This is a genomic window from Nonomuraea sp. NPDC005730, assembly GCF_040630865.1.
Classification (GTDB): domain Bacteria; phylum Actinomycetota; class Actinomycetes; order Streptosporangiales; family Streptosporangiaceae; genus Nonomuraea.
On sequence record NZ_JBEXYK010000033.1, the window covers coordinates 1 to 104,253 of the forward strand.

97 protein-coding genes, 1 tRNA gene and 1 pseudogene are annotated in these 104,253 nt (G+C 71.6%); 47 read left to right on the forward strand and 52 right to left on the reverse strand.

Annotated elements, in window-relative coordinates; all coding sequences use genetic code 11:
* Window positions 1-135: 135 nt before the first annotated feature.
* Window positions 136-2,697 carry a glycosyl hydrolase family 18 protein gene (locus ABZ444_RS30375; RefSeq protein WP_358004055.1) on the reverse strand — a complete coding sequence of 854 codons (2,562 nt, stop codon included), beginning with the start codon at window positions 2,695-2,697 and terminating at the stop codon, window positions 136-138.
* Between the two features lie 99 nt (window positions 2,698-2,796).
* On the opposite strand from ABZ444_RS30375, the gene ABZ444_RS30380 reads away from it, so the two are divergent.
* A complete protein-coding gene (locus ABZ444_RS30380) occupies window positions 2,797-4,200 on the forward strand; it encodes an MFS transporter (RefSeq protein WP_358004058.1) in 1,404 nt (467 codons plus the stop codon).
* On the opposite strand, the gene ABZ444_RS30385 is transcribed toward ABZ444_RS30380, so the two are convergent.
* From ABZ444_RS30385 to ABZ444_RS30395, 3 genes are read right to left on the reverse strand one after another with little or no spacing between them, the layout of a single operon-like run.
* Window positions 4,148-4,597: a pyridoxamine 5'-phosphate oxidase family protein gene (locus tag ABZ444_RS30385; protein WP_358004061.1), complete on the reverse strand. Its 450-nt coding sequence runs from the start codon at window positions 4,595-4,597 to the stop codon at window positions 4,148-4,150. The genes ABZ444_RS30380 and ABZ444_RS30385 overlap by 53 nt on opposite strands.
* 53 nt (window positions 4,598-4,650) lie before the next feature.
* On the reverse strand, window positions 4,651-5,049 hold the full coding sequence (locus tag ABZ444_RS30390) for an ester cyclase (protein WP_358004064.1): 399 nt from the start codon (window positions 5,047-5,049) through the stop codon (window positions 4,651-4,653).
* Window positions 5,050-5,078: 29 nt separating this feature from the next.
* Entirely contained in the window at window positions 5,079-5,534 is a 456-nt protein-coding gene (locus ABZ444_RS30395; protein WP_358004067.1) for a hypothetical protein, read from the reverse strand.
* A 117-nt stretch (window positions 5,535-5,651) separates the two neighbouring features.
* On the opposite strand from ABZ444_RS30395, the gene ABZ444_RS30400 reads away from it, so the two are divergent.
* A complete protein-coding gene (locus tag ABZ444_RS30400) occupies window positions 5,652-6,857 on the forward strand; it encodes an amidohydrolase (protein WP_358004071.1) in 1,206 nt (401 codons plus the stop codon).
* Window positions 6,858-6,932: 75 nt separating this feature from the next.
* The gene (locus ABZ444_RS30405; protein WP_358004074.1) at window positions 6,933-8,018 is read left to right on the forward strand and encodes a PrsW family intramembrane metalloprotease; all 1,086 of its coding nucleotides are present in this window, start codon (window positions 6,933-6,935) and stop codon (window positions 8,016-8,018) included.
* Between the two features lie 12 nt (window positions 8,019-8,030).
* Here the strand turns inward: ABZ444_RS30405 and ABZ444_RS30410 are convergent, their stop codons facing one another.
* Complete coding sequence (locus tag ABZ444_RS30410; RefSeq protein WP_358004077.1) at window positions 8,031-9,374, reverse strand: MFS transporter; 1,344 nt, start codon at window positions 9,372-9,374, stop codon at window positions 8,031-8,033.
* A gap of 46 nt (window positions 9,375-9,420) precedes the next feature.
* Here ABZ444_RS30410 and ABZ444_RS30415 point away from each other — a divergent pair, with 46 nt between their 5' ends.
* Both ABZ444_RS30415 and ABZ444_RS30420 read left to right on the forward strand, forming a co-directional pair.
* Window positions 9,421-9,939, forward strand: a complete 519-nt coding sequence (locus ABZ444_RS30415) for a helix-turn-helix domain-containing protein (RefSeq protein WP_358004080.1) — start codon at window positions 9,421-9,423, stop codon at window positions 9,937-9,939.
* A 34-nt stretch (window positions 9,940-9,973) separates the two neighbouring features.
* Complete coding sequence (locus ABZ444_RS30420; RefSeq protein WP_358004082.1) at window positions 9,974-10,594, forward strand: pyridoxamine 5'-phosphate oxidase family protein; 621 nt, start codon at window positions 9,974-9,976, stop codon at window positions 10,592-10,594.
* 65 nt (window positions 10,595-10,659) lie between these two features.
* Here the strand turns inward: ABZ444_RS30420 and ABZ444_RS30425 are convergent, their stop codons facing one another.
* From ABZ444_RS30425 to ABZ444_RS30435, 3 genes are all read right to left on the reverse strand, one after another.
* Window positions 10,660-10,833, reverse strand: coding sequence for a hypothetical protein (locus ABZ444_RS30425; RefSeq protein WP_357965718.1), 174 nt, complete (start codon window positions 10,831-10,833; stop codon window positions 10,660-10,662).
* Window positions 10,834-11,179: 346 nt separating this feature from the next.
* On the reverse strand, window positions 11,180-11,626 hold the full coding sequence (locus ABZ444_RS30430) for a carboxymuconolactone decarboxylase family protein (RefSeq protein WP_358004085.1): 447 nt from the start codon (window positions 11,624-11,626) through the stop codon (window positions 11,180-11,182).
* Between the two features lie 91 nt (window positions 11,627-11,717).
* On the reverse strand, window positions 11,718-12,176 hold the full coding sequence (locus ABZ444_RS30435; protein ID WP_358004088.1) for a hypothetical protein: 459 nt from the start codon (window positions 12,174-12,176) through the stop codon (window positions 11,718-11,720).
* Between the two features lie 79 nt (window positions 12,177-12,255).
* Here ABZ444_RS30435 and ABZ444_RS30440 point away from each other — a divergent pair, with 79 nt between their 5' ends.
* The 4 genes from ABZ444_RS30440 (at window position 12,256) to ABZ444_RS30455 (ending at window position 16,621) form a co-directional block, all read left to right on the forward strand.
* Complete coding sequence (locus tag ABZ444_RS30440; protein ID WP_358004091.1) at window positions 12,256-13,362, forward strand: MFS transporter; 1,107 nt, start codon at window positions 12,256-12,258, stop codon at window positions 13,360-13,362.
* Window positions 13,363-13,441: 79 nt separating this feature from the next.
* Window positions 13,442-13,693: a hypothetical protein gene (locus ABZ444_RS30445; protein WP_358004094.1), complete on the forward strand. Its 252-nt coding sequence runs from the start codon at window positions 13,442-13,444 to the stop codon at window positions 13,691-13,693.
* Window positions 13,694-14,692: 999 nt separating this feature from the next.
* Window positions 14,693-15,844 (forward strand): hypothetical protein, encoded by a 1,152-nt coding sequence (locus ABZ444_RS30450; RefSeq protein WP_358004097.1) that lies wholly within the window; start codon window positions 14,693-14,695, stop codon window positions 15,842-15,844.
* Between the two features lie 186 nt (window positions 15,845-16,030).
* Window positions 16,031-16,621, forward strand: a complete 591-nt coding sequence (locus ABZ444_RS30455) for a DUF6461 domain-containing protein (RefSeq protein WP_358004100.1) — start codon at window positions 16,031-16,033, stop codon at window positions 16,619-16,621.
* 507 nt (window positions 16,622-17,128) lie between these two features.
* Here the strand turns inward: ABZ444_RS30455 and ABZ444_RS30460 are convergent.
* Window positions 17,129-18,232, reverse strand: coding sequence for a winged helix DNA-binding domain-containing protein (locus ABZ444_RS30460; protein ID WP_358004103.1), 1,104 nt, complete (start codon window positions 18,230-18,232; stop codon window positions 17,129-17,131).
* 71 nt (window positions 18,233-18,303) lie between these two features.
* Between ABZ444_RS30460 and ABZ444_RS30465 the strand changes: the two genes are divergently transcribed.
* Window positions 18,304-18,936, forward strand: a complete 633-nt coding sequence (locus tag ABZ444_RS30465; protein WP_358004106.1) for a LysE family translocator — start codon at window positions 18,304-18,306, stop codon at window positions 18,934-18,936.
* Window positions 18,937-18,943: 7 nt separating this feature from the next.
* On the opposite strand, the gene ABZ444_RS30470 is transcribed toward ABZ444_RS30465, so the two are convergent.
* From ABZ444_RS30470 to ABZ444_RS30500, 7 genes are all read right to left on the reverse strand, one after another.
* The gene (locus ABZ444_RS30470) at window positions 18,944-20,638 is read right to left on the reverse strand and encodes an ABC transporter family substrate-binding protein (protein ID WP_358004109.1); all 1,695 of its coding nucleotides are present in this window, start codon (window positions 20,636-20,638) and stop codon (window positions 18,944-18,946) included.
* Window positions 20,639-20,657: 19 nt separating this feature from the next.
* Complete coding sequence (locus ABZ444_RS30475; protein ID WP_358004112.1) at window positions 20,658-22,688, reverse strand: ABC transporter ATP-binding protein; 2,031 nt, start codon at window positions 22,686-22,688, stop codon at window positions 20,658-20,660.
* Window positions 22,685-23,584 (reverse strand): ABC transporter permease, encoded by a 900-nt coding sequence (locus ABZ444_RS30480; protein WP_358004115.1) that lies wholly within the window; start codon window positions 23,582-23,584, stop codon window positions 22,685-22,687. Before ABZ444_RS30480 ends, ABZ444_RS30475 begins: the two co-directional genes overlap by 4 nt.
* Window positions 23,584-24,567, reverse strand: a complete 984-nt coding sequence (locus tag ABZ444_RS30485) for an ABC transporter permease (RefSeq protein ID WP_358004118.1) — start codon at window positions 24,565-24,567, stop codon at window positions 23,584-23,586. Before ABZ444_RS30485 ends, ABZ444_RS30480 begins: the two co-directional genes overlap by 1 nt.
* An 83-nt stretch (window positions 24,568-24,650) precedes the next feature.
* Window positions 24,651-26,999: an AAA family ATPase gene (locus ABZ444_RS30490; RefSeq protein ID WP_358004121.1), complete on the reverse strand. Its 2,349-nt coding sequence runs from the start codon at window positions 26,997-26,999 to the stop codon at window positions 24,651-24,653.
* Window positions 27,000-27,063: 64 nt separating this feature from the next.
* On the reverse strand, window positions 27,064-27,960 hold the full coding sequence (locus ABZ444_RS30495) for a haloalkane dehalogenase (protein ID WP_358004124.1): 897 nt from the start codon (window positions 27,958-27,960) through the stop codon (window positions 27,064-27,066).
* Between the two features lie 15 nt (window positions 27,961-27,975).
* Window positions 27,976-29,706 carry a hypothetical protein gene (locus ABZ444_RS30500; protein ID WP_358004127.1) on the reverse strand — a complete coding sequence of 577 codons (1,731 nt, stop codon included), beginning with the start codon at window positions 29,704-29,706 and terminating at the stop codon, window positions 27,976-27,978.
* A gap of 254 nt (window positions 29,707-29,960) precedes the next feature.
* Between ABZ444_RS30500 and ABZ444_RS30505 the strand changes: the two genes are divergently transcribed.
* Window positions 29,961-31,490, forward strand: coding sequence for an MFS transporter (locus tag ABZ444_RS30505; protein WP_358004130.1), 1,530 nt, complete (start codon window positions 29,961-29,963; stop codon window positions 31,488-31,490).
* A 35-nt stretch (window positions 31,491-31,525) separates the two neighbouring features.
* On the forward strand, window positions 31,526-32,233 hold the full coding sequence (locus ABZ444_RS30510) for a DoxX family protein (protein ID WP_358004133.1): 708 nt from the start codon (window positions 31,526-31,528) through the stop codon (window positions 32,231-32,233).
* Here the strand turns inward: ABZ444_RS30510 and ABZ444_RS30515 are convergent.
* Together ABZ444_RS30515 and sthA are read right to left on the reverse strand one after the other, a co-directional pair.
* Window positions 32,219-33,157, reverse strand: coding sequence for a DMT family transporter (locus ABZ444_RS30515; protein ID WP_358004136.1), 939 nt, complete (start codon window positions 33,155-33,157; stop codon window positions 32,219-32,221). The two genes, ABZ444_RS30510 and ABZ444_RS30515, sit on opposite strands and share 15 nt — an antisense overlap.
* A 38-nt stretch (window positions 33,158-33,195) precedes the next feature.
* Window positions 33,196-34,599, reverse strand: a complete 1,404-nt coding sequence (gene sthA / locus ABZ444_RS30520; RefSeq protein ID WP_358004139.1) for a Si-specific NAD(P)(+) transhydrogenase — start codon at window positions 34,597-34,599, stop codon at window positions 33,196-33,198.
* 59 nt (window positions 34,600-34,658) lie between these two features.
* Here sthA and ABZ444_RS30525 point away from each other — a divergent pair, with 59 nt between their 5' ends.
* Window positions 34,659-35,474, forward strand: a complete 816-nt coding sequence (locus tag ABZ444_RS30525) for a PhzF family phenazine biosynthesis protein (RefSeq protein WP_358004142.1) — start codon at window positions 34,659-34,661, stop codon at window positions 35,472-35,474.
* Here ABZ444_RS30525 and ABZ444_RS30530 read toward each other — a convergent pair.
* From ABZ444_RS30530 to ABZ444_RS30555, 6 genes are all read right to left on the reverse strand, one after another.
* Entirely contained in the window at window positions 35,452-36,285 is an 834-nt protein-coding gene (locus ABZ444_RS30530) for a biotin-dependent carboxyltransferase family protein (RefSeq protein WP_358004145.1), read from the reverse strand. The genes ABZ444_RS30525 and ABZ444_RS30530 overlap by 23 nt on opposite strands.
* A complete protein-coding gene (locus ABZ444_RS30535) occupies window positions 36,282-36,899 on the reverse strand; it encodes an allophanate hydrolase subunit 1 (protein ID WP_358004148.1) in 618 nt (205 codons plus the stop codon). Before ABZ444_RS30535 ends, ABZ444_RS30530 begins: the two co-directional genes overlap by 4 nt.
* Window positions 36,896-37,651 (reverse strand): 5-oxoprolinase subunit PxpA, encoded by a 756-nt coding sequence (locus ABZ444_RS30540; RefSeq protein WP_358004151.1) that lies wholly within the window; start codon window positions 37,649-37,651, stop codon window positions 36,896-36,898. Before ABZ444_RS30540 ends, ABZ444_RS30535 begins: the two co-directional genes overlap by 4 nt.
* 20 nt (window positions 37,652-37,671) lie before the next feature.
* The gene (locus ABZ444_RS30545) at window positions 37,672-38,442 is read right to left on the reverse strand and encodes a thioesterase family protein (protein ID WP_358004154.1); all 771 of its coding nucleotides are present in this window, start codon (window positions 38,440-38,442) and stop codon (window positions 37,672-37,674) included.
* 10 nt (window positions 38,443-38,452) lie between these two features.
* Window positions 38,453-39,943: a hypothetical protein gene (locus ABZ444_RS30550; RefSeq protein ID WP_358004296.1), complete on the reverse strand. Its 1,491-nt coding sequence runs from the start codon at window positions 39,941-39,943 to the stop codon at window positions 38,453-38,455.
* Window positions 39,944-40,084: 141 nt separating this feature from the next.
* Window positions 40,085-40,309, reverse strand: a complete 225-nt coding sequence (locus ABZ444_RS30555) for a hypothetical protein (protein WP_352357735.1) — start codon at window positions 40,307-40,309, stop codon at window positions 40,085-40,087.
* A 141-nt stretch (window positions 40,310-40,450) separates the two neighbouring features.
* Here ABZ444_RS30555 and ABZ444_RS30560 point away from each other — a divergent pair, with 141 nt between their 5' ends.
* From ABZ444_RS30560 to ABZ444_RS30570, 3 genes are all read left to right on the forward strand, one after another.
* On the forward strand, window positions 40,451-41,020 hold the full coding sequence (locus tag ABZ444_RS30560) for an HhH-GPD-type base excision DNA repair protein (RefSeq protein ID WP_358004157.1): 570 nt from the start codon (window positions 40,451-40,453) through the stop codon (window positions 41,018-41,020).
* A gap of 206 nt (window positions 41,021-41,226) precedes the next feature.
* Complete coding sequence (locus ABZ444_RS30565; RefSeq protein ID WP_358004159.1) at window positions 41,227-43,317, forward strand: SpoIIE family protein phosphatase; 2,091 nt, start codon at window positions 41,227-41,229, stop codon at window positions 43,315-43,317.
* Between the two features lie 242 nt (window positions 43,318-43,559).
* Entirely contained in the window at window positions 43,560-45,224 is a 1,665-nt protein-coding gene (locus tag ABZ444_RS30570; RefSeq protein WP_358004162.1) for an RNA polymerase sigma factor, read from the forward strand.
* Between the two features lie 66 nt (window positions 45,225-45,290).
* Here ABZ444_RS30570 and ABZ444_RS30575 read toward each other — a convergent pair whose 3' ends face one another.
* Entirely contained in the window at window positions 45,291-46,037 is a 747-nt protein-coding gene (locus ABZ444_RS30575) for a peroxide stress protein YaaA (RefSeq protein ID WP_358004165.1), read from the reverse strand.
* Window positions 46,038-46,097: 60 nt separating this feature from the next.
* On the opposite strand from ABZ444_RS30575, the gene ABZ444_RS30580 reads away from it, so the two are divergent.
* Window positions 46,098-46,799 carry a GNAT family N-acetyltransferase gene (locus tag ABZ444_RS30580; protein WP_358004168.1) on the forward strand — a complete coding sequence of 234 codons (702 nt, stop codon included), beginning with the start codon at window positions 46,098-46,100 and terminating at the stop codon, window positions 46,797-46,799.
* A 361-nt stretch (window positions 46,800-47,160) separates the two neighbouring features.
* Here ABZ444_RS30580 and ABZ444_RS30585 read toward each other — a convergent pair whose 3' ends face one another.
* The gene (locus ABZ444_RS30585; protein WP_125639804.1) at window positions 47,161-47,391 is read right to left on the reverse strand and encodes a hypothetical protein; all 231 of its coding nucleotides are present in this window, start codon (window positions 47,389-47,391) and stop codon (window positions 47,161-47,163) included.
* A 247-nt stretch (window positions 47,392-47,638) separates the two neighbouring features.
* Here ABZ444_RS30585 and ABZ444_RS30590 point away from each other — a divergent pair, with 247 nt between their 5' ends.
* Entirely contained in the window at window positions 47,639-49,705 is a 2,067-nt protein-coding gene (locus ABZ444_RS30590) for a DNA topoisomerase IV subunit B (RefSeq protein ID WP_358004171.1), read from the forward strand.
* 243 nt (window positions 49,706-49,948) lie between these two features.
* On the opposite strand, the gene ABZ444_RS30595 is transcribed toward ABZ444_RS30590, so the two are convergent.
* Window positions 49,949-50,473 (reverse strand): ATP-binding protein, encoded by a 525-nt coding sequence (locus tag ABZ444_RS30595; RefSeq protein ID WP_358004175.1) that lies wholly within the window; start codon window positions 50,471-50,473, stop codon window positions 49,949-49,951.
* Window positions 50,474-50,538: 65 nt separating this feature from the next.
* Window positions 50,539-50,782: pseudogene (locus ABZ444_RS30600) on the reverse strand (hypothetical protein); the annotation flags it as partial.
* A gap of 1,238 nt (window positions 50,783-52,020) precedes the next feature.
* On the opposite strand from ABZ444_RS30600, the gene ABZ444_RS30605 reads away from it, so the two are divergent.
* Entirely contained in the window at window positions 52,021-53,376 is a 1,356-nt protein-coding gene (locus tag ABZ444_RS30605; protein WP_358004178.1) for a cytochrome ubiquinol oxidase subunit I, read from the forward strand.
* Between the two features lie 2 nt (window positions 53,377-53,378).
* Complete coding sequence (locus ABZ444_RS30610; RefSeq protein WP_358004181.1) at window positions 53,379-54,395, forward strand: cytochrome d ubiquinol oxidase subunit II; 1,017 nt, start codon at window positions 53,379-53,381, stop codon at window positions 54,393-54,395.
* On the opposite strand, the gene ABZ444_RS30615 is transcribed toward ABZ444_RS30610, so the two are convergent.
* Window positions 54,376-54,870 carry a carbonic anhydrase gene (locus ABZ444_RS30615; RefSeq protein ID WP_358004184.1) on the reverse strand — a complete coding sequence of 165 codons (495 nt, stop codon included), beginning with the start codon at window positions 54,868-54,870 and terminating at the stop codon, window positions 54,376-54,378. The two genes, ABZ444_RS30610 and ABZ444_RS30615, sit on opposite strands and share 20 nt — an antisense overlap.
* A 139-nt stretch (window positions 54,871-55,009) precedes the next feature.
* On the opposite strand from ABZ444_RS30615, the gene ABZ444_RS30620 reads away from it, so the two are divergent.
* Window positions 55,010-55,330 (forward strand): hypothetical protein, encoded by a 321-nt coding sequence (locus ABZ444_RS30620; protein ID WP_357965643.1) that lies wholly within the window; start codon window positions 55,010-55,012, stop codon window positions 55,328-55,330.
* A gap of 6 nt (window positions 55,331-55,336) precedes the next feature.
* On the opposite strand, the gene ABZ444_RS30625 is transcribed toward ABZ444_RS30620, so the two are convergent.
* Window positions 55,337-55,903: a thioredoxin family protein gene (locus ABZ444_RS30625; protein ID WP_358004186.1), complete on the reverse strand. Its 567-nt coding sequence runs from the start codon at window positions 55,901-55,903 to the stop codon at window positions 55,337-55,339.
* A 51-nt stretch (window positions 55,904-55,954) separates the two neighbouring features.
* On the opposite strand from ABZ444_RS30625, the gene ABZ444_RS30630 reads away from it, so the two are divergent.
* Window positions 55,955-56,329: a VOC family protein gene (locus tag ABZ444_RS30630; protein ID WP_358004189.1), complete on the forward strand. Its 375-nt coding sequence runs from the start codon at window positions 55,955-55,957 to the stop codon at window positions 56,327-56,329.
* A gap of 89 nt (window positions 56,330-56,418) precedes the next feature.
* Here the strand turns inward: ABZ444_RS30630 and ABZ444_RS30635 are convergent, their stop codons facing one another.
* The gene (locus tag ABZ444_RS30635) at window positions 56,419-58,920 is read right to left on the reverse strand and encodes a DNA topoisomerase IV subunit A (RefSeq protein ID WP_358004192.1); all 2,502 of its coding nucleotides are present in this window, start codon (window positions 58,918-58,920) and stop codon (window positions 56,419-56,421) included.
* A 123-nt stretch (window positions 58,921-59,043) separates the two neighbouring features.
* On the opposite strand from ABZ444_RS30635, the gene ABZ444_RS30640 reads away from it, so the two are divergent.
* The gene (locus tag ABZ444_RS30640) at window positions 59,044-59,880 is read left to right on the forward strand and encodes a TauD/TfdA family dioxygenase (RefSeq protein WP_358004195.1); all 837 of its coding nucleotides are present in this window, start codon (window positions 59,044-59,046) and stop codon (window positions 59,878-59,880) included.
* Here the strand turns inward: ABZ444_RS30640 and ABZ444_RS30645 are convergent.
* Complete coding sequence (locus ABZ444_RS30645; RefSeq protein ID WP_358004199.1) at window positions 59,870-60,697, reverse strand: hypothetical protein; 828 nt, start codon at window positions 60,695-60,697, stop codon at window positions 59,870-59,872. The two genes, ABZ444_RS30640 and ABZ444_RS30645, sit on opposite strands and share 11 nt — an antisense overlap.
* A gap of 155 nt (window positions 60,698-60,852) precedes the next feature.
* On the opposite strand from ABZ444_RS30645, the gene ABZ444_RS30650 reads away from it, so the two are divergent.
* On the forward strand, window positions 60,853-62,940 hold the full coding sequence (locus ABZ444_RS30650; protein WP_358004202.1) for a RecQ family ATP-dependent DNA helicase: 2,088 nt from the start codon (window positions 60,853-60,855) through the stop codon (window positions 62,938-62,940).
* Between the two features lie 51 nt (window positions 62,941-62,991).
* On the opposite strand, the gene ABZ444_RS30655 is transcribed toward ABZ444_RS30650, so the two are convergent.
* Window positions 62,992-63,885, reverse strand: coding sequence for a sugar kinase (locus ABZ444_RS30655; RefSeq protein WP_357965626.1), 894 nt, complete (start codon window positions 63,883-63,885; stop codon window positions 62,992-62,994).
* 167 nt (window positions 63,886-64,052) lie between these two features.
* Here ABZ444_RS30655 and ABZ444_RS30660 point away from each other — a divergent pair, with 167 nt between their 5' ends.
* The 4 genes from ABZ444_RS30660 (at window position 64,053) to ABZ444_RS30675 (ending at window position 69,423) form a co-directional block, all read left to right on the forward strand.
* Window positions 64,053-66,722: a GNAT family N-acetyltransferase gene (locus tag ABZ444_RS30660; RefSeq protein WP_358004204.1), complete on the forward strand. Its 2,670-nt coding sequence runs from the start codon at window positions 64,053-64,055 to the stop codon at window positions 66,720-66,722.
* Between the two features lie 96 nt (window positions 66,723-66,818).
* Window positions 66,819-67,409 carry a DUF5998 family protein gene (locus ABZ444_RS30665; RefSeq protein ID WP_352323634.1) on the forward strand — a complete coding sequence of 197 codons (591 nt, stop codon included), beginning with the start codon at window positions 66,819-66,821 and terminating at the stop codon, window positions 67,407-67,409.
* 92 nt (window positions 67,410-67,501) lie between these two features.
* On the forward strand, window positions 67,502-68,614 hold the full coding sequence (locus ABZ444_RS30670) for a nucleotide pyrophosphatase/phosphodiesterase family protein (RefSeq protein ID WP_358004207.1): 1,113 nt from the start codon (window positions 67,502-67,504) through the stop codon (window positions 68,612-68,614).
* Window positions 68,611-69,423 carry a sulfurtransferase gene (locus ABZ444_RS30675; RefSeq protein ID WP_358004210.1) on the forward strand — a complete coding sequence of 271 codons (813 nt, stop codon included), beginning with the start codon at window positions 68,611-68,613 and terminating at the stop codon, window positions 69,421-69,423. Before ABZ444_RS30670 ends, ABZ444_RS30675 begins: the two co-directional genes overlap by 4 nt.
* A 13-nt stretch (window positions 69,424-69,436) precedes the next feature.
* Here the strand turns inward: ABZ444_RS30675 and ABZ444_RS30680 are convergent, their stop codons facing one another.
* The 4 genes from ABZ444_RS30680 to ABZ444_RS30695 all read right to left on the reverse strand — a co-directional run bounded on the left by ABZ444_RS30680 (window position 69,437) and on the right by ABZ444_RS30695 (window position 74,160).
* A complete protein-coding gene (locus ABZ444_RS30680) occupies window positions 69,437-71,989 on the reverse strand; it encodes a CHAT domain-containing tetratricopeptide repeat protein (RefSeq protein ID WP_358004213.1) in 2,553 nt (850 codons plus the stop codon).
* A 66-nt stretch (window positions 71,990-72,055) separates the two neighbouring features.
* Window positions 72,056-72,517 (reverse strand): hypothetical protein, encoded by a 462-nt coding sequence (locus tag ABZ444_RS30685; RefSeq protein WP_358004215.1) that lies wholly within the window; start codon window positions 72,515-72,517, stop codon window positions 72,056-72,058.
* Window positions 72,514-73,074, reverse strand: a complete 561-nt coding sequence (locus ABZ444_RS30690) for a sigma-70 family RNA polymerase sigma factor (protein ID WP_358004218.1) — start codon at window positions 73,072-73,074, stop codon at window positions 72,514-72,516. Before ABZ444_RS30690 ends, ABZ444_RS30685 begins: the two co-directional genes overlap by 4 nt.
* Before the next feature lie 72 nt (window positions 73,075-73,146).
* On the reverse strand, window positions 73,147-74,160 hold the full coding sequence (locus tag ABZ444_RS30695; protein WP_358004221.1) for a S8/S53 family peptidase: 1,014 nt from the start codon (window positions 74,158-74,160) through the stop codon (window positions 73,147-73,149).
* 176 nt (window positions 74,161-74,336) lie between these two features.
* Between ABZ444_RS30695 and ABZ444_RS30700 the strand changes: the two genes are divergently transcribed.
* On the forward strand, window positions 74,337-74,831 hold the full coding sequence (locus tag ABZ444_RS30700) for a DUF3145 domain-containing protein (protein ID WP_358004224.1): 495 nt from the start codon (window positions 74,337-74,339) through the stop codon (window positions 74,829-74,831).
* Between the two features lie 136 nt (window positions 74,832-74,967).
* Here ABZ444_RS30700 and ABZ444_RS30705 read toward each other — a convergent pair whose 3' ends face one another.
* From ABZ444_RS30705 to ABZ444_RS30745, 9 genes are all read right to left on the reverse strand, one after another.
* Window positions 74,968-76,392 (reverse strand): carboxyl transferase domain-containing protein, encoded by a 1,425-nt coding sequence (locus ABZ444_RS30705; protein ID WP_358004227.1) that lies wholly within the window; start codon window positions 76,390-76,392, stop codon window positions 74,968-74,970.
* On the reverse strand, window positions 76,392-77,624 hold the full coding sequence (gene fabF / locus ABZ444_RS30710) for a beta-ketoacyl-ACP synthase II (RefSeq protein WP_358004230.1): 1,233 nt from the start codon (window positions 77,622-77,624) through the stop codon (window positions 76,392-76,394). Before fabF ends, ABZ444_RS30705 begins: the two co-directional genes overlap by 1 nt.
* Before the next feature lie 36 nt (window positions 77,625-77,660).
* The gene (locus ABZ444_RS30715; protein ID WP_125639869.1) at window positions 77,661-77,900 is read right to left on the reverse strand and encodes an acyl carrier protein; all 240 of its coding nucleotides are present in this window, start codon (window positions 77,898-77,900) and stop codon (window positions 77,661-77,663) included.
* Window positions 77,901-77,981: 81 nt separating this feature from the next.
* On the reverse strand, window positions 77,982-78,938 hold the full coding sequence (locus ABZ444_RS30720; RefSeq protein ID WP_358004233.1) for a beta-ketoacyl-ACP synthase III: 957 nt from the start codon (window positions 78,936-78,938) through the stop codon (window positions 77,982-77,984).
* Window positions 78,935-79,831 (reverse strand): ACP S-malonyltransferase, encoded by an 897-nt coding sequence (locus ABZ444_RS30725; RefSeq protein ID WP_358004236.1) that lies wholly within the window; start codon window positions 79,829-79,831, stop codon window positions 78,935-78,937. Before ABZ444_RS30725 ends, ABZ444_RS30720 begins: the two co-directional genes overlap by 4 nt.
* A gap of 103 nt (window positions 79,832-79,934) precedes the next feature.
* Window positions 79,935-81,059, reverse strand: a complete 1,125-nt coding sequence (locus tag ABZ444_RS30730) for a helix-turn-helix domain-containing protein (protein WP_358004299.1) — start codon at window positions 81,057-81,059, stop codon at window positions 79,935-79,937.
* A gap of 95 nt (window positions 81,060-81,154) precedes the next feature.
* Window positions 81,155-81,586 (reverse strand): DUF350 domain-containing protein, encoded by a 432-nt coding sequence (locus ABZ444_RS30735; RefSeq protein ID WP_357965596.1) that lies wholly within the window; start codon window positions 81,584-81,586, stop codon window positions 81,155-81,157.
* 24 nt (window positions 81,587-81,610) lie between these two features.
* Window positions 81,611-82,756 (reverse strand): glutathionylspermidine synthase family protein, encoded by a 1,146-nt coding sequence (locus tag ABZ444_RS30740; RefSeq protein ID WP_358004239.1) that lies wholly within the window; start codon window positions 82,754-82,756, stop codon window positions 81,611-81,613.
* Window position 82,757: 1 nt separating this feature from the next.
* The gene (locus ABZ444_RS30745; RefSeq protein ID WP_357965590.1) at window positions 82,758-83,159 is read right to left on the reverse strand and encodes a hypothetical protein; all 402 of its coding nucleotides are present in this window, start codon (window positions 83,157-83,159) and stop codon (window positions 82,758-82,760) included.
* Between the two features lie 90 nt (window positions 83,160-83,249).
* On the opposite strand from ABZ444_RS30745, the gene ABZ444_RS30750 reads away from it, so the two are divergent.
* The 3 genes from ABZ444_RS30750 (at window position 83,250) to ABZ444_RS30760 (ending at window position 85,523) form a co-directional block, all read left to right on the forward strand.
* Window positions 83,250-84,272 (forward strand): PHP domain-containing protein, encoded by a 1,023-nt coding sequence (locus ABZ444_RS30750; RefSeq protein WP_358004242.1) that lies wholly within the window; start codon window positions 83,250-83,252, stop codon window positions 84,270-84,272.
* Window positions 84,273-84,358: 86 nt separating this feature from the next.
* Entirely contained in the window at window positions 84,359-85,087 is a 729-nt protein-coding gene (locus ABZ444_RS30755; protein ID WP_352357678.1) for a YafY family protein, read from the forward strand.
* 73 nt (window positions 85,088-85,160) lie between these two features.
* Window positions 85,161-85,523: a VOC family protein gene (locus ABZ444_RS30760; protein ID WP_358004245.1), complete on the forward strand. Its 363-nt coding sequence runs from the start codon at window positions 85,161-85,163 to the stop codon at window positions 85,521-85,523.
* Window positions 85,524-85,720: 197 nt separating this feature from the next.
* On the opposite strand, the gene ABZ444_RS30765 is transcribed toward ABZ444_RS30760, so the two are convergent.
* The 3 genes from ABZ444_RS30765 to aceE all read right to left on the reverse strand — a co-directional run bounded on the left by ABZ444_RS30765 (window position 85,721) and on the right by aceE (window position 90,961).
* Complete coding sequence (locus ABZ444_RS30765; protein WP_358004248.1) at window positions 85,721-86,467, reverse strand: maleylpyruvate isomerase family mycothiol-dependent enzyme; 747 nt, start codon at window positions 86,465-86,467, stop codon at window positions 85,721-85,723.
* A gap of 10 nt (window positions 86,468-86,477) precedes the next feature.
* Entirely contained in the window at window positions 86,478-87,977 is a 1,500-nt protein-coding gene (locus ABZ444_RS30770) for an alpha/beta hydrolase (RefSeq protein WP_358004251.1), read from the reverse strand.
* A 185-nt stretch (window positions 87,978-88,162) separates the two neighbouring features.
* Window positions 88,163-90,961 carry a pyruvate dehydrogenase (acetyl-transferring), homodimeric type gene (gene aceE / locus ABZ444_RS30775; RefSeq protein WP_358004254.1) on the reverse strand — a complete coding sequence of 933 codons (2,799 nt, stop codon included), beginning with the start codon at window positions 90,959-90,961 and terminating at the stop codon, window positions 88,163-88,165.
* Between the two features lie 984 nt (window positions 90,962-91,945).
* On the opposite strand from aceE, the gene ABZ444_RS30780 reads away from it, so the two are divergent.
* The 7 genes from ABZ444_RS30780 (at window position 91,946) to ABZ444_RS30810 (ending at window position 95,269) form a co-directional block, all read left to right on the forward strand.
* Window positions 91,946-92,266: a DUF1918 domain-containing protein gene (locus ABZ444_RS30780; protein WP_358004256.1), complete on the forward strand. Its 321-nt coding sequence runs from the start codon at window positions 91,946-91,948 to the stop codon at window positions 92,264-92,266.
* Window positions 92,267-92,275: 9 nt separating this feature from the next.
* Entirely contained in the window at window positions 92,276-92,683 is a 408-nt protein-coding gene (locus ABZ444_RS30785; protein ID WP_357965569.1) for a secondary thiamine-phosphate synthase enzyme YjbQ, read from the forward strand.
* Window positions 92,684-92,800: 117 nt separating this feature from the next.
* Window positions 92,801-93,229 carry a DUF3052 domain-containing protein gene (locus ABZ444_RS30790; RefSeq protein ID WP_352321051.1) on the forward strand — a complete coding sequence of 143 codons (429 nt, stop codon included), beginning with the start codon at window positions 92,801-92,803 and terminating at the stop codon, window positions 93,227-93,229.
* 29 nt (window positions 93,230-93,258) lie between these two features.
* Complete coding sequence (locus ABZ444_RS30795; protein WP_357965566.1) at window positions 93,259-93,720, forward strand: peroxiredoxin; 462 nt, start codon at window positions 93,259-93,261, stop codon at window positions 93,718-93,720.
* Window positions 93,721-93,734: 14 nt separating this feature from the next.
* Window positions 93,735-94,064, forward strand: a complete 330-nt coding sequence (locus tag ABZ444_RS30800) for a hypothetical protein (RefSeq protein ID WP_358004259.1) — start codon at window positions 93,735-93,737, stop codon at window positions 94,062-94,064.
* 174 nt (window positions 94,065-94,238) lie between these two features.
* Window positions 94,239-95,180 carry an ROK family protein gene (locus tag ABZ444_RS30805; protein WP_358004262.1) on the forward strand — a complete coding sequence of 314 codons (942 nt, stop codon included), beginning with the start codon at window positions 94,239-94,241 and terminating at the stop codon, window positions 95,178-95,180.
* A 17-nt stretch (window positions 95,181-95,197) separates the two neighbouring features.
* A tRNA-Val gene (locus tag ABZ444_RS30810) sits at window positions 95,198-95,269 on the forward strand.
* A gap of 116 nt (window positions 95,270-95,385) precedes the next feature.
* Here the strand turns inward: ABZ444_RS30810 and ABZ444_RS30815 are convergent.
* Together ABZ444_RS30815 and ABZ444_RS30820 are read right to left on the reverse strand one after the other, a co-directional pair.
* Complete coding sequence (locus ABZ444_RS30815) at window positions 95,386-95,769, reverse strand: hypothetical protein (RefSeq protein WP_358004264.1); 384 nt, start codon at window positions 95,767-95,769, stop codon at window positions 95,386-95,388.
* Window positions 95,770-96,045: 276 nt separating this feature from the next.
* The gene (locus ABZ444_RS30820) at window positions 96,046-96,546 is read right to left on the reverse strand and encodes a hypothetical protein (RefSeq protein WP_358004266.1); all 501 of its coding nucleotides are present in this window, start codon (window positions 96,544-96,546) and stop codon (window positions 96,046-96,048) included.
* Between the two features lie 181 nt (window positions 96,547-96,727).
* Here ABZ444_RS30820 and ABZ444_RS30825 point away from each other — a divergent pair, with 181 nt between their 5' ends.
* Together ABZ444_RS30825 and ABZ444_RS30830 are read left to right on the forward strand one after the other, a co-directional pair.
* Entirely contained in the window at window positions 96,728-97,021 is a 294-nt protein-coding gene (locus ABZ444_RS30825; protein WP_358004269.1) for a hypothetical protein, read from the forward strand.
* A 151-nt stretch (window positions 97,022-97,172) separates the two neighbouring features.
* Window positions 97,173-97,631, forward strand: coding sequence for a GNAT family N-acetyltransferase (locus ABZ444_RS30830; protein WP_358004272.1), 459 nt, complete (start codon window positions 97,173-97,175; stop codon window positions 97,629-97,631).
* Window positions 97,632-98,238: 607 nt separating this feature from the next.
* On the opposite strand, the gene ABZ444_RS30835 is transcribed toward ABZ444_RS30830, so the two are convergent.
* A complete protein-coding gene (locus tag ABZ444_RS30835) occupies window positions 98,239-98,457 on the reverse strand; it encodes a hypothetical protein (protein ID WP_358004275.1) in 219 nt (72 codons plus the stop codon).
* A gap of 124 nt (window positions 98,458-98,581) precedes the next feature.
* On the opposite strand from ABZ444_RS30835, the gene ABZ444_RS30840 reads away from it, so the two are divergent.
* From ABZ444_RS30840 to ABZ444_RS30865, 6 genes are all read left to right on the forward strand, one after another.
* A complete protein-coding gene (locus ABZ444_RS30840) occupies window positions 98,582-100,357 on the forward strand; it encodes a hypothetical protein (RefSeq protein WP_358004278.1) in 1,776 nt (591 codons plus the stop codon).
* Window positions 100,358-100,536: 179 nt separating this feature from the next.
* A complete protein-coding gene (locus ABZ444_RS30845) occupies window positions 100,537-101,484 on the forward strand; it encodes an NADP-dependent oxidoreductase (protein WP_358004281.1) in 948 nt (315 codons plus the stop codon).
* A 9-nt stretch (window positions 101,485-101,493) separates the two neighbouring features.
* Entirely contained in the window at window positions 101,494-101,970 is a 477-nt protein-coding gene (locus ABZ444_RS30850; protein WP_358004284.1) for an ester cyclase, read from the forward strand.
* The gene (locus tag ABZ444_RS30855) at window positions 101,967-102,653 is read left to right on the forward strand and encodes an alpha/beta fold hydrolase (protein WP_358004287.1); all 687 of its coding nucleotides are present in this window, start codon (window positions 101,967-101,969) and stop codon (window positions 102,651-102,653) included. The genes ABZ444_RS30850 and ABZ444_RS30855 overlap by 4 nt, the downstream gene beginning before the upstream one ends.
* Window positions 102,654-102,734: 81 nt before the next feature.
* Complete coding sequence (locus tag ABZ444_RS30860; RefSeq protein ID WP_358004290.1) at window positions 102,735-103,613, forward strand: LLM class flavin-dependent oxidoreductase; 879 nt, start codon at window positions 102,735-102,737, stop codon at window positions 103,611-103,613.
* The gene (locus ABZ444_RS30865) at window positions 103,531-104,163 is read left to right on the forward strand and encodes a helix-turn-helix domain-containing protein (protein ID WP_358004293.1); all 633 of its coding nucleotides are present in this window, start codon (window positions 103,531-103,533) and stop codon (window positions 104,161-104,163) included. Before ABZ444_RS30860 ends, ABZ444_RS30865 begins: the two co-directional genes overlap by 83 nt.
* Window positions 104,164-104,253: the final 90 nt, after the last annotated feature.

The window sequence follows — 104,253 nt, forward strand, 5'->3', positions numbered from 1 at the left end:
AACACAACGCCTGAATGACCGTTTGTGGGGGCATATAAACCGCGCGGGCCCCCACGGTTTGGGCCCCCCCCCCGCGCACCGGGCGGCGGGCGGCCCCCCCGCGGCGGCCCGCCCTCAGGTCTTACCAGGCCGGGGTTACTTCAGCCCGGCGTCCAGCGCGGTGGTGAGGACGCCCGGGTCGCCGGACATCTCCCAGATCATCGCGCCCAGCAGGCCCTTGCTCTTCAGCCAGGCCGTCTTCTTGCCGATCGACCAGGCGTCGTCGAACGTCCACCACTGCCCGTTGTTGCCGGTGTAGCAGTAGGTGGCGACGGCGACCTCGTCGTGGCGGACCGTGCAGCCGGGCACCATGGCGAGCAGGTTGCTGTAGCCGCGCGTGCCCGCCTCCTCCTGGAACTGGCCGGGAGCCGCGCCGTGCGCGTCCTGCCACTCGCCGGCCTTGCCGCCGTCGGTCACCTGCTGCCAGCCGCGGCCGTAGTAGGCCAGGCCGATGGTCAGCTTGCGCGGGTTGACGCCGGCCTGGAGGTAGACGTCCACGGCCTTCTCGACGCTGAAGTCCGGGTTGTACGGGCTGTCCGCGTCGAGGTACAGGTTGCCCTGGTGGCCGGTGCGGTTCGGCTCCCAGGAGTTGTCGCTGCCCGCGCCGTGGAAGTCGTAGCCCTGGACGTTGAAGATGTCCAGCGACTTGGCGACCTCGGGCAGGTCCCAGCCGGCGGCGATCTTGGCCGGGTCGGCCGGGGTGAACGCCGTGAGCTGGTACCGCTTGCCGGTCGTCGTCGTCAGCGCGTCGAGCTGGCGGCGGAACTCGGCGATCAGCAGCGTGTTGTTGGCCTTGTCGTTCTGGCCGATGTGGTTGCCCGCGTGCCCCTCGGCGCCCGGCCACTCCCAGTCGAGGTCGATGCCGTCGAAGATGCCCGCGGCCGTGCCCGGACCGCCCTTGCCGTTGTAGTCGGGCAGGTTGCCCTTGATGTAGGTGTCGATGCAGGAGGCCGCGAACTTCTTGCGGGAGGCGTCGGTCGCCGCCACGTCGGAGAAGTACTTGGAGTACGTCCAGCCGCCGAGCGAGATCAGCACCTTGAGGTTCGGGTACTTCGCCTTGAGCTTCTTGAGCTGGTTGAAGTTGCCCTGCAGCTTCTCCCAGCCGGTGTCGGCGACCCCGTCGACCGACTGGGCGGAGCTGAACGGCCTGCCGTAGTCGGCCTCGGCGTCACCGGCGCCGTCGCCCTGGTTCGGGTCCTGCGGGTCGGACGTGGTGCCCTTGGTGACGCCCTGCAGGCAGGTCAGGTTCTTGGGGTCGATGTTGGCGAAGGCGTAGTTGATGTGGGTCAGCTTCGCCGCGGCCCCGGTGGTGTCGAGGTTGCGGACGAAGTACTGGCGGCCGTAGATGCCCCACTGGACGAAGTAGCCGACGCGGGCGTACCCGGTCTCGACGATGTCCGACGTCGTCACCTTCACCGGGGTGGAGGCGGCCGAGAGGTTGTCGTACAGGTCGCGGGCCTTGACCGTGAAGGAGTACTCGGTGGAGGGGGACAGGCCGGAGACGACCGCCGTCGTGCCGGTGACGGTCGTGGCCAGGGCCGAGCCGACGAAGACGTCGTAGTTGGCCACGCCGGTGTTGTCGGTGGAGGCCGTCCAGGCCAGCGAGACGCTGCTGGCCGACTTGGCCGTGCTGCGCAGGCCCGACGGCACCGACGGCGCCTGCGAGTCGTCGGCCGGGTTGCGGGTGGTCACCTTCAGCGGCGCCGAGGCGGCCGACAGGGTGCCCTTGCGGTCCTTGGCCTTGACGGTGAACGTGTACTCGGTGTTCGGCGTCAGGCCGGAGACCGTGCCGGAGGTCTCGGTGACCGAGGCGGCCAGGGCGGAGCCGTTGTAGATCTCGTACCCGACGATGGGCAGGCTGCCCTGGGTGGCGGCGTCCCAGGCGAGGGAGACGGTCTTGGTGGTCTTGACCGGCGAGCGCAGGTTCCCGGGGGCGCCGGGCGGCGCGTCGGGGGTGCCGTCGCAGTTGACGTCGTTGATCCGGCAGCTCGTCGGCTCGGCGTTGGCCGTGCTCACGGTGAAGCTCGGGCTGTAGGGCTCGGTGGTCGCGCCCGCGTTCACGGTGGTGTTGTAGTGGACGGGGGTCAGCGTGACCGTCCGTCCGCTCTGGGTGAGCGAGCCGTTCGAGGCGTTGCTCGCCGTGACGCCCGCGGGCAGCTCGAAGACGATCGACCAGCCGTTCAGCGCGGTGGTGCCGTTGTTGGCGACGATGAACTTGGCCGAGGTGCCGCTGACGTCGTACGTGGCGCTGACCGGCGGCTTGGCCGGCGGGTCACCGCCGGTGCCGTCGCAGTTGGCGCCGTTGATCAGGCAGCTCGTCGGCTGGACGGCCGAGCTCAGCGTGACCTTGGGGCTGTAGGGTTCGGTGTTCTTCCCCGCCTGCACATTGTTGATGTAGAAAGCGGGGGTGAGCGTCACCTTGGTGCCGTTCTGGCGGATGGTGGCGTTCTGGGGGTTGCTCGCGGTGACCCCGGAAGGCAGCTCGAAGACGATCGACCAGCCGCTGACGGCGGTCGTGCCCGGGTTGCTCACCAGGAAGGTGCCTGTGTTCCCGGAGAGGGAGAACGTGGCGATGAGCCGGCTCGCGGCCTGTGCGGGAAGGGTGCACATGCCGATGATCACGAGGACGGCGATCAGGGGGGTGACTAATCGGCGCACGTCAAGGACCTTTCTTTAAAGAAAGTTTCCTAACAATTACGCGGATCGTAAGCCCCTCCCACTCAACTTGCAAGAGCCTGTCTGATCTAGCCTGACAAGATGCGAGGGGTGCTGCCGGTCCTGCTGTCGGCGTGGTTCATGGCCCAGTTCGACTTCTTCGTGGTCAACGTGGCCGCGCCGGCCATCGAGCACGACCTGAGCGCCGGTCCGGCGGCCCTGGAGCTGATCGTGGCCGGGTACGCCTTCACGTACGCGGCCGGCATGATCACCGGTGGCCGGCTCGGCGACCGCTACGGCTACCGGCGGCTGTTCGTCCTCGGTGTGGCCGGGTTCACGGTCGCCTCGGTGTTGTGCGGCCTCGCGCCCGGCGCCGCCTGGCTGGTCGCCGCCCGCCTGCTCCAGGGCCTGGCCGGCGCCGTCATGGTGCCCCAGGTGCTGGCCATGATCTCGGCCGTCTACCCGCCGGAGCGCCGCGGCCGCGCCCTCGGCTGGTACGGCGCCGCCGGCGGCCTCGGCTCCATCGCCGGCCAGGTGCTCGGCGGCCTGCTGCTCACCGCCGACGTGTTCGGGCTCGGCTGGCGGGTGATCTTCCTGATCAACCTGCCGGTCGGTCTGGTCGTCGTGCCGCTGGCCCGGTGGCTGCTGCCCGAGGCCGATCCGCACAAGCCCGTCGCGTTCGACCTGCCGGGCGCGGTGGGGCTGGCCGCCGGGCTGGCGCTGCTGCTGGTGCCGCTCGGCCTCGGCAACAGCCTGGGCTGGCCCGCCTGGACGTGGGCCGCCATGGCGGCGAGCGCGCCGGTGTTCGCGCTGACCTGGTGGTGGCAGCGGGCGCTGGCCGCCAGGGGCGGGCAGCCGGTGCTCGACCTCGGCCTGCTCAAGGTCCACTCCTACCTGGCGGGCGTCGGGGCGATCGTCGCGTTCATGGCGTACTTCGCCTCGTTCATGTTCACGCTGACGCTGCTGTTGCAGAGCGGGTTCGGGCTCACCGCGTTCCAGGCGGGCCTGGCGTTCGCGCCGATGGGCGTGTTGTTCACCGTGACCTCGCTGCTGGGCACCCGCCTGGTCGGCCGGTACGGGCTGGTCGTCGTCATGATCGGCGGCCTGGTCACCGCCTTGGGGCTGGCGCTGCTGGTGGCCGGGGCCGGGCGCGGGCTGCCGTACGTCATGGTCGCGCTCATGCTCGTGGGCTCGGGCAACGGCCTGGTCCTGCCGCGGCTCATCGGCGCGGCGCTGGTGGAGGTCGCGCCGCACCAGGCCGGCATCGGCTCGGGCGTGCTCAGCACGGCGCAGCAGTTCGCCGGCGCGGGCGGCGTCGCGGTGATCGGGGCGGTCTACTTCGCGGTCGCCGAGGGTGGCCACCACGCGCGGGCCATGCGCTGGTCGGCCGCCATCGACCTGGCGCTGATCCTGCTGGTGGTCGCGATGGTGGCCTACAACTGGCGGCGCGCGGTCAGGAAGGCGTCGGCAGCAGGGCCCCGTAGAGCCGTCTCGCCCGAATCCTGACCACCAGCCGGCGGTCGGCGACCATGCGGTGCAGGAACGCCAGTTCGCCCGCGGCGTCACCGAAGGACGGCTGCATGGCCAGCAGCTCCAGGCCCACCTCGTCACCCGGCCGGTCGCTCACGGGGGACAGCTCGGCCTCGCCCTCGGCGACGGCGTAGCAGCCGAAGTCGTCGCTGGCGACGTAGAGCGCGCAGCGGGGGTCCTTGTGCAGGCGGCGCACCGTGAGCCGGTCGGCGACCGTCGAGATCCGCACCACCCGCCGCGGCGCGTCCCAGGTGTAGACCACCGTGGACAACTGCGGACGGTCGCCGCCGTTGGTCGCGAGCGCGCCGAAGCGCTGGCCGGCGAGCAGCGCCGAAAGGTCCTCCTCGGGCAGCTCCAGCGGCTGTGCGCCCATTGCCCCCATTGCCTCCTGTGACATCCTTCGACCCCCGTCGTGATGCGAAGATGTCAGCCTATCCCGAGTTGTCGGGAGAACGACTGGACGTCGGAGATCACCCAGTATTCGGAGAATCGTCCGTCCGTGGCACGCAGGAGGTCGTGCCCGGAGAAGGAGACACGGGTGCCCGGCGGGGCGCTCGCGCCGGGGAGGCCGCCCCGGTAGGCGCCGGTGAACGTCCACCGGGCGGCGATCAGGTCGCCGTCGACGGCCGGGCCCACGTCGAGCGTGACCCGGACGTCGTCGAACGGCTCGTGGCCCTGGCGGATCGCCTCGATCAGCCCGTCGGGGCCGTGCACGTCCGTGCCGGGCCAGTGGCCGACGAACCCGGGGGTCACCAGGTCGTGCGCGAGGGAGAGGTCGCCGTTCCACAGTTCGAGCAGCCAGCGCTCGTACAGTTCGGTCAGCATGGCGTCATCCCTACCCACGCGAGCCGCGATCAGGTGCAGTTGCCCCAGGCTTGCCGGCCGCCACCGGCGACCGCCGGGTCGTGGCCGTTGGGCTTGATCGAGCCCCAGAACTTCACGCAGGCGTTGGCGGCGTAGTACTTGACCGGGCCGGCGTAGTAGGCGAACTTGCCGCTGTCGATGCGCTCGACCACCTTCTTGCCCTTGGGTTGGACGGTCAGCATGGCGCTCATCGGGGTCTTCGTGCCGACGAAGCTGGACTTGACCGTCACCACGCAGTTCTCGCCGCTGCTGCGGCTGTAGAGCAGGTAGACCGTGCCGTATCGGCGGCCGCTGGAGGTCTTGACGGGCTGCGTGCCGCCCTTCACGATCCAGAAGCCGGAGCCGCAGATGCTCTCCGGGCTACGCGCGGCGGTCGCACCGGCCGGGGTCGCCATGACGCCGCTGAGGCCGATCGCTGCCGTCAGAAGGATTGCCTTTGCGGGCATGCGCACCAGTACGTCCCTTTCAATTGGCCTTGACCGAAGATCTCGACAAGCATGCCCGAAAATTGGTTATCGGTCCAGGCTTTACGGGCGAAAGCGTGGCAACGGTAGGTTTCCGCCATGACTCTCGCCATCATCAACGGATATGTCATGCCGGTTGACGGAGACCCCATCGAGGGCGGCACCGTCCTGGTCGGCGACGGGAAGATCGTCGCCGTGGGCCGGGACGTGGCCATCCCCGACTCCGCCACCGTCGTCGACGCGGGTGGCGGCTGGGTGCTGCCCGGTTTCGTCGAGGCGCACGGCCACCTCGGCGTGTACGAGGAGGCCGAGGGCTGGGCGGGCAACGACACCAACGAGATGACCGACCCCAACGGCGCCCGGCTGCGCGCCCTCGACGCCATCAACCCGGCCGACCAGGGCTTCGCCGACGCGCTGTCCGGCGGCGTCACCACGGCCGTGATCAAGCCGGGCTCCGGCAACCCGATCGGCGGCCAGACGGTCGCGATCAAGTGCTGGGGCAGGTCCGTCGACGAGATGCTGGTCAGAGAGCCGGTGAGCGTGAAGAGCGCGCTGGGGGAGAACCCCAAGCGCGTCTACGGCGACCAGAAGAAGCTGCCCTCCACCCGGCAGGGTGTGGCCGCGGTGATCCGGGACGCACTCATGAAGGCGCAGGACTACAAGGCGAAGAAGGCCGCGGCCGAGCGCGAGGACAAGCCGTTCGACCGCGACGGCACGCTGGAGATCCTGGTCCGGGTGCTCGACGGCGAGCTGCCGTGGTGCCAGCACACGCACCGCGCCGACGACATCGCCACCGCGCTGCGCCTGGCCGACGAGTTCGGCTACCGGTTGATCGTCAACCACGGCACCGAGGGCCATCTGCTGGCCGACACGCTGGCCGAGCGGAACGTGCCGGTCATCATCGGCCCGCTGTTCACCAGCCGGTCGAAGGTCGAGCTGCGGCAGCGCGCCCTGCGCAACCCGGGCATCCTCGCGCGGGCCGGGGTCGAGCTGGCGATCACCACCGACCATCCGGTGGTGCCCATCCACTTCCTCGTCCACCAGGCCACCCTCGCCGTCAAGGAAGGGCTCGACCGGGACACCGCGCTGCGCTCGATCACCGTCAACCCGGCCCGCATCATGGGCCTCGACGACCGGGTGGGCTCGCTGCGGCCCGGCCTCGACGGCGACGTGGTGATCTGGTCGGGCGATCCGCTCGACGTGATGAGCCGGGCGCTGAGGGTGTTCATCGCCGGACGTGAGGTGTACTCCTACGTGGACGGGGAATCCGTCGTGGCCGATCCCTATTACCGCGAGTCACGGTGATGTAGGCGTCTGTCAAGTGTGCGACGGCCGGGAACGCTCATAGTAGGTGCACTGAGTCGGAGAAAGGCGCCCCCCATGACAGCTCCGCAGCCCGCCAAGAGACCCAGCAAGGCGCTCCTGATCGGACTGGTGGTCTCAGGCGTCCTCGCGCTGATCGTCCTCGGTCTCATGCTGCACAAGGGCGGGCCGGTCGGGTTCGGGCTGTCGGCGGTGCTCGGGCTCGCGCCGCTGCCGGTGCTGCTGGCCGCCGTGCTCTCGCTCGACCGGCTGGAGCCGGAGCCGAAGCTGCACCTCGCCTTCGCCTTCGCGTGGGGCGCCGGCCTGGCGATCGTGCTCGGCGTCGGGCTGACGCTGGCCGGACAGGCGCTGTTCCTGCGGGCCGGGTACGGCGCCCAGCTCGTCAACGACGTCGGCACCGTGTTCCTGGCCCCGGTGATCGAGGAGGCGCTGAAGGGGTCGGCGCTGCTGCTGCTGCTGCGCAGGAAGCAGGAGATCGACGGCCTGACCGACGGCATCGTCTACGCCTCCATGGCGGGGCTCGGCTTCGCCGCCGTGGAGAACATCGGCTACTACCTGATCGCGTTCGGCCAGGACGGCACCGGCGCCGCGGTCCGGCTGTTCGTGCTCAGAGGGCTGATCGACCCGCTCGGCCACCCCATCTACACCTCGATGATCGGGCTCGGCGTCGCCTACGCGCTCACCCGCCGCACGCCCGCCAGGTTCGCCGCGATCCCGCTCGGCTACCTGGGCGCGGTCGTCCTGCACGGGCTCTGGAACGGCGCCGCCTCCACCCAGTCGCTGGCCTGGCTGGGCACGGCGTACCTGGTGATCATGGTGGCGCTGGTCCTGCTCGTCGTGGTCACCGTCGTCGAACGCCGCCAGCTCGTCTCGAAGATGGGCGTCTACCTGCCCGGCTACGGCCAGACCGGCCTGGTCACGGCGGACGACGTGAAGATGCTCAGCACGCTCAAGGCCCGCAAGGCGGCCCGCAGGTGGGCCAGGGGCGCCGGGCTCGGCCGCGCGATGAGCGACTACCAGCAGGCGGCGACCGAGCTGACCGTGCTGCACCTGCGGGCCGAACGGCAGGGCATGGACCCGGCCAGGTTCGCCATGGAACGCGACGCCCTGCTCACCTCGATGGCCCACGCCCGGCGCTGGTAGCCGGGGCCGGCTTCACGGGCGGGTGAGCACGGCGGCCAGGGCCGTCACCGCCGCCAGCACGATGCAGGCCGCCACAGCGACCGTGGCCCCCCGGTCCACGCCGAACGCGCCGACGACCGCGGCCACGCCGGCCGCGCCCAGGGAGGAGCCGACGTACCGGGCGGTGTTGTTGGCGCCCGACCCCATGCTGACCCGGTGGGCCGGCACGCTCTCGATGGCCAGGTGGGTGATCGAGGAGTTGATCAGCCCGGACCCGGCGCCGCTCACCACCAGCCCGGCCATGACCAGCGGCAGGACCAGCGAGCCGCCCACGCCCAGCAGGCCGGCGAACCCGAGCGCGGTCAGGCCGAGGCCGAGGGCCAGCCGGGCGGCGGTGCGCAGGCGTACCAGCCGGGACATCAGCGACACCGCGAACGACGTGCCCGACCAGAGGCAGAACAGCAGGCCGGTCTGCAGCGGCGTCAGCGCGTGCGCGGTCTGGAGCACGGTCGGCAGGTAGCTGAGCAGACCCACCACCGCCGCCCCGACGACCAGCGCGCCGCCGGTGGCGACCAGGAACACCGGCCGTCCGAACAGCTCCAGGTCGAGCAGCGGCTCCGGGCGCCGGCGCTCCACCGACACGAACGCCGCCACCAGCACCGCCGCCAGCGCGAACGCCCCGATCACCACCGGACGCCCCCACCCGGCACGCCCTTCGGTGACCCCCGCGACCAGCGCCCCCACGCCCAGGCTGAGCAGCACCACGCCGGGCACGTCGAACCGGCGCGGCGCGGGGGAGCGCGACTCGGCCAGCAGCCGCGCCGAGGCCACCGCCAGGGCGAGCGCGGCGGCCGACAACACCCAGTAGACCGTCCGCCAGCTCACCGCCGTGGCCAGCGCGCCGGAGGCAAGGGGGCCGAGCGCGGTGCCCAGCCCGATCATGGCGCCGTACAGCCCGGTGGCCCGCACCCGGTCGGCACCCGAGGGGAAGGCGTGGCCGACGATGCCCAGGCTGGCGGCCAGCATCGCCGCGCTCGCCCCGCCCTGCGCCAGCCTGGCCAGCACGAACACCGGCACCGACGTGCTCAGCGCGGCCGCCACCCCGGCGGCGGCCAGCACGGCCGACCCCCACACCAGCACCCGCCTGCGCCCGTGGTCGTCGGCCAGCCCGCCGGAGACCAGCAGCAGCGCCGACAGCCCGAGCGAGATGCCGCCCAGCATCCACACCGGCCCCGTCGGCCCGGCGCCCAGGGACGCGGCCGTCTGCGGCAACGTCACCATCGGCACCGTGTAGTTGGTCAGCACCAGCAGGGGCGCCGAGGACGCCACGGCGAGCGTGCCCGGCCGAACCCGGGTCAGTTCGGTCATTGAACTCATGCGGCGCAACCTATCACGGTTCGGTGAATGAACTAACATGGGATCCATGGCGCTCGGCAAGAACTACGAAGGCCAGGACTGCTCGCTGGCCAGGGCCCTGGAAGTGATCGGCGAACGGTGGACGCTCCTGGTCGTCCGCGACGCCATGTACGGCGTACGCCGCTACGGCGACTTCCTCGCCCATCTCGACATCCCGAGGGCGGTCCTGTCCCAGCGGCTGGGGGCGCTGGTCGAGGCCGGTGTGCTGGCCAGGAGCCGCTACCAGGACAATCCGCCCCGCGACGAGTACGTCCTGACGGCCACGGGCCGCGAGTTGTGGGTCCCCATGCTGGCCCTGTCCCAGTGGGGCGAGCGCAATCTCGGCGGAACCGGCCCACGCCGTCTGTTCCACCACACCGCCTGCGGCACCCGGCTCGACCCCGTGTCCCGGTGCCCGTCGTGCGGCACGGCCGTCCGGCTGGAGGAGATCGAGGTGCGCCCCGGCCCCGGCCTGGCGGACAACCGGGATGATCCGGTCAGCGTGCTGCTGCGGGCACCCCACAGGATGCTTGCTCCGATCACCTGACAAAATCGGGCGGTAACCCCCGAAAGGAGATCAGATGAGCTGGGCGGAGATCGGGTCCGAGGAGGAGTTGCGGGAACTGCTGGGCGAGGTGATGCCGAGGGCCGTGACCAAGGAGCGGGTCCGGCTGCACCCGCGTGACCGCGACTGGCTGGCGGCCTCCCCGCTCTGCCTGATCGCCACGTCCGACGCCGAGGGCAACTGCGACGTCTCGCCCAAGGGCGACCCGGCCGGGTTCGTCCACGTCATCGACGACACCACGATCGCCATTCCCGACCGTCCGGGCAACCGCCGGGCCGACGGGTTCCATAACGTGCTGAAGAACCCGCACGTCGGCCTGATCTTCCTGATCCCGGGCCGCAACGAGACCCTGCGCGTGAACGGCCGCGCCCGGCTCGTGCGCGAGGCGCCGTTCTTCGACGAGATGATCGTCAAGGGTCACCGGCCGCGGCTGGCCCTGGTGGTGGAGATCGAGCAGATCTTCTTCCACTGCGCCAAGGCGTTCATGCGCTCGCAGGTCTGGGCGCCCGACTCCTGGAACCCCTCCGTCCTGCCCTCGCACGCCAGACTGATCAAGGAGCTGCAGGTGGTCGAGGAGACGCTGGAGCAACTGGAGACGTACTACGGCGAGTCCTACGCCAAGAGGCTCTACGGCTGAAACCGGACGGCCGGCGGGGGGAGCCGGTCACGTCGGGCCTCGGCGGTGCGGTGAATGCGTGCGGGTCAGGCGGCTGGTGTCGGTCCGCCGGGGAAGCGGATCACGTTCCGGCCGCTGTAGGCCCGCAGGTCGACCACCTTGGGGTCGGTGGCCTCGGTCCTTCTGTGGCGGACCGCCGCCCGGATGTCGCGGATCTTGTGCCTGGCGATGTGCGGCGGCACCACCGCAAGCCTCTTCATGTGAGCCCCCCGTGATGTTTCTGTTACCTCTGTTATCTACCGATACAGCCGTAAGTTCGCTGTAAAGGGTAGCTAATAGGGCAACTTTCGCCCCGACGGGGTGCGCAGATCCGGTTCGGCCGACGGATGCGGACGCCTGCTGACCGTCGATCTCGGGACTCTGACACGTTTCACGGTCTTCCCCCTTCCGGGCCGCCGCCGGCTGACGGCGGCTCGGCGGGTGCTGCCACCCGCCTTGCGCGCCAACCTAACCGGGGCCCCCGAGGCCGCTCAACGCATTTCTACGGCTTCGCGCCGGTGCGGCCCACGCCTGCGGCCGGCGGCGGCGCTCAAGGCCGGCGCTCCGTCACGTCCCCGGAACCAGGCGAGCGGTCACGCCGACCCGGTTCCAGGCGTTGATCATCGCGATGGAGACGACGAGGGCGGCGAGCTGCTTGTCGTCATAGTGCTCGGCCGCCTGCTGCCACACCTCGTCCGGCACGGCCTCGCCGCGGTCGGCCAGGCGGGTCGCCTCCTCGGTCAGCGCCAGCGCCGCCCGCTCGGCCGGGGTGAAGACCGTGGCCTCCCGCCAGGCGGCGACCGACCACAGCCGCTCGTCGCTCTCCCCGGCCTTCTTCATGTCCCCGCTGTGCATGTGCACGCAGTAGCCGCAGCCGTTGATCTGGCTGGCCCGCAGCTTGACCAGCTCGATCGTGGCCGCGGGCAGATCACTGCCGTGCATGTACGCCTCCACAGCCAGGAACCCCCGGTACGCCTCCGGGGCGAGCTTGGCGATGTCGATGCGCTGGGTCATGGTGATCCTCCCTGTGTCCTCGCTTCCATGACACAGGACGAGGCGGCCCGGCGCGATGTGACAGCTCCGGGCGGGGAGGACGCGATTCGTCTCAGCCCCGGCAGTTGCCCCACGAGCCGCGGCCGCCCCACGCCTCGACACGGTTGTCCGGGGTGCGCGTCCAGCCCGCGTACTTCACGCACTTCCAGCTACCGTCGATGTGGCCGGTCTCGGCGTAGAAGCGGTAACGCTGCACGTCCTCGCTCCGGCCGCCGCCGCGGACCTCGATGGAGGCGCCGGTGACCGTACGGGTGCCGCGGAAGGCGGTCTTGATGGCCGCCACGCAGTTCTTCCCGGCACGCTTGTCGTACATGAGGTAGACGTGCCCGAGCACCTTCCCGTCGCGCGTCTTCATCGCGCGGTGGCCGTCCTGCACCCGGTGGTAGCCCGCGCCGCAGACGCGCTCGGGCGTCTCGGGGGCGGCGGCCGCGGAGGCGGCGTAGGCGGAGGAGGGGGTGGCGGCGATACCGGCGGCGACCAGTCCGGCCGCGATGACCGTTCGCGTCAGCACGATATTCCCTTCGGCGGGGGATATTAAGGACGTCGTCGATCTTTACCGAGACTTGACCGCAATTCAAGGGGGTTGGTGAATGCCGCTCATCGCGGTGTCCGCCGTCTGGGCGGTGTTCTGGGGGTCCTGGGCGGCTCTGCTGCCGGCCGTGAAGCAGGAGCTCGGCGTCTCGGCGGCGCAGCTCGGCGCGGCGCTGGGCGCGGTGCCCGTCGGGGCCCTGCCCGCGATGGCGCTGACCGGCCGGCTGGCCCGCGGGCGCGAGCGCCATGCCCTCATGGCGGCGACCGTCCTGTTCGGGCTGACCGTGGCGGGCCTGGCCGCGGTCACCGCGTACTGGCCGCTCGTGGCCGGGCTGCTGCTGCTCGGCGCGGCCAGCGGGGCGCTCGACGTGGCGCTCAACCTGACCACGGGACGCGTCGAGCGCGAGCGCGGCCGGCGGCTCTTCCAGGCGGTGCACGCGGCCTTCCCGCTCGCCGTCATCGTGGCCGCCCCGCTCACCGGCCTGGCCCGGTCCCTCGGCACGGACGTGCGGACCGTGCTGCTGGTGATCGCGGTGCTGGTGGCGGCGACGTCCCTGTCGCTGCCCGCCCTGCCCGTGGGCCGCGGCCGGGCCGCCCCCTCCGGCGACCACCACGCGGGGCGCCGGCTGTGGGGCGTCGCGCTGCTGCTCGGGACGCTGGCCGGATGCGTGCTGGTGATCGAGAACGCGGTCGAGCAGTGGTCGGTGCTGCTGCTGGAGGCGCACCGGGGCGCCACGCCCCTCACGGCGAGCCTGGCCCCCTCGGTCTACATGGCCGCGCTCACGGCCGGCCGGCTCGCCGCGCAGACCCTGCCTCCGGTGCCCCTGCGCGCGCTGTACCTGGTCGCCGGGGTGGGCGGCGCGGCCGGGATCGGCCTGGCCGGGCTCGGTGACGGCGTGCCGCTGTCGATGGCCGGCTTCGCCCTGACCGGGCTGGCGCTCGGGCCGCTGGTGCCCGCGCTGCTCAGTCGCTCGGCCGCCGACGACCCGACCGGGACGCTGGTGTGGGGCGTCTCCATGGTCTCCTACGCCGGGTTCGTCGTCAGCCCGCTGCTGGTCGCGGGGTTGACCGGACCGTTCGGGCTGCCCGTCGCGCTCGCCGCGCTCGGCCTCCTGGGGCTGCCGTTGCTCGTACGGTTCGTCATCATCGAGGGAGACTCGGCCTGAATATGGTGTTTCGTTGGGGAAAGCGCACCATGGTTCCGGGTATTGCCCCAGGTGATTCGGACGTGAAGAGGGGATCACCATGGCCGTCTGCGACAACTGCGGCAACGACTACGACATGGCCTTCGAGGTGCACGCGCAGGGAGCCGTGCACACCTTCGACTGCTTCCAGTGCGCGATCGAGGCCATGGCGCCGATCTGCGAGCACTGCGGCACCAAGGTCATCGGGCACGGCGTCCAGTCGGGCGAGCACTGGTACTGCTGCGCCCACTGCGCCCGCGAGGAGGGCAACAAGGGCATCGTGGACCGCGTGATGGCCGGCACGTCCGCCTGACGACCTGGAACTGCACGGCGGCCGTACAGTCGCCGGCGTCGGCGCCCGCATCGCCCGGCGGATCCTGGCGTTGACCGCCGCCATCTCGCACAACCGCGACACCGGCCAGCCCGTCACCCGGTCGGAGCCGGCCCTTTGCGGGTGTCGTCGACGGACTCCCCAGGCCCGGCCGATCGGTGCGCAGGTCCGGGTCGTGTTCGCCGATGGCCATCAGCATCTGCCGTTCGTCGGTGGAGCGGGTGTGGAAGCGGCCGTAGCCGGTGCCGGCCGGGTCCGAGCGCAGGGCGGTGGGGCGTGCCGGGCAGGCGCCGCCGCATCGTTCCCCCGGCGGCCCTGATCACCGAAGAAAATGATCGACATGCCCGACGAGGCAGTACAACGCGTTTTCAGATGGTGGACTCCTTCGACCCCGACGCTTTCGCGGAGTTATCGGCGGGGGACGCCAGAATGGTCTTCGGAAGCTCACGGTCGGGCGCGAAGCCATCGCCGGCGCCGACGCCATCGCGAAGTCTGAGGTGACGACCTGGCAGGCCCGTGACGACGGCCCCATCTCTGACCACCGCATTCTCATCGACCTCGCACCCGTCCACGCCGCCGGCTCAGATCAGGGCCCGCCGGCCTCCCGGCAGGCGACATCCTGCGGCACCGTCGGCCGGCACGTACCCCCGTGACCACATGCAGGTGCCAGACAACCATCAGGCAAGTTACGTACGTCGTCATTTTTGGCGGCCATCACCGGCCTATCCATCACCGCCTCTTTGATGACGGCGTATCCGGCGGCCGCGCAGCCGCCCCACAACTCCACCACCACCCGGCGGACGCCCCCTCTCCCGTCGTCACCGCTTGGACGACCACGAAGCAGTCCGGCACCCGGGTTGAAGTGACCAGCCTCCTCACCACTGAGTGCCGCCCGGGACTCGATAGAGCGCTGAACAACGAGGAGGTGGTCGCCTGCGCGACGGCATCGAGACCCCGGCCGTCGCGAAGACGGTCGCCGCGGTGCCGCCGGCGACCGTGGCCGCGCTGCCGAAATCGGCCGCCGTGGGTCCGCCCGCGGCCACGCGGGCGGAGGCCAAGGCCGCCGCGCAGGCAGGAGGACCGTTCTACGACCTGTGCTGGCAGAACGAGACCGAGGCGCGTAAGCCTGCCGAGCCGATCTACTCGACGATCTGGTCGTCCGGCGGCTACCACATCAACCGGACCACGTGGTGTGGCATCCAGCATGTCGGCTCGGCCGGCTTCGAGCTGCGGCCCGGCCCAGCCGTGCGGGCCGAGGGCATGGATGCCGACGCGACGCTCATCGGATATTCGTGGAACACCAAGCCGACCGACACACTGCCGACCAGGATCCGCAACTACGAGTTCGACATCACGATGAAGAACTTCGTCTTCGTCGAGCGAGGGAACACCGCCTACCGGCGGTGGGCGGACATCGAGATCGGTATGAAGAGCGCCGGCGACAACGGATCCAAGTGCAAACTCATCACTCAGAACTCCGTCAAGGCGTCGTGGCAGGAATGGTCGTCAGGAAAGATGGCCAGCTTCCTGTTCGCGTCCTACGAGGAGGACGGCTCGGGCAACGACAAGATCGCCTGGTGTCAGCCCCGCTTCTGGGCGAAGATCACCCGGCGGGACACCCCGCTCGTCAAGTTCACGCTCAACTCGGACGCCCATCCGCAGCTTCGCTGCGACTCCGCCACCTATCTGCTGAAGACCCTGGGCAGCGGGTGCGTGTTCGACCAAGCCGTGCTCACCTACGTCACCCATGAGACTCTGCCCGGCGATCCGACGAAGTCGTCCAACAAACCTGATATCAAGGACGAGGTCATGACGGCCTACCGCAATGTCCCGTCGCATATCTGGACGGCGCTGCACCGGCCTCAGCTGACCCAACCCACCACGGCCAACAAGAGTGTCCCCGGATACTGGGGTAACGGGCTCGTCCGCTCCGTCAACGAGAATCGGCAAGCCCGCCACCACGGGCAACCCACCCGTTCCGGTGCCCGCGAAGGATCGCCGGGTCTACGAGTGCGACGAATTCCCCTTCGAGTCCACGATCCAGGGCGCCTGGACCTCGGCCGAGGGACAGAACCAACCAGGAAGGCGCGCATTCTCGATCCGCCCCGTCTATTGGCGGAACAACGGCAATGACGGGCTCCAGCTCCGGACGTTCTACGAGCTGAACCGAGTCCTCGGGGTGGACGGGGACACCAGGAAGACCGAATACGACTCGTTCCGGGTGGACCCGAAGGTGCCTCAGGCGCCTCCCATCCAATAACTGCTCAGTCGCCGGGCGCCCGCGATTCCGGGCGCTCGGCGCGTCACACGGGAGAGATAATGACGGCGGAACTCATCGCTCTTTACACCGAGATCGCCGAGACCACCCTGCCCGACGATGTCTGCTGGATCGTGGTCCAGCCCCTGACCGGCACGCTGACCGTGGAGGACGCCGCGACCCGGCTCGGCGGCCGCCCCGGGGACCTGCGCCGGATGCGAACGCTGGACGCGGCCGAGCAGGCCCTGTACGGCGACACGGCCCTGTCGCTCGACCAGGTGGCGAACTGCGTCGCGATCCTCCAGATCGGAGGCTACGTCGGCCTGCTGCCGGAGCTGATGGAGCCGCTCAGCGCCGGAGCCCGGGTCTGGGTGGTCAACTGGGACGTCAACGCCGACTTCACGATGCTGTTGTGGGCCGACGGCGAGGTCATCGGAGGCTGGAGCCCCTACGAGCCGCGCGAGGGCTGGGCCACCGGGCTGGGACCGATGGCTCCCTACGCCGACCTGTTCCTCGCTTACGACCTCGACGATGACGATCAACATGCCCGCTATCACCACGCTGTCTGCCTCGCCGTCATCGAGTCGGAGAGCGGAGTGCGGCTGGATCGGGATTGGATACACCAGGAGCACTTCACCCTGCTCGGCCTGTAGACGATGAACAGCGCCCGGGACCGCCACCCAGGACCGTAGGACCAGAGGCCCAGCGGCGTCCGTCGAGGGCCGTCAAGCCGGCCGGCGCCCGATCGGCCAGACAGCGGGCCACCGACACGCCGAGCGCGCCGGGGTTCGTCCGGGCCGGGCTGGTCGTGCGGTGTCACGACGGCGGTACCGGGCGCCGCCGCCCTGATCGCTGGACGGCTCGGCGGTCACCAACGGAAAAGGGGGCCGCCCTGAAGAGTGACACCCTCGGCGACCAGCGTCGGGCGCCGGGCGTCTTCGGCGGTGGGTCGCCGATCGGCGTCCGGCCTGCGGAGTCCGTCAACGACACCCTCAAGGCCGGCTCGAACTGCACGGCGGCCGTACGGCCGCCGGCGTCGGCGCCCGCATCGCCCGGCGGATCCTGGCGTTGACCGCCGCCATCTGGCACAACCGCGACACCGGCCCGTCACCCAGTCGCTGATCGCCTACAACCGCTGACCCGACTCAGGACCTCCTAGTTCAGGCCGCCTGGAGCCCCAGCAGCGATCGCATGCGGCTCAGGGCGCGGTCGAGCGCGTCCTCGGGCAGCGGGGCGGCCAGGTCGAGGGCGATGGCGCCGTCTTTGGCCTCCCAGACGCCGGCGACCCGCCCCTCGTGCACCACCACGGGCGAGATCCACCCCGCCTGGCGGCTGACCTTGGGCTTGAGCGGCGGCGGGACGAGTGGGGCGAGGGTACGGGGCGCCCCCAGGACGAACTGGTCGAACCCCGGCAGCAGGTGGACCTCCCGCGAGGGCCGGGTGGCGGCCAGCTCGTCGGCGTGCTCGGCCAGCGCGTAGAGGACCGTGCCGTCGTCGGCCCTGACCTCCGCCAGCTCCGGGGCCAGCCCCTTGACCCACCCCCTGAGCACCGCCTTCCTGGCCACCCCGCCGAACAGCCAGGTGTCGAACATCTCCGGCGTGGCCGGGCCGTGGGCGCCCAGGAACGCCCGCAGCACCCGCACGCCCGCCTCCTCCTGGTCGGGCAGCGTCCCCGGCCAGCCCGGGACCCACGACCGCGGCGCGGTGAAGGTCACCTTGCCCTCGCGGGGCGGCCCGTAGCACAGCTCGCCCAGGCGGCTCAGCGGCTTGAGCAGCGCCCCCCAGCCGGACGTCAGCGCCGCACGGAGATGGGCGTCGCCGGTCAGCGCCACGATCGCGTCGACCAGCTCCTCGCGGGTCAGCGGCGATCCCTTCAGTGCCTCGGGGACGGCCTCGATGACGGCCTCGATCTCCGCGGCGGTCACGCCGTGGCCGCGCTGCCAGGAACCCTTCTCCCAGAAGCGCAGCGTGCTCAGCGCCGCGCACAGGCCGGCCAGCTCGTCGGCGGGCACCAGGTGGAGGGTGCCGCGCATGAGCCAGGTCTTGACCAGGGAGCGGTCGCTCCACAGGGCCCGATCGATCTCACCGGGGTCGGGCCGGGCGCTCCTGACCGCCACCGCGAGCTGGGCCGAGGAGGCGAGCTGCGCCTGCACCCCGCACAGCCGCCGGGCCACCGACACCGCGTCCGGCCCGTCGGCCGCCGCCACGAACTGCCTGCGCAGCCGCCAGGCGAGGATCTGCGGCCAGGTGAGCTCCATTGTCATGCGTCACTTCTACCGCCTACCACCGACAATCCGCACATTGGGCGAAAAAAGGGGATATGAGAAGATCAAGCATGCCTCTGGACGGTCACCTTCTCGCGCTGTTCGCCGTCACCACCATCGTGGCGATGATCACGCCCGGCCCTGACATGCTGTTCGTCCTGGGCTGCGGGATGCGGGGCGGCCCCCGGGCCGGGCTGCTGGCCACGGCCGGGGTGGCGACCAGCGAGGCGATCCACGTCGCCGTGGCCGCCGCGGGGCTGGCCGCGCTCTTCGCGGCCGTGCCGGTCGCCTTCACCGTCGTACGGATCGCCGGCGCCGCGTACCTGATCTACCTGGGCGTGCGGATGCTGCGGGACCGAAGGGGCGGCGTGAGCGACATGCCCGAGCCGGGCACCGGGATGTCCGGCCGCCGGGCCTACCTGAGCGGCCTGCTGACGAACCTGCTCAACCCCAAGATGGTCACCTTCACCGTCGCCTTCCTCCCGCAGTTCGTCGATCCGGGGCTGGGGCGGATGTGGCTGCAGTTCGCCGTGCTCGGCGCCGTCCTGATCGCCTTCGAGTTCGTCGTGGACGGCGCGGTGGGCGTGCTGGCCGGGCGCATCGGCGGATGGCTGCGCCGCAGCGCCGTCGCCCGCCGCCGGGTGAACACGGCGACGGGCGGCATCTTCGTCGGGCTCGGCGTGAAGCTGGCCGTGGAGCGTTGAGCGCCGGTCAGCCGGTGAAGCCGATGTCCTCGTAGCGCAGGTCGTAGAAGCCGCGCGCGCCGACGTTGGCCAGGGTCTGCTTGGCCGCCACGTTCTGCGGACGCTGGTAGAGCGGCAGGACGTTGACCAGCTTCCAGATCAGCCCGTCGGCCTCGTTCGTCTGAGTGCGGGCCCCGGCCGGGTCGAGGTTCTGGGCCGCCTTGTCCATGGCCTGGTCGATCTCCGGCGAGCCGGTACGGCCGAAGTTGGCGTTCCAGGTCTTGCCGTTCGCCGAGTTCGCGTAGATCCCGTAGCTGCTCGAGATCGGGTATGGCGTCCCGATGTAGGCGAATGGCGTGATGTCGAAGTTGCCGGGGATGACGTACTTGGTGAAGAAGTCGTCGCTCGGCACCGCCTTGATGGTGAGCTTCACCCCGATCTGGGCCAGCATGTTCTGGGCCAGCTCACCCTCCGACTTGCTGAGCTGCACCCCCGACGGCACCACGAACCGCAGGTCGAGCGGCTGCCCGTTCTTCTGCCTGACGGTCCCGTTCAGCTTCCAGCCGGCCGCGTCGAGCAGTTGCTTGGCGCGTTCGGGGTTGTAGACGCCGAGATTTCCGGCGTTGTCCAGGTATCCCTCCTGGGTGTTCATGAAGAAGTGGTTGTTCAGCAGCGCGATCGGCCAGTCGAGCCCCTGCAGGTCGGACTGCGCGATGGCCTGCCGGTTGATGCCGAGCTGGATGGCCTGGCGCACGTTCACGTCTTTGAGCGGCTCGCTCGACCCGTTGAAGGTGAAGTGCCGGAAATCCGGCCCGGCGGCCTGGCGTACCTGGGCGCCCTGCGTGGCCCTGGCCCGCGCGTAGTCGGGCGCGGACGGCCCGACGTCGATGAGGTCGAGCTCCCCGTTGCTGAACGCGCCGATCAGCGAGTCCTGCTCCGAGGCCCGGTAGATGATCTGGTCGAGCTTGGCCCGGTTGCCCCACCAGGCGTCGTCCCGGACGATCGTGATGGTCTTGGCCGTCTGGTCGAAGCCCTTGAACTTGAACGGCCCGGCGGTCACCGGGATCTTGTTCAGCCACGAGGTGTTGAAGGCCTGCGGGGTCCGGTTCGTGGCGGCCGGCAGCAGCGGCCCGAACAGCGACTGCCAGTCGCCGAACGGCTTGGTGAAGGTGACCTTCACCTCGTGCTCGTCCTTGCCCCGCTCGACCTTCTCGATGTCCTGGTAGCCGGTGGCCGAGACGATGTGGAACTCGGGGTTGCGCCCGTTGAGCGCCTGCCACTGGGCCTGATAGTCGGCCCAGGTGATCGGCTGCCCGTCCGACCACTTGGCCTTGGGGTTGAGCGTGTAGGTGACGACCTGCTTCGGGCTCTGGTCGGTGACCTTGGCGTCGAGCACGTAGTCGGTGTCGACGGTGATCTCCGCCTTCTCGTCGGAGACGAACGGCGAGGGCAGCAACGCGTTGCTGATCACGGCCGCCATCGCCAGGTTGCCGTCGACGTGGTTCCTGTTCCACTGGGTGGGGAACTCGTTGATGCCCCAGCGCAGCGTGCCGCCGTCCTTGACCTTGTCGCGCGGCTGCGGGTTGATGTCGAAGGCCTTGATGGTCTTGTGCGCGCCTTCCGTGCCGCTCGCCGAGCCGCCCCCCGAGCCGCCGCCGCCACAGCTCACCAGCGACAGCGAGCCGGTCACGGCGACGGCCACGACAAGACGTGAAGCTTTCATCGAGCGCATTCCTCCTGATCTAGACGACGTCGAGCCTCTCGGCGTAATGGCAGGCCGCGCCCTGGTCGTCGGCCACCGGCAGCACCTCGGGCTCGACGCCCACGCAGAGCGCGCGCTCGTCGTCGGTGAGCACCGAGCGGAACTTGGGGCAGCGGGTACGGAAGCGGCAGCCGGTCGGAGGGTGGGCCGGGCTGGGCAGGTCGCCTTCGAGCAGGATGCGCTCGCGTACGCGCTCGCGCGCCGGGTCGGGCAGCGGGATCGCCGACAGCAGGGCCTGCGTGTACGGATGCGCCGGAGCCCCGTAGACCGCGTCGACCTGCCCGATCTCGGCGATCCTGCCCAGGTACATGACCGCCACCCGGTCGGCGATGTACCGCACCACCGCCAGGTCGTGCGCGACGAACAGGTACGACAGCCCGAGCCTGGACCGCAGCGAGCCGAGCAGGTTGATGATCCCCGCCTGGATCGACACGTCGAGCGCGGAGACCGGCTCGTCCAGCACCAGCAGCCTGGGCTCCAGCGCCAGCGCCCTGGCGATGCCGATGCGCTGCCGCTGGCCGCCGGAGAAGTCCTGGGGGTAGCGGGCGGCGTGCGCCGGGTCGAGGCCCACCAGGGCGAGCAGCTCGCCCACCCGCCGGCCCGGCCGGCGCTCCCCGTGAGTGCGCAGCGGCTCGGCCAGGATGTCGTAGACCGTCATGCGCGGGTCGAGCGAGGCCATCGGGTCCTGGAAGACGACCTGCATGTCCCGCCGGATCGCGGTGCGCCCGGCGCCGTCCAGCCGGGCGGTGTCGCGGCCGAGCACGACCACGCGCCCCTCCTGCGGCGGGACGAGCTCCAGGATCTGGGTGAGCGTGGTGGTCTTGCCGCTGCCCGACTCGCCGACCAGGCCCAGCGTCTCGCCCCGGCGGATGTCGAAGCTGACGCCGGCCACCGCGTGCACCGTGCCGACCCTGCGCTTGAACAGCGCCCCCTTGAGCAGCGGGTAGTCCTTGACCAGGCCGTCGACCTCCAGCACCGGCTGCTCGGCGCGGACCGCGGGGGCGACGGGCTCACCGGCCGCGTGGCGGCCGGGGCCCTGGGGGCGGACGACCTCCCAGCGGATGCACGCCGCCCGGTGGCCCGTCGCCACATCGAACAGCGGCGGCTCGGCCGCGTCGCACTCGTGGATCTTCAGCGGGCAGCGCGGCGCGAACGGGCAGCCCGGCGGCAGCGCCGCGGGGGAGGGCGGGTTCCCGGCGATCGGCAGCAGCGGCTGCCGGCCGCCGCGGTCGACCCGCGGGATCGAGGCCAGCAACCCGGCCGTGTACGGCATGCGCATCCGGTAGTAGATGTCGTCGACGTCGCCGATCTCGACCGGGCGCCCGGCGTACATGACCAGGACCCGGTCGGCGAAGCCGGCCACCACGCCGAGGTCGTGCGTGATCATGATGATCGCCGCGCCGGTCTCCCGCTGGGCCTTCTTCAGCACCTCCAGCACCTGCGCCTGGATGGTCACGTCGAGCGCGGTGGTGGGCTCGTCGCAGATGATCACGTCGGGGTCGTTGGCGATGGCCATCGCGATCATCACGCGCTGCCGCATGCCGCCGGAGAACTCGTGCGGGAAGGCGAGCGCGCGCTCGCTCGGCGACGGGATGCCGACCAGCTCCAGCAGCTCGACGGCCTTGACCGCGGCGTTCTCCTTGGTCACCCGCTGGTGGATGCGGACGGCCTCGGCGATCTGGTCGCCCACCCGGTAGACGGGCGTGAGCGCCGACAACGGGTCCTGGAACACCATCGACACGGTCTTGCCGCGGAAGCGGGTCAGCTCCCGCTCGGAGGCGCCGATCAGCTCCTTGCCGTGCAGGCGCACCGACCCGGTGACCCGGGCGCTCGGCGGCAGCAGGCCCATGACCGCGGCCGAGGTGACCGACTTGCCCGACCCGGACTCGCCCACGATGCCCAGCACCTCACCCGGGCTCACCGAGTAGCTGACCCCGCGCACCGCGCGCACGTCGCCGAAGGACACGTGGAGGTCGCTGACCTCCAGGACGGGGTTCGCCGCCGGCCTCATCGCCGCGCCGCCGGGTCGAAGGCGTCGCGCAGCGCGTCGCCGATGAGGTTGACCGCCAGCACGGTGACCACCAGCAGCCCGGCCACGAACCAGAACGTCCACGGCGCGTAGACCGCCGTGCGCGAGCCGTCGGCGATCAGCGTGCCGAAGGACACGTCGGGCGGCTGGATGCCGAACCCGAAGTACGACAGCGAGGTCTCGGTCAGGATGGCCGCGCTGACGTTGAGCGTGGCGTCGACGATGAGCAGCGAGGACAGGTTGGGGATCACGTGCCGGAAGATGATCCGCACCGGCGGCACCCCCATGAAGCGGGCGGCCTGGATGTACTCGCGCTCCTTCAGCGAGATCGTCATCCCCCGGACGATCTTCGAGGTCACCATCCACAGGAACAGCGCCAGCATGACCACGAACAGCACCCACTGCCCGGCCCCGAACAACGGCGACATGATCGCCAGGATGAGGAACGCGGGCAGCACGAGCAGCAGGTCGGTCACCCAGCTCAGCGCCCGGTCGGTCCAGCCCAGGAAGTAGCCGGAGAAGGCGCCCACCACCGCCGCGACCGCCGTGGACACCAGCGCCGCCAGCAGGCCCACGATCAGCGACTTCTGCATGCCGCGCAGGGTCACCGCGTAGACGTCGGCGCCGGTCTGGAGCGTTCCGAACCAGTGCCGCGGCGAGGGCGGCTGCAGGAACGCCGTGAAGTCCTTGTCGGTGTAGGACCACGGGCTGAACAGCGGCCCCACGAACGCCAGCAGGAACATCAGTGCCAGCACCGCGAACCCGACCAGCCCCTGCGCAGAGTGGAAGAAGCGCCCGGCCACCACCCGCAGCCGCGACGGCGCCCGGCCCAGGTCACCGGTCAGCTCCTCCGCCAGCTCCTCGTCGGAGAGCGTCATCACGCCCGCACCCTGGGGTCGAGCGCGGCGTGCAGCAGGTCGGAGGCGAGCGCGGCGCACAACACGGCCACGGCGGCGAGGAAGGAGATCGCCGCCACGGTGTTGACGTCGTTGGTGAAGATCGAGTTGATCAGCTGCTCGCCCAGCCCGTGCCAGCCGAAGATCTTCTCGGTGAAGGTGGCCCCGGTCAGCAGGGTGCCGAACGTGAAGGCGAAGTAGGTGGCCACCGGGATCAGCGCGGTGCGCAGCGCGTGGCGGGTCAGCGCCCGGCCCCTGCTCAGCCCCTTGGCCCTGGCCGTACGGACGAAGTCGGCGCCGAGCACGTCGAGCATCATGTTGCGCTGGTAGCGGCTGAAGACCGCGACCAGGCCGACGGACAGCGAGATCGTCGGCAGGATCAGGTGTTGCAGCCGGTCGAGCACGTAACCCCAGAACCCGGTCTCCAGGCCGGCGCTGTACTCGCCGCTGACCAGCAGCACCTGGCGGCCGAAGAGGTTGTCGTTGGCCCAGGCGGCGGCCAGGATCAGCATGTTGGCCAGCACCACGACCGGCACCGCGAGCACGACGAACGACAGGCCCGTCGAGAGCCGGTCGAACCAGCCGTACTGCCGCACCGCCGCGTACGCGCCCACCAGCACCCCCAGCAGGCTCCCGAACAGCAGACCCAGGATGACCAGCCGGAACGTGACCCCCATCCGCCGCCTGAGGTCGTCGTTGACCGGCGAGCCGGTGACCGTCCTGCCGAAGTCGCCGTGCAGCACGCCCGCGGCCCAGGTGGCGTAGCGCTGCAGCAGCGGGGTCTTGTCGTTGAGGTTGAGCGCGGTGAGCTGGGCGTCGACGACGGCGGGCGGCGGTTTCGGGGTGCGGTCGGCGTAGTTGGAACGCGGGTCGAGCGCCCCGGCGGCCAGCAGGTACGCCAGGCTCGCGGCCACGCCGACCAGCACCACGTAGTTGAGCAGCCTGCGGGCCAGGAACCCCGCCATCGTCCCCCTCCCGGATGCGCACGATAGGTAGTCATACTGCTACAGCCAGCAGCATCGTGGCGCGGGGAAATGCCAAAGAGGGGTTAACGTCCGGAAAGTTCGTCCACGGCGGTGCGCACGTCGTCGCTGGTGATCGTCGTGAGGTCGGCGGCGCTGGCCGACCCGCCGCCCGACGCGTGGGCGGCCAGGCGCACGTCGCGGCGCATCGCGGCCCGTTCGAACAACGAGCGGGCGAAGCGGCCGTTGCCCAGGCCGTCGATCAGCCGTTCCTCGCACACCCAGGCGAACACCTCGTCGAGGTCGCGCAGGGCCTGCTCGTCGAAGCTGTCGCCGGCCTTGCCGGCCAGCAGCACCGCGATCTGCGACAGCTCGCGCGGCGAGTAGCTGGGGAAGGCCACGCGCTGGTTGAACCGGCTGGCCAGGCCGGGGTTGGTGGCCAGGAAGGAGTCCATCTCGCGCGGGTAGCCGGCCAGCACGATGACCAGCCGGTCGCGGTCGTCCTCGGCCCGTTTGAGCAGGGTCTGGACGGCCTCGGAGCCGAAGGCGTCGCCGCCCGCGTAGCCGGGGTTGACCAGGCTGTAGGCCTCGTCGATGAACAGCACGCCGCCGAGCGCCCGGTCGACCAGCTCGTTGGTCTTGATCGCGGTCGCGCCGAGGTGCTGGCCGACCAGGTCGGCCCGGTGGGCCTCGACGACGTCGGGCCTGGCCAGCAGGCCGAGCGCGGCGAAGACGCGGCCGAGCACCCGCGCGACGGTGGTCTTGCCGGTGCCGGGCGGCCCGGCGAAGACGAAGTGGCGCATCTGCGGCGGCGTGGGCAGCCCGCGCTCCTGCCGCATGCGGGCCACCTGGAGCTGGGCGGCGATGGCGTGCACCTGCCGCTTGACCGGCTCCAGACCGGCCATCGTGTCGAGGTCGGCCAGCGCCTCCTCCAGCGTGGGCGTGGCCACGTAGCCGCGGAAGCGGGCGGTCAGCTCCTCGAACGCCTTGGTCACGTCGGGCGTGGTGGTGGTCACCAGGTCGTGGGTGGTCGGGGTGCCGCCGGCGCCCACCACGCGCACGTCTCTGGCCTGCGCGGCGGCCTCGACCAGGCTGCGCACGAACCGGGCGTTGCCCAGCTCGTCGACCAGGCCGCGCCGCTGGACGTCCTCGTAGAGGCCGAGCAGGGCGCGCCCGGCGTCGGGGGCCATCGTGTCGCCCCGGCGCCGCTGGAGCACCTCGGTGATCTCGGCCAGCTCGGGGGCGGAGTAGCTGGGGAAGCGCACCCGGGTGGCGAACCTGCTGGCCAGGCCCGGATTGCTGGACAGGAACGAGGCCATCTCCTGCTCGTAGCCGGCCAGGATGATGATCAGGCGCTCGCGGTCGTCCTCGGCCCGCTTGAGCAGGGTCTGGACGGCCTCGGCGCCGAACCTGTCGGGCTGGCCGTCGGAGGAGTTGACCAGGCCGTAGGCCTCGTCGACGAACAGCACGCCGCCGAGCGCCCGGTCGACCAGCTCGTTGGTCTTGATCGCGGTCGCGCCCAGGAACTCGCCCACCAGGTCGGCCCGCTGCGCCTCGACCACGTAGGGGGTCTCCAGCAGGCCGAACGCGTAGAAGATCTTGGCCAGTGCGCGGGCCACGCTGGTCTTGCCGGTGCCCGGCGGGCCGACGAAGACGAAGTGCCTGGTCGGGCGTTCGGCGGTGTAGCCGGCCTCGGCCCGCAGCCGGGTGGCCTCGATGGAGGCGGCGATCGAGCGGACCTGCTCCTTGACCGGCGCCAGCCCGATCATGCCCTCCAGCTCGGCCAGCGCCTCCTCGACGGAGATCTGCGGCGGCGCGCCCGCCTTGTCGGCCTGCGGCTCGGGCCGGCCCTCGCGGGCGCGCACGCGCACCTGCTGCTCCTCGGCCGACAGCTCGGCCTTGGCCCGGCGCGCCTGGAGGAACCGGTGGACCAGCACGACGACGGCCGCCAGGCAGGCGCCCCAGAGCGCGACGGCGGCCGACACGAAGGAGAGCCCGAAGGCCAGCACCCCGGCCGGCACGAGCGCGGCCAGCGTGGTGACCCACGGCGTGACCCAGCGGACGAGGTGGGCGGCGGCGGCCACGGGCAGGGCGAGCCCGACCATCGCGTGCAGCGCCATGGAGCCGGGGGGGAAGCGCCAGGAGAACAGCGGCAGCGCCAGCACGACCCAGCCGGCCACGACCAGCGCGGTCGCGGCGGCGCGCGGGAAGCGCATGGTCAGCGCCACGAAGGCGAGGGCCAGCAGGACGAGGGGGAACGTCTTCAGCAGATCCCAGCCGAGCGCCGCGCCCACGCCCATGACGACGATGAGCAGCACGGCGTAGAGCACCCGGCGCACGGCGGGGGGAATCTGGAAATAACGCAGTCTCACCTGCTCGAACAGATCCCGCGCCGCGGCCCGCCCCGCGGCCTGGGCCCTGTCGGACTCACGCATCACGCCTCCCCGGTCCGCCCCCGGTTATACCGCACCCGACCGACGATTGGGCGGGCCTGACACGCTAGGTGGAGGTCACGAAAAGGGCGATCCGACGTCCGAGTTCGGTGCCGGCGTCCTCCTGGAGGAAGTGGCCGGCGCCGGCGATCACGGGATGGGACAGCCCGGCCGTGCCCGCGACGGCCTTGAGCATGATGGGCGCCATGCCGCCGGTGATGGGGTCGCCGTCGGAGAAGGCCACCAGGAACGGGCGGTCCAGCGTGGTGAGGATCTGCCAGGCAGCGCGGTTGGCGGGCGCGGCGGGGTCGTCGGGCGTGGTCGGCACGAGCCCGGGCAGGGCACGCGGGCCCGCTTTGTACGACTCGTCCGGGAACGGCGCGTCGTAGGCCGCCCGCACCTCGTCGCTGAGGCGCGTCCGGCAGCCCGCCTGGACCAGCCGGGCGATGTCCAGCGTGGGGGCGCTCGCGACGGTGTCCCTGAAGCGGTGCCAGACGTCGGGCATGGGAATGTCACCCGAGGGCAACCCCGTGTTGGCGGCCACGATCCTGGCCACGCGCTCAGGGTGCTCGGCGGCGATCCGCAGCCCGATCAGGCCGCCCCAGTCCTGGCCGACGACGGTGACGCGGTCCAGGGCCAGCACGTCGAACAGCAGCGCGCGGGTCCACTCGACGTGCCTGGCGTAGGTGTGCTCGGCGGGGTCCACGGGTTTGTCCGAGCGGCCGAAGCCGATCAGGTCGGGGGCGATCGCGCGCAGCCCGGCCGCGGCCAGCTCGCGCATGACGTGGCGGTAGAGGAAGGACCAGCTCGGCTCGCCGTGCAGCAGGACGACCGGCTCGCCGTCCGCGGGGCCGGCCTCGACGTAGGCCATGCGCGGGCCGTCCGGCAGGTCGGCGTGGCGGGGCTCGTAGGGGAAGTCGGGCAGGCTCGCGAAACGCTCTTCGGGGGTGCGCAGGGTCCGCATAGAACAAAACTCTATTCACCGTCGCTGGTGCCTGCCGGGGAACTCGCCGACGAGCACCTGCTTGGGGGTGACGCGCAGGACGTCCGGGCCGGCCAGGGCGATGCCGCGTACCTCCACCCAGAACCGCCGCTGCAACGGGTCGGCCGCGAACACCGCGACGCGCGGGTCGGCCGCCACGCCCTCCCACGCCTCGGGCCCGGCGATCAGCCGCAGCTCGCCGGAGGAGGTGACGGACCCGGCCGCGCCCACGACCCGGGGGCCCGCGGGGTCGCCGTAGGACAGGACGAGGCTCCTGGCGTAGGAGAACGCCTGGCGCGCCTCCGGGGTCAGGGCCACCGAGGGCGCGCCGCCCATGGGCAGGTCGCACATGACGAGCGAGGCCCGCCAGGGCCCCGGCGCGCCGCGCCACCACGCGCGCAGGGCGTGCGCCGCGAACACCGTCATCGCCGCGCCGAGCGCGCCCAGCCCCGCCCGCCATCCCCACGCCGACCCCAGCGCGCCGCCGACGGCGCAGCCGAGGGCGGCGAGCGCCACGAGACCTCCCGCGGCGAGCAGCCACCCGTCGCCCCCGCGGCGGGCCCGCAGCCAGGCCCGCAGCATCGGTAACGGCACCGCCACCGCCGCCACCGCGGCCCGCGGCTCGACCGCCAGCGCCCCGCCGACCAGCGGCACCAGCACCGACCAGGTCCTGATGAGGACGATCCACAACGTCACGCCGGCGTTCCTGGCCGCCGTGCGCTCGTCCGTGGCGCGGGCCAGCTCGGCCAGCGCGGGCATCGGCCGCCCACGCCACGCCTCCGCCAGCACCCGGACGACGGCCAGCGCCGGCCACATCAGCACCACGATCCCGGCCAGCCCCGCCCACACCGGATCCCGCCAGGACGGCGCCGCCGGCACCGCGCCCAGCAGCAGCCACCCCGCGAACGCCGGCACCGACAACCCGGCCGACACCACGGCCGCGCCCAGCCAGGGATCGCGCCCGGCCATGGCCGGCACGTACGCCCAGACCCCCACCCGCCGCGCCTGCCGGACCGTCAGCGGCACCAGCGCGGCCAGCGCGGCGAACCCGCACCACCGGGCCCACACCGCCGAGTCGAGGGCCGGCGCGGCCGCCGTGACGGCGATCGTGGCCAGGGCGAGCAGCATCCGGGCCTGGCGCGCCCACACCTCCAGCGCCCGCCTGGCGCGTCCCGTCTGGCGTGGGTCGACCGGCCAGGCGGGGTCGTGGTGCGGGCGCGGACGGTCCCAGCGCAGCAGGCACAGGGCCAGGTTCACGCGGGCCTGCGGATGGGCGGGGGCCGTGGCGAGCGCGGCGCGGTAGGCCCGTCCCGCCTCCGGATGGTCGCCGCGCAGCAGCGCCAGGTCGCCGAGCAGGACGTCGGGGTCGGCCTCCTCGGGGGCGAACCGCGCGGCCAGCACGGCGTCGGCGACCGCAGCGGACCAGCGGCCGGGGATCCGGCGGGAGATCGCGGCCAGGCGCAGGCGGGCGGACCAGGAGCCGGGCGCGAGGTCCACGGCGCGTTCGGCCGGGGGGAGGGCGTCGGCGTCGCGGCCCTGGCGTTCGTGGGCCAGGCTGATGAGGCGGCAGGCCCATTCGTCGCCGGGGTCGAGGTCGGCCGCCCGGCGCGCGGCCTCCAGCGCCGATTCGGGACGGCCCGCGTTCAGCCTGGTGAGGGCCTCGGTGCACCACTCGCGTGAGGACTTATCGGAAATATCGTCTTTCCCGGCACTTCCGTCGTTCCCCACGGCTCCCATGATCGGGTGACGAATGGAGGTTGGGTAGATCCGGACATATGGCTGTATCTCACTAGAGAGGTGGGGGGCGTCGCGGATCGGCCCATACCGCTATGCCGAGCGCCTGGCATGGCCTAAGCTGCCACGCAAGCCGGAGTGGGGAGCCACGGCAGGAGAGGGCGCGAGACCGCCCCCGTGAGTTCCCCCGCTTTCGACCGTTCTGCACGTGCAGGCCCTGGTGACCGGATCGGCCTGCAAGGAGGCCCATGACCGTCACCCAGGCCGCACCCCTCGTACGGCGTGCCGATCGCCCGCGACGGGACAACCGCTGGGCCGTCCTCGTGCTGCTCTGCCTGAGCCTGCTGCTGATCACGGTCGACGCCACCGTCCTGCACATCGCGGTGCCCGCGCTCACGGCCGCGCTCGAACCGTCCTCCGTCGAGCTGCTGTGGATCATCGACAGCTACTCGCTCGTCGTCGCGCCGCTGCTCATCGTGTTCGGCACGCTCGGCGACCGCTACGGCCGCAAGCGGCTGGTGCTGGGCGGCTTCGTGCTGTTCGGCGTGGCCTCGGCGGGAGCGGCGTTCGCGCCCACGCCGCTGACCCTGATCCTGGCCAGGGCGCTGCTCGGCGTCGGCGGCGCCATGATCATGCCGGCCACGCTCTCGCTGATCCGCCAGGTGTTCACCGACCGCCGCGAGCGGGCCGTCGCGCTCGGCGTCTGGAGCGCGGTGGCCGCGGCCGGGGCGGCGGTGGGCCCGCTGATCGGCGGCGTACTGGTGGGCGTCTGGTGGGGCGCGGTCTTCCTGATCAACGTGCCGATCCTGCTGGTGCTGCTGCCCCTGGCCGTCCGGCTGCTGCCGGAGTCGCCGCTGCGCAGGGAACGCCCTTGGGACTCGACGAGCGCCGTGTTGTCGGTGCTCGGCCTGCTCGCCCTGGCCTTCGGGCTGAAGGAGGCCGGGGCGGGGAGCCTGCTTCCGTTCTGGGCCTCGGTGCTGGTCTTCCTCGGCGGCGCGGGCCTGCTGGTCGCGTTCGTCCGCCGCCAGTCCCGTCTGCCGGCGCCGCTGCTGGAGCTGGCCCTGTTCCGGCGGCGCGAGTTCACCACCGGCGTGGCCGGCGTGCTGCTGGGCGTGTTCGCGCTGGTCGGGCTCCAGCTCATGCTGGCCCAGTACCTGCAGCTCGTGCTGGGGGACAGCCCGGTGCGCGCGGCGGTCAGGATGTTGCCGCTTGTGCTGTCGGCCGTCACCGGCGGCCTCGCGGCGGCCCACATCCTGCCCAGGATCGGCATGCGCGCCACGATGAGCGGCGGGCTCGGGCTCGTCGCGCTGGCCCTGACGCCCACGCTGGGCTGGGGCGTCGAGGGCCATCCCGTGATGCTGGCGGTCTGCTTCGTGGGCATCGGGTTCGGCGTGCAGGTGGCGCTGCTGGCCGCCTCCGACACGATCATGTCCTCGGTCCCCGAGTCCCGGGCCGGCGGGGCCGCGGCCATCGAGGAGACCGCGTACGAGCTGGGCGCGGGCCTCGGCGTCGCGGTGCTCGGCACGATCACCACGCTCGCCTACGCGCCCGCCCTGCCCGCCGTGCCCGGCGTGTCCGTGGGCCGCATGGACCAGGCCAGGCAGTCGCTGGCCGGGGCCGCCCACGTCGCCCGCGAGATCGGCGGCAGCACCGGCGACGCGCTGCTCGGCGCCGCACGCTGGGCTTTCGTCAACGCCCTGCACACGACCGTGATCGTCAGCGTCGTCCTGCTCGGCCTGACCGCCGTCGCGGTGGCCGTGCTGCTCAGCCGTGATTGAGGTGTGCCATGACCCGAACAGGGCAGACAAATACCGTGAAACAGGCCCTGCGTGATGTCGCCGCCTTAGTCGCCCGCGTCGGCGTGGGCGGCATCTTCTTCGCCAACGGCTGGACCAAGCTGGAGGACGGGCTCACCGCCACCGGCGCGAAGTTCCTCCAGCAGGGTGCGCCCGCGCCCGGCGCGTGGGCCACGGTCACCATGCTCACCGAGCTGATCGGCGGGGCGCTGCTGATCGCCGGGCTGGGGGTCGCCGTCACCGGGCTGATCCTGTTCGCCGAGGCGCTGGGCGTCTTCCTGGTGGCCCCGCCGCTCAACCCCATCAGCATGAACGAGCTGATCCTGCTCGGGGCGGCCGCCATCCTGCTGGCCGTCGTGGGCGCGGGACGGCTGTCGGTCGACCACATGGTGGTGATCCGCAGGAGGGAGAGCGAGGCGGCCAGCGAGTTCGCCGCCGACGCCGAGGCCGACCGGGTCATCGCCTCGCTGCGCGACGCCGACACGCCCGCCCGCCAGTCGAAACCGGCCGAGGACGCCGTCCCCCAGAACGGGGAGACCGGGCAGCAGGCCGGGGACGCGCCCTCGCCCATGACGGACACCATGCCGCACCCCCGGCCCCGCACGCGGCCCGCCGGCCCGCCGGCGACCGAGGAGCCCGCGCCGGCCCCGGCGACCGGCGACACGCTGGTGGCGGGCCGCAAGAAGCCCGCCCCCCGCGGCCGCCGTCCCTCATCGGAGGGCTGAGCGCGCGGGCACGCGCAGCGCGCCCTGGGTGAGCGCGATGGCCAGCAGGATGACCAGCGCGCCCACCGGCTGGTTCCAGGTGATCGTCTCGTCGAGCAGCAGCACGCCGGAGGCCACCGCGAACACCGGCAGCAGGTACGTCACCGTCGAGGTCGTCGTCACGCCCGCCAGGGCCTGGACCCGGTACAGCAGCAGGTAGGCCACGCCGGTGCCGAGGCCGCCAAGGCCCAGCAGGCTCCACCAGACCTCGGCGGGCGCCGCGGTGTCCACCAGCGGCACGCCCGCCACCAGCGTGATCACCGCGAGCTGGACCGCGCCGGTCAGGAGCTGCCCCGCGGCCAGCACCACCGGCGGCTCGGACCGCCGCCCGGTGATGAAGCGGCCCATGTACGCCCCGCCGACCCCGTAGCAGAGCGCCGCCCCGAAGCAGGCCAGGCTGCCGCCGAGCTGCCCGCCCGCCATGGGCTGCCACACCCCGAGCACCACCATGACGCCGGCGAACCCGAGTCCGAGCCCGGCCGCCCGCGCGGCGGTCGCCCGCTCGGCGCGCAGCACCAGGGTGAAGGCCAGGGTGCACAGCGGCGTGGTGGCGTTCCAGATGGCGGCGACGACGGAGGAGACGTACTGCTCGCCGTAGGCGAACAGGGTGAAGGGCAGCGTGGTGAGCACGACGGAGGCGATCTGGAAGTGCCCCCACAGCCGCGGGTCGCGGGGGAGCGGCCGCCTGGTGACCGCGAGCACGACCAGCAGGGTGACCGCGCCGACCGCCATGCGTCCGAACGACACCTGCAGCGGGTGCAGCGCCCCCACGGCGACCTTGATGAAGAAGAAACTGTTGCCCCAGATGGCGGCCAGCAGCAGGAACGCGGGCAGCCACCTCCCCGCGGTCTCGCTGCGCACGTACGCCTCCAGTAGATGAACCATCGAGGAGCGTAGCGGTCAGAACCGACAATTGGGGGAAGTTACATGTCGGCGGTGAGCCGGGCCACCACCCGCATCTTGTTCATCGCGTCCAGCGCCGCCACCTTGTACGACTCCGCCAGCGTCGGATAGTTGAACACCGCGTTGACCAGGTAGTCGACGGTCCCGCCGCAGCCCATCACGGTCTGGCCGATGTGCACCAGCTCGGTCGCCCCCGTGCCGAACACGTGCACGCCGAGCAGCCGCCGATCCTCGGAGGAGACCAGCAGCTTGAGCATCCCGTACGAGTCGCCGATGATCTGCCCCCTGGCCAGCTCCCGGTAGCGCGAGATGCCCACCTCGAACGGGATCCGGTCGCGGGTCAGCTCGTCCTCCGACCTCCCGACGAAGCTGATCTCGGGGATCGTGTAGATGCCGATGGGCGGCAGCTCCCGCAGCTCCTCCACGGGTTCGCCACAGGCGTGCTGGGCGGCCACCCGGCCCTGCTCCATCGAGGTGGCGGCCAGCGCCGGGAAGCCGATCACGTCGCCGACCGCGTAGATGTGCGGCACGGCCGTGGCGTAGTGCTCGTCCACCCGGATCCGGCCGCGGTCGTCGGCGGCCAGCCCGGCGGCCTCCAGGTTCAGCTCGGCCGTCTTGCCCTGGCGTCCGGCCGAGTACATGACGCAGTCGGCGGGGATGCGCTTGCCGCTCTCCAGCAGGGTCAGCGCGCCGCGCGGGCGGCGTTCGACGGCGGCGACGTGCTCGCCGAAGCGGAAGGTCACCGCCAGGTCGCGCAGGTGGTACTTGAGCGCCTCCACGATCTCCAGGTCGCAGAACTCCAGCATGCGCTCGCGCCGTTCGACCACGGTCACCTTGGTGCCGAGGGCGGCGAACATGGAGGCGTACTCGATGCCGATGACCCCGGCGCCGACCACGACCATGGTCTCGGGCACCCGGTCCAGGTGCAGGATCGCGTCGGAGTCGATGACCGTGCGCTCGTCGAACTGCACGCTGTCCGGGCGGGCGGGGGAGGTGCCGGTGGCGATCACGATCCGGTCGGCGGTGACCTTGCGCTCCTCCTCGCCGCTGATCCCGATGGTGTGCGGGTCGAGGAAACGTCCGGTGCCGGGCAGGACGGTGACGTGGTTGCGGCCGAGCTGGCTGCGGATCACCTGGACCTCGCGGCCGATCACGTGCTGGGTGCGCATCCCGAGGTCGGCGACCGTGATCTCGTCCTTGACGCGGTAGCTGGCGCCGTACAGCTCGCGCTGGTTTAGGCCGGTGAGGTAGAGGACCGCCTCGCGCAGCGTCTTGGACGGGATCGTGCCGGTGTTGATGCAGACGCCGCCGATCATGTTCCGCTTCTCGACGACGGCGACCCGCCGGCCCAGCTTCGCCGCCGCGATGGCGGCCTTCTGCCCGCCGGGGCCGGAGCCGAGCACCAGCACGTCGTAGTCCGCCACATCGCCCAGTGTGAGCGCGCGGGGTTACCGGCGGAAGACCCGTCGGCCAGACTGCGCGTATGCAACGTGCATTCCGTCAGGTCGACGTGTTCACCTCCGTCCCTTATCGCGGCAACCCGCTCGCGGTCGTGCTCGACGGCCAAGGGCTGGACACCGAGGAGATGGGGCGCTTCGCCGCCTGGACGAACCTGTCCGAGACGACGTTCGTGCTGCCCCCGACCGTGCCCGGGGCCGACTACCGGGTCCGGATCTTCACCGGGAGCGGCGAGCTGCCCTTCGCCGGACATCCCACGCTCGGCACGTGCCACGCCTGGCTGGAGAGCGGCGGCCGGCCGCGCGACGCGGCGGAGATCGTCCAGGAGTGCGACGCCGGGCTGATCCGGGTGCGCAGGACCGAGGACGGGCTCGCCTTCGCCGCGCCCGAGCTGGTGCGGTCGGGGCCGGTCGAGGAGGAGCTCGCCGAGCGCCTGGCCGAGACGCTGCGCATCGGACGCGAGCGGATGCTGGCCGTCGAATGGGCCGACAACGGGCCCGGGTGGGTGGTGGTGCTGCTCGCCGCCGCCGAGGAGGTGCTGGAGCTGCGGCCGGGCGCGATCGAGCACATGGTCGGCGTGGCGGGGCCGTGCCCGGAGGGCTCGCCGTACGCCTACGAGGTGCGCGTGTTCGCGCCCGACGTCGAGGATCCGGTGACCGGCAGCCTGCACGCGTCCCTGGCCCAGTTCCTGCTGCGCACGGGGCGGGTGAAGGCGCCGTACACGGCGGGGCAGGGGACCGTGCTCGGCCGGGCGGGGCGCGTGCGGATCACCGCCGACGAGCGGGACGTGTGGGTCGGCGGGTCGGTCGTCACCTGCGTCAGCGGCCAGGTCGCGTTGTGAAGCGCACCTCGTCGCCGGGCCGCAGTTGCGCCGCGACCGGCAGGTCGGCCTGGCGCACCACCGCGATCACCGGGTAGCCGCCCGTGGGCGGGTGGTCGGCGAGGAACACGATCGGCTGCCCGCTCGGCGGCACCTGCACGGCGCCGGTGACCATGCCCTCGCTCGGCAGCTCGCCCTTCCTGGCCCGCGTCAGCTCGGGCCCGTGCAGCCGCACCCCGACGCGGTTGCTGTCCTGGCTGACCGCGTACGGCCCCCCGCACAGCGCCTCCAGCGCCCCCGGGACGAACCAGTCGTCCCGCGGCCCGGCGAGCACCCGCAGCACGGCGGGCGCGGGCCCCGGCGGCGGCGCCAGGTCCACCGAGATCTCCTCGGCGACGAAGCCGCCCACCGGCAGCAGCGCCCCGGCCCGCAACGGCTCGGGGCCGAGCCCCGACAGCGAGTCGGTGGACCGGCTGCCCAGCACCGGCTCGACCGCGATGCCGCCGCGCACCGCCACGTACGTGCGCAGCCCCCACTCCGGCGCCCCCAGCCGCAGCTCGCCCCCCGGCGGCACCCAGAACGGCACCCCCATCCGCGCCTGCGCCGGCGCGCCGGTCAGCGCCGCCCACGCGCCCTCGTGGAACCGCAGCCGCGCCAGCCCGAACGTCACCTCGATGCCCGCCGCGTCCTCGCGGTTGCCCACCAGCCGGTTGGCCAGCCGCAGGCTCGGCGCGTCGGCCGCCCCCGAACGCGGAACGCCCAGATGGGCCAGGCCGGGCCGCCCCAGATCCTGGACGGTCGCGTACGGACCGGGCGCGATCACCTCGATCATGCGCGCTCGAACCGCACGCGCATCCCCGGCCGGAACAACGACGGCGGCTCGGCCGACACGTCCCACACCCGCCTCGCCGTGCGCCCCAGCAGCCGCCACCCGCCGGGCGAGGCGGCCGGGTAGACCGCCGAGTACGGCCCCGCGACCGCCACCGAGCCGGCCGGCACCGACGTGCGCGGCGTGTCCAGCCGGGGCAGTTCGAGCACGGGGTCGAGCCCGGTCAGATAGGCGAACCCCGGGGCGAACCCCAGCCACCCGACCACCAGCTCGCGCCCGGTGTGCCGGACGACCACCTCCTCGGCCGAGATCCCGGCCAGCGCCGCGACGGAATCAAGGTCGGCGCCGTCATAGACGACGGGAATCGTCACCACCGGCCCGGCCGGAGCGTCCGCCCCGCCCGCCGCCCCGCCCGCCGATCGGGTCATGGCCGCCAGCCTGGCCCGCAACCGCTCCCGATCGGCGCCCGGCGCCACCACGAGCACGGTCTCCGGCCCCGGCACGACCTCCACGACCCCCTCGGGCCGCTCGGCCCGCAGAGCCGCGTCGAGCCGGTGGGAGGCCGCCAGCGACCCGGTCTCCACGAGCAGCGCGTGCTCTCCCACCGCACGGATCACGCGAACGCCTGCAGGACCACTCCGGCCGCCAGCAGGTCGTTGCGCACGGCACGGGCGAGCCCGACGGCGTCAGGGGTGTCTCCGTGGACGCACAGCGACCGGGCGGAGACGGACACCGGACTGCCGTCGACGGCCGTCACAGAGCCTTCCAGGGCCATCCGGCGGGCCCGCGCGGTCACCGCCGCCACGTCGTGGATCACCGCGCCCGCCTCCCGCCGCGGCACCAGCGCCCCCGCCGCCGTGTACGCCCGGTCGGCGAACGCCTCGCTCACCGTCGGCACGCCCGCCGCGGCGGCCACCTCGTGCACGACCGAGACCGGCAGCGTCAGCACCGGCAGCGACGGGTCGTAGTCGGCCACGGCGTCGATCACCGCCGCCGCCTGCACCTCGTCGCGGCACACCCGGTTGTACAGGGCGCCGTGCGGCTTGACGTAGGAGACCCGGCCGCCCATCGCCCTGGCGATGCCGTCGACGGCCGCGAGCTGGTAGAGCACCTCGGCGCACAGCTCCTCGGGCTCGACGTCCATCTCCCTGCGGCCGAAGTGGGCCAGGTCGCGGTAGGACACCTGGGCGCCGATCGACACGCCGCGGTCGACGGCCGCGGCGCACGTGCGCCTGATCGTCACGGGGTCGCCCGCGTGGAAGCCGCAGGCGACGTTGGCGCTGGTGACGATGTCGAGCAGCGCCAGGTCGTCGCCGAGCCGCCAGATGCCGAAACCCTCACCGAGGTCGGCGTTGAGGTCGATCACCATCCCACCATCATGGCGCAGCGCTACCTCGGCGCGACGTACAACGTCTGAGTCGCCGAGCCGACTTCGCCGCGCTCGTCGTACAGGGTGGTCCGGGTCAGGCCGCGGCCGGCGGGGCCGATCGCGGTGGCCGCGTCCATGCAGGTCCATTCGCCCACCGGCGTGCGGAACAGCGAGATCGTCAGGTCGACGTTGACGAACAGGTGGGTGGCGAAGTCGACGGCCGGGCTCACGCCGTTGCCGCTGTCGGCGAACGCGGCCAGCCGTTCGAACGGGGTGATCTCCTCGCCCTCCACCAGCGGCACGGTCAGCCTGCCCCACACCGTGGCCGGGCCGGTCAGCATCGGGCCGCCGCGGGCGAACCGCCAGTCGAACGCCCTGCCGTAGCCGAAACCCGACACCAGGTAGGACGCCGCGTGCTCGGGCGAGGGCGGCGGCACGGGCGCGGGCGGCCCGGCGGCCGGCGTGGCGGGCGTGTCGGCCTCACGGATGCGCCATGCGGTGGCCCTGGCGTACTCGCGGCCGCCGGACAGCACGGCCGCCGACAGGCACTGCACCCGCTTGCCGTCGCGGACGACGTCGGTGACGACCTCCAGCTCGGCCACGGGGACCGGGGCGAACACGTCGACCGCCAGCCTGGACAGCGCCAGGCCGGGCAGGGGCGCGGTGCGGTCGAGCTCGTGCACGATCAGGGCGGTCACCGGACCCATGTGCTGGGAGCCCGGGTCCCACGGCCCCTGGGTGTGCTCGGAGGCGAGGTAGCGGCCCATGGCCAGCCGGCGGTACATCGACATGGGACGGACTCTAGATCTCGTCGGGGATGTCGGCGATGTCGTCGAGCGCCGCGGCCAGCTCGTCTGGGTCGCCGCCGATGCGCTCGGCGATCTCGATCAGCACGTGGAGCACGTCGTGGCGGTCGTGGCCGAGGTCGAGCAGGCGCTGGGCGGCCTCCCACAGCTGGGGCGGGTCGCCGTCCCACAGCCGGGTCGCGATCTCCTCGTGCCAGGCCAGGTGCTCCTGGTCGATCACGCCGCCGTGGTCGATCTCCAGTAACGTGCGCCGGTCGGCCTCGTCGGCCGGGTTGAGCCGGTCGAGGTCGATCCCGTTGTGCACGCCCTGCAGATAGGGGAACGCGAACACCCGCCTGGCCAGCGCCGACAGGTCGCCGTCGGGCAGCAGCCGCTCCAGCAGCGGCCGGTCGAGCCCGAACGACGTCGGGTCGCGGTAGGCCTCGGGGAACTTGCCCGTGGCCTCCCACACCGCGTCGAGCGTGGCCTTGAGCCCCTGCTCGGGCAGGCCGGTGCGGCGCGCGGCGAAGCGCACCCACGCCGACAGCACGTGCGGCATCGCCTCCTGCTCGGCCACGCTCAGCATCACCTTGCGCGGCAGCCAGTCGAGCAGGAACGTCTCGCACTTGGTCGGGCTGACCCGCAGCGGCCGGTTGAAGTCGCGCTCGCAGCCGTAGTCGATGATGTGGTCGGCGCAGCGCGAGGCCGCCGACGGGTCCGACAGGTGCTCGGCGGCGTCGGAGGCCAGGAACTCGGCGGCCAGCATGGCCCGCCGCTCGCGGCTGTAGGGCGCCTCGATGTGCAGCGGCGCCGGACGTTTGCGGCCCGGCGGCAGCGCCTTGAGCCGGGCGCGGGCGAAGGCGTGGTAGGCGCTGTAGCTCTCGCTCACCGGGGGTGGCGTCTTGGGCTCTCGGGTGGCCTTCATGGCCGAGTCCAGGAGCGCCCTGGCCTGCTCGGGCTGGATCTCCTCGAACAGCAGCATCGGGTTGCCCGCCGCCTCGGCCCTGGCCTGCTCCAGCAGCTTGTCGACGTGCGAGGACACCCACGCGTCGCGGGCCATGCCGCTCATGTTGTGGTCGACGACCACGACCAGCGCGTGCCGGTCGCTCGGCACCGATGCCTCGTTCCAGCGGTAGGCGAACGTGCAGATCACCGTGTCCTCGTCGCCGTAGGCGTCGCGGGAGACGTAGCAGCCGGTGGGCTTGACCGCGCCGACCTTGTCGGCCCACCCGGGCCTGGCCACGCCCGACTCCATCATCGCCAGCGCCGCGCCCTCGGCCTTGGCGCCCTGACGGGCGGTGCCCAGGTAGGCCAGGCACACCAGCAGCGTCAGTGAGGCCGGGGTGCCGGCCTTGGCCGCGTAGTCGACCAGGCCCTCCCCGAGGACCTGCTCCACGTCACCGCCTCTGACCCGCCTGCCCCACCAGGCCCCGATCATGTCCGAGACCATCAGCTCCGCGTCGAGAGGGCTGCGCACCGCGAGCAGCTCGCGGGCCGCCTGCACCATCTCCTGGAACACGTCGTCGGGCGGGCTGCTCTCCCGGGGATCTCGTCGGTGTCGGCGCACGCCCTCACTCTCTCGTATTCCAGGCGCAAACGGTGAAGAGAACTCGGCCTGGTGACCCCGATGTTATCGGTGGAGCCGCGATCAGCGGGGACTTCGGGGCGGCGGGGCGGAGTTCACGATGGCGAGCAGGTGCTCGCGCGCGATGCGCTCCACGACCTCGGGCGTGGCCGGGACGCCGAGATGCTCGGCGCACGCGCACACGTCGGCCACGCACCGGTCGATCGTGTCCACGGGTACGGTCAGGAACTCTTCGGCCAGCCTGAGACTGACCGGCTCCCTGAGGAAGCGTGTGGCCAGAGCGAGCATAGATGTGAGATTCCTCTGGAGACCCGGGAGCAAACCCCCAGGAACGTATGCAGGGTGACTTGCGCTCCCATTTCATCTTTTCTCGGCCTTGTGTCAAGGCTCTGAGGCGCCTGTGTTCGCTTCTCGTGCAAAGCTGTTTCCATGCGCATCCAGCTCGCCCAGCGGGACGAGGCAGACGAGCTCCTCGGCCGCAGCCCGCTCGCCCTGCTCGTCGGCATGCTGCTCGACCAGCAGATTCCCATGGAATGGGCGTTCACCGGGCCGCACACCATCTCGGAGCGGCTCGGGCACGACCTGACCGCCGAGGAGATCGCCGCCTGCGACCCCGAGGCGTTCGCCGCGCTGCTCGCGCAGAAGCCGGCCGTGCACCGTTACCCCAAGTCGATGGCCGCCCGCGTCCAGCAGCTCGCGGCCTACCTCGTCGAACACTACGACGGGCGGCCCGAGCTCATCTGGAGCGACGCGGCCGACGGGAAAGACTTGTTGAAACGACTGCAGGCCCTTCCGGGATACGGCAAGCAGAAGGCCCAGATCTTTTTGGCATTGCTGGGCAAGCAGCTGGGGGTCAAGCCGTCAGGCTGGCGTGAGGCAGCCGGACTCTACGGCGAGGAGGGGTCATACCGTTCGGTCGCCGACGTGGTCGACACCGACAGCCTGGGCCGGGTGCGCGCCGCCAAACAGGAGGCCAAGCGCGCGGCCAAGGGCGAGTAACCTGATCTTGCTGCGCAATGTGGAGCGACTTTGACAGGATGCGTTGACCCTTATGGCGACCGGGCGGCGGCGGGGGCTTCCGTCGGCGCATGCCCATCGCCGATGATGTACTGCAGAATCCGGTCGCCCGGAGCTGCGCTACGCCGATACACAGTTATGGAGATGTGCCGCGTGGGAGACCCTGGCACGCGACGGAGGTGCCGACCATGAGCGCCGAGACCTCCGTTCCCCGTCCCCGGGAGTCGGATGTGGACATCTCAGACTCCGCCCTGTTCAAGGGCATGCTGTCGGAGGCCGAGTTCGCCTTCGCGTTCTTCGACGCCGATGGCCGCGTCCAGCGGGTCAACGACGTGTTCAGCGACGTCGTCAGCGTGCCCGCCGAGCGCCTGGTGGGCCGCTTGCCGGTCGAGGTGCTGGCGGCCGACCTGAGCCAGATCATCACCCACGCCGTCCAGGCCGTCATCGAGAGTGACGCGCCGGTCACCGAGGGCCGCGTGCGGGTGCGTTCCGCAGAGGGCGACACCCGCCACTGGTCGTTGTCGTTCTCGCCGGTCCACGACGAGGCGGGCGAGCTGCGCGCCATCGCGCTGGTCGGCCTCGACGTGACCGAGAGCCGGCAGACCGAGGAGGCGCTGCGCCGCAGCGAGGAGCGCTACCGCTCGCTGGTCGAGGCGCAGTCCCAGCTCGTCTGGATCACCTCGCCCACGGGCGCCGTCGTCGAGGACGCGCCCCAGTGGCGCGCCATCACCGGCCAGGGGCTGGAGGAGTACCTCGCCAACGGCTGGCTGGAGGTCGTCCACCCCGAGGAGCGCCAGCAGACCGAGGAGGCCTGGCGCGAGGCGCTGCGCGGCCGCACGATGTTCGAGTGGAACTACCGGGTCCGCACCCGGGCCAGCGGCTACCGCCACTTCGAGGTGCGCGCCGTGCCGATCATCAGGCACGGCAGGGTCGTGGAGTGGGTCGGCGCCAACACCGACGTCACCCCGCAGCGCGAGGCCGAGGAGATGCGCGGCAGGCTGACCGACCAGCTCGGCGCCGCCGCCCTGCGCACCGCCCGGCTCCAGGGCGCGACGGCCCAGCTCGCCGAGGCCCTGACGGTCGAGCAGGTCGTCCAGGTCATCATCGATGTGGGCCGCACCGCCCTGGCCGCCGACCGCTCGGCCGTGGCGCTGCTCGACACCGACCGCGCCGCGCTCAAGCTGGTCAACGGCGAGGGCATCCCCGAGGTCCAGGGCTCGGGCGACGAGATCCCGCTGTCCCACTCCAACGTGATGACGATGGCCGTCAACAGCCGCCGTCCGGTCTTCGCCGAGTCGCCCGAGTCGCTGAAGGCCCAGCTGCTGGAGGCCGGCGACGACGAGGAGGCGCTGGCCGGGTTCATCAGCCAGGGCGACGAGCGGGCCTGGGTCGGCCTGCCGCTGCTGGCCGCCGGCCGGGCGCTCGGCGCACTGCGCTTCTCGTTCACGCGCCCGCAGAAGATCTCCCAGGAGGACGGCGTCTTCCTGGAGGCGCTGGCCGGGCAGTGCGCCCTGGCCGTGGAGCGGGCCACGCTCTTCGAGCGTGAGCACCGCACGGCCGAGACGCTGCAGCGCAGCCTGCTGCCCGACCGCCTGCCCGTGGTCAAGGGCCTGGTGCTGGCCCAGCGCTTCCGTTCGGGCAGCCGCCACGTCCAGGTCGGCGGCGACTGGTACGACGCGTTCGTGCTGCAGGACGGGCGTGTCGCGGCGGTCGTCGGCGACGTCATGGGCAAGGGCGTCAAGGCGGCGGCCGGCATGGGCCGTATCCGCAACGCGATGCGGGCCCTGGCGCTCACCAATCCGCCGCCCGCCGCCGTGCTCACGGGCCTCGACCGGGTCTTCGAGGCCACGGAAGAGGAGGAGCAGGTCACCACGCTGGCCTACATGGTCGTCGAGCCGGTCACCGGCGAGGGCACGCTGGCCATGGCCGGCCACCCGCCGCCCGTCCTCGTCTCGCCCCAGGGCACGGCGATCCTGTGCGACGCCGAGCCCGGCACGCCGCTGGGCTGGCCGACCAGCCGCCGGCAATTCCGGTTCGTGGTGCCGCCGGGACACACCGCGGTGCTCTACTCAGACGGTCTCGTGGAGAACAGGAAGCGAGGGCTTGACGCCGGTCTCGCAGAGATTTGCAGTGTTGTGACCGAAGCGCCGCCTGAGGTGGTCAGCAGTCCGCACATGTTGCTGGACTTCCTGGTTGACCGGATGTTGTCTGGATATGAACAGGATGATGACGTTACCGCGCTCGCAATTCACGTCCCGCCGGCCACGAAGAGTGACTGAATGAAACAGTCATAACGGTTGCTTTCGGGTATCAGTGCCCCGCTTACGTACGCACTACTGTCTCGGTCGGCCTAGGGTGGAGGACAACCGCCGGGAGGTGGCCGTATGGAGTGCGGGGTCGTGCCACAATGCTGTGTCAGGTCCGTCGCGCTTCGCACGGCCTCACCGATCTCCGAGAGAGGCAACAGCCCCCAGCGGGCATCTGGGTCCATTGTCGCCACGCGTTCGTTCGAGAGGTGTTCGTGTCGCCTGCAAGTTCGACTCGCTCGAAGCCACAAGAGCTGAACGAGCCCGTCATTCAGCGACTGCTCGAGCGTGGGCGCTCGCAGGGTTTCCTCGAGTCTGAGGATGTCCGTCAGGCCTTCGAGGAGGCGGACATCCCCATGTCGCACGCCGCCGCGTTCTTGCGGAACCTCAGCAAAGAGGGCGTGACCGTGGTGGTGACCGCCGCGGATTCGGCTGCGCCGAAGAAGTCTCGTGGTCCAGCAAAGCGCCGCACCGCTGCCCCCGTCAAGACCAAGACGGCAGCGGCCGCCAAAGAGCAGCAGCCCGAGACCGTGACCGCGGTCGTGGGCGCCGCTGAGGCCGAGCCGGCCGCCAAGAAGCCGGCTCCGGCCAAGAAGGCCGCTCCCGCTCCGAAGAAGGCGGCTCCGGCCGCCGCCAAGAAGGCCAAGCCAGAAGTCAGCGCTGGGCCTGCCGAGACCAAGCCGAAGGCACCCGAGGGCCTCAAGGCGACCGACGCGGACGACGACGACGATCTCGAGCTCGACGGCGACGTGGAGCTGGAGGACCTCGAGGACATCGAGGTCGACGACATCGTGGCCGAGGACGACGCCGAGTCCGAGGGTGACTCCGACGACGACTCCGACGACGAGCCCAAGGCCGCCGACGTCGCCGCCACCGTCGCCACCGCGGACAAGAGCGAGGACGAGGTCCTCATCCTGTCCGACGACGACGACGACGCCCCGGTCGCCCAGGTGGCCGCCGCCGGCGCCACCGCCGACCCGGTGAAGGACTACCTCAAGCAGATCGGCAAGGTCCCCCTGCTCAACGCCGAGCAGGAGGTCGAGCTGGCCAAGCGCATCGAGGCCGGTCTGTTCGCCGAGGAGCAGCTCGGCGGCGGCGAGACCGAGAGCCTGCCGGTCGACGTCCGGGCCGAGCTCGAATGGATCGCCGAAGACGGCCGCCGGGCCAAGAACCACCTGCTGGAGGCCAACCTCCGGCTCGTGGTCTCGCTGGCCAAGCGCTACACCGGGCGCGGCATGCTGTTCCTCGACCTGATCCAGGAGGGCAACCTCGGCCTGATCAGGGCCGTGGAGAAGTTCGACTACACCAAGGGCTACAAGTTCTCCACCTATGCCACGTGGTGGATCCGGCAGGCGATCACGCGTGCCATGGCCGACCAGGCGCGGACCATCCGCATCCCGGTCCACATGGTCGAAGTGATCAACAAGCTGGCCCGTGTCCAGCGGCAGATGCTGCAGGACCTCGGCCGCGAGCCGACGCCGGAAGAGCTGGCCCGCGAGCTGGACATGACGCCCGAGAAGGTCGTCGAGGTCCAGAAGTACGGCCGCGAGCCCATCTCCCTCCACACCCCGCTGGGCGAGGAGGGCGACAGCGAGTTCGGTGACCTCATCGAGGACTCCGAGGCCATCGTGCCGGCCGACGCCGTCAGCTTCACGCTGCTGCAGGAGCAGCTGCACTCCGTTCTCGACACGTTGTCGGAGCGGGAGGCGGGCGTCGTGTCCATGCGGTTCGGCCTCACCGACGGGCAGCCGAAGACGCTCGACGAGATCGGCAAGGTTTACGGGGTCACCCGTGAGCGCATCCGCCAGATCGAGTCGAAGACCATGTCCAAGCTGCGTCACCCGTCCCGGTCCCAGGTGCTGCGCGACTACCTGGACTAGGAGCCACCTCGTCGATCGCCTCGTCCGGAACCCTCCGGGCGGGGCGATCGCCGTTTCCGGAGGTCGTCAGGCCGGGTCGGTGACGTGTACGTCGAGGAGCCAGGGGCGGTTCGTCCGCGCGGGCTCGGCGAGGTCGACCGTCCAGCCCAGGTTGCCGAGGGTCTTGGCCAGCTCGCCGGGCGTGCCGGGGGCCTCCTCCTGCTGGAGCAGGACGCGGGCGATCTCGCCCCGGGTGGCCTTGGCCATGTGGCTGACGACCTTGCCGTCGCGGAAGACGCGTACCGACACCGACCGGTCGCCGGGCTGCCACGCCCCCGCGTACGTGGCCGAGCGCAGGTCCACCACCAGCCCCGGCATCCGGTCCAGCTCCTTGGACAGGTGCGTGCGCCAGTAGGCGGCCAGGCCGCCCAGCGGCGGCAGGCTGACGCCCATCGACAGGCGGTACGGGGGCACCCGGTCGGCGACGCGCAACACGCCCCACAGGCCGGAGAAGATCAGCACGGACTCCTCCGCCCTTGCCCTGGCGGCGTCGTCCAGGGTGTTCAGGCCGAGGTTGTCGTACAGGACGCCGGTGTAGAGGTCGGCGGCCGGAAGGGTGGGCGCGGTCCGCAACACCGTGTTCTTGGCCGCCTCGCCCGCCAGACCGGGCGTCAGCCCGAGCACCTGCGCGGCGTCGCGGCGCCTGGAGGCCCGGATGAGCGCGGTCACGACCCGCTTGCGGGCACGGTCGAGCTTGGGGAAGGACAGCTCCCCGAGCGGCGGCCCGCTTCCCTCGGTGGCCTTTCCTTCGGACGGCGGCAGCAGAATCAGCACAACCCCACACCCTAACGGGCCGGTCAGAGGGTGTTCGCGCTGGTCGGCTAGGCTGCGCGGATGAACGTCGACCTGCTGGTGCACCAGGCGTGGCCGGCCTACGAACAGCGTGTCCGCGACGGCTGGGTGCTGCGTTCCGCCGGCGGCGTGACCAAACGGGCGAACTCGGTGCTCGCCCTGAGCGCCCCCGCCGACCTGGACGCCGCGATCGGCGCCGCCGAGGCGTTCTACGGCGAGCGGGGACAGAGCTGCGCCTTCTCCGTCGGCCCCGGCACCTGGGCCGGCCTGGACGCCGAGCTGGCCCGCCGCGGGTACGAGCTGGTCGATCCGACGGTCATCATGGCCGGATCGCCGTCGGCCGAGCCGCGTGGCCGGGTCCGGATCGAGGACCATCCGTGGCCGGAATGGCTGGAGACCTGGTGGTCCGTGGACGGCCGGTACGGCGCCGGCCTGGCGGAGGCCGCCCGCATCTGCACCGGCGTGCCCGCCTGGTACGGGGCCGTCGAGGAGGACGGCGTGCCGGTCGCGGTCGGCCGGGTCGTGCCGCAGGGCGACACGGCGGGGATCTTCTGCATGGCGACGTTGCCGCTGGCCCGGCGGCGCGGTCTGGCCCGTACGGTGCTGCGCGCCCTGACCAGGCACGCCGGGGCGAAGAACGCGTACCTGGTCACCACCGAGCCCAACCACGGGGCTCAGGCTTTGTACCGCGGCGAGGGTTTCCAGACCGTCGGCCGATACCACTACCGCGTGCGAACCACCTGACACACACCGTACGAAGGGCCTGAACCAAGGGCACGCATGCGACCCGAACCACCGCGTGCGGAGGGTCGGGACTACGGCGTGCATGTGGCCCAGACCCCCGTGTGGTGAGCCTGGCGTACGGCGGGCGCGGCCTGAACCCCCGCCTCCGTGCGCCTTGGCCCACCGCTCGCGTGCGCCCCAGCTGCCGCTTGCGTCCTGCCTGAACCGCCGCGTGTGGTGGGTTGGGACTACGGCGCCCGCCTGCGGGCGGCTGGGGCCACCGCCTGCGCGGGGCTGAACGCAGAACGGCGACCCCGGCGTGGTGCGCCGGGATCGCCGAACTGGACGTGCAATATGTGGTTATGTGATCACAACGAACGCGTCAGCGGTCGTCGTTGGGGTTCATTGACGGGGTTTCGCTGAGGCGAGCCGACTCGTCCAGGATGTCGGCGCCCTTTTCGCGCAGCGCTGCGACGTGCTGACGCCCATGGTGGGCGCAGAACAGCAGCTCCCCACCAACAGGCAGGGTCGCGCGAATGTAGGCCTGGGCGCCGCAGCGGTCGCAGCGGTCGAGGGCCGTCAGCGGCTTAACGGGGGCGAGAGCTCCAGTCACGTATCGCCTTTCGGGTCACCCCCGCCGAAGCGAGGATCTGGCGTCAGTCACTTGAGACAACATCTAACCGGACGTGGACGTTCCCAACCTCCGCCTCGCTACGCCCAGAGCAGAATGTGTCCGAAAGTAATGGTGATCAGCCGGTTGGTAACGGCAAACGTGTCGCCATGGCAAGCTTGTACGCGCGCCTGAGGGAAGAACGGTAGGCTACGCACACGTGTTCGATGCTTAGACCAGGGGAGCAAGAGTGACGGTAGTGGAGGCGGGTTACACAGCTCGTCACCTGTCGGTGCTTGAGGGCCTCGAGGCCGTACGCAAGCGGCCGGGCATGTACATCGGGTCCACCGACAGCCGCGGGCTCATGCACTGCCTCTGGGAGATCGTGGACAACGGCGTCGACGAGGCCCTGGCGGGCCACTGCGACCGCATCGAGGTCGAGCTCTACGCCGATGGCTCCATCGAGGTGCGGGACAACGGCCGCGGCATCCCCGTTGACATCCATCCCAAGACCGGCCTGGCCGGTGTCGAGCTCGTCTACACCAAGCTTCATGCCGGCGGAAAGTTCGGCAGCGGCTCCTACGGCGCCTCCGGCGGCCTCCACGGCGTGGGCGCCTCCGTGGTCAACGCCCTGTCCTCCCGGCTCGACGTCGAGGTCGACCTCGACGGGCGGGTCCACGAGATCAGTTTCAGGCGCGGCGTGCCCGGCGTCTTCGACGGCGACGGGCCCACGGCCAAGTTCAAGAAGAAGTCCGGGCTGCGGATCGGCGGCACCCTGCCCAAGAACGTCACGGGCACCCGCGTGCGCTTCTGGGCCGACAAGCAGATCTTCCTGCCCGACGCCGAGGTCTCGCTCGACGAGATCCACGTGCGCCTGCGGCAGACCGCGTTCCTGGTGCCCGGCCTGACCCTGGCGGTCTTCGACAGCAGGGGCGAGGAGCGCACCGGCGAGGAGTTCCGCTTCGACGGCGGCATCTCCGAGTTCACCGAGTTCCTGGCCCGCGACGAGCCCGTCTGCGAGGTGCTGCGGCTGCAGGGCGTGGGCCACTTCCACGAGACCGTGCCGGTCCTCGACGACCAGGGCCACATGACGCCCACCGAGGTGCAGCGCGAGCTCACCGTCGACGTGGCGGTCCGCTGGGGCAAGGGCTACGAGTCGACCGTGCGCTCGTTCGTCAACGTGATCGCCACCCCCAAGGGCGGCACCCACATCACCGGTTTCGAGCGTGGCCTGGTCCGCACGATCAACGAGCTGCTGCGCGAGACCCGGCTGCTCAAGAGCGGCGACGACCCGGTCAACAAGGAGGACATCTCCGAGGGGCTGACCGGCGTGGTCACCGTCCGGGTGCCCGAGCCGCAGTTCGAGGGGCAGACCAAGGAGGTGCTCGGCACCTCCGCGGCCACCCGCATCGTCTCCCACGTGGTCTCGCGCGAGCTCAAGGAGCTGTTCGCCAACCCGCCGCGCGGGTTCAAGCAGCCGCTGCGGGCCGTGCTGGAGAAGATCGTCGCCGCCGCCAAGGCCCGTATCGCGGCCCGCGAGCACCGTGACAACCAGCGGCGCAAGAGCGCCCTGGAGAACTCCGCGCTGCCCGCCAAGCTGGTCGACTGCCGCAGCGACGCCGTCGACCGCAGCGAGCTGTTCATCGTCGAGGGCGACTCCGCGCTCGGCACGGCCAAGCTGGCCCGCGACTCGGAGTTCCAGGCGCTGCTGCCGATCCGCGGCAAGATCCTCAACGTGCAGAAGGCGTCCGTGAGCGACATGCTCAAGAACGCCGAGTGCGCCGCGATCATCCAGGTGGTGGGGGCCGGGTCGGGGCGTTCGTTCGACATCGAGGCGGCCCGCTACGGCAAGGTCATCCTCATGGCCGACGCCGACGTCGACGGCGCGCACATCCGCTGCCTGCTGCTCACCCTGTTCCACCGCTACATGCGGCCGATGGTGGAGGCCGGCCGGGTGTTCGCGGCCGTGCCGCCGCTGCACCGCATCGAGCTCACCAACCCCGGGCGCGGCAAGGAGAAGTACATCTACTGCTACTCCGACGGCGAGCTGCAGAAGGTGCTGCGCGACCTGGAGCGGCGGGGCAAGCGCTGGAAGGACCCGGTGCAGCGGTACAAGGGCCTGGGGGAGATGGACGCCGACCAGCTCGCCGAGACCACGATGGACCCGCGGCACCGGGTGCTGCGCCGGGTGCGCATCGAGGACGCCGAGGGGGCCGAGGCCATCTTCAGCCTGCTGATGGGGAGCGACGTGGCGCCGCGACGGGAGTTCATCGTCAGCAGCGCGGCCGAGGTCGACCGCGACCACATCGACGCCTGAGCCCGGAAGGGTCAACCCGGGGCCGTACACCTGGCCCCGGGTTCCTACGACAACGGCTCAAGCAAGGTCCCCGGGTCCCAAGGACCTCGCGGACTCGCGCCCACGCTCTCGGTGACACCATGCTTCAACCGCACCGACTGGACGACACCCGGCATTCCGCAATGGCTGCGTTGTCGAGGTTCCAGGGTGTGCCCGTGGCTGACCGAGGGCCCTGCCCCCAGCGCCGAGTCACACGGCCAGCAGTCACCGGAACGACGGCCACCGGTCGGCAGCCCACTCCCGCCAGCCCACCCACCCGGGGGGCGGGTCGGAGACCGCGCGGCCTCCCAGTTCCGCTGCGTCGGGCTCCTCGAAGTGCGCCCGCCCGTGCAGGATGTCGGCCTCGGTCATCAGGAACGTCTCTCCGGCGGCGGTCGCCCGACGATGGGCGATGCGGGTGCGCTGGGTCTCATCGTCCACAGGCAGGTAGATCATGCTGAAGCGCGCGTCCTCGGCCTCCGCCAGCCAGCGGATCGCGGACCGTTCGTCCCGGGACCAGCAGCCGTAGTCCACCACGACGTCGGTGCCCAGCTTGACCGCCTCCAAGGCAAGCCAGAGCATGCGCCCCTCCAGCACGTCGCGCTTCCCGTCCGGCTCCGCCTCGCCGAACAACGGAAGCATCCAGTCGTCGGGCGTCAGGCGCAGTGCGCCGTGCTCCTCGGCGAGTTGCCGGGCTCTCGTGGTCTTTCCGGCCCCTGGTAGGCCGACCATCAGGAACAACGTGGTCACACCCGGATCGTGTCAGGGAAGCCGGACGAATGACCACCGCTTTGTCTGGCTGATCAGGGCCTGAGTCACAGGCGGATCGAGGCCGCGGTGACGGTTCCATGGAAGCCGTAGGCGCGCTTGTCGTGGCGCGTGCCCACGGCGCGGAAGTGGTTGAGCCCGTTGATCGTGCGCTCGACCTCGTCCCCCGGCTGCGTGAATCTTGCTGGTCGGACCACCTCGCGAACGGCCGAGTCCTTCGTCATGGCGGTGTTGCCCAGGTGTTGATCTTCTCTTCGGCTCCCGTGGCGTCCCGCGAGGAGCACCGGCGGCTTCCAGGTGCCGTCCGCTGACCATCGGCGATGGCGGCAGGCACTCGGTCTCAGAAGCCAACTCACAGTTGAACCCGTGCGCCTGGAACCCAGCGGGTGTGGGCCGCTCGTGGCCCAGTTCATGGCCGGAGCCGAGTGCATCGACCGGGGCGTCGTGTGTCGGGCCGGGCCGTCATCCGTGGCGTGCGCCCTTCCGGTGTGCCTGTGCTGGACGTGGGAGCCCGTTATCACGGTGGCCGCTGGTGAGAGCATGTCGCGCTTGGGCGTCGAGGGCCTTGCAGAAGCTTCGTTGGCCGGCGTCGCACCGATCCAGCACTGCCCTCCAGGCTCTCAGGGCCTCAGTCGGGCCCTGGAGTCGCGGTTTGGGGCCAGGGGCGCCCCATGGGTGTTCTGAGGGCTCCTGGGGCCTCCTGCTGGGCCTCCTGGCGGACTTCTTGGTGTGGCGTGGCGGCGGTATGGCGGGGCGCGAGGCAGCCGAGGGGTGCGAAGGTGCAGGCCGCGCCTCCGGCATCGGGGCGCCGGCGCTTCCGGAGCAGCGTCATGTCGGCCGTCGGGCCGCCATGGACCCCAAGGGGGTCAATAGGTGCCGGGATGGCTGGGAGGCCAGGTGCGGCCCGCCGTCGCCGGGGTCAGGGCGTCACTGGGTGCCGGGGCCCGAGGTGTCGGGATGTCGGGATGCCAGGGTGCGGGGGTGCCGGGATGGGGGGTGTTGGGATGCGGGGGTGCCGGGTGCGGGGTGTTTTGGGTGTCGGGACCGGAGGGCCGGGGCTGGAGGCGGGGGCCGGGTTGGGAGGGGCGGTTGAGGAGCGGCGGCAGGAGGTCGGGGCACCGAGGGGCGGTGGTTGAAGACCGGCGACAAGGGGCCGATGCAACGTGGCAAGTCGGGGGAGCTCGGTGGGGGTCCAAGGCCCCTGCAGCGGGGTTCATGTGGGGCTTGGTGGCTTATGGCGCATGGGGCCCTGCTGGTGAGCGGTGGCTGCTTCTAGGACCCTGGGTTTCCGGGCTGCGGGGCTCAGGGCCCGCGGTGTTGGTGTGCTTGAGGGCGGGGGCCGTCCTGGGGCACGTTGGTTGGTTGCGGTTCTACTTCATACTCACGTGCCCATTGCGGACGGTAAGCACCAGTTACGTAGTGTCATCGACCGGCCAGCGGGTACGGGCGGGACGCCGCCGTTTCGCGGACGAGTCATGCCAGATCCCCCCACGAAGTTCACGGGCTGATGGGCAGGGAGAGGGGCGTCGATGGGGGTGACCGCGGGGGCGGTGGTGGATCTGGACGCGGCGCGCATGCAGATGGCGTTGTCGCTCGGCTGGCACATCGTCATCGCCTGTCTCGGCGTCGGCATGCCGGCCATCACCCTGCTGGCCGAGTGGCGGGGGCATCGCACCGGGGACAACAACTACCGGTTGCTGGCGCGACGCTGGGCCAGGGCGCTCGGGGTGCTGTTCGCGGTCGGCGCGGTCTCGGGGACGATCCTGTCGTTCGAGATGGGCCTGCTGTGGCCGGGCATGATGGGCGTGTACGGCGAGGTCATCGGCCTGCCGTTCTCGCTGGAGGGCATCGCGTTCTTCGTCGAGGCCATCTTCCTCGGCATCTACCTCTACGCCTGGGACCGGCTGCGGCCCGTCGCGCACCTGCTGACCGGGATCCCGATCGTGCTGGCGGGGGTGGCCAGCGCGTTCTTCGTGGTCGCCGCCAACGCCTGGATGCAGCAGCCCACCGGGTACGAGGTCGCGGGCGGCCGGATCGTGGCCGTCGATCCATGGGCGGCGATGTTCAACCGGGCCACGCCGCCCCAGACGGTGCACATGATCCTGGCGGCGTTCATGGTGGCCGGTTTCCTGATGGCCGGCGTGTACGCGGTCGCCATGCTGCGCGGCCGGCGCGACCGCTACCACCGGCTCGGCCTGCTGCTGCCGCTCACGGTCGCGGCGGCCGTCACGCCCGTGCAGATCGGCGTCGGCGACTGGGCCGCGCACTTCGTGGCCGAGTACCAGCCGGTCAAGCTGGCCGCCATGGAGGGCGTGTTCCGTACGGGCCGCGGCGTGCCGCTGCACCTGGGCGGGATCGCGGTGGACGGCGAGCTGAAGTACGCCCTGGAGATCCCCTACGGCCTGTCCCTGCTGGCCCACTGGAACCCCGACGCGGAGATCACCGGCCTGGAGCAGGTGCCGCTCGCCGACCGGCCGCCGGTCAACATGGTGCACTGGGCGTTCCAGATCATGGTGCTGCTGGGCTTTGCCCTGCTGCTGCTCGCGACCTGCCTCGCGCTGTCCTGGAAACGACGGCGTGACCTGCCGGAGTCCCCGTGGTTCCTGCGCGCCGCCGCGTTGTCGGGCGTGGCCGCCGTGCTGGCGCTGGAGAGCGGCTGGGTGGTCACGGAGGTCGGACGCCAGCCGTGGATCGTGTTCCGGGTGATGCGCACGTCGGAGGCGGTCAACCCCGCGCCCGGCCTGGTGTACGGGTTCGCGCTGGTCACGGCCGTCTACGTGGCCCTGACCGTGGCCACCGTGTACGTGATGCGCCGCCTGTCCCGCGACGTGCCGGTGCCCCTGGCGCCGCAGGAGCCCGACGTCACCGGCTACAAGGTCGTGTGACGATGCCGCTGCCGCAGATCATGCTGGCCGTCCTGTGGATCGGGCTGACGGCGTACGTCCTGTTCGGGGGCGCCGACTTCGGCGGCGGCGTCTGGGACCTGCTGGCGGGCGGGGCCGAGCGCGGCCGGCGGCGGCGGGACCTGGTGGAGCACTCCATCGGCCCGGTCTGGGAGGCCAACCACGTGTGGTTGATCTTCGTGATCGTGCTGGCCTGGACCGGCGTGCCGTCGGTGTTCGCCTCGGTGGCCTCCACCCTCTACATCCCGCTCACGCTGGTGGCGCTGGGCGTGATCGGGCGCGGCGCGGCGTTCGCGTTCCGCAAGGTCTCCGCGCGGCTCTGGCAGCGGCGGCTGTTCGGCGCCACCTTCGCCTTCTCCTCGGTGGTGACCCCGTTCTTCCTCGGCGCGGCGGCGGGCGGCATCGCCTCCGGCCGGGTGCCGCCCGGCATCGCCAAGGGCGACCTGGTCGGAAGCTGGGTCAACCCCACGTCGATGGCGGTCGGCGCGCTGGGCGTCGGCACGGCCGCGTACCTGGCCGCCGTCTACCTGACCCGCGACGCCCGGCGCGGCGGCCAGGAGGACCTGGCCGAGGAGTTCCGGCGGCGGGCGCTGGGCTGCGGCGCGGTGGTCGGCGTGCTGGCGGCGGTGAGCCTGCTCGTGCTGCGCGCCGACGCGCCCGCCCTGTTCGCCGAGCTGACCACCGGCCGCGCCCTGCCGCTGCTGGCGCTGTCGGTGCTGGCCGGGCTGGCCTCGCTGGTGCTGCTGTGGCGGCGGGCCTATCTGGCGGTACGCCTCAGCGCCGCGCTGGCCGTGACCGGGCTGCTGTGGGGCTGGGGCGTGGGGCAGTACCCCGTGCTGCTCCCCGGCCTCACCCTCGACCAGGCCGCGGCCACCGACGCGGTGCTGGGGGCCAGCCTGGGCTCGCTGGCCGTCGGCGCGGTCCTGCTGGTCCCGTCGTTGTGGTGGTTGTACGCCACCTTCCAGCGCGAGCGCGGCGAGGTCAGTCGCCGACCGGTGTGAGCAGGCCCGTGCGCACGTCGTAGATCGCGCCCGTCACCGGCATGTCGGCGGGCAGGAACGGGGTCGAGCGGATGCGCGTGAGGTCGTGGCGCAGCGCCTCGCCCTGGTCGGGGACGGTGTGGAACTCCAGGCTGCGGGTGTCCACGCCGCGGGCGCAGGTCAGCTCGTGCACGTCGGCGTCCGTCACCTTGGTCATCCCGCAGTCGGTGTGCGGCATGACCAGGACGCGTTCGACGCCGAGCAGGTACACGGCGAGGACCAGCGTGCGCAGCACGTCGTCGGTGACCCGCGCGCCGGCGTTGCGCAGGATCTTGGCGTCGCCCGGCTGGAGGCCCAGCAGGCCCAGCGGGTCGATGCGGGAGTCCATGCAGGTCACCACGGCAAGCCCGCGGGCTGCCCGGCCGGTGAGTCCGGAGTCGCCGAAGTCCTTGGCGTACTTCGCGTTGGCGGCATACAGGTCGTCGAACGCAGTCATGCCTCAGATCTTCCCTTACGTCCCAAAGATGATGCTTTCCGGGGTGGCGACTGGCGCGAGTTCCCGAAGGTCCCACGAAATTCCCTCACCTTGGGTGATGATGTCGTCACCATCTGTACGTCGTCGAAGAAGGTCAGTCGTGAGTAGGTCCGAATCGCTCGCCGCGTATCTCCGCGCTCAGGCCCGGCGCCGCCTCGACCGTGTGGAGTCCAACGACGACGGGCGCAACGCCAGATGCGCGCTGGCCCTGCTCGACACCGCCGCGTACGCCGCCGGCCTGCCCGAGGACGACCCGATCATCCTCATGCTCGACCAGGCGGGCTGCTACGGGCCGCTCGGCTGCGAGGAGTTCGACCCGGGGGAGGCCGGCGTCCGGCTGATCCGGTCGTGGACCGGCGGCGAGCCCCACGAACTCCTGCTCGCCCTGCCCGCCGCCATCGAGGCCGCCACCTCCGCCTGACGGCGGTCAGGCCGCGGGCTCGTTCCCCGGCCGCCACTTGATGCCGCAGCCGATCGAGGCGCGCTGGTCGGCCGGGACGGGATCGCCCGCGAGCAGCGCGTCGACCGCCGCCCGGAGCGAGGAGCCGGTCACCGGCACCGAGTTGCCGGGGCGCGACCCGTCGAACTCCCCCCGGTAGACGAGCCGCAGATCGCCGTCGTAGAGGAAGAAGTCGGGCGTGCAGGCCGCGCGGTAGGCCTTGGCGACGTCCTGGGTGTCGTCCAGCAGGTACGGGAACGGGAACCCCGCGCGCCGGGCCTGTTCGGCCAGGTGTGTGGGATCATCGTCGGGGTAGTTCACGCTGTCGTTGCTGCAGATGCCCACGACCGACAGCCTGGAGCCGTAGCCCGCGGCCAGCGTGCCGAGGCCCGTCTCGAGGTGCCGTACGTAGGGGCAGTGGTTGGACAGGAAGACCACGAGCGTGGCGGGGGAGCCCTTGAGGTCCGCGAGCGAGACGCTGCCGCCGTCGATGGCGGTGAGGTCGAAGGCGGGCGCGGGGGTGCCCAGGGGGACCATGAACGAATTGGCAGCCATGACCTTCATTCTCGTCGGCCGGGATGCCGGCGAAACAAGTCCAGGAGGTGAATGATGGCCGGCATCGCGGAGTTCCGTACGACGGTCCTCGACTGCCCGGAGCCGCGGGCGCTCGCCGAGTTCTACTCGCGCCTGCTCGGCTGGCCCGTCACGGACGAGGACGAGGAGTGGGTGGTCGTCGAGGACGGCGGCTCGCCCAAGCGCCTGGCCTTCCAGCGCGTGCCCGGCCACCGGCCGCCGACCTGGCCGGAGGGCGATCGGCCGCAGCAGCTCCACATCGACGTCACCGTCACCGACATGGACAAGGCCGAGCGGCAGGTGCTGGAGATCGGCGCGACCAAGCACGACCGGCAGCCGAGCGAGGACGACAGCTTCCGGGTCTTCCTCGACCCCGCCGGCCACACGTTCTGCCTCTGCCGCGACTGACCGGACGCCCGTCCCCGCACGGGCCTCACGCCGTTCAGGTCGCCCGGAGCCGGCGGAGGGGGCCGGAGCCGCCCTCCGCCGGCCAGGGATCACTCCTCCTCGGCCGCCGGCGGCGGCGGCGCGTCGGCCTCCGGCCCCGCGGCCAGGGCGCCGCCGACGGCGCCGATGGTGTGCGTCAGCCGCACGCCCGACCCGTCGCGGCGGCCGATCTCCTCCGGCAGCGGCACCGGCTTGCCCACCGCCGACACGGCCTTGGCGGGCGCGGGGCCGGCCCAGGCGAGCAGCAGCTCGTCCTCGCCCTTCAGGAATCGCTGGGCGCGCACGCCGCCGGTGGCCCGGCCCTTGGGCGGGAACTCGGCGTAGTCGGAGACCTTGCCGCCCCCGACCTGCGTGCCCGGCAGCGCCGTCGAGGACCCGGCCACGGTGACCACCTGCGCCGGGCGCGAGGGGTCGACCACGCCGAACCAGATCGCCCGGGCGCCGTCGTCGAGCCGGATGCCGGCCATGCCGCCGGCCGGACGCCCCTGGGGACGCACCAGCGAGGCCGGGTAACGCAGGAGCTGGGCGTCGGAGGAGATGAAGACCAGGTCGTGGTCCTCGGAGTCGAGTTCGGCGGCGCCCACCACGGTGTCGCCGTCCTTGAGGGTGATCACTTCGAAGTCGTCGCGGTTGGCCGGGTAGTCGGGCACCACCCGCTTGACCACGCCCTGGGCCGTGCCGAGCGCCAGCCCGGGGCTGTCGGGGTCGAGCGAGCCGAGGCCCACGACCTTCTCGTCGGGCTGCAGCGAGACGAACTCGGAGACCGGATGGCCGCCCGACAACGTCGGCGGGTTGGCCGAGGGCGGCAGCGTCGGCAGGTCGACCACCTGCACCCGGATCAACCGCCCGAGCGACGTCACCACGCCCACCTCGCCGCGTACGGACGTGCGCGCCACCGACACCAGCACGTCGTGCGCCGACCGATCGCCCTCACCCGCCAGCGGAGCCGCGTCGGAGGTGCGGGCCAGCAGCCCCGTGGAGGACAGCAGCGCCCAGCACGGGTCGTCGGCCACCTGGAGCGAGGCCACCGGCGTGCGGGCCACGCCCGGCGCCTCCAGCAGCACGGTACGGCGCGGCGTGGCGTACTTCTTGGCCACCTCGGCCAGCTCGCCCGAGACCACCTGCCGCAGCTTCGCCTCCGAGGACAGGATCTCGGTGAGCGCCGCGATCTCCTCGCTCAGCGTCTCCTTCTCCTGGTCGAGCTCCAGCTTGTCGAACCGGGTCAGCCGGCGTAGCGGCGTGTCGAGGATGTAGGCGGCCTGGATCTCGGTCAGGTCGAAGACCTCCATCAACCGGGCGCGGGCCTGCGCCGAGTCGTCGGAGGAACGGATGACCTGGATGACCTCGTCGATGTTGAGCAGCGCGATGATCAGGCCGTCGACCAGGTGCAGGCGCTCCTCGCGCTTGCGCCGGCGGTACTCGGACCTGCGCCGCACGACCTCCAGCCGGTGGTCGACGTAGACCTGCAGCAGCTCGCGCAGGCCGAGCGTGCGCGGCTCGCCGTCGACCAGGGCGACGTTGTTGATGCCGAAGGTCTCCTCCATCGGCGTGAGCCGGTAGAGCTCCTCCAGGACGGCCTCGGGGATGAAGCCGTTCTTGATCTCGATGACCAGGCGCAGGCCCTTGTGCCGGTCGGTGAGGTCCTTCAGGTCGGCGATGCCCTGGAGCTTCTTGCTGGTCACCAGCTCCTTGATCTTGGTGACCACGCGCTCGGGGCCGACGTTGTAGGGCAGCTCGGTGACGATGATGCCCTTGCGCCGCGGCGTGATCTGCTCGACCGCGCACCTGGCCCGCATGCGGAACGTGCCGCGCCCGGTCTCGTAGGCGTCGCGCACGCCCTGCAGCCCGATGATCGAGCCGCCGGTCGGCAGGTCGGGGCCGGGCACGAACTTCATCAGCTCGTCGAGCGTGGCGTCGGGCTTCTTGATCAGGTGGCGGGCGGCGGCCACGACCTCGGCGAGGTTGTGCGGCGCCATGTTGGTCGCCATGCCGACCGCGATGCCGGTGGTGCCGTTGACCAGCAGGTTGGGGAACGCCGACGGCATGACCGTGGGCTCGGTCTCCTGGCCGTCGTAGTTGGGCTTGAAGTTGACGGTGTCCTCGTCGAGCGACTCCACCATGAGCATCGCCGCCGGGGCCAGCCTGGCCTCGGTGTACCGCATGGCGGCCGGCAGGTCGTCGGGGGAGCCGAAGTTGCCGTGGCCGTCGACCAGCGGCAGGCGCATCGAGAACGGCTGCGCCAGGCGCACGAGGGCGTCGTAGATGGCGCTGTCGCCATGGGGGTGGAGCTTGCCCATGACGTCGCCGACGACGCGCGAGGACTTGACGTGGCCGCGGTCGGGACGCAGGCCCATCTCGCTCATGGAGTAGAGGATGCGCCGCTGCACCGGTTTGAGGCCGTCGCGAGCGTCGGGCAGAGCCCGCTGGTAGATCACCGAGTACGCGTACTCGAGATAGCTCTTTCGCATCTCCGAGGAGACGTCGATGTCGACGATCCGCTCCTCGAAGTCCTCAGGCGGGGGTGCAGTCGTACGTCGGGCCATGTCGAACATTGTGCCGAAGAGACTCGGGTGCCCGCGACTCGTCGGCGCGCCGCCCTGGTCTTGACCAAGCAATTGCTTGGGTCTTAACGTCGGAGGCGAGGACCCCGTCCCCCCGCCTCCGGAGGCTCCGCCATGATCGAGTTCCATCCCGTGACCAAGCACATCGGCGCCGAGGTCACCGGGGTCGATCTGCGCAAACCCCTCTCCCCGGAGGACGTCGCGACCCTGCGCGAGGGATGGCTGAGGCACCTGGTGCTGTTCTTCCGCGACCAGCACATCGACGACGAGCAGCACCTGCAGTTCGCCCTCAACTTCGGCACGCTCAACCATCCGGCGTTCAAGAAGGACTCCGGCAGCCCGATCCACATCCTCGACCAGACCTCCCCGAAAGGCGAGGGCGGGGACGAATGGCACAGCGACAACACCTTCGAGCCCACGCCGCCGATGGGCTCGCTGCTGCGCTGCATGCAACTGCCGAGCGTGGGCGGCGACACCTGCTGGGCCAACACCTACCTGGCCTACGAGACGCTGTCGCCGTCGATCCAGCGGCTGTGCGACGAGCTGACCGCCGTGCACGACATCACGATGTCGATGAAGAAGGCGATCTCCAAGGGGCACCCGTTCGACCTGGCCGAGATCCAGGCCAAATGGCCGCCGATAGAGCGCCCGGTGGTCCGCGTGCACGCCGAGACCGGGCGCAAGGCCCTGTTCGTCAACCGCGCCTCCACCACCCGCCTGGTGGGGCTGAGCGACCGCGAGAACGAGGCCCTGCTGCCGCTGCTCATCGACCACATCCGCTCGCCCGAGTACCAGTGCAGGCTGAACTGGCGTCCCGGCACGCTGGCCTTCTGGGACAACCGCCCCACCCAGCACTACGCGGTCGCCGACTACACCGAACGCCGCCGCATGCACCGCGTCACGATCAACGCCTTCCCCGAGCACGCGGACAAGGAGCGCCTCACAGCTTGAGCCAGGCCCAGCTCGACAGGGCGAAGAACAGGAACAGCAGCACCTCCACGCCGTAGACGATGTTGCGTCCGGTCGGGCCGAACAGCACGTACGCCACGGCGGCGAGCGTGCACCCGACCACGAGGAGCACGTCCACCACCCCCAGCACGATCGCCAGCGCGAGGCGCACCAGGAACCACAGGAAGCCCAGGCCGAACCAGCTCGACATCGTGGAGTCGTCGTAGGCCCACCTCGACAGCGCCATGGGGGAGTAGAAGGAGGTGTCCCAGTACTCCTGCCAGCGCTCCCCGACGCCCGCCGACCGCTCCTTGACGGCGGCCTCGGCGTTCTTGAACTCGATGGTCTGCACGGTGCCGTTCGTCACGTCGATGAGCACCTGCCGGCGGACGACCTGGATCACGGCCGTGCCGTTCACCACGGCCATGAACTCGCCGGAACCGCTGTTGACCTTGTAGATGTGGTCGAAGCCCGCCACGTCCGGCTTGTCCGGGCTCTTGCGGGCGTCGCGGACGACCACGTAGAAGGCGTCGTCGTCGGCCTCGGGCAGGTTGTACTCGGCGCCGATCGAGAAGACGCCGACCGGCGTGACCAGCGAGGTCTCCCCCGAGAGCCGCACGACGCCGTCGCTTCCCCACTCCAGCTTCACCGGCAGGAAGGCGGGGTGGTAGGACGCCTTCACGTCGGTCCCGGCGCAGCCCGCCGTGGTGAGGATCATGACGGCCAGCACCACCCGGGCCATCATCTCGAAGTGATCTTTCGTGCTCCTCCGGCGACGCGTCGCCGCCGGTACGACCGGGGTGTGGACAAGCCCCGTCATCAGCCCTCCTGGGGGGCGAAAGCGCTTGATGACTGCTCAACGTCCCGTCCGGCCTCCCGGTTCCGGACGACGGGCCCCGCGCCTTCCGGCCCTTCGACCGGGCGGAGACGCGCGGTGGGCCTGTTCCGTCGGTGGAAGCTGGTAATAAGGGGGGCATGATTGAAGCCCCCGACGCGGCGATGCTGCGCGAAGAGGCCGAGGAGCGGCTGCGAGCCCTGGCCGGCGACCACGCCCGGCTGCGCGACGACCAGTGGTCCGCCATCGAGGCGCTCGTGCTCGACCGGCGCAGGGTCCTCGTCGTGCAGCGCACCGGCTGGGGCAAGTCGGCCGTCTACTTCGTGGCCACCGCCCTGCTGCGCGAGCTCGGCGAGGGCCCCACGGTCATCGTCTCGCCGCTGCTCGCCCTCATGCGCAACCAGATCGCCGCCGCCGAGCGCGCCGGCATCAGGGCCGTCACGATCAACTCCGCCAACCCCGAGGCGTGGGAGGAGATCTACGGCCAGGTCGCCGAGGGCATGGTCGACGTGCTGCTGGTCAGCCCCGAGCGGCTCAACAACCCCGACTTCCGCGACAACGTGCTGCCCGAGCTGGCCGATAGCGCCGGGCTCGTGGTCGTCGACGAGGCCCACTGCATCTCCGACTGGGGCCACGACTTCCGGCCCGACTACCGCCGGCTCGCCACGCTGTTCGACGAGCTGCCGCCCGGCATCCCGGTGCTGGCCACCACCGCCACGGCCAACGCCCGCGTCACCCGCGACGTCGCCGAGCAGATGGGCGAGGGCACGTTCGTGCTGCGCGGCCCGCTGGAGCGCGAGAGCCTCCACCTGAGCGTCGTCAAGCTGCCCTCGGCCGAGCAGCGCCTGGCCTGGCTGGCCCAGACCCTGCGCGAGCTGCCGGGCTCCGGCATCGTCTACACGCTCACCGTCGCCGCCGCCCACGAGATCGCCGGCTACCTGCGCGAGCAGGGCCACGAGGTGGCCGCCTACTCCGGCCAGACCGACCCGGCCGAGCGGCTGGCCGCGGAGGAGGCGCTGCTCAACAACAAGATCAAGGCGCTGGTCGCCACGAGCGCGCTCGGCATGGGGTTCGACAAGCCCGACCTGGGCTTCGTCGTGCACGTCGGCGCGCCGCAGTCGCCCGTCGCCTACTACCAGCAGGTCGGCCGGGCCGGGCGCGGCGTCGAGCGGGCCGAGGTCATCCTGCTGCCCGGCACGGAAGACCGCGAGATCTGGGCCTACTTCACCTCACTGGCCTTCCCGCCCGAGCCCGTCGTGCGCGCCACGCTCCAGGCGCTCGAACAGGGCGGCGTGATGTCCACCCAGGCCCTGGAGACCGCGGTCGACCTGAGCCGCAGCCGCCTGGAGATGATGCTCAAGGTCCTCGACGTCGACGGCGCCGTGCGCCGGGTCAAGGGCGGCTGGGAGTCGACCGGCGAGCCCTGGGCCTACGACACCGAGCGCTACGCCCGCATCGCCGCCGAGCGCAAGGCCGAGCAGGACGCCATGCTGCGCTACCTGACCACCGACGAGTGCCGCGAGCGGTACCTGCGCAGGCACCTCGACGACGAGACGGCCACGCCCTGCGGCCGCTGCGACAACTGCACCGGCCACCACCGCTCGCCGGAGATCGCCGCCCAGGCCGTCGAGACCGCCCGCGAACGCCTGAGCAGGCCCGGCGTCGAGATCGAGGCGCGCAGGCAGTGGCCCACCGGCCTGGCCGACCTGTCCGGCAGGATCAAGCCCGAGCTCGGCGCCGAGCCGGGCCGCGCGCTCGGCCGGCTGACCGACATCGGCTGGGGCAACCGGCTGCGCGAGCTGCTCGCCGGAGCCGACGGACCGATGGCCGACGACATGTTCAAGGCCGTCGTCCAGGTGTTGTCGGCGTGGGGCTGGCGGGAACGGCCGGTGGCCGTGGTCAACGTGCCGTCGGCGACGCGCCCGCAGCTCGTGCGCGGCTTCGCCGAACGGCTGGCCCAGGTGGGCCGGCTGACCTACCTGGGCGAGCTGGGCTACCGGGCGGGGTCGCCCGGCCGGCAGTTCAACAGCGCCAAGCGCGTCCAGGCGATCAGGGGCACGCTGGCGATGCCCAAAGACCTCGGCGTCGCGATCGCCCAGTGCGGCGGCCCGGTGCTGCTGATCGACGACCGCGTCGACACGGGCTGGACGATGACCCTGGCGGCGGCCCTGATCCGGCACGCGGGCGCGCCAGCGGTGTTGCCGCTCGCGCTGGCCACCACGTCCTGACCGGCGGGGAACGTCCCGGCCGGGGCAGGAGAAGCCCGGCCGGGGAGCGGGTCAGAACGGCGGGCGCGCGCCCAGGTGCATGATGGCCTTGGCGGCGAGCCGGCAGCCGGCGGCCAGCGACTCGGCCGGCGGCTTGCCGGCCAGCCACGGCGGCAGGAACCCGGCCGAGAACGCGTCGCCCGCGCCCGTGCCGTCAACGATCTTGTCGACCGGCTCGGCGGCCACCCGGACCGGGTCGGGGCGGCCGTTGCTGAACCACAGCGCGCCCTCGGCGTTCATCTTGATGACGACCTGCGGGAACCACGCGGTGAGCACCTTGGCGGCGGCCTCGGCGTCGTCGCGGCCGGTCAGCACCTTGGCCTGGTCGATGTTGGCGAACAGCAGCTTCGCGCCGTTGGTCCATTCGAGGAACGGCTCGGCGCCCGTGCGCTCCAGCGGCGCCGAGGAGGCGCAGTCGACCGAGATCGACATGCCCGTGCGGCGCGCCATGTCGAGCGCCGCCAGGCCGGCGTCGCGCGAGCCCTCGTTGACCAGCGTGTAGCCCGACAGATGCAGGTGGGCGCCCGAGGTGAACAGGTCGCGCGGCAGGTCTTCGGGGGACAGGGCGGCGTTGGCGCCGGGGTCGGAGAGCATCGTGCGCTCGCCCTTGTGCGTGACGAGCACCACGCAGGTGCCGGTGGGCCGCTCGGGATCCATGACGAGCCGGGCGTCGACGCCGTAGCCCATCAGCTCCATGTCGCGGTTGCGGCCGGTGATGTCGGCGCCCCGGCGGCCGATGAAGGCCACCTCCGCGCCCTCTACGGCGAGCCACGAGGCGATGTTGGCGCCGGAGCCGCCGCCGTGCATCGTCACGATCGCGGGCGTGTCGCTCGCGCGGGCGAGCGCGTAACGGGCGCGGGCGACCGCGTCGGTCATGAGATCGCCCACCACGACGACCCGCGTCATGATGCCACCACCTTGCTGCCTTCAGAACGACCCTGGCCACGGCAAAACTAACAGCTTCCGGGCTGTTCGTGGGGCTGACCCCGGACACCGGGCAGCAGTCGATGCACAAGCGTTGCCCAAGAGGCCCGCCGGTCTTGGCATGTGGGATGCGGGTTTACGCTCGTGGCGTGGAGGCACAGTATCCGGCTCACTGGGAGGCCGACGTCGTCCTGGCCGACGGGGGCACCGCCCACGTGCGCCCCATCAGGCCCGCCGACGCCGACCGTCTCCGTGCTTTCTACTCCCGTCTGTCGGCCGAGTCGATCTATTTCCGGTTCTTCGGCCCCCGGCCCCGGCTGTCCGACCGCGACGTCGAGCGCTTCACCAACGTCGACTACGACAACCGCGTGGCCCTCATCGCCACCATCGGCGCCGAGATGGTCGCGGTGATCCGCTACGACCGCACCGAGCCGGGCGAGGCCGAGGTCGCCTTCCTGGTCGAGGACGCCCACCAGGGCAGGGGCGTGGCCTCCGTCCTGCTGGAGCACCTGGCGGCCACGGCCCGCGAGCGCGGCATCGAACGGTTCGTCGCCGACGTGCTGCCCGCCAACATGAAGATGATGGGCGTCCTGCGCCAGGCCGGTTACACCGCGCAGAGCCAGTTCGCCGACGGCGTCGTCCGCATGACCCTCGACCTGACCCCGACCGAGACCTCGGCCGAGGTGACCACCTCGCGCGAGCACCGGGCCGAGTCCCGGTCGATCGCGCGCCTGCTGGCCCCCGGCTCGGTCGCGGTCATCGGCGCCTCGCGCGAGCCCGGCGGCGTCGGCCAGACCGTCCTGCGCAACCTGCTGGCGGCCGACTTCACCGGCCCGGTCTACCCCGTCCACCGCCAGGTGCGGGCCGTCGCGGGCGTGCGGGCCTACCCGAGCGTGACCGAGATCGACGGCGAGGTCGACCTGGCGGTCGTGGCCGTGCCCGCCGAGGGCGTCCTCGACGTGGTCAAGGAGTGCGCCGAGAAGGGCGTCCACGGGCTGGTCGTGGTCTCCTCCGGGTTCGGCGAGACGGGCGTCTCCGGCCGCGCCCGGCAGGACGAGCTGGCCCGCATCGCCCGCTCCTACGGCCTGCGCGTGGTCGGCCCCAACTGCCTGGGCATCGCCAACACCGACCCGGCCGTCAAGCTCAACGCCACGCTGGCCGCCACCGTGCCGGGCCGCGGCCGGGTGGGCTTCTTCAGCCAGTCGGGCGCGCTCGGCACCGCGCTGCTCCAGCGCGTGGCCCAGCGCGGCATGGGCATCTCGTCGTTCGTCTCGGCCGGCAACCGCGCCGACGTCTCGGGCAACGACCTCCTGCAGTACTGGGAGGAGGACGCCGCGACCGAGGTCATCCTGCTCTACCTGGAGTCGCTGGGAAACCCGCGCAAGTTCACCCGGCTGGCCAGGCGCATCGCGCGCAACAAGCCGATCGTGGTGGTCAAGAGCGGCGGCACCCCGGCCGGCCACTCGGCCGAGGAGCTCGGGCTGCCCGACTCCGCGATCAGCTCCCTGTTCGCCCAGGCGGGCCTGATCAGGGTCGACGACCTCATCCAGCTCTTCGACGTGGGCCAGCTGCTGGCCTACCAGCCGCTGCCCGCCGGGCCCAGGGTCGCGCTCGTGACCAACTCCGACGCCCTGGGCCTGCTGGCCGCCGACTCCTGCCTGGCGGCCGGCCTCGAACCGCGCCCGCCGGTCAACCTGGGCGCCGCGGCCGGGCCGGCCGAGTTCGGCGCGGCGCTCGCCGGCGAGCTGGCCGCCGAGGAGGTCGACGCGGCCGTCGTGATCTACATGCCGCCGATCCCCGGCGAGTCGGACGAGGTGGCGGCCGAGCTGCTGCGCGTCTCGCAGGGGGCCGCCAAGCCCGTGCTGGCCACGTTCCGCGGGCATCTCGGCATGCATCCGTCGCTGCGCGTGCCCAGCGGCTCCGGCGGCACGCCCGCACGGGGCTCCATCCCGTCGTACGCGGCGCCGGAGGAGGCGGTCAGGGCCCTGGCCCACGTGGTGCGGTACGCCACCTGGCGGGCGCATCCGGCCGTGCCGCCGCCCGAGCTCGACGGCCTCGACACCGCCCGCGCCCGCGAGCTGGTGCTGGCCGCGCTGTCCGGCGCCCCGGCACCGGCGGGGGAGGAGCCGGGCGGGTTCGCCGAGCCCGGCCCGCCGGTCGAGATCGACGCCACCGAGCTGCTGTCGTCCTACGGGCTGACCGTCTGGCCCGCCGAGGTCGTCCGCTCGCCGGAGGAGGCCGTCGGCGCCGCCGAACGGCTCGGCTGGCCCGTGGTGCTCAAGGTGGCCGACCCGGGCGCCTCGCGTCGCGCGGGCACCGTACGCCTGGGGCTCACCGGTCCCGAGATGGTGCGCCACGCTTACGCCGAGTTCGCCGACCAGCTCGGCGAGCGGGTCGAGCTGGCCGTGCAGCGCATGGCGCCGCAGCCGGCCGTGCCCACCGTCGTGGGGGTCGTCGAGGACCGCGCGTTCGGGCCGGTGGTCTCGTTCGGGCTCGGCGAGGTCACCGCCCGCCTGCTGCTCGACCAGGGCTTCCGGCTGGCCCCGCTGACCGGCGAGGACGCCGCCGCCCTGGTGCGCTCCGTACGCGCGGCCCCGCTGCTGTTCGGCCAGTACGGCTACCCGCCCGTCGCCGTCCCCGCCCTGGAGGAGCTGCTCGTACGCGTGGGCCGCCTGGCCAACGACCTGCCGCAGGTGGCCCGGCTCGACCTCGACCAGGTGCTGGTGGGGGAGTCGGAGGTGCTGATCCTGGGCGCCCGCGCCACCCTGCGCACCCCGGCCGGACCACGCCTGGACGGCGGCCCGAGAAGGCTCTCCTGACCACGCCCACAATCTCATTCATGTCTGGACAAAGACGTTGATAGAGCGTTATGTCTGGCGGGTGAGTGCACTGCGCGGCCCTGGCAGGATGGAGGCATGAGGGAAACCCGAGTCTCAGCCGCGGGCCTGCGTGAAGCGATCGAGCGCAGCGGCTACTACCCCGACCTCGTCACCGATGCGGTCGAATCCGCGCTGGGCAAGGAGGCCGTGACCGCGTTCGTGGTCCACCACGAGGCCACCTTCGATCCCGCGATGGAGGTCCGCAGGCACGTCACCGTCCTGGTGCTGTCGACGACGAGGCTGCTGGTCTGCCACACCGACGAACACCCGGCGGTCGAGGGCGTCTCGGCCTCCCACGCGTCCACGACCACCGAGGCGGTCCGCCTGAGCCGCGTGCAGTCGGTGGCCGTCACCCGCGTGGTGCCCGACCCGGCCTCCTACGTGCCGGGCGTCCCGCCCACGGAGGTCACCCTCACCATCGGCTGGGGCGCCATCTCCCACGTCGACCTGGAGCCCGCCACCTGCGGCGACGAGAACTGCGACGCCGACCACGGCTACACCGGCGCGATCACGGCCGACGACCTGTCGCTGCGGGTCAGCGAGGCGGCCGACGGCCCCGAGGCGGTCACCCACGTGCTGGCCTTCGCCAAGGCCCTGTCCGAGGCCACCGCCCGAGCCGCCGCCTGACCACGACGGCCCGCCGTTCGGCACATCGCCCGGCCACCCCCGGTCACCGTCAGGGCCGCCGCCTGACCACCCCCGGCCACTAGGATGTGGGGATGCTGCCGGACTACGGCGCCGGGTCGCTGGCGGACCTCCCCGGTTCGCTGCTGGCCGCCGTCGGCCTGACCGAGCCCAACCCGCTGGCCCTCGACCCCGCGGCGCGCGTCTGCCTGCTCCTGGTCGACGGCCTGGGGGCCGAGCTGCTCCGCGCCCACCCCGAGACCGCCCCCTTCCTGTCCGCCCTGCCCGCCCGCATCCTCACCGCCGGTTTCCCCGCCACCACCGTCACCAGCCTGTGCTCGCTCGGCACCGGCCTGACCCCCGGCGAGCACGGCATGGTCGGCCTGACGCTGGCCGTCCCCGGCACCGGCCACCTGTTCAACTGCCTGCGCTGGACCCTCCCCGGCGGCCGGACGATGGACCCCGAGGAGTGGCAGCCCGCCACCACCGTCTACCAGCGCGCCGCGGCCCAGGGCGTCGACGCCGTCTACGTCGCCCCCGCCGAGTTCGAGGGCTCCGGCCTGACCAGGGCCGTCTACCGCGGCGTCCGCTACGTGGCCGCCGACGGCGTCGACGACATCGTCGCCCGCGTCGGCGAGGTGCTGCGCGCCGCGCCCCGCGCCCACGTCACCGCCTACTACGGCAAGCTCGACGCCGTCGGCCACCTGGCCGGATGGGGTGGCGAGGAGTGGCTGAGCGAGCTGGCCGTGGTCGACGGCCTGGCCCGGCGGCTGGCCGAGTCCCTGCCGCCCGGTTCGGCCCTCTACGTCACCGCCGACCACGGCATGGTCAACGCCACCGAGAAGATCGACGCCGAGCGTGTGCCCGCACTGACCGAGGGCGTGGCGCTGCTCGGCGGCGAGGCCCGGGCCAGGCATGTCTACGCCGAGCCCGGAGCCGCGGGGCACGTCCTGGAGGCGTGGCGCGCGACCCTCGGCGACCGCGCCTGGGTAGTGTCCAGGCAGGAGGCGGTCGAGTCCGGCTGGTTCGGGCCCCGGGTGCGCGAGGCGTGGCTGGGCCGCATCGGCGACGTCGTGGCCGTGCCGCGCGCCGGTCTGGCCGTCACCGCCCCCACCCGTCATCCGATCGAGGCGCTGTTCACCGGCTACCACGGCTCGCTGACCGCCGCCGAGCTCAACGTCCCGCTGCTGGAGGTATCCACCCGATGAGTGCGCTGATCACGCCCGCCGAGCTCGCCGCGCTGCCCGACGTGTCCGTGCTCGACGTGCGCTGGCGGCTCGGCGGCCCGCCCGGCGTGGAGCTCTACCGCGAGGGGCACCTCGCCGGCGCCGTCTTCTGCGACGTCGACGCCGACCTCGCCGCGCCCCCCGGCCCCGCCGGCCGCCACCCACTGCTCGGCGCCGACGAGTTCCAGCGGGCCATGCGCGCGCTGGGCGTGTCCGACGGTCGTCCGGTCGTGGTCTACGACGACGCCGGCTCCACGACCGCCGCCCGCGCCTGGTGGGCTCTGCGCTACTTCGGCCACCGGTCCGTACGCGTGCTCGACGGCGGCCTGGCGGCCTGGGCCGAGGCCGGCCTGCCGGTCACGAAGGACGAGCCCGAGGTCGCGCCGGGCGACTTCACCGCCAGGCCCGGCGGCATGCCGACGCTGACCGCCGACGAGGCCGCCGCGGTGGCCGCAGAGGGCGTGCTGCTCGACGCCCGCGCCGCCGAACGGTACCGCGGCGAGGTCGAGCCCGTCGATCCGGTGGCCGGGCACGTGCCCGGCGCGGTGAACGCGCCCACGACCGGCAACGTCGACCAGGGCGGCAGGTTCCTCGCCCCCGCCGTCCTGCGCGACCGCTTCGCCGGGCTGGGCGTGCGCGAGAGCGTCCCGGTGGGCGCCTACTGCGGGTCGGGGGTCACCGCCGCCCACGAGGTGCTGGCCCTGGAGCTGGCCGGCGTGCCCGCGGCACTCTACGTCGGCTCCTGGTCGAACTGGGTCGCCGACCCGGCCCGCCCGGTGGCCACCGGCTGAGGCCGGAACGCGGTCAGCCGGCCGGGTGGAGCGGCCGGTCGCCCGCCCCGAAACAGACGAACCCCAGCAGGCCGGTCTTGGCCGACGCGCAGGCCAGAGCCGCGTCCGGCGCCTGCCCGGCGGCCAGCAGCTCGTGGAAGGTGCCCATCATGGCCATCGCCGCCTCGTCCCCGATGGGCACCATCCCCGCCACCACGCACGAGCTCCCGCGCGCCAGGAACGTGCCCGGCAGCCCCAGCGGCGCCCCCTCCGCCGGCGTACGGGCCATGCCCGAGTTGCACGCCGACAACACGACCAGCTCCGGCGCGCGGTGCAGGCCCAGCAGGTCGTAGGCCATGAGCTGCCCGTCGCCGAGGGTGATGCCGGACAGCAGCGGGCTGCGGGCGTGGAAGGCGCCGTGCGCGGCCAGATGGAGGACGTCGGCCTCGCCGAGCGCCGCCAGCACGTCGTCCCTGCGGCCGGGCACCGCCCGCGCGCCCGGATGGCAGGCCAGCACGCGGGCCACCTCCTCCTCCGCGTGGGCCAGCTCGGGCCCGGCCGCCGCCAGCACCACCGGCGCTCCCTCCCGCACGCGGGCCCGCCGCCGCGCGCCCACCCACGCCGCCGCGCTCGCCGCCACGCTCACGGGACGCTCGCGCAGCCCCGGCAGCGCACCCCAGGGCAGGGTGTGCAACGGCCCCACCGGCACCACCACCAGCGGCCGGTCACCCAGCTCGGCCACGAGCGGCCCCAGCAGCAGCCGCTCCAGCTCCGCGCCGGCGCCGGTCAGCTCGGTGAGCGCCTGCGCGGGACCGGCCACGTCGAGGCCCGCACCCCACTGACGCAGGGCGTGGCGCAGCCGCATGATCGCCTCACGCGCCTGCCGCACGCCGCCCAGCCGCCGCAGGATCAGCCGGTCGGCGGTGATCAGCACCACCAGCAGCGTCTCCTCGTCGGCCACGAACTCCACCAGCGCCGCGCCGTCGAGCGCCGCCCGCACCCGGTCGATCTCCACCAGGCCGCACGCGTGTTCCGGCGCCGCGACCGCGCGCCACCGCTCGGCCCACTCGAACACCTCGCCCGCGCACCCGTCGCGCACCGCCAGGCCCAGCCCGAAGGCGGCCAGCCGCTCCCCGGACCGGGCCGCGTGCGCCCGCAGCGCCGGATCCTCGAACGTCTCCACCTGCCCGCTCACCTCGGCCAGCCCGTCGCGGACCGCCCGCAGCGCGCCCGTGACGTCCTCCCGCAGCGCCGCCTCCAGAGCCAGGGCGTGCTGGCGTACGGTCGCCGGGATCGGCGCGAGCTGCGTGGTCTGCGGCTCGGGGGCCAGCGAGGTCAGGCGGGTGCCGGCCGGCATCCAGCGCTCGGCGCGTTCGGCGTGCCGGGTGAGCCTGCGCAGCTGGGCCGAGGCCACCGGATGGTCGTCGACGGAGAGCGCCGCCTCGGCCGCGCTCAGCCGCAGCGCCGCGGCGGCGGCCACGTGCGAGGAGACGTCCTCCAGCTCGTCGGCGCACTTGATCAGATCGGCGACCAGCTCGGACGTGACCGGCCCGAGCGCCAGCCGGGCGCGCAGGACGACCTCGCCGGCCAGCGGCAGCCACGACGGCCGCTCCTGCTCGGCCAGCTCGCGCGCCGCCTGCTCGGCCACCTGCCGCGCCCGGTGGGGGTCGCCGGTGAGCAGCTCGACCTGGGCCAGCTTCAGCCGCGCCTCGGCCAGCGCCACCTGCGCGCCGGAGGACTCCAGATCGGGCACGGCCAGGCTCAGCATCGCCCTGGCCTCGCCGGGCAGGTGCGCCGCCAGCAGCGCGCCGGCGAAGTCGGCCCGCATCGTGGCCAGCCGCTCGGGGAAGCCGAACAGGGTGTCCTCGGCCTCCCGGTAGTGCTCGAACGCGCCCGCGATGTCGCCCCGCCGCACGGCGAGGAACGGCAGGTTGGCGGCCGACAGCCGGGCCAGGTGGCGCAGGCCGGCGTACTGGGCGATCTGCAGGCAGGCCGCGATGTCGCGCATGGCGGCGTCCCAGTCGCCGCGGTAGGCGTGGATCAGGCCGCGGTTGAGCAGGCCGCCGGCCAGGAACCGCCGGTCGTCGACCGTGCCGGGCGCGGCCACGAGGGCCCGCAGCGACCGGTCGCAGGCGGCGATGGCCTCCTGGTGGCGGCCCAGGTGGGCCAGGGCGACCGCGCGCTGCGTGTCGAGCTTGGCCCGGTCGAGCGGCGACAGGTAGGCCCAGGCCAGGGCGGCCACGCGCAGGGCCTGGAGCGGGTGCCCGCGCTCGGTGCGCACGGTGACCAGCGACAGCCGCGCCTGGGCCTGGCGCTCGGCCGGGGCGCCCGGGGTGGCGATGGCCTGCCGCAGGCAGTGTTCGGCGGCCAGGAGATCGCCCAGCTCGCGGGCGGCCAGCGCCATGGCGCGCAACGCGATCGCCTCGGCCGCGGGCGCCTCGGCACGGCGGGCGGCGGCCAGCACGGTGCGGCCGGCGTAGAGGGCCTGCTCGGGATCGACGTGCGCGCGCAGCACGGCGGCCTCGGCCGCCTCGACGAGCGGACCGTGGTCGGCTGCTGATCCTGGTGGGGGAGAAGTGACGCTCATGGCGGGCTGACCGGCGGGGAGGAGGGGTGGGGGCGTACTGTGCGGGCGCGTGCCTGGGCGGCGGCGTCACGGCCGGATGCGCACCCACCTGGTCTGGACGGGGGCGTGACCGGGACGGTGGTACACGACGCTCAGCCATCCGGGCGGCAGCCCGGTGGCGGCGAACCGGCCGTTCTGGGTGACCTGCCGGGTGAGCGTCAGGTGGGGGGTGCGCACGTCGATGACGGCGCCCTCCCCGGGATCGGGAAAGATCTGCCCGGCGACGTCGATCAGCCCGTCGCCCACGGTCACCTCCAGGTCGAAGGTGAGACCGTCGGTGACGAACCGCACCAGATGGGAGCCGTCATCGCGGTCGGGCGCACCGGACCGCGCCGCGCGGCCCCCGCCGTGGTCGGCCGGGGTGGCGGTCACCGCCTGGGGAACGCGCAGCCCGTAGATGTCACGGGCGGCGGCCGACACGTGTCCGGGCATCGGATCCATGCCGGCGGCCAGCCGGAGCGCCGCCAGGAAGTACTCGTCGTTGATCATTGCGCTGTCTCCTGTAGTGAGAGCAGAGTGCGCAGTTTCTCCAGGCAGCGGGCCCTGGTCGGCCCCACGCTGCCCACGGGCAACCCGAGCCGCATCGCCATCTGCTGGTTTCCGAGATCGGTCGCGACCAGCTGCAGCAGAGTGCGGCAGGGTTCCTGCAGGGCGGAGACCGACTTCCACAGCAGACGCCTGCCGTCGGCCTCCAGCACGGCGGACGCGGGGTCGGGCTCCTCGACGGCCCCGAAGGTGGGCCTGCCCTCCGGATCGGCGACCAGCAGGCCCGACGGCTCCTTCCGCAGCAGGAGGAGCGCCTCACGGCGGGTGGTGGTCATCAGCCAGCCGCCCACCCGCGAGGGCTCGCGGATGTCGTGCATGTGCTGGAGCAGCCGCAGCCAGGCACCCTGGACCGCGTCGGCGGCGTCGGCCTCGCCCAGCCCGCACGAGCGGGCCAGCGCCCACATGCGCGGGCCGAACCGGGACTCCATCTCGTCCCAGGCGGATCGGTCGCCGTCGGCCGCGTCGCGGAGCAGCTCCGCCGGATCGCGCGAGTCGCTCATGCGGCCTCCTTTCGTCCCGCACGGGGAGGTCATCCTGCCTCCGCGTGATTGGCCGAGGACTGAGCGTAAACTCTACAGACTCGTGGGTACGAGAACTCCCAGATCGGGAATTTGCCGGGACTGCCGGGGGTCGAGCAGTCGTTCGACGGCTTCCTTGGCCGGTTCGCGCCGGGCGGCGTCGGCCACGGCTCCCGACACCAGCGCGGTGGCGAACGACGTGCCGCTCCAGGCCGCGTAGCCGGTGAACTCGCCCGTGTCCAGGAAACTGCTGGTCAACCAGTCGCCGCGGGCGCAGGCGTCGACCCAGGTGCCGTACCCGGAGAAGGGCGCGCGGCGCTCCTGGGCGGCGTCGAGGGCCGCCACGCCCACCGCGCACGGCAGGGCGGCGGGCCAGAACGGCCGGTCGGAGGCGGTGTTGCCGGCGCAGGCCACCGTCACCGTGTCCTTCAGCGCGCCGATGGCGTCGGCCAGCATGGGCGGCGGCCGGTCGTCGAAGGAGTGGCAGCCGAAGGAGAGGTTGAGCACCTGGGGCGGGTCCTCGCGCATGCGGTGGAGGGTGCGCACCACGGTCGCCTCGTCGCCCAGGCCGTCGCCGTCGAGCACCCGGCGGACCCGCAGCCTGGCGCCCGGCGCCCGGCGGGTCAGCAGGCCGGCCACGAACGTGCCGTGCCCGGCCTGCGCCCCCTGGGCCGCGTCGGCGCTCTCCGGGCCGAGCCTGGCGTACCAGTCGCTGCCCGACCACCACGGATGCTTGGCCACGCCGGTGTCGAGCAGGGCCACGACCACGTCCGAACGTGACCTGGCCGGCCTGAAGGAGACCGGCGGCGTGGGGAACGGCCGGGACGCCGGCCCGCCGAAGAACAGCGGCTGGCCGGTGAGCACGTGGTTGGGTGAGGCCCGGAAGCCCCGGTCGCGCAGCTCGGCGGTGATCTCGCACGGGTCCACCCCGGCCGACAGGTGCAGGACGGTGACCCCGTCGGCCTCGGAGACCGCCTGCGTCCAGCGGGCGGCGGCCGACACCGCGCCCCGGTCGACCAGCACCTGACCTGGCCGGATGAACGCCTCGCCGACAGATTGCATGTCCATGAGCCGGTATGTTTCCCCGCCCGCCACAACTGTCACGTGACACGCCCGCACCAACTTGGTATGGCCCCCCTCTGGTGTCCGATGGCGACCGACGGTAGTCTTCCCCTAGTCACTTGTGATCATCCTGGGGCGAGGCCGTTGGGGAAGGCGCACCTCGTACCGAAACGGGAGGTCCGGTGTCTGCTCGTGGCGTCCTTTACGTCCACTCGGCTCAGCCCGCGCTGTGCCCTCACATCGAATGGGCAGTCGCGGGTGTCCTCGGCGTGCCCGTTGATCTGACGTGGACACCGCAACCAGCCGCGCCGAACGTCGTGCGCGCGCAGGCGGAGTGGGAGGGCCGCGCCGGCATCGCGGCGGCCATCGCCTCTTCCCTCATGGGCTGGCAGCGCCTGAGATTCGAGATCACCGAGGATCCCTCGCCCGGCGTCGACGGCTCCAGACACGCCTACACGCCGACGCTCGGCGCCTTCACGGCGGCCATCGGCGCGGCCGGCGACATCATGATCCCCGAAGACCGCCTGCGTGCCGCCATGATGATGGCCGCCCAGGGCCGGTGCGTGCTGGAGGACGAGCTCGACAAGCTGCTCGGCCGGCCGTGGGACGAAGAGCTGGAGCCCTTCAGGTACGCCGGCGACGGCGCTCCCGTCCGCTGGCTGCACGCCGCCGTCTGACCTGCCCCACCTCCCGCCGAGCGCCTGCCGGGGGCGGCCCGCGGCAAGCGCGTCACGCCCTGAGCCGCCCGGCTTCTTGAACAACGGAAAGGCCCCGCACCGGGTCTCGGTGCGGGGCCTTTCGCGGGACTGACCTCTACAGCGGGATGTTGCCGTGGGCGCCCCTGGCAGGGGTGGCCTGGGCGAGCACCTTGGCGATGGCGCCGCGCGTCTCCGCGGGCTTGATCACCTCGTCGATGACGCCCAGCTCCTGGGCCCGTGCCAGGCCGCCGGCGAGCTGCTCGTGCTCCTCGGCGAGCCGCTGCTCCAGCGCCGGCCGCTCCTCCTCGGGCGCGGCGGCGAGCTCGCGCCGCTTGAGCACGCGCACCGCCGCCACGGCCCCCATGACCGCCACCTGGGTGGTCGGCCAGGCGAACACCCTGGTGGCGCCCAGCGCCCGCGAGTTCATCGCGATGTACGCCCCGCCGTACGCCTTGCGGGTGACCAGCGTGACCCGGGGCACCGACGCCTCGGCGAAGGCGTGCAGCAGCTTGGCGCCGCGCCGGACCACGCCGTCGTGCTCCTGGCCGACGCCCGGCAGGTAACCGGGCACGTCCACGAGGACAACCAATGGCACTCCGAAGGCGTCACACATACGTACGAAGCGAGCGGCTTTCTCGGCGGACGTGGCGTCGAGGCAGCCGCCCAGCCGCAGCGGGTTGTTGGCGACGACGCCGACCGTCCGGCCGCCGAGGCGGCCCAGCGACGTGACGACGTTGGGCGCCCATTTGGCGTGCAGTTCGACGCCGGCCTCGTCGAGCAGGCCGTTGACCAGCGGCTTGACGTCGTACGCCCGGCGCGCGGACTCCGGCAGCAGCGAGGAGAAGTCGACCTCCTCGATCGCGCCGGGCCGCACCCGGCCCTGGTGGCCGAGCAGCGTGGCGAGCCGGCGCGCCTGGAGGTAGGCGTCGGCCTCGGTCTTGGTGACGACGTGCACGACGCCGCTGCGCCTGCTGTGCGGCTCGGGGCCGCCCAGCGCCTCGCTGTCGACGCTCTCGCCGGTGACGCTGCGCACGACGTCGGGGCCGGTCACGAAGATGCGGCCGGTGTCGGCCAGGATCACCAGGTCGGTGAGCGCGGGGCCGTAGGCGGCGCCGCCGGCCGCCGGGCCGACGACCACCGAGATCTGCGGCACGACGCCCGACGCCTTGGTCATGGCCGCGAACACCCGGCCGACGGCGTGCAGCGACTCGACGCCTTCGGCGAGCCGGGCGCCGCCGGAGTGCCAGATGCCGATGACCGGCACCCGCTCCCGGACGGCCACGTCGTAGGCGTGCACGATGTGCTCGCAGCCCTCGCTGCCCATCGCGCCGCCCTGGAAGCGCGCGTCGCTGCAGAAGGCGGCGACGGGCACGCCCTCGATCCTGCCCATGGCGGCCAGGACGCCGCTGTTGTCCTGCGGGGTGATGAGCCGCAGCGAGCCCTCGTCGAGCAGCGCTGCCAGGCGGACGACTGGATCGCGGGGGTCGGCGGGCTCCTGGCCGGAGCCCTCACCCACCACCCGGCTGTCCAGTACGGTCATCAAGCCCCCTTGAAGACGACGGTCACGTTGTGCCCGCCGAACCCGAAGGAGTTGTTGACCGCGGCGATGTCGCCCTGCGGCAGCGAGCGGTTCGCGCCGTGGACGATGTCGACCTCGATGCCGTCGTCGAGGTTGTCGAGGTTGATGGTGGCCGGGACGATCCGGTCCTGCAGCGCCTTGATCGTGAAGACGGACTCGATGCCGCCGGCGCCGCCGAGCAGGTGACCGGTCATGGACTTGGTCGAGGTGACCAGCGGGTGGGTGCCGATGGCCTTGGCCACGGCCTGCACCTCGCCGACGTCGCCCGCCGGGGTGGAGGTGGCGTGCGCGTTGACGTGCTTGACGTCGAGGCCGGTGATCTCGGCGTCGGTCAGCGCCTGCGTCATCGCCATGATGATGCCGCGGCCCTCGGGCTCGGGCTGGGTGATGTGGTGGGCGTCGGCCGAGTAGCCGACGCCGGCGGCGTAGGCGTAGATGCGCGCGCCGCGCGCCTTGGCGTGCTCCTCCGACTCCAGCACCACGATGCCGGCGCCCTCGCCGAGCACGAACCCGTCACGGTCGCGGTCCCACGGCCGGGAGGCGCCCTGCGGGTCGTCGTTGCGGGTGGACATCGCCCGCGCGGCGGCGAAGGCGGCGATGTTGAGGCCGTGGATGGCGGCCTCGGTGCCGCCGGCGACCACCACGTCGGCGCGGCCGAGCCGGATCATGTCCATGGCGTAGCCGATCGCCTCGGCGCCGGAGGCGCAGGCGGAGACGGTGGCGTGCACGCCCGCCTGGGCGCCCAGGTCGATGCCGATCCAGGCGGCCGGGCCGTTGGGCATGAGCATCGGCACGGTGAAGGGCGACAGCCGGTTCCAGCCGCGCTCCTTCCACGTGTCGTAGGCGGTCAGCGTGGTGGTGATGCCGCCGATGCCGCTGGAGACCACGACGCCCAGCCGCTCGGGAGCCACCTCGGGGGCGCCGGCGTCCTGCCAGGCCTCCCTGGCGGCGACCAGGGCGAACTGCTCGCTGCGGTCGAGACGGCGGGCCTCGGGGCGGGGCAGCACCTCGGTGGGGTCGACCGCCGCCGTCCCCGCGAACCGCACGGGGACGGAGTCGATCCACTCCGTGGTGAGGGTCTCCACACCCGACTGACCGGCGAGGAGCGCCGTCCAGGTCGAGGTGACGTCTCCACCGACGGGCGTCGTCGCGCCGAGCCCGGTGACGACGACACGTACCCGGTTCGCACTCACGTTTTCGCGCTCCTTACTGGTCAGAACTGTTGGGCGTCAGGCCTGGATGAAGTTGAGGACGTCCTTGACCGTCTTCAGGTTCTTCAGCTGGTCGTCGGGGATCTCGACGCCGAACTCGTCCTGAGCGGCCACGGCGATCTCGACCATGGACAGGGAGTCGATGTCGAGGTCGTCGACGAAGCTCTTCTCGGGGGTCACCTCGCCGGCCGGAATGCCGGTGATCTCGTTGATGATCTTGCCGAGGCCCGCGAGGATCTCCTGCTCGGTGGCAGCCATGTCGCTATTTCTCCTTCATTTTCTGGTTTCTGTACGGCGTCCGCCGTACGAGCTGAGGTACGGCGGGAGCCGTACCGGATCCTACGGAATCTCGATCACTTGGCCCGCATAGGTCAGACCGGCGCCGAAGCCGAGGATGAGCGCGAGGTCGCCTGAGCGGACCTCGCCGCGCTCCAGCATGCGCGAGAGCGCGAGCGGGATGGAGGCCGCCGACGTGTTGCCCGCGGTGACGATGTCGCGGCCGATGACGGCCTGGTCGGCACCGAGCTTGCGCGCGATGGCCTCGATGATGCGCAGGTTGGCCTGGTGGGGGACGAACGCCGCCAGCTCCGAGGGGTCGACCCCGGCGCGGGCGCACGCCTCCCGGGCCACCGGGTGCAGCGCGGTGGTGGCCCAGCGGAAGACCGTCTGGCCCTCCTGGAAGAGGAACTTCGTCCGGTCGGCGATGGAGATGGCCTCGGACCTGTCGCCGGAGCTGCCCCAGACGACGGGACCGATGCCGGGCGTGTCGGTCGGGCCGACCACGGCGGCGCCGGCGCCGTCGGCGAAGATCACGGCCGTGGAGCGGTCGGTCCAGTCGACCCACTGCGACAGCTTCTCCGAGCCGATGACCAGCACGTTCCTGGCCGCGCCGCCGCGGACCGCGGCGCTGGCGGTGGCCAGCGCGTAGCAGAAGCCGGCGCAGGCGGCGTTGACGTCGAAGGCGCCCGGGGACTGGATGCCCAGCCGGTGGGCCACGAGTGCCGCGGCGTTGGGGATCTGGGTCTCCAGCGTGCAGGTGGCCACGATCACCAGGTCGATCTCGTCGGGGGTCAGGCCGCCGGCGGCCAGCGCCTTGCCGCCGGCCTGGACCGCCATGTCCTCGACGGACTCGGTGGCCGAGGCGACCCGGCGCTCCTTGATCCCGACGCGGGACTGGATCCACTCGTCGTTGGTGTCCATGGTCTTGGCCAGGTCGTCGTTGGTGACGACGTTGTCCGGCTGGTAATGGCCGAGGGCCAGAATCCGGGCGCCGGGGGCGATGTCGGGGATCCTCACTTGATCAGCTCCCTGGCCGCGTCGAGGTCGTCGGGTGTCTTCAGCGCCACGGTCTCGACGCCACGCAGGCCGCGCTTGGCGAGCCCCGTCAGCGTGCCGCCGGGCAGCAGCTCGATCATCTTGGTCACGCCCAGCTCGGCCATCGTCGCCATGCACAGGTCCCAGCGGACCGGGCTGCTGATCTGCGAGATGAGCCGCTGGACGAACTCGGCGCCGGTGGCGGCGGGCCGGCCGTCGGCGTTGGACAGCAGCGTGACCTGCGGGTCGCCGGGCACGACGTTCCAGGCCGCCTCGCGCAGGGCGTCGACGGCGGGGGCCATGTGACCGGTGTGGAACGCGCCGGCCACCTTGAGCGGGATGAGCCTGGCACGGGCGGGCGCGTCGTCCTTGAAGGCGGCGAGCTGCTCCAGTGTGCCGCCCGCCACGATCTGACCAGCGCCGTTGATGTTGGCCGGGGTCAGCCCGTGGCGCTCGATCGCGGCCAGCACGTCGGCCTCCACGCCGCCGAGCACGGCGGTCATGCCGGTCTCGGTGACGGCGGCGGCCTTGGCCATGGCCTGGGCGCGCTCGCGGACCAGGCCCAGCGCCTGCTCGGAGGTGAGCACCCCGGCCAGCGCGGCCGCGGCGAACTCGCCCACGCTGTGGCCGGCCAGCACGTCGGGGGAGGCCCCCAGCGCCTCGGCGGCGGCCAGCGCGGCGGCCACCAGCAGTGGCTGGGCCACGGCGGTGTCGCGGATCTCGTCGGCGTCGGCGGTGGTGCCGTAGGCGACCAGGTCGATCCCGGCGAGCTCCGACCAGCCACCGAGTCTGTCGGCCAGACCGGGCAACTCGAGCCAGGGGGTCAGGAAGCCTGGGGTTTGGGCGCCTTGGCCCGGAGCGACGAGTACAAGCACAAAAACCACCATGCCCTGTAGAACTTCGACACGCGGATGGAGATCCGTACGAACTTTGTCCCGGGTGTTTTGTAGGAACCCTACAGTGAAGATTTCGGGAATGTTACGTTAGGGCCCGCCATGCCGCGGCGCCTTCGGAAAGCCGGCCCAGGATGAGACCGACCTGCAGCGTGAAGGCCGACCTGCCCTCGGTGGGCTGGTAGCCCGTGAGCTCGGTGATCTTCTTCAGACGGTAGCGGACCGTGTTCGGGTGCACGAACAGCAGCCGGGCCGTCGCCTCCAGGGAGGTGCCCTGTTCGAGGTAGGTGGCCAGCGTATCGAGCAGGGGTGTGCCGGCCAACGGCAGGTAGACGTTCTCGATGAGCTGCTCCCTGGCGTCGGCGTCGCCGTCGAGGGCGCGTTCGGCCAGCAGGTCCTCGGCGTGCACCGGCCTGGGGGCGTCCGGCCAGCCCGCGGACGCCTTCAGCCCGGCCAGCGCGGCCCGTGCCGACCGCGCGGCGGCGTGCAGGTCGGGCACCTCGGGACCGATGACGATCGGGCCCACGCCGAAGCGCGCCACGACCTGCCGGGCCGCGTCGTGGACGCTGTCGGCGCCGCCCACGATCACGATCAGCCGGTCGGCCTGCACGCCGGCCAGCAGGTCCATGCCGATGCGGCGGCCCTTGTCGCGCAGGGCGTCGATGACCGCGCGCGGATCGTCGTCGGGGGCGTGCCCGGCGATCACGACGACGGGGGAGGAGGTCCAGCCGAGGGCGGCGGCCCAGGAGTGGAGGCCGTCGTCGACCTCGCCGCGCACCAGCGCGTCGACGATCAGCGCCTCCAGCCTGGCGTCCCAGGAGCCGCGGGCCTCGGCCTCGCGGGCGTAGACGTGCGCGGCGGCGAAGGCCACGTCGCGGGTGTAGCGGAGCATGGCCTGCTGGAGCTGGTCCTCGCCGCCCGGCGCGGCCAGCTCGTCGGTCTGGGCCTCGACCACTTCGACCACGACCCTGACGATGTCGACCGTCTGCTGGAGCGAGATCGAGCGCTTGAGCTCGCGCGGGGCCGTGCCGAAGAACTCGATGCTGGGCGTCGGGCGGTTCTCGCCGGCGTGCTGGAACCACTCCACGAACGCGGCGATGCCGGCCTGGGCCACCAGGCCCACCCACGAGCGGTCCTCGGCGCTGAGCGCCCGGAACCAGGGGAGCTGGTCGTCCATGCGGGCCATCGCCGCCGTGCCGAGCGCGCCCATGGCGCGCTCGAGCCTTCGCGTGGTGTCCTCCCGGGTCCGGTCTGTCACGTCTCCTAGAGTGCCAGGTCGGTTCCGATGACCGGAACGGTGGTGTTTCAGATGACCGCAACCGCCGTGATCAGGCCGATCGCCACATGGGTGACCGCCAGCAGGCGCGCACCGGGCTGCAGCTCCGGCTCCTTCACCAGCTCGCGTACGGAGATCCCGACGACCTTGTCGAACACCAGCATCGCCACCGTCTGCACCACGATGCCGACCAGCCCGAACACGGCCGTGCCCGCGAGCCCTTCGGCCAGCCGGCCGCCGGAGGACCAGATGGACGCGGCCACGATGAGCCCGATCGCCGCCAGCGCGGACGTGGTGAGCAGCGTGGCGTTGGCGTTGCGCTCGGTGCGGATGATCTCGCTCAGCTTGCCGGGCGTGGCCCAGTCGATCACGTAGAAGCCGACGATCAGGAGGATCACGCCGACGGCGGCGTACGCGGCGATCGCGCCGGCGCCGCGGGCCAGGACTTCGAGAAGGGTCACGTCATTTCCAATCACGGGGGTGCTTCAGATCGCGATGCGATGAGGGACGAAGGAGGAGGTGTCGTCGGTGATCAGGCCGGTGGTCTCCCTGATGCCGAGCCCGGCGGCCTCGTCGGCGACCACCCAGGCCCCGAGCACCGGCCGCTGGCCCTCGAACGCGGGCAGGGCCTCGAACCCCTGGAAGACGTAGCCTTCGCGGCCGTAACGGCCCGGCGTCTCCTGGGTGCCCTCGGGGGTGACGATGCGCATCGAGGCGCCCTCCCTGCCCAGCAGCGGCTTGGCGATGTAGGAGGTCAGCTCGCGCGGCCCGTCGAGGTAGGCGGGCAGCAGGTTGGGATGGCCGGGGTAGAGCTCCCACAGCACGGCGAGCAGCGCCTTGTTCGACAGCAGTGCCTTCCACAGCGGCTCGATCCAGGTGGAGTGGCGCACCGCGTGCCGGCCGAAGTCGTCGGCGAGCATCCACTCCCAGGGGTAGAGCTTGAACGCCGAGCGGATCATCTCCTCCCCGGCGTCGACGAAACGGCGGTTGAGCTCGTCCCAGCCGATGTCCTCCATGGCGACGGCGACCGTCCGCCGGCCCGCCTGCTCGGCGGTCTCCTGCAGGTAGGCGACCGTCATGGCCTCCTCGCCCGTCTCGTCGGCGTTGGTGAAGGCGAAGTGCGTGGGGCCGGGCGGCAGCGGCAGCTCGCGCCAGCGCTCGATGAGCCGCTCGTGCAGGGAGTTCCACTGGTCGTCGCCGGGGTGGGCGTCCTGCAGCCAGAACCACTGGATCACCGACGACTCCACCAGCGACGTCGGCGTGTCGGCGTTGTACTCCAGCAGCCGGGCCGGGCCGGTGCCGTCGTAGCGCAGGTCGAAGCGGCCGTAGAGGTGGGGGTCGCGGCGCTCCCAGGAGCGGGCCACGGCGTCCCTGGCCCACTCGGGGACGGCGAAGTCGGCGTAGCGGCCGGTGGAGACGACGTGCTCGACGGCCCGCAGGCACATGCCGTGCAGCTCCTCGACCTGCTCCTCCAGCGACTCCACCTCCTCCAGGGACAGGACGTAGTGGACCGACTCGTCCCAGTAGGGCCTGCTCAGGCCCTCGGGGTGGGCCGCCCGGTGGTAGGCCAGGCCCTGGCTCTCGATCGTCTTCTCCCAGCCGGGCCGGGCGATGCCATGCTCGCGGCGCACGTCAGCTCCCGCCGCCCCAGCTGTTGCCGAAGCCGCCGCGCTGGATCGACTTGCCGTTGCGGCTGGAGATGTTCACATCGGACGGCCGGTACGTGGTGCCGCCCTGCATGCGGTTGCCGACCCGGTGGCCGCCGTAGTACCACATGTAGGCGCCGCGCGAACCGGCGTAGTAGTGGGACCCGCCGCCGCTGCCGCCGTCGTCGTCGCAGTAGTCGTCGTCGACGACCTCGTACGTGCCGTCCTCCAGCTGCACCACGCAGTCGGCGGTGACGTCGTCGTCGTCCTGGGTCGCGGCGCAGTAGCCCACCAGCATCACCGACAGGACCCCGAGAATGGTCAGTGGTACGGCCTTGGACGATTTGCGCGGGGGTGGGGGGGCCGGCTTGCGCGGCGGGTGTGCCATCTAGCTCCTGCTTTCCTGGGCGAATCAGCCTATCGGTGCGCTTCGTCCCTGTTCAATGCCGGTGGTCGTCCGCTCGGGTATGAATGACTCATGGAACCGGTCCAGGCCCTTCGCGAGATCGCCTTCCTGCTCGAACGCGCAGGTGAGCCCACCTATCGGGTCCGCGCGTTCCGCCGCGCGGCCGCGGTCGTGGACGACCTGCCGGAAGGGGAGCTCGCGCGGCTGGCCGGAGCCGGCGGGCTGGGTGACCTTCCCGGCATCGGCAAGGTCACCGCCCTCGTGATCAACGAAGCGCTCGACGGTCAGGTTCCGACGTATTTGCGTAGGTTGCGGGCCACCGAGGGCGTCGAGCTCGACGCCGAGACCGCGGCCCTGCGCGAGGCGCTGAAGGGCGACCTGCACAGCCACTCCGACTGGTCCGACGGCGGCTCGCCGATCGAGGAGATGGCCGAGGCCGCCAGAGGGCTCGGGCACGAGTACTGGGCGCTGACCGACCACTCGCCGCGCCTGACCGTGGCCAAGGGGCTGTCGGCCGAGCGGCTGGAGCGGCAGCTCGACGTGGTGGCCGGGCTCAACGAACGGCTGGCGCCCTTCCGGATCCTGACCGGCATCGAGGTCGACGTCCACCTCGACGGCTCACTCGACCAGGACCCGGTCCTGCTCGAACGGCTCGACGTGGTCGTGGCCAGCGTCCACTCCAAGCTGCGCATGGACCGCGAGGAGATGACCCGCCGCATGGTCACCGCCGTCGCGAACCCCCTGGTCGACGTCCTCGGCCACTGCACGGGGCGGGTGGTGCGGGCGGGCGGCGAGCGCGGGGTCAAGAGGCCGGAGTCGGAGTTCGACGCCGAGCTGGTCTTCGAGGCGTGCCGGCGGTTCGGGGTCGCCGTGGAGATCAACTCCAGGCCCGACCGGCTCGACCCGCCCAAGCGGCTCATGCGGCTGGCGTACGAGACGGGGTGCGTGTTCTCGATCGACTCCGACGCGCACGCGCCCGGCCAGCTCGACTGGCTGCGCTTCGGCTGCGAGCGGGCGGCCCGCTGCGGGATCGAGGCCGCGCGGATCGTCAACACCTGGCCCCTGGACCGGCTGCTGGAGTGGACGGCGGCGTGAGCCTTGGGTGGCGGCGGAGCCAGGTCGTTGTCGCGGGGGCCGCGCGGGGCCGGTGATTGTCGGTGGCGGCGCGTAGCGTTCCGGCTGTGAACCGTACCGACCGGCTCTATGCGCTCGTCGAGGACCTGCGCGCCATCGCGCCACGCTGCCGCTCCGCCCGCGAGCTCGCCGAGCGGTTCGAGGTCAGCGTGCGCACCATCGAGCGCGACATCACCGCGTTGCAGGGGTCCGGGGTGCCGATCTACGCCGAGCCCGGTCGCAGGGGCGGCTACGCCCTCGACAAGAAGATGTCGCTGCCCCCGCTCAACTTCACCCCGGCCGAGGCGGTGGCCATCGCGGTGGCGCTCAGCCAGGCCGGCGACCAGCCGTTCGGCCGCCAGGCCCGCAGCGCGTTACGCAAGGTGGTCTCGGCCATGCCGGGGCCCGAGGGCGACCTGGCCAGGGAGCTGGCACGGCGGGTGCAGCTCGTCAGCGAGCCGCCCGAGCCCGGCTCCCCGAGCCGGCCGCTCGGCGCCGAGGGCATCTCCAGGGCCATCGAGGAGGCGTTGCTGCGGCGGCGCGTGCTCAGGCTCGACTACGCCGACGCCAAGGGCGCGCTCACCTCGCGCGACGTCGAGCCGGGGGTGTTCCTGGGCGGGCGCGGCGGTTTCTGGTACCTCGTGGCGTGGTGCCGGCTGCGGGAGGACGTCCGCGTCTTCCGGCTCGACCGCATCGCCGCGGCCGTCGTCACCGTCGAGCGCTGCCCGGAGCGGCCGCTCGAAGGGTTCGCCCCCGACGTGCCGGAGATGGTCGTCCGCGGAACCATGCTCGATTAATCATGCGAAAACACCGACATAGGGTTGTCGCCATAGCGATACATCGTTGTCTTGTTCGAAAGACGAGGAGACGATGATGGACAACACGGTGACCTGGTTCGAGATCGCGACCGACGACCCCGAAGGCGCCGAACGTTTCTACGGCGAGCTGTTCGGCTGGTCGTTCAGCCGCGACGACGACGGCCCGCTCGACTACCGCATGATCGGCTACCCGGGCGGCGAGCGCCCCGGCGGCGGGCTGTTCAACACCAAGGGCGACTTCCCCGCCCACGCGGTGTTCCACGTGCAGGTCGCCGACGTCGAGGCCGCGTGCGCCAAGAGCGAGTCGCTCGGCGGCAAGGTCGAGATGAAGGTGATCGACGACGGCGCCGGCACCGACTTCGCCTATCTGCGCGACGTCTCGGGGAGCTTGTTCGGAGTCTTCCACCGCAGGTGAGCCCACCGGCGGCCGAGGCCGCCGGAGCTCGCGGGACGATGCCGCGATCGCGCCCCCGGGGAAGCACCTTCCCCGCCGAACCGGGGCCGCGCGACGGGGGCCGTCCCGCCTGGGAGCGGTTCACCCGCCCTGGACACGCCGCCGATCGCCGAGCGGCGGCGCGTCCAGGGCCCCTTCCCCCCGGCAGGGGGTTCGCTTCAGAAGGCGGCGGCCGCCAGCCAGCGGATCAGCAGGTCGTGGTCGCCGAAGACGGCCGGCGACCGCGGGGGCCGCCGACCGTAGAGCAGCAGGAGCAGTTCGCTCGCCGGGCCGCGCACGGCGGCGTCGCCCTTGGTGTGGCCGCGTTCGCAGCTGACCGCCCCGTCGGCGCCCTGCGTGATGGTCCACTCGCCGTCGAGGTCGCTCGCGTGGAGGTGGATCGTGGCCCCTTCCGCGCCGAGCCCGGCCAGCGACCTGGTCACCCAGGACGCGTACGGCAGGTTGTGCAGGAACTCCTCGATGCCGTCCACGGCGGTCGCCGCCGGGATCTCCGGGTCGAGGCCGAGTGCGAGCTCGGCGTCGGCCCGGTGGATCACCAGCTCGAAGAGCATCCTGGGCGCCCACCACCGGGCCTGCAGGTCCGGGCCCCACGTCCACACCGCGAGGTCCGGGTCGGTGGTGCGCAGCACGTCCAGGAGGTCGGCGGCGCCCTCCATGAGCCAGGCGGCGTCGCCGTTCGCGCCCTCGGCCAGGCCGCTGGGCACCTGCCGCGACCAGACGCGCTCCTGGACCTGGTTGCGCAGCACGTAGGTCGCCCAGCGATGGGTCCGGCCGACGTGCGTGACGAGGTCGCCGAACGTCCATCCCGGGCACGTCGGCACCGGGACGGACAGGTCGGTCGTCAGCGCCGCCAGCCGCGCGGCCTCGCCCTCGATCCGGGCGACGAAGGTGTCGTTGTCGGTCACCCGTCACACACTAGGCCGCCGGGCAGGTCGCGCCCTTGGCGGGCAGCTTGCCCTCCACCAGGTACGCGTCCACCAGCCCCTGCACGCACTTGCTGCCCGACAGGTACGCCCCGTGCCCCTCGCCCTCGTACGTCACCAGCCGCGCGGTCCTGAGCTGGGCCGTCAGCCGCGGCGCCCACTGGTACGGCGTGGCGGGGTCGCCCTTGCCGCCCACGACCAGGATCGGCGCCGACCCGGTGGCGTTGACGTGCCGCGCCTGGTTGCTGCCCTTGGCCGGCCACACCCGGCACAACCCGCCCGAGCCCTCGCTGCCGAACAGCGGCGAGATCCGCAGCGCCGCCGCCTCGGTGCGCCGCAGCTCGGCCTCGCTGGGCCGCTCGGCGGTGTCCACGCAGGTGATGGCCGGGAAGCTGGTCATCTGCGTGGAGTAGGTGCCGTCCTCCGAGCGTCCGGTGTAGGAGTCGGCCAGGTACATCAGCGCCTCGCCGTGGCCCTTCAGCGCCTCGCCGAGCGCCTTCTCCAGGAACGGCCAGGTCAGCTCGGAGTACAGGGCGGCGGCCACGCCGGTGGAGGCCAGGCCCTGGGTGAGCTTCCTGCCGTCCACCTGCAGCGGCTTGGTGGTGAGCTGGTTCATCAGGTTCTCGACGTTGGCGTTCGCGGCGGTCACGTCCTTGCCGACCTCGCAGCCGCCCTTGACGCAGCTGCGCAGGAAGCTCTCGTACGCCTGCTGGAAGCCGCGGGTCTGGGTGAGCGTGCGCTGCTCGAAGGTGACCGTCGGATCGAGCGGCGCGTCGAGCAGCATGCGGCCCACGTTCTTCGGGAACTGGGTGGCGTAGACGGCGCCGAGTTGCGTGCCGTACGACATGCCGACGTAGTTGAGCTTGGGGTCGCCGACGGCGGCGCGGATGCGGTCCATGTCACGGGCGGCGTTCACGGTGCCGACGTAGGGAAGGACCTTGCCGGAGTGCTGCTGGCAGAGCTGGGCGAACTCCTTGTTGGCGTCCAGGCTCTCCTGGTGGGTCCGCGCGTTGGTGGGCAGCGTGTCCAGGGAGACGAACCGGTCCATCTGCGCGCTGTCGCCGCAGCGTACGCCCGCGCTGCGCTCGACGCCGCGCGGGTCGAAGCTGACCAGGTCGTAGTGGGCGCGCAGGGAGGTGAGCGCCTTGGCGGCCTGGTCGAGGGTGTCCACGCCGGAGGCGCCGGGCCCGCCGAAGTTGAACACCATCGAGCCGAGCCGCTTCTTCGGATCGGTGGCCGCCAGCTTGATGAGCGCCAGCTCCAGCTTGTCGCCGTCGGGACGGGAGTAGTCGAGGGGCACCGCCAGCTTCCCGCAGCGCACCGAGGCGTCCTGCTGGGCCGGTGGCTCGCCGTCCGGGCGCTTGATGTCGGTGCACGGCCCCCACGCGATCTTGTCGGTGTCGGCGGCGGGCCCGTCGGTGGCGGGCTCCGCGGGTGCACTCGCGCAGCCCGCGGCCGTCACGAGCAGGGCGGCGGCTAGGACGCGTCGCATACGTACATTCCCCTTCGTGTCTTCGGGGGAAGTAGTGCCCACGATACGGGACCTCGCGTCGAACCTGGGTGAGGCGGCACGTACCCCTCCTGGACGTGCCGCCTCATCCGTCAAACGGAGCGGAGGCCCGGACATGACGGCGCTCCCGCGAGAAACAGTTCGCGGGAGCGCCCCTTCCGGATGACTCAGACGCCCATCGACTGGGTGTCGTTGCTCTCCGCGCCGCCGGCTTCGGTGACGCCGTTCTTCAGGTGGTAGCGGGCGATGGCCTCGCGCAGCACCTCGCCGTCGAGCTCGCCCCGCTTGACCAGCCGGGTGAGCACGGCCAGCGTGATCGAGGCGGCGTCCACGTGGAAGTGGCGACGCAGCGCCGAGCGGGTGTCGGAGAGGCCGAACCCGTCGGTGCCCAGCGAGGACCAGTCACCCGGCACCCACTGCGCGATCTGGTCCTGGACCGCCTTCATGTAGTCGCTGACGCCCACGAACGGGCCGCTGGCCTGCGAGAGCGCCTGCGTCACGTACGGGACGCGCTGCTCGGCGTCGGGGTTGAGCAGGTTGTGCTCCTCGCACGCCAGCGCGTCGCGCCGCAGCTCGGACCACGACGTCGCCGACCACACGTCGGCGGACACGCCCCACTCCTCGGCCAGCAGGCGCTGGGCCTCCATGGCCCACGGACCCGCCACGCCGGAGGACAGGATGTTGGCCTTCGGGCCCTGCGTCTGCGGGCCCTCGGCGAACTTGTACAGACCCTTGAGCAGGCCCTCGACGTCGAGGTCGGCCGGCTGCGCGGGCTGCAGGTAGGGCTCGTTGTAGACGGTCAGGTAGTAGAAGACGTCTTCGGGCTGCTCGCCGTACATGCGGCGCAGGCCGTCCTTGACGATGTGGGCGACCTCGAAGGCCCAGGACGGGTCGTAGGAGACCGCGGCCGGGTTCGTCGAGGCGATGAGCGGCGTGTGGCCGTCTTCGTGCTGCAGGCCCTCGCCGTTGAGCGTGGTGCGGCCGGCGGTGGCGCCGAGCAGGAAGCCGCGGCCCATCTGGTCGCCCATCTGCCACATCTGGTCGCCGGTGCGCTGCCATCCGAACATCGAGTAGAAGATGTAGACCGGGATCATGTGCTCGCCGTGCGTGGCGTAGGAGGTGCCGGCCGCGATGGTCGAGGCCATCGAGCCCGACTCGCTGATGCCCTCGTGCAGGATCTGCCCCTGCACGGCCTCCTTGTACGACAGCAGCAGCTCCCTGTCGACCGCCTCGTACGTCTGCCCGTGGGGCGAGTAGATCTTGGCCGTCGGGAACATGGCGTCGAGACCGAACGTGCGGGCCTCGTCGGGGATGATCGGCACGAACCGGTGGCCGATCTCCTTGTCGCGCATGAGGTCCTTCAGCAGCCGCACGAACGCCATGGTCGTGGCGACCTGCTGCTTGCCCGAGCCCTTGCCGAACTGGCTGTAGACGTCGTCGCCGGGCAGCTTGACCGGCTTGGCGCGCATGACCCGCTTGGGCAGCACACCGCCGAGCGCCGCGCGGCGCTCCTTCATGTACTGGATCTCGGGGTCGTTCTCGCCCGGGTGGAAGTACGGGGGCAGCTCGCCCTCCAGGGCCGAGTCCGGGATCGGCAGGTAGAGCCGGTCGCGGAACTCCTTCAGCTCGGCCTTGGTGAGCTTCTTCATCTGGTGGGTGGCGTTGCGCGCCTCGAAGTCCTTGCCCAGCGTCCAGCCCTTGATGGTCTGGGCGAGGATCACCGTCGGCTGGCCGACGTGCTCACGGGCCGCCTTGAAGGCCGCGTAGACCTTGCGGTAGTCGTGGCCGCCGCGCGACAGCTTGCGGATGTCGTCGTCGGACAGGTGCTCGGCCATCTTGCGCAGGCGCGGGTCGCCGCCGAAGAAGTGGTCGCGGATGTAGCCACCGGTCTCGACCGAGTAGGTCTGGAACTGGCCGTCGGGCGTGGTGTTCATCTGGTTGACCAGCACGCCGTCGACGTCGGCCGCGAGCAGCGGGTCCCAGTCGCGGCCCCACACGACCTTGATCACGTTCCAGCCGGCGCCGCGGAAGTACGACTCCAGCTCCTGAATGATCTTGCCGTTGCCGCGTACCGGGCCGTCGAGCCGCTGCAGGTTGCAGTTGATGACGAAGGTGAGGTTGTCCAGCTCCTCGCGGGCGGCCAGGCCGATCGCGCCGAGCGACTCGGGCTCGTCCATCTCGCCGTCGCCGAGGAAGGCCCACACGTGGCTGCGCGAGGTGTCCTTGAGCTGGCGGTTGAGCAGGTAGCGGTTGAACCGCGCCTGGTAGATCGCGCCGATCGGGCCGAGGCCCATGGAGACCGTCGGGAACTCCCAGAAGTCGGGCATGAGCCGCGGGTGCGGGTAGGAGGGCAGGCCGTGGAACCCGTGCGACAGCTCCTGCCGGAACGCGTCGAGCTGGGCCTCGTTGAGGCGGCCCTCCAGGAAGGCGCGGGCGTAGATGCCCGGCGCGGCGTGGCCCTGGAAGAACACCTGGTCGCCCGACTCGCCGTGGTCCTTGCCGCGGAAGAAGTGGTTGAAGCCCACCTCGTAGAGCGAGGCCGCCGAGGCGTAGGTGGCGATGTGACCGCCCACGTTCGTACGGGCGTTGGCCCGCGACACCATGACCGCGGCGTTCCACCGGATGTAGGCGCGGATGCGCCGCTCGACGTGCTCGTCGCCCGGGAACCAGGGCTCGCGCTCCGGCGGGATCGTGTTGATGTAGTCGGTGCTGCGCAGGCCCGGCACGCCGACCTGGTGCTCGCGGGCCCGTTCCAGCATGCGGAGCATGAGGTAGCGGGCTCTGGTGCGGCCTTCGGTCTTGACGACATTGTCGAGAGACTCGAGCCACTCGTTGGTCTCACTGGGGTCGACATCAGGCAGCTGGCTGGGTAGGCCGTCGCTGATGATCGAGAATCGCTGGCGTCCGGAAGCCACTGGGTCTCGCCTTCCGAGAATGACTGAAGTCTGGTCTGGGTCGCTTTCCATCCTGGTCGCTAGTCGTAGAAAACGCATCTCTACTGACGGGTAACCAGAGCGTCCCTGCTGGCAGGGCCGCGTTGGTGGCCTAGACCACCGATGGTAGGACGAATCGCCACCAAAGGTTACATCGGTGGAGCAAATTAACAAGACTAGAAAACGGACGAAATTTCCCCCCAATCCTAGGGGGCTGGCCCGGTGGGTCGGCCTCCGCCCTCAACCCTCCCCCGAACCGGGCGGTCCTCACCCGGACGGGGCGGCCGCGCCGCGCCGCGCGAGTCTAGCCACCCGCTTTCCGGTGGGGCCCGGCGGGGCGGCGCCCGCCCGGAGGGCGGACACGCACACCCCTTCTCCTTGCTTCTGTACGCGCCTCGGAACCGCCGCACGGGCCTTCACGGCATGCGGCGGTTCCGAAGAGGGCCCCGGGGAAGCCCTCCGAGTTCTCCTGGGGCTGTACGCCTGCGACAGGGCGCATCACGCCTGCGACAGGGCGCATCCGAGACGGGCCGCCTGAGACGGGGCTGCCTGAGACGGGCCGCGCCTGGCGACGAGCCGCACCCGAGACGGGGCGCCTGAGACGGGCCTGGCGACGGGCCGCACCCGAGGCGGGCCGCACACCCGCGCCCGCCGCCGGGGTGCCCGCATTGTGGCCCCTGGAGAACGCAGGGAGCATGGGGGCCGTCGCGGAGCCGGGCGGCTTCCTGTCGGCCCGTAGGAAGCGGTGTCCGGTTCTCTGGGGCTCTGCTCTCCTTGTGTCTCTTGTCGAGTCGGCCCTCTACCGCGTATCCAGCCGCTGCCTCCGCTCGCGACCGGTCTGGCCATGCCGGATGCGATCTCATTCCGGCCCGCACATACGGCTCTCGGCCGGGCCGCTGCCGAAATGAGGCCATATCGGAACCATCAGGCGACAGAGTCGGACGCGACCCCGCCGTCCGGGCGCTGACCAGCGACGACGCCCTGGTGGTCAGGTGATCCGACGACCATGGTCCGGCCGTGGGCGGCCGAAACGCCGTGCTCGTGCCCCGTAACGTTTCGGTCATCATTTCCGGCCCCCATGAAGACCGGGCAAAAAATCGCCATCCTTGGGATCCGCTCTTTTCCTGGGCCGTCCGTCGTACCAATGTGGAAGGTATGAATGCGACGGCAGGAGACCGCCTCCTGATGCACGGCAACACCGTCGGCGAAAGGGATCGGAGCGGCGTCATCACCGAGGTCCACGGCACGGACGGCGGGCCTCCGTACATGGTGCGGTTCGACGACGGCCACACCGGGCTGGTCTTTCCCGGCCCTGATGCGGTCGTTGTGCCTCAGTAGGATTTCCCTGTGAGATCAGAAATCATCTCCGTGGCCACGGGTTCACGTGAGACCGTGCACGACATCACCGCTGAATGCGCTGAATTCGTGCGCGCGCAGGGAAACGACGGCCTGTTGCACGTTTTCGTGCCGCACGCGACCGCGGGCGTGGCGCTGCTGGAGCTCGGCTCCGGCAGCGACGACGACCTGCTCGCCGCGCTGCGTGACCTGCTCCCGGCCGACGACCGCTGGCGTCATGCCCACGGTTCGCGCGGTCACGGCAGGTCACACGTCATGCCCGCGCTGATCCCGCCGTACGCCACGATCCCCGTGCTGGGCGGGAGAATGGCGTTGGGCACATGGCAGTCCGTCGCGCTGGTCGACCTCAATGTCGACAACACGCAACGCCAGGTTCGCCTGTCGTTTTTGTCAGATTGATTCTGGCCGACTACGGCCGTACCCGTGGCGACCGTTGACGACTGAGGGTCACAGCGTGTGGACTGTGCCGAAGCGATAACCGCATAGAGCGGGGCCACTCAAGCAGGAGGGATAAACGTGAGCGCGACCGCGGGTCAGGCGCAGGGCGAGCGCGGCCTGGCCGAACGACTCGGCCTCAAGCCGGGTCAGGTGGTGCAGGAGATCGGTTGGGACGAGGACGTCGACGACGAGCTTCGCGACTCCATCGAGGACCTGACCGGCAACGAGCTGCTGGACGAGGAGAGTGACGACGTCGTCGACGTGGTGCTGCTGTGGTGGCGCGACGGCGACGGGGACCTCTTCGACGCCCTCAGCGACGCCATGCGAGCACTCGCCGAAGCCGGCCAGATCTGGCTGCTGACTCCCAAGGCCGGGCGCGATGGCCACGTGGAGCCGAGCGACATCGGGGAGGATGCCGCTACCGCGGGTCTCTCGCAGACCAGCAGCATCTCAGCCGCACCCGACTGGTCCGGGACCAGGCTCGTCGCCCCGAAGGGCCGACGTTAGGAAACTCCGAGGCCGGCCGATACGGCAGGATGGTGGCTGTGAACGCACATCCTGCCGAGGTCGGCGCACTGGCTCCGGATTTCGAGCTGCAGGACCAGCACGGCGCCCCGGTGAGACTGTCCATGTTCCGGGGCGAGAAGGTCGTGCTGGTCTTCTATCCGCTTGCCTTCAGCGGGATCTGCGAGGGCGAGCTCACCGCGCTGCGTGACCAGCCTCTCGACGCGCGGGTGCTCGCCGTGTCGGTCGACTCCGTGTTCGCCTTGCGCGCCTGGTCCGATCGGGAAGGTTACGGATTCGCCCTACTCTCCGATTTCTGGCCACATGGACAGGTCGCCCAGGCGTACGGTGTGTTCGATGAGGCGAAGGGGCTCGCACGTCGGGGGACCTTCGTCATCGACGGCGAGGGCGTGATCCGGTGGTCGGTGATCAGTCCGATCTCCTCGGCACGTGACGTCGCCGACTACGTCAAGGCACTCGCCGACATTTCTTGACCTCGGAGGGAACGATGCCCTGCTACCGATGCGGGGCCCGGCAGACCGACCCGGTCCGTGGCGCCAGCCCGTGGCAGCGCGGGGTGCGCGACGAGTCCCAGGTGCTGATCTGCCCGGACTGTCAACGGCTGCACGACCTCGACCTCGACTCCTGCGCCACCTGCGGGTCCACCGCGCTCATCTGCCGGCTGGGGGAGATCGAGTGCCGCGGCTGCGGCGCCGTCCGGCAGGCCCGGGCGCCGAAGGGGTTCGAGGAACAGGGTGCGTACGTGGGGTCGGGGGCTCCGCCGGGGTTGTCGGCGGAGGTAGAGGCGGCGCTGAACCGAGTGCTGGGCAGGGCCTGACCGCCCAGGTGATCTTGAGCCCGGGGCCCCGGCGTCGTGTGGTTGATCGCCAGTTCAGGGCCCTGGTGTGACCATCTTGGACCGTGGCGCCGTGCCCCTCTTCCAGCTGAGAGATTCTCAAGCGCCTTTTCAGACATTTGCTGACCTGCGCTATCGTCTCCTTTCGTGTCCGCTATGAGTTCGTTCGTCGTCGCGCTCGACGTCGGTGGCACGTCCATGAAGGGCGGCCTGGTCAGCGAGTCCGGTGAGGTGTTGCTGAGCGAGCGGCGCCACACTCCTCGCGCGGAGGGCCCTGAGGCGGTCGTGTCCGCCATTTCCGACTTCATCGGCCACCTGGCTTCTTCCGGTGACGGCGAACCCGCAGGCGTCGGTCTGGCCGTCCCTGGGCTGGTGTCCGCGAACGCGGCTCTCTACGCGGCGAACCTGGGCTGGCGTGACGTCCCCGCCTCGAACTTCACCACCCTGGACATCCCCGTCATGCTGGGCCACGACGTCCGCACGGGCGGCCTGGCCGAGAGCATCCTCGGCGCCGGAAGGGGCGTCTCCGACTTCCTCTTCCTCCCCATCGGCACCGGTATCGCCGGAGCCTCGATCTTCAACGGCGACCCGTACGGCGGCTCCTCCGGTTGGGCCGGCGAGATCGGCCACACTCCTGTCTTCCCCGACGGCGAACAGTGTGCGTGCGGCCAGTTCGGCTGTCTGGAGACGTACGCCTCGGCGGCCTCGGTCGGCCGCCGCTACAGCCAGCGCGCGGGCGTGGAGGGCGTACGCGCCGAGCAGGTGGTCGCCTCCGACGACCCCATCGCCATCGAGGTGTGGGACGAGGCCGTGGAGGCCCTGTCGCTCGCTCTGGCGACGTACACGCTGCTGCTGGACCCTTCGGTGATCGTCCTCGGCGGCGGCCTGGCCGAGGCCGGTCCCGCGCTCTTCGACCCCGTACGTACCCGCCTGGTCAAGCGCCTGGCCTTCCGCGACGCGCCTCCGCTCGTCCCGGCCGCGCTGGGCGTCGACGCCGGCATGCTGGGCGCCGCCCTGCTGGGCTGGCGCGCCGCCGGCCGCCCCGAACTGGGCCCCGGCTGGACGGTGAATGTGCGATCGGCCCCTCTGGTGTCGTAAGGTTAGTGCCGATCAGGGGGCGGTTAGCTCAGCGGTAGAGCACTCGCCTTACAAGCGAGGGGTCACTGGTTCGAACCCAGTACCGCCCACCTCGTAGAACAGCCCCGTTTCCGATCACGGAAGCGGGGCTTCATGCCATTAGCCGATGCGAGGGCTTGTATCGATCTTCGCGTTCACGGCGAAGGCCGACCACTGTGCTGGTACATCAGCGCGGCCCGGACCGAGTCGTGTCCCATGCGCTGCTAAGATCTTGCAGGCTCGCGCCAGAGCTGGCTGCGATCGTGTTCCCGGTGTGCCGAAGATCATGGAAGTGCAGACCAGGGAAGCCGATCTTCTGAGTGTTCGCGTCCCACTTGGCCGCGCGACGGAAGTTGCTGCGCCGGAGGATGCCGCCGCGTGCCCCGGTGAAGATCAGTGCGTCGGCTACCGCGTCCGTGAACTCGTCGAGATGTTCGCAGAGCACAGGGATGATCGCTTCTGGGATGGCGATCGTACGGACACCCGCGCGGGACTCGGGCGGGCCGATGAGGAGTTCGCTCGTGTCGAGTTCGACATGCTGTTGTCGAACGCTGACGGTCCGGGCGTTCAAGTCTGGATCCATTGGCGGACAAGGCGTACCAGGGAGCCAAAGGTGCGGTGCGCACCACTGAAGAGCCGGAAGATTCTCCACAAGCTACGCTGCAGCCCCGTGAGGTCGGCCACCTCTGCAAGGCCATCGCCGTCCTCCAGAATCACGGCGTCGCACAGGTCACCCAAGGATGGAAAGGTTCAGTGCCTCAGCTTCGCGAGGCTGGGGCGGAATGCCTTCGGTGAGCCAAGCGTTCGGGCTCCCGGGAAAGGAGAATCTCCTTCAGGGGGCCGTCCGCTAGTTGTAACGATCGGACAGGATGATCGCTTGGCATTTGTCCGCGCCGGCCAGCAGCACTCCCAATTTGCTGTTGCGGAATTCGTCGGGGGCCTTGGCGTACGTTCCTCGGACCGAATATTGGCTCGGCTCTATCCCGAAGGAACGTGCCGCCTCCTCGACCCGGGTCTCGTCATAGAGGTCCCAGTCGTCGTCTTGCCGTTCGAGCCCCTCCTTGAAGAAGGAGGATCCCTGAGCGCAGTCCACCGAGAAGGCCAGCTCCAGCCAGTAGGGATCGTTGTCCATCCGGGATTTGAACTTCATGCCGGCAGCGGTCTGCGGGAGCGATATCTGGTGGTCGCTCAGTACGTTGTCGAATTGGAGAGTGGGCGCTGTGCCAGGGAGCGCGCGTGGATCCGGATTACGGTCGGTCAGCGGAGGGCCCGACGAGCATGAGCCCAGAGCGCCGACGAGAACCGTGAGCAAGGGAAGCACTCCGAATCTATTCACATCCATATCCACGCGCCGCTCCTTGTACAGGGGCCTCACCGTGCCATGACCCTATCCCGGGTCGGCCCGCCGTGAGGCTGCCGGGCTTCACCGGTGATGACGCTTGTTGTCCCCCTGGCTGAGCCAGACGTCTTCCCGGCTCATGCCTCGCCATGAAATGATCCACTGCGGGTGGATCCACGTGAGGACTGGTATGTCTCCCAAAACGATGGCGTTCGTCGCCTTCCTGCTAATCGGCTCGGGCATTCTCGCCGGCCTGATGTCCGTTACGTCGGGCGGTGAATCTTGCGGCTCGGCATTTGTCGGAGTCACCTGGAATCAGCTCGATCCGTCCTCCGCCTGGGCCGACCGGCTGCACCATTTGGACAACTGCACCGACCTGCGGAACCTCGTGAAGATCCCCGCTACCGTACTGATCGCTGCAGGCGGGGCCACCTTGTTCGCTGCCTTTCTTTCGCGGCGACGCATATCCGTTTCACACGGATAGAGTGAGCAGCCGCCAGGAGGGCGGTACCGCCTACCTCGTTGGCAGCCCCGTTTCCACTCGCGGCAACGGGGCTCCGTGCCGTCAACGTGTCATCAGCCGGTGCGGGAGCTCTCCATATGGACCGCCGCTCGACTGTGTTCAGGCGCCTGGCATGCTCTGGGGCGTGATACTTCGTACTGCGACGCGCCGGGATCTGCCCGCGATCATCGCGCTTCTGGCTGATGAGGACACCGTGGTCGATCCCCGGACCGTTGAGGTCGACGAGGCCTATGAGCGAGCCTTCAAGGCTGTCGATACGGACGAGCGCAACGAGATGATCGTGCTGGATGAGGGGGACGGTACGGTCGTCGGCTGCCTTCAGCTGACGTACATCCCTGGCCTGGGACGGCGCGGGCAGGAGCGGGCGCTGATCGAGGCGGTCCGGGTGCGTGCCGATCGACGTGGGGAAGGGCTCGGGCGCGAACTGCTCACCTGGGCGATCGAGCGGGCACGCGCCCGCGGATGCACCCTGGTCCAGCTCACCAGCAACAAGCGCCGCACCGAGGCCCATCGCTTCTACGGCTCTCTCGGCTTCGTGCGCAGTCATGACGGGTTCAAGCTGTCGTTCTGAGACGCCGGGTGAACAAGCGTGCAATACGTGCAATGACCGCCGGTGGTTGGACGCCGAGCGGGGTGGTCATGGTCCTGTGGGCGATGATGCGACGATCCTGATCGTGCGTACTTCGGGCTTTGCGATCAGCTCGGCGAGTGCCGGTTTCGGGTGTCCGTAGGCGACGAATCCGTAGATTCTGCCTTCATGGGCTGCCTGGCGTAAGCGGCGGAGGTTGAGCCCGAAGGACTTCAGGTTCAGTGCGTCGGTCCACTGCAACTTGGCCGCCCAACGTCTGTACAGCTCGATCGGCGAAGTGTTCTGGCATTCGGTTCATAGACCGCGCACCACCGCCAGCAGACAGGTTTGCCGGCCCTCCCGCGCGATCCGGAGAGGAACAGATAAACGGTGTCCGATCGGAGTCCTCGTACGCCCAGGGTGTTGGTCAGTTCGTTCTCGGTGATGGGGGGGCCAGTTCCACGACGGCTCGTTCCACGGCGGCGGGGCAACGGGCTCATCGTCGCCTCCGGCATGGCGGGAGCGGAGGTCATGCCCAGCACGTCGGTCACTATCTGTCCGTGCGCTGGACGACCTCGCAGACTCGGATGCACCTCGAAACCACCGACCGTCACGCCCATCGACAGGGGCCCACACTGACCTCGTGGTCCACGAAGACGTCGTACTCCGGATGCGCCACCTGAAAGGCGCCGCCATAGACCTCGCGCATGCGTTCTGTGCGCCCGCCGAAAAGGTGCACGCCTTCGGCCAGGCAGGCGAGCAGAATGAGCAGAACGACGATGACGTACCCGGTTCTGCGCGAATTCCAAGTGCGGCTGGCTGCGGTCAAGGCGGTCTCCCGTGCGCGCTGATGCCGGTCGATCAGTGATGATCAAACCAGATCGCCACCGGTACGGCACCGTTTGTTCCGCTGTGCCTGCCGGTTTGGCGGTGCCGCACTAAGATCGCGTCCCGTGTCTTCGGAACATTTATGGCGGTTTATCAGGATCGGATTAGTAAGTCTGATTGTTCTGGCGGCGGTCGCGGGGCTCGTGCTCGGCGACACCTGGCTCTGGGTGGCCGCCGAGTGGTCGCCGCCGGCTTTCGGCGATCTCTACGCGGGCGACGGATCTGACAGCTCAGCCTCTCTGGCGCTGTTCGGTGCCGCCCTGGTGAAGGCCGCGCTCCTGTGGCTGATCCTGCGTGCCCCCGCACCGGGGCCGCTGGACCGCAAGGAGAAGGCGCTGCGCCGGCTGCTGTATCTGGCGGTGGCCTACGGGCTCGTGCTGTGGTACCCGATCGCGCTGCTCCCGGACGCGGTCGATGCGGCGTTCACGCTCGTTCTGTGGGCCGCGGTCGACGTCCTCTACCTGCTGGTCATCCGGTGGCGGTCCCGCCTGTTGCGCGGGGCGGCCGGAGTGCTGTTCGCGGTCGAGCTGGTCGGGGCGGCCAACGAACTGCTCGACGAACTCGACCTCCCGGAGCTCGGACCGGGCGGCGTCCTCAACCTGGGTCTGATCGGCGGCGGAGTCCTGGCGACCCTCGTCACCGTCCTCGGGCAGTGGCGTGACGGCCGCTGGAGCCGGGGCACGCAGATCGCCGGGCTGTTGTCGGTGGGCGGTTACGCGCTGGCGATCCCGTTCAACCTCCTCATCGGGGGGGACTACGGCGGCGGTCTGGCGATGCTGGTCGTGATGGACGCGGTGGGGCTCGTCAGCACCGTGTGGATCGCGGCGACCGCTCGTGAACTGCCGGCCGAGGGCCGTCCGGCGGATCTCCCGGCCGTCGGGCGGCGCGGGTTCCGCGTCGCTGTGGCGGCTGTGGCCGTGCTGTCGCTCGTCGTACTGATCAACCCGGAGCAGAACGCGCGCCTGACCTACACCGCCGGGTCGGCGGACTGCTACGACCGGCCCAGGCTCGGCGACGTGAAACCCGCGGAACGCGACGCCGTGTTCCTGTGCCGGGCGCGCAGCGGAGACGGCGCAGCCCCGCCCATGTTCCCGGACACCACGTCGGACCAGGCGGTCCTCGCATACGGACGGGCGCTGTGCCGTGCGAAGGACACCGGCGAGCAGGAGGCGATCCTCGCGCGGGCCGGCAGCGCCCGGGCCGCCTGGCGGGTGGACCCCGAGGAGCTCGTCTACGTCTGCCCGGAGATCATCGGCGCCACGCGTCCCGACCTGCTGCGGTCGACGGCGGAGACTGAGGCGGCGAACGCGGCCTACATCGCCGGGGAGAACGCGAAGTGCCGTGACCCGTGGCCCCGGACGAAGGGTGTCGTCCAGGCCACGGCCAAGTATTTCCTGTTCGTGGACGGCGATCCCGGATACCTGGTCCAGGACGGCGAGGGCGAGGCGGCCATGGAGGAGGCGGACCTGGCGACGACCCGGTCCTACGAAGACGGCGCCCTCATCGGGGTGGCCCGCGGCGCGGCGCTCATCGGGCACGTCGAGGACGTCGTCGATCTGTGCCTCACGGTGAAGGCGTTCCGCGCCGCGCCGCCACCGCGGACGGCCGGGTGGGATCAGGTCCACGAGGTGCCGATCGTCAGCCGCGGCGGCCGGCTCGCGGTGCCCGAGATGGCCGACGGCGGCGACGTGGGCGCGGGTGCCCCGATGCCGAACCTGGCGATCGCCGGGAAGGGCCGCTACCGGCTCCGTGTCTACGTGCGGGTCGGCGAGGAGGGGGAGCAGCACCTGGTCGTCGTGTTCCCGGGCGCGTCGAGGAAGAGGCTGAAGCTGAAGTCCTGATCGGCGGCCGGGCGCGCCGGGGGCTGATCGGCGCTCCCGGCCACCGGCGCCGGCCTACCTGGCCGTGGGGCCGTAGGGCCGTAGGTTCGCGCCCGCGCACACCTCTCGCCTGCATTTACATACATGATGTATGTATGTAACATCCATGGCGTCGTCAATCCTTCCGGGAGGGGGCGGTCATGCGGGCGATGCTGCAGTCGGCGTGGGGAGAGGCCGAGACCATGGCGTTGGCCGAGGTGGAACAGCCCGCGCCGGTGTTCGGTGAAGTGCTCGTCGAGGTCATGGCGGCCGGGGTCAATCCGGTGGACGTCTTCACCCGCCGGGGGCAGGCGTACAACCGGGTGCTGGACCTGCCGTTCATCAACGGCTGGGACGTCGCGGGCACAGTGGTGAGGACCGGTTACGGCACGACCCGCTTCCGGCCCGGCGACCGGGTGTTCGGGATGCCGTGGTTCCCGCGGGCCGCGGGTTGTTACGCCGAGTACGTCACCGCCCCCGCCCGTCACTTCGCCCGCATGCCGGAGGGCATGGGCTTCACCGAGGCGGCGGCGCTGCCGCTCCCCGGGCTGACGGCGTGGCAGATGCTGACCGAGGTCGCCGCCGTGGCCCCGGGGCAGCGGGTCCTCGTGGCGGGGGCGGCCGGGGGTGTGGGACATCTGGCGGTCCAGATCGCCAAGGCCCGCGGCGCCCACGTGACGGGCACCGCGAGCGCCGCCAAGCACGCCTTCGTCCGCGAACTGGGGGCCGACGAAGTGATCGACCATTCCACGACCGAGGTGTCCGACGTGGCGCGGGACATGGACGTCGTCGTCCAGATGTTCGGCGGCGAGGCCGGGCTCAGGGCGCTGGAGTGCCTGCGGCCGGGCGGCGTCCTGGTCAGCGGGCAGGCGGCCTGGACGCCGGGCCTGCACGAGCGCGCCACCGAGCTGGGCGTGCGCGCCGCGGCCTACCTCGTCGATCCCGACGGCGCCGGGCTCGACGCGCTGGCCGGCCTCGTGGCCGAGGGCCGGTTGAAGGTGCACGTCGACGCGGTGTTCCCGCTGGCTCAGGCGGGCGAGGCGCACGACCTGGTCGGCGCGGGGCGTACCAGAGGCAAGATCGTGCTCGCCGTCGGCGAGCCGAACTGAGGAGGAGCAGTGTCGGAACAGCACAGCCCACCCGCTGACGTGGTGCGGGACTACGCGCTGGCCAAGAGCCGCGCCGATGTCCAGGAGGCTCTGCGGTACTGCGGTACGGACGCCGTCTTCGAGACGATCGCGTTCCAGGCGGTCGCGACCGGCATCGACGAGGTCGCCCGGCAGACCGCCGCGTTCCTGCGCACCTTTCCCGACTACGGCGTGGAGCTGGAGTACCTCGCGGCGGCGGACGACCTGGTCGTCGGCGCCGGGACGATCCGGGCCACCATGACGCAGAGCCTGGTGGGCATCGAGCCCACGGGCAGGGCCTTCGCGCTGCCGTTCGCCTGCCACTGGAGAGTGCGGGACGGGCTGATCGCGCACGAGCGGTTCTTCTTCGACCTCCACCAGATGTGTGAGCAGCTCGGGCTGGCCACCGCCGCCGTCGCGGCGCGGTTCGCCGCCTGGCGCGAGCGGGCGCAGGCGGTGGCGCGATGACGACGTACGTCCTGGTCCATGGGGCCTGGCACGGCGGCTGGTGCTGGCGGCACGTGTCCGCGCGGTTGCGCGAGGCCGGTCACGAGGTCCACACCCCGACGCTGACCGGCCTCGGCGAGCGGGCCCACCTGGCCGGCCCCGAGGTCGGCCTGCGGACGCACGTGGACGACCTGCTGGGCCTGCTGCGGTACGAGGATCTGCGCGACGTCGTGCTCGTCGGCCACAGTTACGCCGGTCTGGTGGTGCGCGAGGCCGCCGACCGCGCGCCGGAACGCGTCTCCAGGATCGTCATGGTCGACGCCTGGGCGGCCCGGGACGGGGAGTCGCTGGACGACCTGGCTCCCGCGTTCTTCCTCGACTGGATCGGGTCGGCCACCGTGGACGGCATGATCCCGCCTTCGTCGGCGGCCGCCGTCGGCGTGACGGAACCGGATCAGGTGGCCTGGCTGGAGCCCCTGCTGACCGCCCATCCCCGGCGCACGTTCTCCGATCCGACCCGGTTGTCCGGAGCCGTCGACACGATTCCGTGCCGGGCGGTGCTCTGCACGCCCGGCGGTCCCATGCCGTTCGCGCGGCTGGCCGGCGAGCACGGCTGGGAGACCACCGTCCTGGACGTCGGCCACGACGCCATGGTCACCGCGCCGCGGGCGCTGGCGGACGTCCTCATGCAGCAGCCGTCCTGAGCCGGACCGGGCGGCCGAGCCGGCTCCGGTGAACCGAGGTCCCGCCGCTGCGGCGGTGGGCCCATGAAGAGAGGCGGCCACATGGCCGAAGTGAAGGCCGGCTACCTGCTGCCGACCCGTGACCAGGCCGTACGCGGCGACGACGACCCGGCGCTGATGATCGCCCAGGCCCGGCACGCCGAGGCGCTCGGGTTCGACTCCGTATGGGCCGGTGACAGCCCGCTGACCCGGCCGCGGGTCGATCCGCTGCTCCTGCTGTCCGCCGCGGCCGTCACGGCCCCGCGGCTCACGCTCGGCACCGCGGTGCTGCTGCCCGCGCTCCGTCACCCGATCCTGCTGGCGCACCAGCTCGCCTCGCTGGACCGGATCGCCGGCGGACGCCTGATCGTGGGCATGGGCGGCGGTTTTCCCAACGCGAGCACGGAGGCGCAGTTCGACACGATCGGCGTGCCGTTCAGGACTCGGGTCAGCCGGCTGGAGGAGTCGATCGAGGCGATGCGGCGGCTGTGGGGCGGCCAGGGCGCCTCGTTCACCGGCCGGCACTTCGACTTCCGCGACGTCTCCCTGGTGCCGGCGCCGTCCCGTCCGTCCGGCCCGCCGATCTGGCCGGCCGGAAGCGGCGAGCCGGCGCTGCGGCGGGTGGCCCGCCTGGCCGACGGCTGGCTGCCCTACCCGCCCGCCGTCGCGGACTACGCCCGCGAGCGGGCGACCATCGAGCAGGCGGCGTCCCGCCCGGTCACCAACGCCCTGTACGCGACGCTGTCCCTGGACGACGACCCCGCGCAGGCGCGTGCTGCCGCTGCTCCACCTGAACGGGCACCCGTGACGCCGCATATGGTCTTCTCATCTTGGGTTCGGAGCAAGAGGAGACACGCGGGTGGCAGAGAGCACGGGTGTGCGGCGGAGCCAGCACGAGCGCACCAAGGCGACCACGGGCGCCCTGGTCGCGGCGGCGCGTGAGCTTTTCGTCAGCGACGGATTCTCCGCCACCGCGGTGGACGACATCTGTGCCAGGGCCGGCGTGACGCGTGGCGCGTTCTACCACCACTTCAGCAACAAGGAGCACATCTTCCGCGAGGTCTACGCCGCCGAGCAGAAGGCGCTCTCGGTGATCGTCCGGGAGGCGTTCCAGGCCGAGCGGGACCCCTGGCGCGGGGTGTCGGCGGGCTGCCGGCGGTTGCTGGAGGCGTCCCTCGAACCCGCCGTACGCCAGATCACGCTGGTCGAGGCGCCGGGCGCGCTCGGCTGGACCGCCATGCGGGACATCCAGGCCGGGTGCAAGGAGCAGATGCGGCGCGGGCTGGCCATCGCCATCGAGGCCGGCTGCATCCCGGACCGGCCGCTCGACCCCGCCACCTCGCTGCTGTACGGCGGGATCTGCGAGATCGCCCTGGACATCGCCCGCGCCCAGGACCAGCGTGCCGCGCTGGCGGACGCGCTTGCCGAACTCGACCGGGTGCTCGCCGGCGTCGCCCGCCTCTCAGCCCCGGGCTGCCTGCACACGAGCTAGCCCCGTTTTCCGCACGTGAGTGATCTTCAGCGGATGTCTCGTGGATCGATGTCGAGAAGGTCCAGGAGATGCAGTTGAAGGTCGGTGGGT

Excerpts from the sequence above, each read along its gene's own strand:
- ABZ444_RS30380 (WP_358004058.1), top strand. The coding sequence starts at position 2,797 with ATGCGAGGGGTGCTGCCGGTCCTGCTGTCGGCGTGGTTCATGGCCCAG.
- ABZ444_RS30385 (WP_358004061.1), bottom strand. The coding sequence starts at position 4,597 with ATGGGCGCACAGCCGCTGGAGCTGCCCGAGGAGGACCTTTCGGCGCTG.
- ABZ444_RS30390 (WP_358004064.1), bottom strand. The coding sequence starts at position 5,049 with ATGCTGACCGAACTGTACGAGCGCTGGCTGCTCGAACTGTGGAACGGC.
- ABZ444_RS30395 (WP_358004067.1), bottom strand. The coding sequence starts at position 5,534 with ATGCCCGCAAAGGCAATCCTTCTGACGGCAGCGATCGGCCTCAGCGGC.
- ABZ444_RS30400 (WP_358004071.1), top strand. The coding sequence starts at position 5,652 with ATGACTCTCGCCATCATCAACGGATATGTCATGCCGGTTGACGGAGAC.
- ABZ444_RS30405 (WP_358004074.1), top strand. The coding sequence starts at position 6,933 with ATGACAGCTCCGCAGCCCGCCAAGAGACCCAGCAAGGCGCTCCTGATC.
- ABZ444_RS30410 (WP_358004077.1), bottom strand. The coding sequence starts at position 9,374 with ATGAGTTCAATGACCGAACTGACCCGGGTTCGGCCGGGCACGCTCGCC.
- ABZ444_RS30415 (WP_358004080.1), top strand. The coding sequence starts at position 9,421 with ATGGCGCTCGGCAAGAACTACGAAGGCCAGGACTGCTCGCTGGCCAGG.
- ABZ444_RS30420 (WP_358004082.1), top strand. The coding sequence starts at position 9,974 with ATGAGCTGGGCGGAGATCGGGTCCGAGGAGGAGTTGCGGGAACTGCTG.
- ABZ444_RS30425 (WP_357965718.1), bottom strand. The coding sequence starts at position 10,833 with ATGAAGAGGCTTGCGGTGGTGCCGCCGCACATCGCCAGGCACAAGATC.
- ABZ444_RS30430 (WP_358004085.1), bottom strand. The coding sequence starts at position 11,626 with ATGACCCAGCGCATCGACATCGCCAAGCTCGCCCCGGAGGCGTACCGG.
- ABZ444_RS30440 (WP_358004091.1), top strand. The coding sequence starts at position 12,256 with ATGCCGCTCATCGCGGTGTCCGCCGTCTGGGCGGTGTTCTGGGGGTCC.
- ABZ444_RS30445 (WP_358004094.1), top strand. The coding sequence starts at position 13,442 with ATGGCCGTCTGCGACAACTGCGGCAACGACTACGACATGGCCTTCGAG.
- ABZ444_RS30455 (WP_358004100.1), top strand. The coding sequence starts at position 16,031 with ATGACGGCGGAACTCATCGCTCTTTACACCGAGATCGCCGAGACCACC.
- ABZ444_RS30460 (WP_358004103.1), bottom strand. The coding sequence starts at position 18,232 with ATGACAATGGAGCTCACCTGGCCGCAGATCCTCGCCTGGCGGCTGCGC.
- ABZ444_RS30465 (WP_358004106.1), top strand. The coding sequence starts at position 18,304 with ATGCCTCTGGACGGTCACCTTCTCGCGCTGTTCGCCGTCACCACCATC.
- ABZ444_RS30470 (WP_358004109.1), bottom strand. The coding sequence starts at position 20,638 with ATGAAAGCTTCACGTCTTGTCGTGGCCGTCGCCGTGACCGGCTCGCTG.
- ABZ444_RS30475 (WP_358004112.1), bottom strand. The coding sequence starts at position 22,688 with ATGAGGCCGGCGGCGAACCCCGTCCTGGAGGTCAGCGACCTCCACGTG.
- ABZ444_RS30480 (WP_358004115.1), bottom strand. The coding sequence starts at position 23,584 with ATGACGCTCTCCGACGAGGAGCTGGCGGAGGAGCTGACCGGTGACCTG.
- ABZ444_RS30485 (WP_358004118.1), bottom strand. The coding sequence starts at position 24,567 with ATGGCGGGGTTCCTGGCCCGCAGGCTGCTCAACTACGTGGTGCTGGTC.
- ABZ444_RS30490 (WP_358004121.1), bottom strand. The coding sequence starts at position 26,999 with ATGCGTGAGTCCGACAGGGCCCAGGCCGCGGGGCGGGCCGCGGCGCGG.
- ABZ444_RS30495 (WP_358004124.1), bottom strand. The coding sequence starts at position 27,960 with ATGCGGACCCTGCGCACCCCCGAAGAGCGTTTCGCGAGCCTGCCCGAC.
- ABZ444_RS30505 (WP_358004130.1), top strand. The coding sequence starts at position 29,961 with ATGACCGTCACCCAGGCCGCACCCCTCGTACGGCGTGCCGATCGCCCG.
- ABZ444_RS30515 (WP_358004136.1), bottom strand. The coding sequence starts at position 33,157 with ATGGTTCATCTACTGGAGGCGTACGTGCGCAGCGAGACCGCGGGGAGG.
- ABZ444_RS30525 (WP_358004142.1), top strand. The coding sequence starts at position 34,659 with ATGCAACGTGCATTCCGTCAGGTCGACGTGTTCACCTCCGTCCCTTAT.
- ABZ444_RS30530 (WP_358004145.1), bottom strand. The coding sequence starts at position 36,285 with ATGATCGAGGTGATCGCGCCCGGTCCGTACGCGACCGTCCAGGATCTG.
- ABZ444_RS30540 (WP_358004151.1), bottom strand. The coding sequence starts at position 37,651 with ATGGTGATCGACCTCAACGCCGACCTCGGTGAGGGTTTCGGCATCTGG.
- ABZ444_RS30545 (WP_358004154.1), bottom strand. The coding sequence starts at position 38,442 with ATGTCGATGTACCGCCGGCTGGCCATGGGCCGCTACCTCGCCTCCGAG.
- ABZ444_RS30550 (WP_358004296.1), bottom strand. The coding sequence starts at position 39,943 with ATGGTGCAGGCGGCCCGCGAGCTGCTCGCGGTGCGCAGCCCTCTCGAC.
- ABZ444_RS30555 (WP_352357735.1), bottom strand. The coding sequence starts at position 40,309 with ATGCTCGCTCTGGCCACACGCTTCCTCAGGGAGCCGGTCAGTCTCAGG.
- ABZ444_RS30560 (WP_358004157.1), top strand. The coding sequence starts at position 40,451 with ATGCGCATCCAGCTCGCCCAGCGGGACGAGGCAGACGAGCTCCTCGGC.
- ABZ444_RS30565 (WP_358004159.1), top strand. The coding sequence starts at position 41,227 with ATGAGCGCCGAGACCTCCGTTCCCCGTCCCCGGGAGTCGGATGTGGAC.
- ABZ444_RS30580 (WP_358004168.1), top strand. The coding sequence starts at position 46,098 with ATGAACGTCGACCTGCTGGTGCACCAGGCGTGGCCGGCCTACGAACAG.
- ABZ444_RS30605 (WP_358004178.1), top strand. The coding sequence starts at position 52,021 with ATGGGGGTGACCGCGGGGGCGGTGGTGGATCTGGACGCGGCGCGCATG.
- ABZ444_RS30610 (WP_358004181.1), top strand. The coding sequence starts at position 53,379 with ATGCCGCTGCCGCAGATCATGCTGGCCGTCCTGTGGATCGGGCTGACG.
- ABZ444_RS30615 (WP_358004184.1), bottom strand. The coding sequence starts at position 54,870 with ATGACTGCGTTCGACGACCTGTATGCCGCCAACGCGAAGTACGCCAAG.
- ABZ444_RS30625 (WP_358004186.1), bottom strand. The coding sequence starts at position 55,903 with ATGGCTGCCAATTCGTTCATGGTCCCCCTGGGCACCCCCGCGCCCGCC.
- ABZ444_RS30630 (WP_358004189.1), top strand. The coding sequence starts at position 55,955 with ATGATGGCCGGCATCGCGGAGTTCCGTACGACGGTCCTCGACTGCCCG.
- ABZ444_RS30635 (WP_358004192.1), bottom strand. The coding sequence starts at position 58,920 with ATGTTCGACATGGCCCGACGTACGACTGCACCCCCGCCTGAGGACTTC.
- ABZ444_RS30640 (WP_358004195.1), top strand. The coding sequence starts at position 59,044 with ATGATCGAGTTCCATCCCGTGACCAAGCACATCGGCGCCGAGGTCACC.
- ABZ444_RS30645 (WP_358004199.1), bottom strand. The coding sequence starts at position 60,697 with ATGACGGGGCTTGTCCACACCCCGGTCGTACCGGCGGCGACGCGTCGC.
- ABZ444_RS30650 (WP_358004202.1), top strand. The coding sequence starts at position 60,853 with ATGATTGAAGCCCCCGACGCGGCGATGCTGCGCGAAGAGGCCGAGGAG.
- ABZ444_RS30655 (WP_357965626.1), bottom strand. The coding sequence starts at position 63,885 with ATGACGCGGGTCGTCGTGGTGGGCGATCTCATGACCGACGCGGTCGCC.
- ABZ444_RS30665 (WP_352323634.1), top strand. The coding sequence starts at position 66,819 with ATGAGGGAAACCCGAGTCTCAGCCGCGGGCCTGCGTGAAGCGATCGAG.
- ABZ444_RS30670 (WP_358004207.1), top strand. The coding sequence starts at position 67,502 with ATGCTGCCGGACTACGGCGCCGGGTCGCTGGCGGACCTCCCCGGTTCG.
- ABZ444_RS30675 (WP_358004210.1), top strand. The coding sequence starts at position 68,611 with ATGAGTGCGCTGATCACGCCCGCCGAGCTCGCCGCGCTGCCCGACGTG.
- ABZ444_RS30680 (WP_358004213.1), bottom strand. The coding sequence starts at position 71,989 with ATGAGCGTCACTTCTCCCCCACCAGGATCAGCAGCCGACCACGGTCCG.
- ABZ444_RS30685 (WP_358004215.1), bottom strand. The coding sequence starts at position 72,517 with ATGATCAACGACGAGTACTTCCTGGCGGCGCTCCGGCTGGCCGCCGGC.
- ABZ444_RS30690 (WP_358004218.1), bottom strand. The coding sequence starts at position 73,074 with ATGAGCGACTCGCGCGATCCGGCGGAGCTGCTCCGCGACGCGGCCGAC.
- ABZ444_RS30695 (WP_358004221.1), bottom strand. The coding sequence starts at position 74,160 with ATGGACATGCAATCTGTCGGCGAGGCGTTCATCCGGCCAGGTCAGGTG.
- ABZ444_RS30705 (WP_358004227.1), bottom strand. The coding sequence starts at position 76,392 with ATGACCGTACTGGACAGCCGGGTGGTGGGTGAGGGCTCCGGCCAGGAG.
- ABZ444_RS30715 (WP_125639869.1), bottom strand. The coding sequence starts at position 77,900 with ATGGCTGCCACCGAGCAGGAGATCCTCGCGGGCCTCGGCAAGATCATC.
- ABZ444_RS30730 (WP_358004299.1), bottom strand. The coding sequence starts at position 81,059 with ATGGGCGCGCTCGGCACGGCGGCGATGGCCCGCATGGACGACCAGCTC.
- ABZ444_RS30745 (WP_357965590.1), bottom strand. The coding sequence starts at position 83,159 with ATGGCACACCCGCCGCGCAAGCCGGCCCCCCCACCCCCGCGCAAATCG.
- ABZ444_RS30750 (WP_358004242.1), top strand. The coding sequence starts at position 83,250 with ATGGAACCGGTCCAGGCCCTTCGCGAGATCGCCTTCCTGCTCGAACGC.
- ABZ444_RS30760 (WP_358004245.1), top strand. The coding sequence starts at position 85,161 with ATGATGGACAACACGGTGACCTGGTTCGAGATCGCGACCGACGACCCC.
- ABZ444_RS30770 (WP_358004251.1), bottom strand. The coding sequence starts at position 87,977 with ATGCGACGCGTCCTAGCCGCCGCCCTGCTCGTGACGGCCGCGGGCTGC.
- aceE (WP_358004254.1), bottom strand. The coding sequence starts at position 90,961 with ATGGAAAGCGACCCAGACCAGACTTCAGTCATTCTCGGAAGGCGAGAC.
- ABZ444_RS30795 (WP_357965566.1), top strand. The coding sequence starts at position 93,259 with ATGGTGGCTGTGAACGCACATCCTGCCGAGGTCGGCGCACTGGCTCCG.
- ABZ444_RS30800 (WP_358004259.1), top strand. The coding sequence starts at position 93,735 with ATGCCCTGCTACCGATGCGGGGCCCGGCAGACCGACCCGGTCCGTGGC.
- ABZ444_RS30805 (WP_358004262.1), top strand. The coding sequence starts at position 94,239 with ATGAGTTCGTTCGTCGTCGCGCTCGACGTCGGTGGCACGTCCATGAAG.
- ABZ444_RS30825 (WP_358004269.1), top strand. The coding sequence starts at position 96,728 with ATGTCTCCCAAAACGATGGCGTTCGTCGCCTTCCTGCTAATCGGCTCG.
- ABZ444_RS30830 (WP_358004272.1), top strand. The coding sequence starts at position 97,173 with ATGCTCTGGGGCGTGATACTTCGTACTGCGACGCGCCGGGATCTGCCC.
- ABZ444_RS30845 (WP_358004281.1), top strand. The coding sequence starts at position 100,537 with ATGCGGGCGATGCTGCAGTCGGCGTGGGGAGAGGCCGAGACCATGGCG.
- ABZ444_RS30855 (WP_358004287.1), top strand. The coding sequence starts at position 101,967 with ATGACGACGTACGTCCTGGTCCATGGGGCCTGGCACGGCGGCTGGTGC.
- ABZ444_RS30860 (WP_358004290.1), top strand. The coding sequence starts at position 102,735 with ATGGCCGAAGTGAAGGCCGGCTACCTGCTGCCGACCCGTGACCAGGCC.